Source organism: Evtepia sp., assembly GCF_056797215.1.
This window is the reverse complement of the sequence record NZ_JBQILM010000002.1, coordinates 1-98,827: the sequence shown is the minus strand read 5'-3', so window position 1 is coordinate 98,827 and position 98,827 is coordinate 1. Positions and strand designations below refer to the sequence as shown.

Below are 98,827 nucleotides of genomic sequence, written 5' to 3'. Positions count from 1 at the left end.
CTCCACCCCCTCTGTCCCGGCAATGGCCTGGCGCAGCGTCCGGCAAAGGGGGTCCGGGTAGCGGTCCACTGCCTGTGCGGCGGTGGCAATGGCCGCCTGCACCCCCCTGGGTGTGCCCAGGGGGCTCACGCTGGCGGAGAAATCCAGGGGCACCGCACCATATTCCGCCACAAAGCTTGCCCAATCCCCCCCATGAGGCAGACGATCCACGCTCTTTTCCTCCCTTACAACAGTATCACCACCAGCGCCCGAACCCCCAGGCAAAGGAGAAGCGCTAGAATGCTGGCAGCATATAGCGCCCGATTGGCCCGCAAGATGTCCTCCGGTTCCACCGGGCGGCAGCTGTCCCCAATGGTGGGTTTTTCATGCAGCATCCCAAAATACCAGGCTGGGCCCGCCAACTGTATCCCCAAGGCCCCGGCACAGGCGGACTCTGTTTGGGCAGAATTGGGGCTGGGGTGATTGCGCCTATCCCGCCGCCAGATACGGAACGCCCCCTTGGCATCCTGCCCCACCAGTGAGGCCGCAGCAATCCACAGAAGTGCCGCCAGGCGGGCGGGCAGGTAGTTCGCCCCGTCGTCCAGCTTCGCCGCCGCTCGGCCGAACTGCAAATACCGCTCGTTTTTATACCCGATCATACTGTCCATGGTGTTGACTGCCTTATAGGCCAGGGCCAGAGGTGCACCGCCTATGGTCATATAAAACAGCGGCGCCAGAACCCCGTCGGCGAAGTTCTCCGCCACTGTCTCCACCGCCGCCCGGGTCACGCCCTCAGAGGTCAACGCCTCGGTGTCCCGCCCAACAATGCGGGATACCGCCTTGCGGGCGGCGGACAAGCTGTCCGTGGTCAGGGCGGTATATACCCGCCTGCTCTCCTGGGCCAGCCCCTTCACCGCCAGGGCCTGCCAGCACCACAGAACCTGCACCCCGAAGCCCAGCGCCGGATGCAGATATGATGCACCCAGAACGATACTCCATGTAATCGCCAGGGTTCCCACTGGCAGCAGGACAGCCAAAAGCGTACCTCCCAAACGCAGTCCCGCTGGTGTAGCGGGAAAAATACGGCGAAAAACACGCTCCAATCCCACAATGGCCTTTCCCATCAACACCACTGGATGGGGCAGCCACACCGGGTCCCCCAACAGCAGATCCAGAAAAAAACCGCAGGCTATCGCCCCTAAGAGCGCCATGACCAAACGTCCTCACCGCTGGATACATAGGAGAGCTTTCTCACCACTTCCACGCCGTTGCCACTGTTCCACAGCCCTTGATCCGTCCGAAGAAGATAGCCACTGCCATTGGGGGCGTACCATGCAAAATACGGACGATGGGGCCGGGCATAGCGCTCCATCACCGCCATTTGTGTTCCCCCGTGGGCCACGATGCACAAAAGCTTCTCCCCCCGGTCCAGTGCTTCCTCCACCAGCGCTGCGAATGCCCCGCAAGTCCGGGCCGCAAACGCCTCCATGCTCTCACCGCCAGGAATCTTACCCTGGCAATTCCCATCCACCCAGGCACGGTAGGCCTGGTCCTGGGCCATCTCATCGGCAGTACGTCCTTCAAAGTCCCCCAGGTCCATTTCCTGGAGCCCTTCCAACACAAGCTGCTCCGCCTCCGGGAAGAGGCGTTGGGCCGTCTGCCTGGCTCGCATCAGAGGGGACACATATACGGCTTTGGGAAACACCTCTGCCTGGCAAAGTGATTCTTCCCCTTCTGGAGAGAGCGGGATATCCCGCAGGCCCTGGTAACGTCGCTCCCGATTGTATTGCGTCTCCCCATGGCGCAGCAAGTAGATCTCCATCACAGCCTCCCTTTCAGTACGGTGGGGATGCCACAAAACACCCGCACCACAGTGTCCGCCCGTTGGGCCAGCAGGCAGGCCAAACGGCCTGCCCGCTCCCTGGCCCGGCGCTGGGCTGGGTCTATGGGGACCACACCGCCGCCCACCTCCGTGGCAATCACAACGGGGTACTGTTCTGCCAGCCGTCCTGCCAGTGTATCCAGGTTCTCATCCCCAGCAGCCAGGTCTTCCACGTTCCAGATCGCCAGACGGGAAAAGTCCTCTTCTTCACAGTGCAGGAGTTCTCGTGCAACCTCCCGCTTGCCGCTGAACAGCGGCCCGGTGATAAAAATCATCCTGTTCCTCCCTATCCTGTCCCCAATGCCCGGAGGAGCAGTTGGGCCACCACCAAAGCGGTCAACTGCCACAGCTCAGCCACTTGCAAGAACCATCCAGCCAGGTCCCCGCTCACGCCGCCAAACTGCTTCTTCGCAACCCTCCAATACCAAACCAGCGCCGCCAACGCCGCCAGGGCCATGGCTTTGCCCCCGATATCCCCCAGCGCCGCCATCCCTCCGGCCGCAGCACAGATCAACAGCAACAGGATATTTTTTACCCGGCGGCGGTCTGCCGCAGTGGCAAAGCTATGGGCCAGGCCACTGTCCTTGGCCAGGGGGAACACGGCAATGGCATAGCCGGAAAGGCTCCGCTCCAACACGAAAGCCAGACCCACACAGAAGGGGGTATTCCCTCCTGTCTCCACCACCGTACATAGGGCAAGCATCCAAACAAAATACACACACAGCCGGATCACTGCAAAGGCCCCACAGTGGGGGTCCGCCAAAATCTCCTGCTTCCGCTTTTGGGGGGCACAACTGGCCAAGGCATCACAGGTGTCGGCGTATCCGTCCAGGTGGATGCCCCCGGTGACCAGCACCGGCACCAGGCAAAGCCCCGCCCCCCGCAGCAGATCCGGCATTGCGAGAAACTCCGCCAGCGCCGTCCAGCCCCACCAGCATAGGCCGCACACCAGCCCCACCAGGGGAAAGGCGCACAGGGCATAGCGCATGTTCCGGGGCGTCCACGCCGGTTGGGGCAACGGCAGGGCAGAAAACATCCCAAAGGCCACAGCGATGGTTTGAAAAACAATCATGGCATGTTCTCCTGTCCGCCTTTGTGGCAAACTGGCAGGCCGCATACCAGTTCATATACCGCATCCGCTTGGGCAGCCAGGCGGCGGTTCACCGTAGCCAGTAGGCGCAGATAGTGTAAGGTATCCCCCTCATAGTCTGTCCCGGCAGAGAACAGCTCCCCGGAGACGATTACCAAGTGCTCACACTGCATCCGCAGCCTGTCCACCCCTCGGAGGATGGCCTCCAAGGCAGCCCCCCCTGCCCCCTCCGGGTCGTACAGCTCGTTGGCCACCAGGTTGGTCATACACTCCAACAAAACGTTCCCTCGCTCCGGCAGCACCAGCCCTGACAAGTCCGTGTACCGCTCGATGGTCACAAAGTCCTTCTGGGCACGCATGGCCCGGTGCCGTTCAATGCGCCGGCGGCATTCCAGATCAAAGGGGTACAGGGTGGCGATATAGTACCGCACCCCTTCGGCCTGGAGCAACAACTCCTCGGCAAAAGCGCTCTTCCCGCTGGCCGCGCCACCGATCACCAGAGATACCATCAAATTCCTCCTTGGGGGGTATAGGGTTCAATGCCGCAGCCGGAAAAGGTATAGCTCTCGGCATACACCGCCAGAGCCATATCCAGAAGCGGCAGGGCCGCCACCGCCCCAGTGCCCTCCCCCAGGCACAGCCCGGCCGTGATCAGCGGCTTCTTCCCCAGGGCCGCCAGCAGGGCCTGTCCAGCAGGTTCGGCAGAAACATGGCTGGCCAAAATCGCCCCAGAGGCTTTGGGACACAGCCTCACCGCACACAAGGCCGCCGCCGCGCTGATGACGCCGTCCATCACCACAGGGAGGCGGTATACCGCCCCCCCCAGGTACAGGCCACACAGCCCCGCCAGCTCAAAGCCCCCCACCTTTGCCAAAACGTCCAGGGGGTCTCCGGCGTCCGGACGATTCACCGCAATGGCCCGCTGGACCGCGTCAATCTTCCGGGCAAGCCCCGCATCCGACAGACCAGCCCCCCGCCCTGTCACCGCCTCCGGCGGACAGCCCAGCAGCACAGCACTCACCGCACTGGCGGCGGTGGTGTTGCCAATGCCCATCTCCCCTGCCGCCAAAATCTTCGTCCCCTGCTCCGCCTCCCGGCGGACCAGTTCCATCCCAGCACACACAGCTTGCACAGCCTGGGCCCGGCTCATGGCAGCACCCTGGGTCATATCCGCTGTGCCGTTGCCCATCCTCAGGTCTACCACGCCGGGATAGGGCGGGAAATCCACCACACCCAAATCCACAGGAACCACCTTGCAATCCGTCCGCGCCGCCATGCGACATACCGAGGTCTGCCGGGCAGCCAGCCCACGGACTACGGCGGCGGTCACACTACTGTCCGTTTGGGTCACCCCCTGGGCGGTCACGCCGTGGTCGGCGCACAGCACCAGCACTGCCCGGCGGGAGAGGTCGATGTCCGCACTTCCGGTCAATGTGGCGATCTGCTCCAACGCCTCCTCCAACAGGCCCAGGCCTCCCAGGGGCTTGGCGCAGGCGGCCCACCTCCGGTGCGCCTCTGCCCTGGCCTGTGAATCCGGCTCCGGTACCGCTGCCAGTTTTTCTAACAATTCCTTCTCTTGTTCCATCGCTTCCTCACGCTCCTCCCAATACACCCTTGGCAGCATATCCCGCCGCCGCAGCCACAAAGCGCTGGGACAATTGGGGGCTTCCCGCAAAGTACAGGTGGGGAAACGCCGCGTATAGCGATGGCCCCAGAAAGCCACAGTCCCAGCTCCTGCCGCTGATGGGTTTCTCCGCCCTGAGGGCCGTGCCGTTCTCCGTACTGTCCCAGTGGTGGAACTCATGGGCCGGCACCGTCTCCCCGGTGCGGAATAGCATTCCATCCACTTTGGCGCTGAGTTGGGCATAGCCAAAGCGCACCAGCCGCCCAGCGGCAAACCCAGTCCCAGGCAGGGCGCCCGCCATAGGCAGCTTACGTCCCGTCCCGGCCTCTTCCAAGTGCTTTCCCAGATACAAAAAGCCGCCGCATTCCGCTACGGTGGGCATACCTGCCGCAACTGCCTGATATACTGCCCACCGCATCCCCTGGTTCTCGGAAAGGGCTTGGGCGTATAGCTCCGGGTAACCTCCTGGAAGATATAATCCGGCGATGTCCGGCGGGAGGGCAGTATCTTCCAGAGGGCTGAAAGACACCAGCTCTGCCCCGGCATCCGTCAACGCATCCAAGGTTTCTGGGTAGGTGAAGCAAAACGCACTGTCCTGGGCCACAGCAATGCGTGGGGGCACAGCTTGTTGCGGCGCAGCAAGCTTGCGCAACTTGCCAATTTTTTTCTTCCTCTCACAAAGGCGCAACAGACGGGGCAGGTCCGCGTATTCCTCCAATCCCGCAGCCAATTTCTCCAAACGGAGAGGCAGGTCCCCGATCTCCTCTGCGGTACACAGCCCCAGGTGGCGGCTGGGCAGGCTCGCTTCCTCCATCGGGGGCAGGCAGCCCAACACAGGGAGGCCCGTCTCCGCCTCTAGCATAGGGGACAAACTCTTGCACAGGGTTGGGGGACAGTCGTTCAACAGTATCCCTACAATATGGCTGGGGGTACGGAACCCCAACAAGCCCCGGAGCTGCGCCGCCAGGGTCAGGCTGGCCCCCTTGGGGCGCAGGATCAGCACCACTGGCAAGTCCAGCACATCCGCCGTATGCCAGGCGCTGGCCTGGGTGGTGGTGCCCCCCACTCCGTCGTAAAAACCCATGGCTCCCTCGCACACCACCGCACTGTGGCCGGCACTGTAGCGGTTGTACAGCCCCTTTGCTGTCTCCTTATCGGATAAAAACAGGTCCAAATTGTGGCTGTCGATTCCCAGGGCCGCCCGGTGAAACATCGGGTCGATGTAATCCGGCCCGCACTTAAAAGCACAGGGATTCAGCCCTCGCCGCTGCAATGCCGCCAACAGGGCACAGGTCACCATGGTCTTTCCACTGCCGGAGGCGGGGGCAGAGAGCAATACCTCAATCATCCCGGCACCCCGCAACGAGGAACACCGGGTTGTTGGCCATCATCAGGTGCATCCTCCCCGCTTCCCTGCTGCGGCTGACGGCAAGCTGGGTCACTTGCGGCGTGATCCCATGGTCTGTCAATGCCTGCACCGCCACATTTACCGTCTCCAATGCAATGGCGGAAATACACAGACGGACACCAGGGTTCGCCGCTAAGGCCGCCTCCACAATGGCCGGGAGTTTCCCCCCACTGCCACCGATGAACACGCCATCCGGTGCAGGCAGGCCCTCCAATACCTCGGGCGCACGCCCCTCCACAAGCCTGAGATTCCAGACGTGGAAGGTCTCCCGGTTTTTCCGGATCAACACCCAAGCTTTCGCCTTGTCCTCTATGGCGTACACCTGCCCCCTATTCGCTGCCAGGGCAAGTTCCACACTGACGCTGCCAGTACCAGCCCCCACGTCCCAAAGTATATCCTCCGGTCCCACCGCCAGCTTGGCAAGGGCCACGGCCCGAACCTCCTGCTTGGTCATGGGCACCGCACCCCGCACAAACGCTTCATCTGGCAGCCCTGGGGTACGCCGGGGCTGCACGTCTGGGGCCTCCACCAGCAGGACAGAGAGTGGGGCAAAGGGTTGCGATGCAAGCATTGCGGCTGTCCCGGTAGTGAGCCGTTCTTCCCTTCCTGAAAGGTTCTCTCCCACAGTAACAGGCAAATCCCCCAAGCCCTCCGCCGTCAAACTGGCGCAGAGTTGTCCAGGGCCCAAAGCACCGCCGGTGAGGAAACATACAGGCTTCCCCTGGCTCACCGCCGCCACTGGGTCACAGTCCACCCCGTGGGCGGAAACCAGGGCCCAGTCCTGCCAGGGCCGTCCCAGACGGGCCGCCAAAAGCTGCACACTGGACACCCCTGGCAGGACCTTTCCGGAAAAGCCCTGGGCAGCCAGCGCCGGAAGCAGGGTCCGGGCCCCAGAGTAAAAACCCGTATCACCACTGTAGCACACCACAGCCAGTTTTGCCCCTCCCTGCCGGGCCCTTTGCAGGCCCGCCAGCAGGGCGTCGGAGGTGATAGCCTCCACGCGGTTTTGGGTACAAGCCTCTGGCAGGTTTGCCAGCAGACGCTTTGCACCCAGGATACAGTCCGCCGCCTGTAAGGCCCTGGTACATTCCGCCGTCAGGGTTTCCGGCGTCCCGCCGCCCATGGCAGCCAGGTACACTGGCATCTGCCCTGCTTGTTCTCCCAGTCTCCCGGTCTCATCTGCCAGAAGCATCTTACAATAGGCCAAAAGCGCCCCATAGGGTTCCCCGCTATCCACCGGACGCCGCAACACCACCAGGACCGCCCCCACGGATTCTGCCGCCGCGGCTTTTTCGTCAAAGCCGCCCTGTTCTCCGCCATCCTTGGTGACGAGCCATTTGATCTGATATTGCCGCAGGATCGCCGTGTTCAGTTCCTGAGAAAAAGGGCCCTGCATGGCGAGAATATTCCGGCGGGGTACCCCCAACGCCTCACAGGCCTGCAAGCTCTCCTCCATGGGCAGGACCCGGGGATACAGCCGCTGGACTCCAAGGGATGCGAATGCCCCTAGCTCCTTCGTGCCAGTGGTTAAAAGGACATTGCCGCTGGTGTTTTCCAGGTAAGCCGCAGCCTCCGCCGCAGAGTCCACACAGATGCTTCCTGGGGGCAAAGCACTCTCCCCCCGCAACAGACGGCGGTAGGGAACCCCCATCTCCTGACAGACCTTCCGCAACTGGGCTGTCACCTGGGCCGCGTAAGGATGGGTGGCATCCACACACAGTACCGCACCCTCTAGTACCTGGTTCATCCCAGCCTCATCCAGCCGCCCGGTATGCACGGAAATGCCCGGGGCGCAGCCTTGGAGTTCTTGCCCGTAGGCTGTGGCCACACAGACAGTCACCAACGCCCCAGCCTCTGCCAGGGCCTGGGCCAATTGCCGTCCTTCTGTAGTTCCGCTAAACAGTACGATCCTCATGTTCGATACCCTCTGGGTGTCACCATCCGCCCCTGCACTTCCCGGGTGGTGCTGTTCCCGATGTAAACGGTGGTAAACATGTCCACCTGCTCTTCTCGTAGCTGCGCCAGGGTCAACAGCTTTGCCGCTTCCCCTGGGCGGCCGATGTTGCGCACCCAGCCACACAGGGTATCCGGGTCTCTCCCCTCTGCCAGTACAATCTCACAGGCGGTACGCAGATAGTCCCTCCGCTTCCGGGAACTGGGGTTGTACAGGCACAGGGCAAACTCCCCCTGGGTGGCTAAGCGCAGGCGTTTCTCTATGGTCTCCCAGGGCGTCAGCAGGTCCGACAGGGAGATGACACAGAAGTCGTGGCCCAGGGGGGCCCCCAGCACCGCCGCGCCGGCGTTGGCTGCGGTGAGCCCCGCCACGATCTCCACCTCCACCTTTGGATACTCCGGGGACAGAAACAGCACAGGACTCGCCATGCCGTAAATCCCGCTGTCGCCGCTGCATACCAGGGCCACCGTCTTGCCCTTTTGGGCGGTCTCCAAAGCCCAACGGCAACGCTCCAACTCCTGGCGCATCCCGCTGGTGTAGGTCTCCTTTTCTGGATAGAGAGGGGCGATCAGCTCCACATAGAGGGTATAGCCGCACAACACCTGGGCGGCCGCCAAAGCGGCCTGGGCTTGGCCAGTGAGATAGTCCGCCCCACCGGGGCCGATCCCTACTACAAACAGTTTATGACTCATCTATCCATCTCCAATCCGGTGTATACGGCCTTGCCGCCAGCGCCAGGGTCACACCCTCAGACGTATACTTCTTCTCCACCAGTGTCCCCCCACTGGCCAGAACCGCACTGCGTTCACACACATTGTCCACCCCAGTCACCTGTTGCACAAAGGGGGAAGCAGTAAAGTCCCCTGCCACAACCCTCAGCTCTTGGGCAGAAAAGGTCTCCAACGGCCAGCCATGTCTGGCACAAAATTCCACCAAGCCCCCCTCGTCCTGTTTCAAGTCGATGCTGGCGGCAGCATAAATTCCCTGGGGTTCCATGCCCGTTGCCTCCAAAAAAGATGCTAGAGCACACTCCAAAGCAGCGGCAGTGGTCCCCCGCCTGCACCCCACCCCCAGCACCAGGATTCGGGGCACCAGGCGCAAAACCGTCTGCCTATCTTCTCTTCGGAGGGTAACACGCACCATGGCATCCGCCGCCTCCGTAAGACAGACACCCTCCGGCGGCACTCCCCGCACCGGCCAATCGCTGGACAGGGAAACCGTCTCCCCTGCCAGACATTTGGAGGCAATGGACTTGATCCCCTCCGGGTTGCAAACCTGACAGTTTTGGTGCCGTGCCCAGGCATCCACAGAGAACACCCCGTTCACATCTGTGGCCGTGGTGATGGCAGCCACCCCACCGCAGGCTCTGGCGATTTGCCGGGCCAAGTCGTTGGCCCCGCCCAGGTGGCCGGAGGCCAGGGGGATGGCATAGTTCCCCCCCTCATCCACTGCCACCACAGCGGGGTCCCTGGTCTTGCTTTCCAGGTGGGGCGCAATGGCCCGCACCGCAATCCCCGCCGCCCCCACATACACCAGGGCCTCACTGTCCTGAAAGCGCTGGCTGGTCCAGTCCCGGAGGTTCAGAGGGGCATTGCAGCGCCAGGCTGTCCCCCCCAGGGCAGCGGACAGTTCCTGGGCCAAGGCTTGTCCCCGGTCTGTAAAAGAGAGCACCGCCAGCTTCATGACATTGTCCCCTTCCGGTACCCTGTGGTAAAGCTGGGGTCGTAGAGCTTGCTGCGCTGGTACCCCTCTTGGGAATGGGACAAGAACTCCCCCACCAGCACCAGGGCCGTCTTACTGATCTCCGCCTCCGCCCCCCGCTGGGCCAGGGTACCCACGGTACAGCGCAGCAAGCGTTCCTCCGGCCAGGTGGCTTTATACACCAGCGCCGCCGGAGTATCTTCCTTATAGGCCCCCGCCAACAAGGCGGCCTGGACCTGGGGGAGCATCCCCGCCGAGAGGAACAGGACCATACTGGCCCCGTGGGAAGCCAGCAGCTCCAACCGCTCCCCCTCCGGCACTGGGGTCCGTCCAGCGATACGGGTGAGGATCACGCTTTGACTGACACCGGGCAGGGTATACTCCTCCCCTAGTGCGGCAGCGGCCCCGCAAAAGCTGGACACCCCAGGGACAGTATCGTAAGCAATCCCCTCCGTCTCCAAGGCATCCATCTGCTCCCGGATAGCCCCATAGACGCTGGGGTCCCCGGTGTGGAGACGCACGGTGGTTTTGTCCGCCGCCTCCATTTCCCGCATCACAGAGAGCACCTCTTCCAAGGTCATCTCCGCGCTATTATAACAAAGGCAGCCCACCCGGGTCAGGGCCAAAAGCTCCGGGTTCACCAGGCTGCCCGCGTAGATCACGCAGTCCGCCTCCCCCAGCAACTTCGCCCCCCGGAGGGTAATCAGGTCCGGCGCACCGGGCCCGGCACCTACAAAATGTATCATAAAACCGGCCTCTCAATCTATCGCACAACGATGGTAGTAAAATATCCCATATCCTCCGGCAGGACTGCACTGTCTATCTGGGAAAATACCTGTTCTTGAGGCAGGCCGCAGTCACAAACCATGGCGCTGCGTTTCAACAGCTCCATATCCTCCAAGGTAGACAGGACTTCCGGCAGCTGCCGTCCAGATTTCATCAATACCTTAGTGCCAGGACGGGCCAGATGTTCCCGTAAACTTTCCTCAGACAGCCCACTCCCCGGCAGTAGCTGCATAGGCTGTTCCAGCTCCGTGAGGCTGACCCCCAGCTTCGCCGCCACCGCGCAAAAGCTGGGGATACCGGGGATCATGCGGGTCTCATAGCCCTGGGTCTTCAACTGCTCCATCAAATAACGATAGCTGGCATAAATGGACACATCCCCCAAATTCAGCATGGCCACATCCTGGCCCTGATCCAGATGGCTGCGTACTGCCGCCCCAGCGGCCTGGTGGGCGCACCGCCGGGTCTCCGGGTCTGGCGACATGGAAAAAGACAGGGGCACAATCACTTTCCCCGACAGGTCCACCGCCTGGCGGGCAATTTCCAGGGCCAGCATCCCCCCGTCCCTAGTCTGGGGTGCGGCAATCACCGGGCAGTGTTCCAAGAGACGCACTGCCTGTAACGTCAACAGCTCCGGGTCCCCCGGGCCCACCCCCACGCCATAAAAAATGCCGGGGGTCATATTGTTTCGTTCCATTGGGCCAACAGCTCCTTTGCCTCCTGGGTAATCCCCAGCAGGCCATATTGGTTGGAAAACAGCAGGGCCCCCACGGTAAATGCCCCGGCGGCCCGGCGGGTCAACTGCCGCTGGACTGCTGCTGTCAGGCTTTCCAGTACCGGGGCCCGGAGGCCCTTTTCTTCTAGGAGGGCAATGCAAGCATCTGTCGTGGAGGCCTCCATCAGGGCCCGGCAGGTATCCCGGTCTGCTCCCTGAACAGCCGCGTGAGCACAGAACAGCTCCCCCCGGCAGTCGCCCCAGCGGGAATGGGTATTCATAATCCCCCCCGCCAGCTTCACCAGCTTGCCAATGTGCCCCACCAGCAGCACTTGCTGGAAGTCCAGGCCTGCGGCGATGTCCAAGGCGTCCCCGATGAAGTTGGAACATTTCACCACAGGAACACTGGAAAACAACCTCCCATTTTTCTCTAGGTAGTCCATACCATAGTTCCCCGGCGTCAAAATCAGGCGGGTGACGCCGGACACCGCCACCTGCCGCTGCTCCAAGGCAATGGTATCCACAATGGCCTGTTGGCTCATGGGTTCCACGATGCCGGAGGTGCCCAACACGGAGAGTCCCCCCACAATGCCCAGGGCGGCGTTGAAACTGCGCTTTGCCACCTCCGCCCCACCAGGAATGGAGATCACCACCCGCAGCCCGCCGGTGTAACCCGCCCCGGCGCATACCTGCTGGACCTGCTGCCGAATCATCTCCCGTGGCACCCGATTGATGGCCGCCGCGCCTACGGGCTGATCCAGTCCTGGCTTGGTCACCCGGCCTACCCCTTCGCCGCCGTCAATGAAGATGCCCTTCTCTGTCCGGGACACCGTGGCCGCAATGGACAGGCCGTTGGTCACGTCCGGGTCGTCGCCGCTGTCCTTCACCACGGCGCAGCAGGCGGCAGTCCCCTCCATGGAAAGCCCTGCCGGGGTCAGTTCCACGGGAATCCCCGCCGGAGTCAGGAGAGAAAGCTTTGACAGTTTCTCCCCGGTCAACAGTAGTTGGGCGGCACCCCCGGCGGCCAGGGCGGCGCAGGTACCGGTGGTATAACCGCAGCGCAGCTGCTTTTGTCCCAACCGCACTCTGTACTCAAAGCCCACGAAGCCACCTCCCGTCCAGCAAAAAAGAAAAAGAGGCCACGCCAGTCGAGCATGACCTCTCTGCATATTAAGAAGGACTGCAATACCGGGACAGACATGTTCTCTGTCAATGGTACCATTATACGGAAAGGAGCGGGCCCCTGTCAATGGGGAAGCGTTTTTTTGCTCAGTTCAGCAGCCACACCCCCAGGTTCAAATATCCCGCAAAGCCCACCCAGAGCAGGTAGGGCAACTGTAGCCAGGCTGCGGCAGTGTCCAGCTTGCGGAAACTATGGATCATCCACAGGATCAGCACCCACAGCACCAGCAGCCACACAAAGGCCACGCCATAGCTTTGGAAGTTGAAGAAAATGATGCTCCAACAGAAGTTAAACGCCAGTTGAACCAGGAAAATCCGCAGGCTCAGGGCTCGGGCGGCGGAGGGGGGTGTCCCCTGCACCAGGGCCATCCCCACCCCCATCAGGGCAAATAAAACCGTCCAGACCATGGGGAACACCACACTGGGGGGTGAGAGAGGCGGTTGCTCCACCTGGGTGCGGTAAACCTCCGCCCCGCCCCGGGTGAGCCATCCGGCCAGGGCCCCCACCGCCTCTGTGAGCAGGACCCAGCCAAGGTAAGAGTTCCACTTGTTTTTCATTGCTTATCACCGGGAGTAGGATATGCGGCGGGGGCAGGAATCATACAATTGTACCCTGTGCTCTATGTCCCGGCCCCCAAAATTCCTAGGCCACAGCGTATTTTCTTCCCGTTGTGTGACGATATCACAGTATTTTCCCAAGGTTTTGGGTATCCTTAAGAAAATGAATCGTTGCATAAAGGAGTGTTGAACCATGTCTGTCATGCCCCTCAACCAGGAGAATTTTTCCCAACAGGTCTCCGGCACCACCCCTGTCCTAGTGGACTTTTGGGCATCCTGGTGCGGCCCCTGCCACATGCTTTCCCCCGTGGTGGAGGAGCTCTCCCAGGAACATCCAGAGATCACCTTTGCCAAGGTCAACGTAGATGAGGCCCCGGAGCTGGCTCAAAAGTTCCATGTCTCTGCCATCCCCACCCTGGTGTTGTTCCGGGACGGGGAGCCTGTGGATGTATCTGTCGGTGTCCGGACCAAGGAAGAACTGGAAAGCTTCCTGTCCTGACCCCGACTTCCCCCTACCTCTAAACCACGGAAAAAGGCCTTGGACCAGCTCTCACGGTTCCAAGGTCTTTTTTCCATGGGCTATGGTAGACTATGTGATGTCCATTTTCCACTCCTCTTGACCCCCACAAAAATTTCTCTTGACTCTCCCCTTACGTCATAGTGTAGAGTACAGGCAGACGGGCAAAGGAAGCGAGACAAAGGAGGAAGCACCATGCGAACGGTACGTGAAATGAGCCGGCTGACCGGGGTAAGTGTGCGCACACTGCATCATTATGATGCCATCGGCCTGCTCAAACCCAGCCAAACCACCCAGGCGGGGTATCGACTGTATGACGACGCAGCCCTCACTAGGCTGCAAAACATCCTCATGTTCCGGGAGCTCCGCTTCCCCTTGAAGGAGATCAAGGCTATTTTGGACAGTCCAGACTTTGATCCTCAGGAAGCCTTAGCGCAGCAAATCAAGCTCCTGGAGCTCCAGGCCGCACATCTCCAACTGCTCATCCGCTTTGCCCGTGAAGTACAACGAAAAGGAGTGGAGCAAATGGACTTCCACGCATTCAACCGAGAGGAATTGGACCGCTACGCCCAAGAGGTCAAGGAGAGATGGGGGGCCACCCAGGCTTATGCCGAATTCGCAGAAAACAGCAGAGGTCTCTCTCAAGGCCAGCGAGAGGAGGCGGTTGCCCAGCTATTGTCCCGCTTTGCGCAGTTGGGTGCTCTGCGGCAGCAGTATTCCCCCGCCGACCCCGCCGTGCAGGCGCAGCTTTCCGCTTTGCAGGCCTTCATCACCAGCCACTACTACCACTGTACCAATGAAATCTTCCAGGGGCTGGGTCAGCTATATGTCTCCGATGCCCGCATGAAGGACAACATTGACCAGGCCGGTGGTGACGGCACCGCTGAGTTTATCCACCGCGCCATAGAATTCTACTGTACCGCTCACTAAGCGCCAAAACGCCCGTCCGGCTTCATCGGACGGGCGTTGATTCATTCTGTAGACGTGGAAGCAGACTCCCCACTGGAAGGCACTTCGGGGGCTGGGGTACTCTCCCCACCAGACGCCACCGCTTCTGTACTCCCCTCCGTGTTCCGCTTCTCCTCCTCTTCCAAGGCGCTCTCCACATCCTCCGGGTCCTCCTTCGGACGGCGCATGGCCATAGCCATCTTGTACCCCTCTGGGTCGTTGTCCATCAAATACTTGAGGTCCTCCGGGGGCACCCGGTCTCCCTTCATAATGGAAGCTGCAATCTTTTGGCAAATGCGCAGCACCTTGAGCGCCTTGTCCATCGCATCCAGCTCTTTCTTCTTGCTTTCCATAGAGCTCAGGCAGTCGTTCATGCGATCCTGCCGCCGCTGCTCCCGTTCCATGTCCTGTTCCCATAGTTTACGGTTCTGCTCTTCCAGCCAGGATAGGGCCTGCCGGGAGAGGCTAAGCTTGTCGGCAGGGGGTTGGGCCTTGGACTGGGTGGGTTTGGTTTGGGCAGCGGTAGGCTGCCCCTCTGTCTTGTTTGCCATGGCCTTGGTCAACTGTTCATTCCGGCGCATTTCCCGTGTGCTGCGCAGTTCCATGTCCACCGCTCCCTTCTCGTGTATTCTTTACCTATTTTATCGGAAGGGTTTGGGCCCTGGTTAAGTCCGCAGCCCCAAAAAAGCAGCGGATGGACCCAATTCATCGGTCCATCCGCTCTATTTCATATCGTTTATCCTGGCTGACGTCGGGTTTGGATGGCATTGAGCAGGTGGTGGGCCACCTCGTCCTTGCCCATCAGGGGCAGTTCCTCCGCCCCGTCAGCGGTGATGACCGTAACCACGTTGGTGTCCACGCCGAAGCCGGCTCCGGCCACCTTCAGGTTATTGGCCACAATCATGTCCAGCTTTTTCCGCTCCAGTTTGGCCTGGGAGTTTTGGAGCATGTCCTTGGTCTCCATGGAAAAGCCACAGACAAACAGCCCTGGATGGCGATGCTCCGCCACCCAGCCCAAAATATCGCTGGTACGGGCCAGAGGGATGGAAAGTTCCCCCTCTTTCTTCTTCATCTTATCCTCGGCCACCTGGGCAGGGCGGTAGTCCGCCACCGCTGCGGCCTTGATGAGAATGTCCGTCTCCGGCAAGGCCTCCTGTATGGCGGAGAGCATGTCCGCCGCGGTGGTCACCGGGCGTAGGTCCACAAAGGGCACCGGGTCCAAATCCACCGGGCCAGAGATCAATGTCACCTGGGCCCCCCGCAGCATCGCTTCCCGGGCAATGGCATACCCCATCCGTCCGGTGCTATGGTTGGTGAGGTAGCGCACAGGGTCCAGGGACTCCTGGGTGGGGCCAGCGGTCACGGTAACCCGAACCCCCTCCAAATCCTTTTCCCGGGCAATCTCCCGGGCAATGTGGTCCAGAAGCACCTCTGGGTCCGGCAGTTTGCCGCTGCCCACAGCGTGGCAGGCCAGCATCCCGCTGGCAGGCTCGATGATACCGAAGCCGTAACGCCGCAGGAGGGTGATGTTGTCCTGGGTGACGGGGTTCTCCAACATGGCAGTGTTCATGGCCGGAGCCACCAGCTTCCGGCAGCGGGCCGCCAGGACGGTGGTGGTGAGCATATCGTCGGCAATGCCATGGGCCAGCTTGGCAATGACATTGGCCGTGGCCGGGGCGATGAGGATCAGGTCCGCCGCTGTGGCCAAGGAGATGTGGGCAATGTCATATTGGAAGTCCCTGGCGAAGGTATCCACCACGCAACGGTTGTTGCTGAGGGACTCAAACGTCAGAGGGGTGATAAACTGGGTGGCATTCTCCGTCATAATCACATGGACATCCGCCCCGGCTTTCACCAAGGCGCTGGCCACGTTGGGCATCTTATAGGCGGCGATACCGCCGGTGACGCACAGGAGCACGCACTTTCCTTTCAGGTTTTCCATGCTCACTCCATGTCTTTCAGCAGGCCGTGCTTTTCATAGGTAGTCACCCGGCTGATCTGATTCTTCTCATCCACAAAGACGACTGTGGGGTGGTAATCGTTCTGGATTTCCTGGGGCGTCATCTGGGCATAGGACATAATGATGATCTTGTCCCCAGTGCTGACACAGCGGGCCGCCGCGCCGTTGAGGCAGATCATCCCGGAACCCCGCTCCCCGGCGATGGTATAGGTCTCAAAGCGGCTGCCGTTGTCGATGTCCACAATCTGGACCTTTTCATACTCCAAAATCCCCGAAGCGTCCAGCAGGTCCTGGTCCACAGTGATGGAGCCTACATAGTTCAGCTCAGCCTGCACCACAGTGGCCCGGTGAATCTTTCCCTTGAGCATTTCGATGGTCATAGGGCACTCTCCTCCACAACAAAGTTATCAATGAGACGGGTCTTTCCTATATAAACGGCCATAGCCACCAGGACATTGCCCTGGATGCGCTCCACCGGCTCCATGGTCACGCCGTCCACGGCGGACACATAGTCGATCCGGGCCAAGGGCTCCGCCTGAATATGGGCTTCCATGGCGGACACCAGCTTTTGGGCATCCCGCTCCCCCTCCTGGATCAGCTTCTGCCCCAGGAACACCGCCTGGGAGAGCACCAGCGCCGCTTTGCGCTGCGCCTGGTCCAGATAGGTGTTCCGGGAGGATTTCGCTAAGCCGTCCGCTTCCCGGACGATGGGACATCCCACGATCTCAATGCCATAGGACAGCTCCCGCACCATCCGGCGGATGATGGCCAGCTGCTGGGCATCCTTCTGCCCAAAGAACGCCTTGTCCGGGGTGACGATGTTGAAGAGCTTGGAAACCACGGTACACACCCCTTTGAAGTGGGTGGGACGGGTCTGGCCACACAGTTGCTTGGGCATGTCGGACTGTATCTCCACAAAGGTGGCAGCATTGGGGACGTACATCTCCTCCACCGCCGGGTGGAACACCAGGTCGCAGCCGTGTTCCTCCAACAGGGCGCAGTCCCGGTCAAAGTCCCGGGGGTAGGCCTCCAAGTCCTCCCCGGGGCCAAACTGGGTGGGGTTGACAAAGTCCGAAGCCACCACCCGGTCGCACAGGGAAACCGCCTTGTCCACCAGGCTGGCGTGGCCCTCATGGAGGTAGCCCATGGTGGGCACCAGGCCCACCGTGAGGCCCTCCTTCTTCCACGCCGCCACCTGGGCGCGGACCTCTGCTATGGTCGTTGCAATCTTCATGTCGTTATCCTCGCACTACCGAAAATGGAATGGGCTCCTGGCGGCCGTATTCCCGATCCAGGATGTTCAGGGTATCGTCGGAGCAATCACTTTTGACATAGGCATACTCCTGGCTGGGGAAGGTCCCCGCCTGGACCTCCTGGTGATAGGCCGCGAAAGCGTCCTTCATCACCTGGCCTACGTTGGCAAAGGTCTTAACGAACTTGGGCCGCCAGTCCCCCATCCCCAACATGTCCTGCATCACCAGCACCTGGCCGTCGCAGCCGTCCCCGGCCCCGATGCCAATGGTGATGATGTCCAGCTTGCTGGTAATCAGCGCCGCCAGTTTGGGGGGCACACATTCCAGCACCACGGCGAACGCCCCGGCTTCCTGGACTGCCAAGGCATCTTCCAGCACCCGCCGGGCGCTCTCCTCCCCCTTGCCCTGGACCTTAAAGCCCCCAAAGGCATGGTGGGACTGGGGTGTCATGCCCACATGTCCGCAGACAGGGATGCCTGCGGCAGTGATGGCCCGGATCTGCTCCGCCACGTCCTTGCCGCCCTCCAACTTCACCGCGTCCGCCAGAGTCTCCTTCATGAGACGGCCCGCATTGGTGAGGGCCTGTTCCGGAGAGACCTGGTAGCTCATAAAGGGCATATCCATCACCACGAAGGCGTTCTGGCAGCCCCGGGCCACACTGCGGCCATAGACGATCATCTCCTCCATGGTCACAGGGATGGTGTCGGTGTAGCCCTGCATGGTCATGCCCAGGCTGTCCCCCACCAGGACCATATTCACGCCAGCCTGGTCGATGAGGCGTGCGGTGGAGTAGTCATAGCAGGTCAATTGGGAGATGCGCTCCCCTTTGGCCTTCATCTCGGCCAGTGTAGCAACTGTGTTCTTCATCTCGATCCTCCATTTAATATCTTATCCATGGGTGTGTAGTCCGCTTCTGGGTGCTTTTCTCTGGCCAGCTCTGTGAGCTTTTGGGATGCCCCCCGGTACAACATCTCTGCGGCCGGATCAGGCAGGATGGAGAGATGTTTTTCCACTGTGTGGATGTCGCAACGCTCCACCGGGCCGGTAAGGGCCGCCACAGGACCCGCCTGAAGCAGATGGGCCAGGTTGGCGTTCATCAGTGGAGCCAGGGCTTGGAGGGCCTCCTCCTGGGAAAAGCCGCAGCCCCCCAACAGGTCTAAGCTCACCTTGCCCAGGGCGCACATCAGGTTGCTGGCCACGGCGCAGGCCGCATGGTAGCGCAGCTTCGCCTCAGGGGCCAGGATCCTCACCTGGGGGCCTAAGGAAGCAAGGGTTTCCGCCCACCACTGCAGATGGGGCCCCTCCCCTTCCAGGCAGAAAAAAGCACCCGGCAGTTCCTGATAGGCAGTGTCTTTCCTGCTTATCGGAAACAGCGGGTGGATCGAATAGTAGTAGGCGCCGCCGCCCTCCCGGCCGGAAAGGGCCTCCTGGGCAGTCAGTGCGCCGCTGCAATGACAGATCTGTTTTCCTCGGATCTCCAACGCCCCCAGCTGCGCAAACACAGCGGGGATCGCCCCATCTGGAACGGTACAAAAGAGCGCATCACTTGCCTGAACCAATGACGATAGGTCGTCAAACACCTTCGTTTCAGTAAATCGCGCCGCTTCCTGGGCTGAGTCTCGATGCCTGCTGTAGTAGCCGGTCACCGGAATGCCGCCTTGGGTGAAGAATTTCCCCAGAGAGAAGCCCACTTTTCCTGCTCCAATGAATCCAATTTTCATCGTATCACCCTTCCTGTCTGCCGGGTGATGCTTTCCTGGCCCGTTTGGGGCGGAGATGGAGGAAATTTGCCGGTACAGCTTCCAATTCGGAATACCATCCGCTTCCGATCCCCTTGGGCACAGATGGGCACAAGGGGACCGACGCCGCTATTGTACCATTCACATTGCGTTCTGTAAAGTACCAAACTTCAGATTTTTCGATAAATCCCGCAGAATTTCCTGCCAATTCTCTGGACAAAAGTCACGATTTCCGGCAGCGGTCACAGACATCTTGTGAGATAAACCATATCTACCAGTTGTGTTCCCCCCTCCCAAATTGGATGGTCATAGTGGTCCAGGAAGAAATCTTCCACCACATGGCTGCGCTGGAAGCCGCAGTGTTCATAGAAGGGCAGAGTCAAAGGGCTATCCCCGGTACCCACCTGTAGGCAATCATACCTCCCCCGATAGGTACGGATGATGAAATCCACCATCGTCTTACCGTACCCCTTCCCCTGGACCTCCGGGGCCACAGCCAGGTTCTTGAGTTCCAAGACCCCTTCTCCCTCATCGGTGACTACACACACCGCCTTGGTTCCCCCATGGTGGAGGGCATACATGGTCCCCCGGTAAAGATATCTGTCAAGCATATTCTCCTGTTCGTCGGCCAGAAGAAGGAGGTCCAGGTATTGCTTTTTGTTTTCCTTCACTTCGATGATCCGCATTGGTTCCTCCTTGCATAGAAAAATGGACCTCCTGTCTGCCAGGAGATCCATTTCTGTTGACTGATCTGTTCTCAGGAACGGCTGATGTAATTCACAGGGTTCACACGGCTAGAGCTGGAACTGCTGGTCCAGAGCTCCAAGTGCAGATGGTTGCCAGTGGAGCTGCCAGTGGAGCCCACGTAACCAATGACCTGACCCTGGTTCACCGAGGAACCTGCGGAAACGGCACGGGAGGACATGTGGCAATAGACTGTCCGGCTGCCGTCGGCATGGGCAATGGCCACATAGTTGCCGTAAGAGGAGCCATAGGTGGAGATAACCACCACGCCGCCCTTGGCCGCCTTGATGGGCGTACCGCCGGGAGCGGGGATATCAGCGCCAGTGTGGAGCTCACGCCCATGGAAGGGGCAATTCCGATACCCGAAGGGGGAGCTGATACTAGTGTATCCGGGCAAGGGCCAGATATATCCACCGCTGTAGTTGGTACCACCGCTGCTGCCGCTGCTAGAACTGCTGCCGCTGCTGCTGGAAGAACCACTGTTAGAGGGCTTGTTGGCCGCTGCCTGCTGCTGGGCACGCAGCCGGGCGGCTTCCTCTTCCTTCCGGCGCTGCTCCTCCAACTGCTTGGCATAGGTGGCCTCCGCCTGCTTCAGCTGGTCGGCAACCTCTTTGGCAGCGTCCTCGTTGTCCTCCATCTGTTTGGCATAGTTGTTATAGTCGGCGTTGATCTGGGCAAGGGCCGCTTCCACCTTTTTCTCCTCCGCCTGGAGGTCGTTGCGCTGGTTCGCCAGATTATTGCGGGCCTGCTCCTGGTCGGTCTTGCTCTGCTCTAAGTCGGCCTTGGCATCGGCTACGGCCTGGCGGGCATCGGCCAGCTCATCCATCACCACGTTGTCGTAGTCCATAATTTCATGGACCATAGAGAGCCGATCCAGCAGGTCAGAGAAATCCTGGGCGTCGAAGATCACGGACCAGTAGGAGACATCACCCGTCTCCTCCATACGGCGGATCCGCTGGCAGAAGTCCTCATAATACTTGGCCTCTTTCTCTTGGGCCTGGGCCAACTCGCCCTCTTTCTGGACGATCATCTGGGCTAACTGGGCGATGGCCTGCTCAGAAACCTTGATCTCCTCTTGGAGCACATTGATCTTCTGCTCTAATAGGCGCTTCTGGTCTGCGGCGGCGTTTTTGGAGTTGGAAAGCTTGTCCAACTGGGATTGCAGGTTCGCCTTCTGCGTCGCCAAGCTAGACGCCTGGTTCTTCAACCCGTTGATCTGATCCTTGGTTACGGCGGCACCTGCTACGGGCACTGCCACGGCCATGACCACAAATACAAGGGCAAGCAGCGTGGTCACGCCACGTTTGGCCCATTCCTTACAATGTAACTGCATTTGTTTTGGTTCACCTCTCGATCTTTGGATTAGGGGCATATACTTACGGGATAACTATAACATACTTTTCCAATAGATTCAAGAGAGAGTTGCAAAATTGTCACAAAATCGTAACATTCCACCCTTTTTACTCCTCCAAGAAGAGGATCCCCAGGGTACCAGGGCCGCAGTGGGAGGTCACGGTGCAGCCGGTGCGGGTGTAAAAAATCTCCTGGATGGGGGCAATGTTCCGGATCAGAGCGGAGAGGTTTTTCTCCTGCTCTGGGGTGAGCGCGTTGGAGGTGGTGACAAAGAAATAATCCGGCCGGATCTTCTTGCCGCTCATGCGCTCGGTGATGTATTTCTCATAAACTTTTGCTATGTTCCCCCGGTACTTCTTACAGACTTCCAGCTTCCCCTCCCGCATCTCGATGCAGGGCTTCAGGTTCAGCAGGTTGGCGCCGAAGGCAGTGACACCTGTGCAGCGGCCACCCTTCCACATATACTCCAAGGTGTCGATGACAAAGCTGACGTTTACCTTGGGGATCAAGTCCTCCATGGCCTGGGCAATGGTGGCGGCGTCCTTCCCCTCGTCCCGAAGCTTACAGGCCACCAGAAGCATCTGCCCAATGCCGGTGGTGAGCTTACGGGTGTCGACGGGATACACCCCCTCCAACTCCGCCGCCGCAATCATAGCGTTCTGATAGGTAGCGGAGAGGTCGGAGCTGATGTCCAGATGGACTACCTCATACCCCGCCTCCACCAAGGGGGTAAAGAAGCTGGTGAACTCCTGGGGGCTGACGGCAGCGGTACGGGGCAGGGTCTTGTCCTTGGCATATCGTTCAAAGATCATATCCTGGTGAAAGTCCACGCCATCCAAATAGTTCTCTTCCCCCAAGAGCACATGGAGGGGGACAACTTTAATGTTGAAACGCTCTAAAAGTTCCTGGGGCAGATCACAGGTACTATCTGCGGTGATGCACACAGGTTTGCTCATGATAACACTCCTTTTGGTTCTATTTTCCCTGGTTTTTTCGGTATTTCTACTAATTTTATCCATTATACCTGTATCTGTCCGCAATTTCAATAGAAATTCATCCCAGCCCCCAAAATTTTATTCAAGCACAGGGCGGGGCATTTTTTCTCAAAAAAGCCCCGCCCCTGGAAGCGGCTCCCTCCAACGCTTTAGGCCTTTTCCGGGGGATAGAACGTCACCTGGTCGTTTTGATCCACCAGGCCCAAAAAGACCTCCTTAGGGCTGTGGTAGCCCTGGTTTTTCAACTGCTCCTTCAACCAGTGCTCCTCCTTTCCCATGCGCCGGAGGTTCTCCCCCAGCACCCGTCCCTCCATGATGATCTCCGTGAAAAAAGTAGCCTGCTGGGTCTCTAGGTGCAGGTCCCGGGGTGTAGCTGGACGGTCTGGCTCCGCCGGGAGGATGGACAGCGCCCCGTTGTGCTCAAACACCGCTGTGTAAACCTGTCCCAGGTCAAAATACCCCTGCTGGCGGCACAGGGCCAAAAACTCGCTCAAATCCAGCCTGGCCTTTTTCATGTTCTCTCGATAAAGCTTCCCGTTGTGGAACAGGATGGTGGGGGCGCCCTCAATGAACTTCCGGCTGCGCTGGAAGCGCTGGGTGATCAGGCTGACGCACACCGTCAGGACCCCGTACACCGCGATGGCGATGGTGGGCTTGAGAGGGTCCTCCAACTCCGTGGCCAGCTCCGCGGCGATGGAGCCCACGGTAATGCCTGTGATATAGTCAAAGGCATCCAGCTGGGCAATCTGCCGGTGGCCCATGAGCTTGGCCACCACAAACATATAAATAAATGAGAAAAGCGACATCAGCGCTGTATAGATCAAATCCAAAACGATCCCCTCCTTTCCCTCTAGGATTTCCCTGGACTGAGAAAAATATATCCCTTTGTCCATCCCAAAACAAGGAGAGCGGCCGGCGCTGGTCTCCCCCAGCCGCCGGCCGCTCTCTGTGATCTCACATTAGTGTTCAAGGGCCTCGTCCTTCTTCTTCGTCACCACCAGAGTACCGTCCGCGTTGTACAACGGGGTGAATCCACCAAAGTCACTAAACAGGTAATTCACACCGGTCTCCCAGTCCACCAAATGCCGCAGAGCCATGGCAGAACCTTTGACAAAATGGATCTCAAAACGATTTTCTTCTCTATCTTTCATCATGTTTTCCTCCCAGTTTACACACTTTTTACTTCATCAAAAAGAGCATCAGCCCCGCCACGGCTCCCGCAAAGGCCGTAAAAGCCGCGACCACGAATACCTTCTGATAGGGGCGCTTTCCCCGCTCTTCGGCCTTTTCCAGCTCGTCCAGCTGCCGGCCCTCAGAGAACGCCACGATTTCACGGTAGGTCTGGACGTCATGGAGCTTCTTCTGCTTCTCCACCCGGTTGGCAAAATACAGCCCGACGAGCCAGAGCGCAACCCATAAAATCGTCCCTGGCGTGCCCAGATAGAACACCATGGGCACCGCCGCCGCCACCGTCAAGAGGAGCAGTATGGCAAAGATTGTGCCATCTCGGTTGAAGGTCTTGATGTCCTCTTGCTTGATCTGTTCTTTCATTTCTTCCAAATCTCCTTTCACCAAAGTATCCAGAGAAACCTGAAAAAGGGAACTGAGCAGCAGCAGGCTTTTCACATCCGGGTAGCTCCTGTCATTCTCCCAGTTGGAGATGGTCTGGCGTGTGACATATATCTTCTCCGCCAGCTCATCCTGGGTCAGAGCCGCCTGGCTCCTGTACTTTTTGATCTGTTCGCTAAATTCCATTTTTCTTGTCCTCCTTTGGCTCCCAGCATAGCTGTTTGGGCCAGATTTGTCTATCAAACCTATTTTACATCCGGTTTTTCCCTTGATACACAAGGACTTTTACATCATCTCACCATTTCTGTGCCTCGCCCCCCAGCCGGTAGAACATTCCGAAATGAGCGATTGACAAGCGCCGCCGTAAATCGTACAATGGGGACAGCGACATGAGGGAACGGAATCCCTGCAAATTATTGGAGGTGTGGAAATGAAATTTTCCAGCAAAGTAAAAAAGTGCTCGCTCTCCCCGATGCGTAAATTTCACCCCTACGCTGTGGCCGCCCAGGAGAAGGGCCGTAAGATCTATCACCTGAACATCGGCCAGCCTGATATTGAGACGCCGCCCCAGTACTTTGAGGCCGTGCGTAACTTCCAGCTCCCAGTGTTGGAGTACGCCCCCTCCCCCGGTATGCCGGAGCTCATCGACGCCATTCAGGACTACTACGCCAAGCTGAACATGAACTTCGCCAAGGATGAAATCCTCATCACCACCGGCGGCAGTGAGGCCCTCTCCATCGTGCTTCAGTGCATCCTAGATGACGGGGACGAGATTCTCATCCCCGAACCCTTCTATCCCAACTACAGCACCATGGTCAACACCACCGGCGCTTCCATCCACCCCATCCCCACGTCTCCCGAAGAGGGATACCACTACGCCGACCGGGCTAAGATCGAGGCAGAGATCAACGAACACACCCGGGCCATCATCTGCACCAACCCCGGCAACCCCACCGGCGTGGTCCTCACCCCGGAGGAGCAGCGGCTCATGTGTGACATCGCCAAGGAACATGACCTGTTCATCATCGGTGACGAGGCCTATCGTGAGTTCGTCTACGCCGGGGAGCCCCTGCAATCCTTTGGCGAGTATGCCGACGCGGCAGAAAACGTGGTGGTCATCGACACCGTGTCCAAGCGTTTCTCCGCCTGCGGCGCCCGTATCGGCTGCATCCTCACCCGGAACCACGGGCTCCTAGCCGAGGCTATGAAATATTGCCAGGCCCGTCTCTCTGTGGCCACCCTGGACCAGGTGGCCTCTGCCGCCCTGTACAACGTGGGGCCGGAGTATTTCGCCGCCGTCCGGGATGAGTATAAACGCCGCCGGGACACCGTGGTGGAAAAGCTCCAAAAAATCCCCGGCGTGGTATGCACCTGCCCCAAGGGCGCCTTCTATCTCATGGCCGCCCTGCCGGTGGACGATGCCGACAGCTTCCAGCAGTGGCTGCTGGAAGAGTTTGAGGACAAGGGTGACACCGTGATGTTCGCCCCCGGTGAACCCTTCTACGGCACCCCCGGTAAGGGTAAGAATGAAATCCGTATTGCCTACGTACTCAAGCAGGCCGACCTGGAACGGGCCATGGACCTGCTGGCCCTGGGCATCGAAGCTTACAACAAGAGAACGTAATCTCTTCTACATCCACTGCAAAAACCGCCACTTCGTTGCAAACGTAACGAAGTGGCGGCTTTTCTGTTGCGTAAAATGGTTCCCGGCCTCAGCCCTGGCACTTGGTCAGGAGCTTCTCCCAGTTTTCGTCTACGTTGTGCTGGGTCTCCTCAATCATCCACTCATTGCCCGGCTTGAACATGTGGCGGAAGCGGCCTTGGAGGCGGAGGTACTCCTCCACCGGACGCTTCTTCTTGGGCTCGTAGCTCAGCCGCCACACGCCGTTCTCCACCTCAAAGAGGGGCCACACGCAGGTTTCCACCGCCAAATTGCAGATTTCCGGCAGCTTCTCCGTGGGATACTCCCAGCCTCGGGGGCAGGGCGCCATTACATTGAGAAAGCTGGGGCCTGGGGTGTAGATGGCTTTCTTGGCCTTGGTGTACAGGTCCCGGAAGTTGCCGATGAAGGTGGTCTGGGCCACATAGGGTACATTGTGGGCGGCGATGATATCCGTCAGGTTCTTCTTATTCTGCTTCTTGCCGGGAATCTCCGACCCCACCGGGGAGGTGGTGGCATTGGCAAAGCGGGGGGTAGAGGAGGCCCGCTGGATGCCGGTATTCATATAGGCCTCGTTGTCATAGCACACATAGGTCAGGTCATGGCCCCGCTCCATCGCGCCGGAAAGGGACTGGAACCCGATGTCGTAGGTGCCGCCGTCGCCGCCGAAGGTGATGAACTTCACCGTACCGTCTATCTTCCCCTTCCGTTTCAGGGCGTTGTAGGCAGCCTCTACACCGGAAAGGCTGGCTCCGGCACTCTCAAAGGCGGTATGGATGTAGCTGTCCTCATACGCCGTATAGGGGTAAAGGAAGGAGCTGACCTCCAAGCAGCCAGTGGCGTTGCCCACCACGGCCCGGTCCTCCTCCCGCAGGGCCCGGAGGACCCCCCGCACGGCGATCCCCGCCCCGCAGCCGGCGCAGAGCCGGTGGCCAGGGGCAAAGCGCTCCTTTTTTTCCAGCGTGTGTTTGAAATGATAGGTTCGTTCCATAGTCGCTTACCCCCTCTGTCCCAAGTGCGTATAGGTGGGGCCCAGGTCCCCCCCGGCGGCGATTTCCGCCAGGCGGTCATAGACCCCCATAAAATGTTCCGGGGTGATGTCCCGCCCGCCCAAACCGTAGACATAACCCACGGTACGGGGGCGATGCTCCAAGTCATACAGGGCCGCCCGAACCTCCGCAAAGAGGGGGCCCCCCTGGGCAGAAAAGCTCTCGGCCTTGTCCATGATCGCCAGGGCCTTGACGTGCTGTAAGGCCTGGGCCAACTCCTCCGCCGGGAAGGGGCGGAACACCCGAATCTTCACCAAGCCTGCCTGAATGCCTTTTTCCCGGAGCAGGTCCACCGCCATTTTTGCGGTGCCAGCGCTGGAACCAATGAGAACCAGAGCCAGCTCCGCGTCCTCCATCCGGTATTCCTCAAAGAGGCCGTATTTGCGCCCGGTGAGGGCCTCAAACTGTTCAGCCACTTCCAGAATACGCTTCTTGGCCCCCTTCATGGCCTCCGCCTGCTGAACCTTGTGCTCCATATAGTGGCAGCCCAGGTCATAGGGGCCGATGGCCAGGGGGTTTTCTTTTTTCAATAAGTAGTTCTCCGGGGTATACTCCCCTACGAAGTCCTTCACGGACTGCTCGTCCAGGAGGGTAATGTTCTCCAAGGCATGGCTGGTGATGAAGCCATCCTGGCAGACCATCACCGGCAGACGCACCTCGGGGTGCTCCCCAATGGGCATGGCCTGTAGGAAGTTGTCATAGGCCTCCTGGTTGTTCTCGGCATAAATTTGAATCCAACCCGCGTCCCGGATGCCCATAGAATCGGAGTGGTCGTTGTTGATGTTGATAGGCCCTGACAGCGCCCGGTTCACACAGGCCAAGGTGATGGGCAGGCGGCTGGAAGAGGCCACATACATCATCTCATACATCAAGGCCAAGCCGCAGGAGGAGGTAGCTGTCACCGAGCGGGCCCCGGCGGCCTGGGCGCCGATGCAGGCGGACATAGAGCTGTGCTCTGATTCCACTGGCACGAACTCGGTGTTTACCTCGCCGTTGGCCACATACTGGGCAAAATATTGGGGAATCTCCGTGGAGGGGGTGATGGGGAAGGCCGCCATCACGTCGGGGTCGATCTGTTTCATGGCAAAGGCGATGGCCTCGTTGCCGGAGAGACGGTCGTTGTAATTCATAGCTGTCCACCCTCCTTCATGGTGATGGCGTCGAAGGGGCAGACCTCCGCGCAGATACCGCAGCCCTTACAGTGTTCATAGTCGATGCCCGCTAGGTTCCCCTGCTCCACTGGCAGGGAGCTGTCCGGACAGTAGGGCACACACAGGAGACATTGGCGGCACTTCTCCTGGTCCAGCACCGGGGTATTGGTCCGCCAAGCCCCGGTGTTCACCAGCTTAGAGGTGGCAGGCTCGAAAATCTCGCCGCCTAAGGTCATCTCCTGCCAGGTGCTGTGTTCGTTGATATCCTTTGCTCTCAAACTCATCCCGCCTGCACCTCCTCCCATGCTTTCACCAGGGCAGCCATATTCCCGGCCACCACCTGGGGCTTTGTGGCAAATTTATGTTGGAAGCTCTCCTCCATGTCGCTCTTGAACTGCTGCTCCTCCAACACCCCGCTGACCTTCACCGCCGCGCTGAGCATGGGGGTGTTGGGGAAATTCTTCCCCAAGGTCTCCTCGGAGATGCGCCGGGCGTCAATGGTACATACCCGCCCCTGCCAGCCTGGGAGCTTTTGGCGAATCTCCGCCGGGGTCTTGCTGGTGTTGACGATGACCGCCCCGTGGTCTTTCAGGCCGTGGGTTACGTCCACGGTGTCCAACAGGGTCTCGTCTACCACCACCACATAGTCCGGCTGCTCAATGTTGCAGTGGACGCTGCACCGGGCGGTGCTGATGCGGTTATAGGCAGTGATGGGTGCCCCCATACGCTCCGGGCCGTATTCCGGGAACCCCTGGACATAGCGCCCTGCGTGAAAGGCCGCATCTGCCAGGAGGAGGCAGGCGGTCTTTGCCCCCTGTCCGCCCCGGCCATGCCACCGAAACTCGATCAAGCCATCCTTTTTCATGGTCTTACCTCCTCTGTTCAAAAAAAGCCTTCGTCCCTGTAAAAGGACGAAGGCTAAAAACGCTTCGCTGTACCACCTGTTACCTGCGTACCAACATACGCGCTCCCTATAACGGGGGAACACCGGCATAACCTACTGAGCAAACGCGGTTCGGCATGCAGCTCCGGAGGGATCTTCCCCTTTGCCTACTACCTCCGGGTTCCCACCATCCCCGGATCTCTGCGGGATTCTGCAAAGCTTACTGTCTCCATCATTGCCGTTCTCTATTGATTCTGGGCCAACGCACCTGAAACAGGTGGTGGTTAGTGCTATTATACCACCGCTTTTCTCCCTGTCAAGCGGCAATTTTTCCTGTTTTTTGGGTGATGGAACGCCTGTTTTCGTCAGTCCTCCTCCATGCCCCCTGCCTGGCCGGAGAAAATCCAGGGGGCGGGTTGGACTTCGATCTCGTCCTTGCGGCCCACCTTGGAGACCTCCAACTGCATGACCTCTGTAGGCTTGATGCCGTTTTCCCAGAGCATGCCGGGGATGTGGCTCATGTAGCTGAACTCCAAGGTATAGATTACCACCCGGATTTTGGGGTTCACATGCACCAGGGTCCTGAGCTCCATGTTCAGCTTGTCCGATGCCACCAGGAATGCCACATCGGGCACAGGCCAGCGGTGGGAATAGCTCTCCATATCGCTGACGATGAGGACGTTGCGCAGGCCAAAGCGGACCAGGTTCTCCTCCATGGTCTGGTGGTCCCCTTCCTTATACTCCACAGCCACTACCTGGCCCTTCCGCGCGGCAATGGCAGCCTCTACTGCAATGCTCTCCCCAGAGACCACACAGATGTTCTCCGTCTCGTTGAGGTGAAGCTTATTCATAATCACCGCCCGAATCTCCGGAGCCACATAGCGGATGGAGCCGGGGGAAAAGCTGCTGTTGTCCAGCCCCGTGGGGTAGGCACTGTGGGCATGGGGGTTCTCAATGAGCATGGCAGCGGAGACGTTCACCCCCCGGTCGATCATCTCCGAGAGAAGGTTGTGCTTCATGGGGCCGCTGGGCTCAGAGCCCTCGTTGTACCACACCTGGCAGTCCCCCATGCCGTTGTCCCACATATTATAAAAAATCTCTGGGTGGTTCCCGTCGGTGAAAACCAGCACGGAAGGGTTGGCCTGAACCGCAGCCATCAGGTTTTTGTCACGCCCGGTGACATCCAGGATACGGATAGAGGCCAGGTCGATGTCAGCATTATCGGAAAAATATTTCAGCCATGCCAAGATGCTCTCATTGTTGAAAATGCTCATAAAACGCTCCTTTCCCGGAGAACGGGATTCTCTCACGCTTCCCATGGGGGCTTGTCCCCTGCACTTTGGGAAATACCCTCCTATTTTAAGGCCAGCAGGGGGTTCTGTCAAGGGTCAGCTTATCCCCTGGGCCAACTCCTCTTCCACGGTAAGCCGGGGCAGCCACCAAACCCTGGTCATAGCTGCCCAAGGGCACGGTGGTCAATTGTGTGCCAAAGCCCCCTCCCCCTTCCCCCTGAAAAATCCATCGAAGGCGGTAGAACAATAAAAAATAAAGCGCGGTCTCTCCCCGCATGAAGCACAGCGGAAGGGGAGATACTGGAAACAGTATCACGAAAGCGAGGGACCGCTATGGGACGGCTAAGCAAGGTAGAGATCAGCGGCGTGAACACCTCCAAGCTCCCGGTGCTCACCAGGGACGAGGCCAAGGCCCTGTTCCTCCGGGTCCGGGAGGGGGACGAGGAGGCCCGGCAAACCCTCATCCAGGGGAATCTGCGCCTGGTGCTCAGCGTCATCAAAAAGTTCGACGGGCGCAACGAAAACCCCGATGACCTCTTCCAGGTGGGCTGCGTGGGGCTGATCAAGGGCATCGACAACTTCAATGTGGATTTGGACGTGTTTCCCAGCACTTACTTGGTCCCCATGATCATCGGTGAGATCCGCCGCTACCTCCGGGACAACAGTGCTGTGCGGGTCTCCCGCTCCATGCGGGACACCGCCTATAAAGTCCTCCAAGCCAAGGAGCGTTATATGGCCGAGCACCAGCGGGAGCCCAGCATTGAGGAAATTGCCAAGCTGCTGGACATCAAACGGGAGGACGTGGTATTCGCCTTGGACGCCATCGTAGACCCGGTCTCCCTCTATGAGCCGGTGTACTCCGACGCTGGGGATACGATATGCGTCATGGATCAGGTGAAGGACCAGAAGAACACCTCGGACAGTTGGCTGGAACAGATCGCCCTAAAAGAGGCCATGGACCGCCTCAGCGACCGGGAAAAGACCATCCTGAACCTGCGCTTTTTTGAGGGCAAGACCCAGATGGAGGTCTCCCAGCGCATTGGCATCTCCCAGGCCCAGATTTCCAGGCTAGAGAAAAACGCCATTCAAAAAATCAAGCGGGAGTTGTGAACAGTTCCCCACGGCAGGTGCATTACAGCCCTCCAAGCTTCGACTGTTAAACTGCTCAAAAGGCGCTGCCCACGCAATAGGGCAGCGCCTTTTTTCTATTCTCCAAGGGGAAACAACAGCTCCGCCGTCCCGCCCTGTTCCGTATTAAATAGCCGCAGCTCCCCACCGTGGTCCTTGGCCACCTGGCGGGCGTAGCACAGGCCCCAGCCGGTGTGGCCATCCTGGGGACGGCTGGCATCGCTGGTATAGAGGCCGCGCCCAGCCCGGGCAAGGGCCTCCGGGGTGAATCCCGGCCCGGTGTCAGTTACCGATACCGTCAAATGCTCCCCCTCTGCCCGCACAGACAAGCCCACCTTGCCCCCGCTCCCCGCATAGCGGACGGCGTTATCCAGCAGGTTCAATACCGCCCGGTTCACCGCCTCCTGGCGCAGGGGCAACAGCAAGGCCGGTGGCTCCTCGGCCTGGAATTGGATATCCTTGGGGCCACACAAACCCTCCCCTGCCGTCCGCCAAAGCTGGAACAGCGCCAGGAGGGAGGCAGGCTGCACCGGTTCCTCCCCGCCATCCCCAGCAGAAAGGGCACGCAGACGGCCCAGGTAGTCCGCCAAACGCTCCGCCCCCCGGAGGATGGCGTCCACACTCCCCTGCTGGGCAGCGCTCAAGGCTTCCTCTGCCAACAACTCCCCGTTGCCACTGATGATGGTCAGAGGGGTTTTCAAGTCGTGGGTCAGCGCCGCCAACTCCCTCCGGCTTTGCTGCTCCATGGCCCACTGACGCTCTAGGGAGTCCGCCAAGCTCTCCCGCAAAAGGTCCATGGCCTCCAAGGCCTCCCCCAGCTCCCGGACCCTAGCCTTCCCTGTCAAGGGTTCATCCAGCCGCTGGGCCGCAATGGCCTGGGTGGCCAGGGTGATAGTCTGGGCATCTTGCCGGAGCTTGCGGGTGTAGTGTCGGGTACACAAACCCGCCAACAGCAGCCATGTCCCAATCAGCAGAGCAATCATCATCACTTGGAAGTCCGGCAAGCGCTCCTGAAGGGTTGGGTCGGTATAGGGGTTGGCATAATCGTACTGAAGGACACACACACTTCCCCCATCTAAAGGGACAATCCGGTGCTTCTGGGCGTAGGGAAACACATGACTGGCCTCCCCCTCCAGGGCCCGGCGGGCATAGTCCAAGTGACGCTGGTCCATATTGCCACTGTCCGTCAAGCCCCCGTTGACGTCAAATACTGCCCAGCGGTAGTAATGTGGGATGCTCTCTGGGTCAAACGCCTGGTGCAAACGTTCCGCTGTGGCCTCCACTTGGCCGGCAGCGTAGGAGGAAGGTAGGACCAGCCCCCGATTGATGCAAACCACCATCATAATCCACCAAAGTAGGGCGGACACCACAATGAGCAGGCCTACAGAGAGCAAATAGCGCCAAAACAATGCTGCCAGCCCCAGGGGCCGCTTCACTGGCCGTTCCACTTGTACCCCACCCCCCATACTGTCTCAATGGGTGTCTGTCCCACCGCCCGAAGCTTGGCGCGGATATTTTTGATATGCTCCGTAATGGCGGTGTCGTCCCCTGTGCCATCGAAGCCAAACACCGCCTCATATAGCTGCTCCTTGGTGAAGGTCTGGCCCGGACGGAGGGCCAAGTGCTGGCAGATTTCGTACTCGCTCTTGGTCAAACGGATGGCTTGGCCCTGGCAGGACACCGTCCGCCCAGAGAGGTCAAATTCCAGCTCTCCCCGACGCAGGCAGTGCTGTGGCGTGCGAGACTGGCGGCGCAAGTGGGCATTCACCCTGGCCCGCAGCTCCGCCAAGCGGAAGGGCTTGGTCAAATAGTCGTCTCCTCCCAGCCCCAGGCCCGACACCACATCCTCCTCCCCAGTCTTGGCCGTGAGAAAGAGGATGGGACCGTCTGCCAGTGCCCGGATGCGGCGGCAGGTGGCAAAGCCGTCCTCACCAGGCATCATCACGTCTAGGAGGATACAGTCCGCCCAACGGCAGTGCGCTTCCTGGACCTCGTCCCCCTGAGAGAGAACCGTTACCTGGTGCCCATCCCGTTCTAGGGCCGTTTTCAGCAGGGCCCGGAGGTCGGCGTCGTCATCCACTGCAAGAATATGGGCCATAGCGCATCCCTCAATTCATCAGAAAATAGATCCCCCAGGAGAGGGCATAGAGAATATAAATGTGGGCGGGGTAAAATACATAGAAAAACGCCTTGTGCCCACCGCCCCGCTCACCATTATAGAACAGCATGGGCACCGCCGCAAGGGCACCGTACCACTCATAGTACATGGTGAACATCTGGGTCCAGTGGAAGTCCGGCATAGCCGAAACCATAACGCCCACATACACCAGATCGTACAGCAGCTCCACCGCCACAAAGGCTGCCACCTGCCAGCGCCTGTTTTTTCGGAACAGGTAGAGGACGATGCCCACGAGAAGAACCGGGATACATGCGTCGGGGTTGGTGTTCCAGGTAGGAATCAGGGGCAGGCCCGCCACCACCAGGGGCAGGCGGAGTACAGGGACGTTCGTCACCAGGGCGGTGAAGATAAATGGCCAGGCCAAGGGTAGAATCACCGCCAGCAGGCCCCGGACAATACGCTTCTGTCCCAGCCAGTCGATCCCCTGATAGATTACCATGAGGATGGCGAAAGCGGTCATCATGCCATTCATGGGGTAGAACCCGTCCGGCCGCCGCAGCAGGCCAAAGACGTTCATGGCCACCAGCAGGGCACTCATCCCCACCGAGACCAGATAGACCTTGAGAAAATACTTCCTCCGGTTCCGAGTCTTGGAAAAGCCCTCCACCAGGCAGAAGAGGAAGAGCGGCGCGGCCAAGCGTCCCAGCATACTGAACGCCTCTGGGATCACCCCCGTAAAGCCCAGGATGTAGTGGATGTGGTCCAGAACCATGAGGATCAGGGCCATCCATTTTAATCCAGTCCCTGACAATCCCCGGCTTCCTGTCTCCGCCCGCGCGGTCAATGCAGTTGCTTCCATAGTCGCAGCTCCTTTCTTGTTTCTGCTCCTATGGTAAGGGGAAATTATCAGGAAAGTCTAAGCAATGAAAATCTTTTTAGAAAAACCACCGGTTCAATCTGACTGAACCGGTGGTCAATTTATCCCACGCTTTCTGCTTGTTTACGCTTCCTTTCCGGCAGCTGTGCTAGGATGATGGCACCGAACATGAGCACGCAGCCCAGCACTTCCCGGCTGGACATATTCTGCTGCAAGATCAGCCACCCCGCCAAAACAGAGATCACGGACTCCAAGCTCAGCACCAGGCTGGCCACAGTGGGGTTGACCCCCCTCTGGCCAATGATCTGCAAGGTGTACGCCACCCCGGAGGACAGTGCACCGGCATACAGGATGGGCCCCCAGGAAGCCAGAAAATCCTGAAGCGCCGGAACACCCTCCGCTGCCAGCATGGCCACGGTGGAGAGGAGCCCCGCCACAAAGAACTGGATGCAGGACATCTTCACCCCATCCACTTTAGGGCTGAAATAGTCAATCACCATAATGTGGACGGAGAAAGCCACAGCGCACAGGAGCACCAAGAAATCCCCCTTTTGTAGGGTCAGGGAACCACTCATGCACAGCAGGTACAGGCCGAACACCGCCACCACCACGCTAATCCACAGCTTGACGCCCACCTTCTTCCGAAAGAATAGGCCCAGGATGGGGACAATGACGATATACAGGGCGGTGATAAAGCCGGCCTTGCCCACCGTGGTGTATTGAATGCCCAGCTGTTGCAGGCAGGAGGCCACCCCCAAGGCTAGGCCGCAGCACACGCCCCCCAGGATCAGGGTTTTACCACTGTTACCCTGTTCCTCTTGGCGCTTTTCCGGGCTTTTCATCCGTCCAAAGACCAGCACCACAGGGATCAGGGTCAGGCCGCCCACAAAGGAACGGGCCGTGTTGAAGGCAAAGGGGCCGATGCGGTCCATCCCCACCGCCTGGGCCACAAAGGCCGTGCCCCAAATTAAGGCGGTGAGAAAAAGTATCAGTAGGTTTTTTCCAGGTAGGTTCTTCATTCGGTTTTGCTTCTCTCTACTTTTTGATGATAATGGTATTTTGATCCTTATAGATGGCGTTGGGGGGGATCACGCCGCGGACACTGGAAGTGGGATAGACCGTGCTGTGGGGGCCAATCACGGTCCCAGGATTCAGGACACTGTTGCAGCCCACCTCCACATAGTCCCCCAATAGGGCCCCCACCTTTTTGCGCCCGGTGGGGATCTGCTCCTGGCCGTCCTTCACCACCACCAGGGTCTTGTCACTTTTCACGTTGGAGGTGATGGACCCGGCGCCCATGTGGGCATGGCTGCCCAGGATGGAGTCCCCCACGTAGTTATAGTGGGGAGTCTGAACAAAATCAAAGAGCACCACGTTTTTCAGCTCCACAGAGTTGCCCACCACGGCTTTTTTCCCCACAATGGCGCTGCCCCGGATAAAGGCACAGTGGCGGATCTCCGCCTCGTGGTCAATGATACAGGGGCCGCCGATGTAGGCGGAGGGGAACACCTTGGCATCCTTGGCAATCCAGACATCCTCTTCTGGATGGTCAAATTCTTCTGCCGGGAGTGTGGCCCCCAAACGGAGGATAAAGTCACTGAGCTCCCCCAGCACCTCCCAGGGATAGGTTTTCCCCCCAAACAGTGGGGCGGCGATGGTGTCATCTAAGTGGAACAGTTCAGCAATGGTCATCATCCGTTTTTCTCCTCTGCCGCAAGGCCCCGCTCCCGCATCACTGCCAGGACAGAGTCCACGCATACCTCGCAGGTTTCATGGTTGGGGGCCTCTACCATCACCCGAACCACCGGTTCTGTGCCACTCTTACGCAGGAGAATGCGGCCCTGGTCCCCCAGTTTTTCCGCAACCTCCCGCACAGCGTTCTTTACCGCAAAGTCGTTGATTGCCATGTCTTTATCCCGGACCCGCAGATTTTTCAACACCTGAGGATAAACCTGGAAGCCCTGGGTCAGCTTGGACAGGGGCAGCTTCTTGCTGAGCATGGCCTGCATAAGCTTGATGGCCGTGAGCAAGCCGTCGCCGGTGTTGGCGTACTTACCAAAGATGATATGCCCCGACTGCTCCCCGCCGATGAGGTGTCCGTTGGCGCGCATATTCTCATAGACATACTTGTCGCCCACGTCGGTCTTTTCATACCCGATTCCCGCCGCGTCCAGGGCCTTATAGAGGCCGAAGTTGGACATGATGGTGGTGACGATGGTGTTATTCTCTAGCTTATCCCGCTCCTTCATGTAACAGCCATAGACGTAGAGGATGCCGTCGCCGTCCACCAGCTTCCCCTGCTCGTCCACCGCCAGGCAGCGGTCGGCATCGCCGTCGAAGGCAAAGCCAATGTCCATGTGGTTCTCCAACACATATTTCTGCAATTGCTCAATGTGGGTGGACCCACAGTTTTCATTGATATTCAGGCCATTGGGGGTGTTGCTGAGCACATGGGTTTCTGCCCCCAAGGTCTCAAACACACTTTTGGCGATCATCCAGGTGCTGCCGTTGGCGCAGTCCAGGGCCACCTTCATGTCCTTATAGGAGTGGGTGGCCAGGCTGATGAGATACCCGATGTAGCGGTTCCGGCCGGAGGCGTAGTCAATCACCCGGCCGATGTTCTCCCCGGTGGCGTAGGCCAATTCCCGCTTGCTGTCCAGGTATTTTTCCAACTGGTCAATGACCTCCTGCTCCATCTTCTCCCCGTGGCGGTTGATGAGCTTAATGCCGTTGTCAAAATAGGGGTTGTGGCTGGCGGAGATCATAATGCCGCAGTCGAACTCGTCCACCTTGGCGATATACGACACGCTGGGGGTGGTGGTGACGTGCATCAGGCAGGCGTCCGCACCGGAGGCCGTGATCCCGGCGGCCAGGGCGCACTCAAACATATAGCTGGACCGTCTGGTGTCCTTGCCGATAACGATCTGGGCCTTATGATCCTGGCCGTAGTACCAGCCTAAAAAACGGCCCACACGAAAGGCGTGGTCAACGGTCAGGTCCACATTGGCCTCGCCGCGGAAGCCATCGGTGCCAAAAAATTTTGACATAGTTCATCTCTCCAATAACTATGAAATAGGGAACATCTCCCAATGCTTAGGGTTTTATATTATACCTTATTGGGTGGGGGGCTGTCAAATCCGGGAAACATCTGGCACGCCTCTGGACGTGTCAGGTCAGCAAAATGCTGCACCGACCCACAGCCCTTGAACCCGCCCCTTCCCTATGATAAAATCATCCCAGGAAAAGGAATTTTGAAGGGAGCTTTGCTATGAGGAATGTGGTTTTATATATTGCAATGAGCCTTGACGGATACATCGCGGACAACAATGGGAGCGTAGATTGGCTGACTGGACACAGTACCCAGGAGACAACCATAGACTCCTATTCCTCCTTTGTCCCCACGGTTGACACCGTAGTGATGGGCTGGAACAGCTACCGCCAAATCACAGAGGAACTATCCCCGAAGGAATGGCCCTATCCAGACTTGACAAGCTATGTCATCACCCATAGGAAATTGCCCTCCACAGACCATATAATATTTGTACAAGATGACCCTTGCAGCGTGATCAAACGCTTAAAGGCTGAGGCAGGAAAGTCGATCTGGGTCTGTGGCGGCAGCCAGATTATCCAGCCCCTAGTCGCGTGCGACCTCATCGATGAATATGATATTTCCATCATCCCAACGCTCCTGGGCTCCGGTATCCGGCTTTTCGGGGAGAACTTTGGGGAAATTCCATTAAAACTGCTCCGCACCCAAACCAGCAACGGGATTACAGAACTGGTTTACGGGCGCAGATAACACCGCTGGACAGCGGAAAAGAGACGTACAGGCAACCCTGCACGTCTCTTTTTGATCCATTACAGCTTTTCTTTGACCTTAGCAGCCTTACCCACGCGGTCACGCAGATAATACAGCTTAGCCCGGCGGACCTTACCTCTGCGGACGGTCTCCACCTTTTCAATCACAGGGCTGTAGAGGGGGAACACCTTTTCCACGCCCACGCCATAGGAAATACGGCGGACGGTGAAGGTCTCGTTGATGCCGCCATGCTTCTTGGCAATGACGGTGCCCTCGAACACCTGGATACGCTCGCGGTTGCCTTCCTTGACCTTCAGGTGGACACGCACGGTGTCACCCACGGTGACGGAGGGGGCTTCCTTCTCTGGCATGTTCTTCTCAATAAAGCTCTTCATGAGATCCATAGTCTGTTTTCCTCCTGTTATACAGGTGTTCGTGAGGACTGTTCGCCGCAGTTCCAGCGGCGCCCCAGAGGACCACCCTTATTTCATAGACCAACGTGTATTCTATCAGCTATCCCATGGGCTTGTCAAGCAAAATTTTACCGCTTTCCCCTTGTTTTATGAATGCTGTGATGTTTTCCTGGTTGAGGACGAAGTCATAGCTGTTCAAGTCCCCCCGGCGGGTCCAACCGATGGTGTTCCAAAAAGCGTTGCCGCCGTCGTTGCGGGTATAGGCCACCAGGGTGATTTTGTTGATCTGCTCCCGTTTCAGCGCCTCCATGGCAAAGACCACCATGCGCTTGCCGATCCCCTGGCGGCGGCAGCTGGGGTCCACGCAGACATGGTAGAAGCTCCCCTGGCGGCCGTCGTGGCCACAGAGGATTCCCCCCACAATCCGCTCCCCTGCCAAGGCCACCACGCTGGTGTCCGGGTTGCGGCGGAGGAAGCGCGTCACATTCTCCCGGGTGTCGTCGATGCTGCGGATGCCAAAGCCCTCAATGCGTGTCCAGAGCGCATAGAGCTGGTCATAATCCTTGGGGTCCATGGTGCGCAGGGTGATGGTCATGCTGCCGCCTTTCTCTGCCGTGGGGCAGTTTGTAACGTAGGTATTCACTATAGCAGATTTTCCCGCCGGTGTAAAGGGTGGGAATAAGGGTAGGCGAAGGCTTTACTCCATCCCCTCTTGGAACAGCTGATAGGCCACCGCCGCCAGGGGGACCCCCAGCAGCATCCCCACCACCCCCAGCACACCGCCGCCGATGGTCACCGCCGCCAGCACCCACAGTCCCGGCAGCCCCACCGAGGCCCCCACCACCTTGGGGTAGATTAAGTTCCCCTCCACCTGTTGGAGCAGGAGCAGGAACGCCAGGAACAGCAGGGCCTTAGCCGGAGAGACGGTCAAGAGCATCACCGCCCCAAGCCCCCCGCCAAGATAGGCCCCCGCCACAGGAATGAGGGCCGCAAAGCCGGTCAGGGCCCCGATCATCCCCGCGTAAGGCAGGCGCAGGAGCAGCATGCCCCCGGTACACAGCAGGCCCAGAATCACCGCCTCGGCACACTGCCCCGTGATATAACTGCGAAAACATTGGTGGGCAATCCGGGCCACGCTGTGTACCTTCTCCCACCAGGCAGGTTTCAGCCAGCGCCGGGCAAGGCCTTCCCCCTGTTGGAGCAATGCCTCCTTGTTTGCCAGGAGATAGACAGAAAACACCAGGCCGATCACCCCCGCTCCCACCCAAGACAACAAAGAGGACAGGGCTTCCGCCAAGGTTTCCGCCGCGCCCCCCAGGCCGGAGGTGAGCACTTGCAGGCCCTGGTTCAGCAGCGCGTCCCAATCCGCCTGGCCCAGGGCTTCCATAACGGCTGGGGGCAACAGGCCGTCCCGGCGGGCCGCCGCTGTCACCTGGCGGAACAGCCCCGGCAGCTCCCCCAGCAGCACCTGGACACAAGCGCTCAGCTCCGGGAGCACCAGGCACACCAACAGCCCCGCTCCTCCCGCCAAAGCCAGGTAGGCCCCCAGCATACACAGCGGACGGCGCAGCACTTCCAGCCCCTGCCACCGCCAGCGCCCCTCCCAACAGCTCATGGGGATGTTCACCACATAGGCAATCCCACAGCCCACGAACAGGGGCAGCGCCGCATGGAGCACCATCCCCACCAGGGATGCCGCCCCCGGCCAACAGCGGATGCACAAATACAGCAGGAATATGCTCACCCCCGCCCGGAAGCAGACCTTCCACGGCAAGTCCATGGGCCTCCCCTCCCTCCATCGGCTCCTTCCTTCACTGATATGAGCCCATGAGGGAAAATAGAAGCCCCACCCCAGCAGGGACAGAAGCAGCCGCCCCTTTCTCCCTGATCGGGCGGTCAGGTGTGTTATGAGAACACAGAGAACAATGCCCCGTCGATCGCCCAGAGATCATCCATGGGAACCCTCGTCCCGTCTGCCAGGAGAATATACCGTGCATAGGGGTCCAGCTTCTTCACCACACCCCTGGCGGTGAGATAGGCGCCGCCCGCTTTCCGGCCATCCTCCTGGAAATAGCATAGCTGCACCTCCGGCTCCTCCTCTAAATGGGCCAGGAGGAATTGCAGCTTGCGGTCTAAGCACGCCTGTTCCTCCTCCCCCAGCTCCCGCCGCTCCTCTGTCTGCCTGGCCACCTCCTGGATCACCCCATGGTGTCCCGTCAGGGCCGCAAAAGGAGAGAACTGCGCCGCCCGGTCCTGGGTGGACATACGAGGGTGCTTCTTGGACGTGGGGTGGGGTAGGTGTAGGATATCGTCATATCGTCCGCTCATGCCCGGTGCCCTCCCACTTGCCCGTTCCGCTCCCGGGTGGTGGCCCCCTCCAGGAGGTCCATCCCCTTGAGGACCGCATTCTTTCCAAAGCGTTTCTTCAACGCCAGCATGGTGGTTTGTAGCTGCCGCTCCTGGGCAAGGGCAGCATCCCGCTCCGCCCGCTGCCGTTCCAGGGCGGCATAATCTGTGAACAGGTCCATTTGTTCCCCAGCCTCAGGCTGCGGAACAGCGGACACCGGCACCACCCGCTCCGCCGTGAGGTAGACCCGCCGCACCAAAAGGCTTTTGTCTGTAATACGGTCAAACAGCGCCAGGACTGCCGCCATGATCTCCTTTGTAGAGGCGGTGGGCTGTTCCAGCCGCGCGGTGCCGTGGGCATGTTTGGGGACAGCGCGGCCATAAAAGTCCCGGGTAACTTCCCCCTGGTATGGGACGTTCCCTTGGGACCCTTTGAGGCTTTCCCGGTCATAGCCCAGGGTCAGGGTCACCCGATCCGTGACCAGTTCCTTGTCCACCAGGTCCAGGACTAACCATTCCGTCATCTCCCGCACAATCAGCTGGGCCTTTTCCCAGGGGTAGGGGGATTGCAATACCTGCCCTGTCCCGATACTATTGGACTTTGGCTTGTATGCCTTGATGTCCGCCATGGTACAGGGCTCCCAGCCCCAGGCGTGGTCGATGAGCAGCTCGGCATTGACCCCGAAGAGCTTGTACAAAAGCTCCTCATTGTAGCGCTCCCCCTCCCCGCCGATGGAGCAGCGGGCCACGTCGCCCATGGTGTAAAGGCCGTGTTGGTTCAGCTTCCTGGCATAGTTGCGGCCCACCCGCCAGAAATCTGTCAACGGCTGGTGATCCCACAGCAGGCGGCGGTAGCTGCCCTCGTCCAGCTCTGCAATGCGCACGCCGTCCTTGTCGGCAGGGATGCGTTTGGCATAAATATCCATGGCCACCTTGGCCAGGTACAGGTTTGGCCCGATGCCTGCCGTGGCAGTAATCCCGGTCTCCCGGAGGACACGGGCAATCATCCGCCGGGCCAGGGCGTGGGCAGAGCATTGGTAGAGCTTCAAATAGCTGGTGGCGTCGATGAACACCTCGTCGATGGAATAGACATGGATGTCCTCCGGCGCGACATAGTGAAGATAGATGCGATAAATTTCCCCGCTGCATGCCAGATAGCGGGCCATCTGGGGCGGCGCGACGATGTAGTCCAAGGCCAACTCCGGGGAAGCTTTCAACGCTGCGTCATCCCAGGAGGCATCGTGAAACTTCCCCCCTGGCGCCTTGCACCGCCGCTGGTTGTTGATCTCCTCCACCTTCTGGATCACCTCAAACAGCCGGGGGCGGCCAGGGATGCCATACGCTTTCAGGGCCGGAGAGACGGCCAGGCAGATGGTCTTTTCCGTCCGGCTCAGGTCCGCCACCACCAGGTTTGTGGACATAGGGTCCAGGCCCCGCTCCCGGCATTCCACGGAGGCGTAAAAGGATTTCAGATCAATGGCGATATAGCACTTGTTGTTCACCACCGCTCCCTCCCCTGGGGATATCAGGAACCACTTCTGTCCATCCCCGTTTTTCTCCCCATATTATACCTGGGACGCGGCTGCGGGGTCAACGGAAACCCAGGGGGAAATCTCTGGAAGAAGTGCTTTGCTGTCCTGAAAACAGTATCCCTCCTGACATACCAAACGGGCGATGCCTGACAGACACCGCCCGTTTTTCTTGCTTCACTTTGGTTTTAAGCCGCTGGGTTCCTCTGTGGACCCCTTCCCTCAGCGGCGGCAGTGGGAACCGTGATGCCCGTAGTTGTTCCCACCAGTGGACCAGTGGTGAGAACCACCCGTGCTCCCATTCTGATAATACCCATTACAGCCATTGCAGTTACCGGTGCAATTTGGCGTGCCGTAAGGGCAGTCATAGCCGGCACAGCCATTACAATTACCCGTGCAGTTTGGCACACCGTAAGGGCAGTCATAGCCAATGCAGCCATTACAATTGCCCGTGCAGTTTGGCACACCGTAAGGGCAGTCATAGCCAATGCAGCCATTACAATTGCCCGTGCAGTTCGGGGTGCCGTAAGGGCAGTGGTAGCCGGGAACCGTGTTGTTCGTCTCCCCGTGGTGGGTCTCGTGGTGGCGGCACAGGCGCAAGAAGGTCGCCGCACTCTGCTCAATGGAGTAGCTTCCATGGGGACCGAAAGCACCATTGCCTACACCATTCATCACCTTGATGTTGGCCACGGCGGCAATGCTGTCCTTGGCCCAGGAGGCTACGGTATTGCTGTCTGTAAAATAGCCAGACAATGCCGCACCAGCCCCCGCCTCAGACAGGCTATTGCCAGTGGCCTTGCTGGCACGGGTCAGCATGACCGCCGCCTCCTGGCGGGTGATGCTGCCCTGGGGATCAAAGGTCCCTGTCCCCTTGCCGTTGACGATGCCAAGCTCCTTGGCAATGGTGGCCGTCAGGGCGTCCTCGCCATTGCCGCAGTCTGTAAAGGCATAGCGGACCTTGCCATCCGCCCCACAGGGCAGCTTGGCTTGGGCCTGGGCACAAAACGTGGCGTAGTCCAGGTCGCTCTGGATGGCCGCATAGCACAGGGCCATCCGGCAAAAGTCGATCCTGGTGATGGGGCTGCGGTAATCCTCTGGCAGGCTGCTGCTGAGCAAGCCCAGCTCCTCTGCCTGAAGGATCTCCGCCTTCGCCCAATCAGAACATTGATGGGAATGGTTTCCATGGTTCCAATGCCGGTAGCTGGCAAACGCCGCAGGGGTTAGGAGCACAGCCACCAGAAGAACCAGGAAAATCCGCCGACATACTTTCATCATAACACCCTTTCTGTTCAAACCATTGATACAAATTCTCTGTCCTGTTAAGAGCCTAAATACGCTTTGTGGAACACCTTCTTTCCCTTCTTAATTACGACACCCTCTCCGGAAAGCTGCTGGGCGGTCAAGCTGGTGTCCAGGCTGGTAACCTTTTCTCCGTCCACCATCACGCCTCCCTGCTGGATCAGGCGGCGGGCCTCGCCCTTGGAGGGCACCAGGCCACACTTTAACATCAGCTCCATGATGGAGATGATGCCATCGTTCAAGTCTCCGGCCTCTAGGGCAGTTGCCGGCATATTGGAGCGGTCCCCGCCATTGGAGAAGAGGGCGCGGGCGGTTTCCTGGGCCTTTTGGGCCTCCTCTTCCCCATGGACCAGCTTGGTCAATTCATAGGCCAGGATTTCCTTGGCTGCGTTGAGCTGGCTGCCCTCCCAGCCGTCCATCTTGTCGATCTCCTCCAAGGGCAGGAAGGTGAGCATTCGGATACACTTCAAGACGTCGCTGTCCCCCACGCTGCGCCAATACTGGTAGAACTCATAGGGGGAGGTCTTGTTGGGGTCCAGCCACACAGCACCCTTAGCGGTCTTACCCATCTTATTGCCCTCGCTGTTGAGCAGCAGGGTGATGGTCATGGCGTAGGCGTCCTTCCCCAGCTTGCGGCGGATCAGCTCCGTGCCGCCCAGCATGTTGCTCCACTGGTCGTCGCCGCCAAACTGCATGTTGCAGCCCAGGGTCTGGAACATGTGATAGAAGTCGTAGGACTGCATAATCATGTAGTTGAACTCCAAGAAGGAGAGGCCCTTTTCCATGCGCTGCTTGTAGCACTCCGCCCGAAGCATGTTGTTCACGGAGAAGCAGGCCCCCACCTCCCGCAGCAGCTCCACATAGTTCAGCTTCAGCAGCCAGTCGGCGTTGTTCACCATGATGGCCTTGCCTTCGCCAAACTCAATAAAGCGCTCCATCTGCTTTTTGAAGCACTCGCAATTGTGCTGGATGGTCTCCGGGGTCATCACCTGGCGCATGTCTGTCCGGCCGGAGGGGTCGCCCACCATGCCGGTACCGCCGCCGATCAGGGCGATGGGGCGGTTCCCCGCCATTTGCAGCCGCTTCATCAGGCACAGGGCCATGAAGTGGCCCACATGCAGGCTGTCCGCCGTGGGGTCAAAGCCAATATAGAACACGGCCTTCCCATTGTTCACCAGTTCCCGGATTTCCACTTCATCTGTGACCTGGGCGATCAGGCCACGGGCTTTCAATTCCTCATAGATCTGCATCGGTTTCTTCTCTCCTTTTTCTCATTCGGATTCAATCTAGTCTCAGCCCCGCGCCGCCCGGTAGGCCTCAGCCTCTTGCAGCAGTGCTTCCGCCCCCTCCAAAATCGCGGCAGAGACGGTGGCACCGCCGGTGAGCCGGGCCAGTTCCTGGCGGCGGCCGTCCCGGTCCAGCACCAATACCTCCGTATAGGTCCGGCCCTTCCGCTCCTCCTTCTGTACGGAGAAATGGGCGTCTGCCATAGCGGCGATCTGGGCCAGGTGGGTGACACACAACACCTGGCTGCCGGCGGACAAGGCACTCATTTTTTCTGCCACCTTCCCGGCCGCCCGGCCGCTGATCCCGGCGTCTACCTCGTCGAAGATGAGAGTCATGATGCTGTCGTTTTCCGCCAGGACGTTTTTCAGCGCCAACATGATGCGGCTGAGCTCACCCCCAGAGGCCACTTTGGCGATGGGCTTCAAGTCCTCCCCTACGTTGGCAGACATGAGGAAGCGGACCTCATCCATCCCCGTCTCGTCCAGGCCTAGCTGCCCGGCTTTGGGGGCAAAGTCTGTTTCAAAGCGAACCTTGGGCATATCCAACTGCCGCAGCTCCGTCTGTATGCGCTCCCGCAGGGCCTGGGCCGCCACCTTGCGCTGTTCTGAAAGGGCCTGGGCCTTATCCCGGACCCCTTCCAGCAGCTTGGCCTGCTTTTTTTCCAGCTTCGCGATACTCTCGTCCGCCAGCTGGATGCGCTCCAACTCCTCCCGGCTGCGTTCCAGATAGTCCAGCATTTCCGTCGTGGTGGCGCCGTACTTCTTTTTCAGGCGGTAGAGCAGGTCCAGGCGGCTTTCCACCTCATCCAGCTCCTGGGGGGAGAAATCAAAACCCCGGCGCAGCTCCCGCAGGCGTTCCGTGGCGTCCTCCACGCCACACCGCAGCTCCGTCAGCACCCCAGCCAGTTCCCCTAGCTCCTCTGACAGCGCCGAGACCCGGGAGAGCTGGGCTTCCGCCTCTCCCATAAGCCCTACAGCGCCGTCCCCGTCGTCGCCGCCGAAAAGGGCCAGGCTGGCCCCTTCCACCGCGGCCATAAGCTGGTCGGCACTGCGCAGGAGGGCCTTGCGCTCTGCAAGCTCCTCCTCCTCCCCGGCGCGGAGGTCTGCCCGTTCCAGCTCTGCTATCTGGAATTGGAGGGAATCAATCCGACGGGCTTTCTCCGCCTCGTCCATCTCCAAGGCAGCCAGTTGGCGGCGCAGGGTGGATAGGGCCTCATAGTCCTTCCGGTACCCCTCCACCGCCTGCGCCAGGCCACCGAAGCTGTCCAGATAGCCCAGGTGGCAGGTCTCGTCCAGGAGCTGTTGTCCGTCGTGTTGGCCGTGGATGTCGATCAACTGCCCCCCTAGGGCCTTTAATTGCAGCACGGTACAGGGTACGCCCCCCACCCGGCAGATATTTTTCCCATCCCCCTGAATTTTCCGGGAGATCAACAGCTCCCCGTTCTCGTCTGGGGCGATGCCGGTCTCCTCAAACCAGGGCAGCTGGGGCAGGTCCCGGAACAGGGCCGTCACCAGGGCGGACTTCTCCCCGCTGCGGATCAGGTCCCGGCTGGTGCGCTCCCCCATCACCGCGCCGATGGCATCAATGATGATGGATTTCCCCGCGCCGGTCTCGCCGGTCAGCACGTTGAAGCCAGGCCCGAAGGAGAGATCCGCCTGGTCGATGAGGGCGATATTTTCAATGTGGAGCAGAGAAAGCAAGGTCTCCATCCCCCTTCTTGATGGCTGAAGTCCTCGGGTATCGGGACTTCGCTTAATTTTCCAGTTTATCCAACATCTTCACAATGGACAGGCACAAATCCTCTGCATCCTTGGTGGTGCGCATGATGAGGATGCCCGTGTCGTCCCCCGCCAGGCTGCCCACCATGTGTGGAATCTGCATCCCGTCCAGCGCCGAGCAGGCAGCGGAGGCCAGACCGGGCATGGTCTTGAGCACCACGATGTTCTGGGCGCTGTCGAAGGTCGTCACACTCTCCCGGAAGATATTGTTCAGACGGCCCGCCACGTTCAGAGAGCTTTTCCGTTCACTGACAGCGTAGCGGTAGGTACCCTGTCCGGTGAGCTCTTTGACCAAGTGGAGCTCCTTGATGTCCCGGGAAATGGTGGCCTGGGTGGATTTCATCCCCTTCTCCCGCAGCTTGTCCAGCAATTGATCCTGGGTCTCTATATCATATTCCTGGATGATGGAAAGGATCTCAGCGTGTCGTTTGGCCTTCATAGTCTGATCCTCCTCTCGAGCTTGCGGTTGAGCACCTCATAGAAACTTTTGTCTGACAGCTTCACCAGGCGCAGGGAGCGGCGGGAACGGGCCACCTGCACGGTGTCCCCCGGGTAGAGCTTAAAGGCCTTGCCTCCGTCCACCGAGAGGTACGCCGTCTTTCGGCTGTTCTTGGGCAGCACCACATCAATGAGCCGGTTCCTATCCAACACCATGGCTTTGGCTTGCAGGGTGTGGGCACTGATGGGTGTCATGATGATGTTCTCTGCCATCGGCTCCACAATGGGCCCTCCGGCGGAGAGGGAATAGGCGGTGGAACCGGTGGGGGTGGCCATGATGACCCCGTCCCCATAGGTGTTGCAAATCCGGCTCTTGTCTCCAAAAATCTGCAAGTCGATCACACGAGCCACAGCGCCCTTGGTGATCACCGCGTCGTTGAGGGCTGTGCTGCGAAAAAGCGCCCGCCCGTCCCGCAGGACCTTCACATCCAGGAGCATTCGGTTTTCCATGGCGTACTCACCGCCAATGAGGCGTTTGAGCTTGGATATTTCGTTTTGCTCCAACTCCGCCATGAAGCCCACACTGCCCATGTTCACGCCGATGATGGGTACCCCAAAGCTGCTGGCGTCCTTGGCCGCGTGGAGGATGGTGCCATCCCCCCCAAAGCAGACCAGGAAATTCGCGTCTGGCAGCTCCGCCTTCATCTCCTTGATCTTGATGCCCGAGGGTAAGGTATTAAAGTGAGACGGTTCCACAGGAAATGGGAAGCAAAACTCACAGCTTGCCCCAGCGGCCGTGAGCAAACGCTGGGCTTCTCCCGCCGCTTTCAGGCCCTTGTCTCGGAAGGGGTTGGGGCACAAAATGATCTTCATGGTGCGGTCTCCTCCAAGTTCTGGTGCGATGCCTCCACCAATGCTTTCAGGTCCCCCTGGTAAGGGGGCTGCTCCCGCACGGTCAGATGGCCCAAATATTCAATGTTGCCCTCCGGCCCCCGGATGGGGGAAAAGGTCACATCTTTCACAAAAAAATCACAGTCCGCCGCGTGGCGCAAAAACTGTTCTAGGACTTCCAGGTGTACCGCCCGGTCCCGGACGACCCCCTTCTTCCCCACCTTTTCTCTCCCCGCCTCAAACTGGGGCTTGATGAGGCAGACCAGCTCCCCACGTTCCTTCATCAAAGGGCGCAGGGCAGGCAGGATCAGCCGCAGGGAGATAAAGGAGACATCCACACTGCCAAAATCCAGCGGTTCGGGGATCTGCTCCTGGGTGAGGTAGCGGACATTGGTGCGCTCCATACACACCACCCGGGGGTCCTGCCGCAGGCTCCAAGCCAGTTGGCCATAGCCCACATCCACAGCGTATACCTTTGCCGCGCCGTTTTGGAGCATACAGTCGGTAAAGCCCCCGGTGGAGGCCCCGGCGTCAATGGCCACAGCCCCTTCCAGGGCTGGAAGCTGAAAGCTGGACATGGCCTTTTCCAGCTTGAGGCCCCCCCGGCTCACATAGCGCAGGGTCTGGCCCCGAATTTCCAACTGGGCGTCCTCCGGGACAGAGGCCCCGGCCTTATCCATGCGTTTGTCCGCCCAAAAAACCTGGCCGGCCATGATGATGGCCTGGGCTTTCTGCCGGCTCTCTGCCAGCCCCCGCTCAGTGAGCAGGACATCCAGACGTTTTTTCGCTGCCATAGGTGGCCACCTCCCGGGCTTTTTGATAAAGGGATTCCAAATCCAAACCGCAGCGCTCCCGCAGCTGTGGGACGGTCCCGTGGGGGACAAAGCCGTCCCCACAGGAGCACAGCGCCGCCCGTTTCAGGGGGATGCCTGCCGCCGCGGCCGCGGCCAAGAGGCCCTCCCCAGGGCTGCCCGGTTCCGCGCACTCCTGGGCCACCAGCAGCCGCCCAGTCTCTTTGAGGGAGCGAAGCACCGCCTCCTTGGGCAGCGGCGTAATTTGGTTCAGCTTCACCACCTGGGCAGAGATGCCCTCCCGCCGCAGCCGCTGGGCTGTTTGGAGGATGCTGCCGGTCAGGGTCCCAAAGCTCACCAGAGTGAGGTCGCTGCCCTCTTGGAGGACGCAGGCTGGGTCCTGGCTGTGGTCCCCGCTGTAGTGGTTCTCCCCTCCCCGGGGATAGCGCACTGCCACAGGACCGGAGAGCTCATAGATTGCCCGCCGCAGCATGGCAGAGAGCTCGTCCAAGCTGGCTGGACACAGCACGGTGATCCCCGGTATGGTATTTAAGAACGCGGCATCAAACAGGCCATGGTGGGTCTCTCCGTCGTCCCCTACCAGGCCAGCCCGGTCCACACAAAATACCACGTGGAGCTTGTCAATGGCTACATCGTGGATCAGCATATCATAGCCGCGCTGAAGGAAAGTGGAGTACACGGCAAAGACAGGGATCAACCCCTGTTTGGCCATACCCGCCGCCATAGTCACTGCGTGGCCCTCAGCAATCCCCACATCGAAAAACCGCTTGGGGAATTGTTCGGCAAAGCCAGCCAGGCCGGTTCCACCGGTCATGGCGGCAGTAATTGCACAGATGCGCGGGTCCTGCTCCGCCAGGCGCTGCAGCTCCCCACCAAAGCGGGCGGAAAAGCTCTCTCCACTGCTGCCTTTCAGCAGTGCGCCATCCTCCACCTGGAAGGGTCCCGTGCCATGGAAGGTATCCGGCGTCCGCTCCGCCGGGCCATAGCCCTTGCCCTTGGTGGTTTTGACGTGGAGAAGCACAGGGCCATCCACGGCGGCGGCATAACGCAGGATACGGGTCAATCCCTTTACATCGTGCCCGTCTACCGGGCCCATATACCGAAAGCCCATGTTCTCAAACATACCGCCGGGCAGCATGCTGGCCTTAATGCCCTCCTTGACCTTGTGCAGGAAGCGGTAGAGCGCCCGCCCCGGTGGGGTGGCCAACATGATCTTGCGATAAATCTCCTTGGCTTGGAGGTATTGGGGTTTCAGCCGCTGACGGGCCAAATGCTGGGCAACGCCCCCCATACTGGCGTCGATGGACATACCGTTGTCGTTGAGGATGACCACCATGGGCTCCTCCCGCTGCCCGGCCATGGAGAGGCCCTCATAGGCCAAGCCCCCGGTGAGGGAGCCGTCTCCCAGCAGGGCCACCACCCGGTAGTCCTCCTGCTGCCGGGTCCGGGCGATGGCCATCCCCAGCGCGGTGGATACCGCCGTGGAGGCATGGCCGGAAATGCAGGCATCGTGCTTGGACTCCGAGGGCTTGGGAAAGCCCGCAATGCCCCCCAGGGCCCGCAAGGTCTCCATGCGCCCGTTGCGCCCGGTAAGCATTTTGTGTACATAGCACTGGTGCCCCACGTCAAAGACCAGACGGTCCCGCCCGGTGTCGTAGACCCGGTGGAGGGCCACCGTGAGTTCCACCACCCCCAGGTTGGAGGCCAGATGCCCTCCCGTCTGGGACACCACATCCACGACCCGGTGGCGCAAGTCCTGGCAGAGCTCCTCCGCCTCCCGGTCGCTGATTCCATATAGAGAAGGGAATTCCTCCCGTTGGTTCAAAACTAGCCGCCTCCTTACTTGGTCCGGCTGGCCAGCTGCCGGGCAAGGCTACAGAGAAATTCGCTGCCAGGATAGGGCTGCAACTGCTCCACCGCCTCCTGGGTCAGAGACTGAATCAGCCCCTGGCAGGCCTCCACGCCTTTCAGCGCCACGAAGGTGGATTTTTCCTTTTCCTGGTCAGAGCCGATGGGCTTCCCCAGCTCCGCTTCGTCCCCCATGACATCCAGCACATCGTCCCGAATCTGGAACGCCAGCCCGATCTTTCTGGCATAGGCTGCCGCGGCATCCTCCTGGGCCTGGGTGCTTCCGGCGGCAATGGCCCCCAGCCGGGCGGCCGCCTCAATCATACAGCCGGTTTTCAAGGATTCTATGGCAATGATCTCCTGGTAGTCCAGGGCCTTCCCCTCCCCCAGCAGGTCTAGGACTTGGCCCCCTACCATCCCCGCAGGGCCGGCGGCCTTGGCCAAGCAGGCCGTCCCCCGGCAGACCTGTTCTGGGGAGAGCTCCGCTCTGCTGAGCACAGCAAAGGCCTCAGTGAGCAGGCCGTCCCCGGCCAACACCGCCAGGGCTTCCCCATAAACCTTGTGGCAGGTGGGCTTGCCCCGGCGCAGGTCGTCGTCATCCATACAGGGCAGGTCGTCGTGAATCAGGGAATAGGTATGGACCATTTCCAAAGCACAGGCAAAGGGAAGCGCCGGTTCCATCTCACCGCCAAACAGGCGGCAGACCTCCAAAACCAGCACAGGGCGGATGCGCTTTCCCCCGGAAAGCAGGCTATAGCCCATGGCCTCCTTCAACTGGCCGTGGGCAGGGAAGCGTTGAACACAGGCCGCCAAGGCCTCCTCTATGCGCGCCTGGCCGGCGGCAAGTTGTTGGGAAAACTCCATACACTCACTCCTTGGGTAGAAAGGGGACTTCTTCCAGCTCGCCGGTCTCCGCCAAGCGCAGCTTCATCACCTTCTGCTCTGCCTTGTCCAGCAGGGTCGTACACTGCTTCATCAGCTTGGCCCCCTCCTCATAGAGGGATAGGGACTGCTCCAAGGGCTGTTCCCCTGCCTCCAACTGGGCCACAATGGCTTCCAGGCGGGCCATGGCCTCCTCGAAGCTCAGCTTTTTTTCTGCCATGTGTGTTTCTCCTTTCCCTGGGTGGTACAGTGCAGGGTCCCATCTGCCAGGCGGACCTGAAGGGCCTCCCCCAGCGCCACCTGTTCTATGGTAGAGACGACGATGCCGTCGTCTGTCTGCGTGATAGCATAGCCCCGGCCTAAGACCTTAAATGGGCTCAAGGCGTCCAGCCCTGCGGCCAGACGGCCCAAACGCTCCCGCTCTGCCCCTAAGCGCCGCTCCCCAATGTGGAACAAACGCTGGTGCAGATAATCCAGGGCCATCCGCTTCTCCTGGACGGACCGGAGGGGTGAGCGCAGGAAGGGGCTGCTGGCCAAACGGTCCAGATGCTCCCGCCGGCCTTGTAGGCTCCGCTCCATCCCCTTTTGCAGCCGGGCATACTGGTGGAGCAGGGTTTCCCGCAGCTCCGCCTGGTCTGGCACCGCCAGCTCCGCCCCGTTGGAGGGGGTAGCGGCCCGCAGGTCCGCCACGAAGTCGGCAATGGTCACGTCTGGCTCATGGCCCACAGCAGAGATCACCGGGATGTGGGAGCGGTAAATGGCCCGGGCCACCCCCTCATCGTTGAAGGCCCATAGGTCCTCCATGGAGCCGCCGCCCCGGCCAGTGATGATCAGGTCTGCCGCCTGACAGGCGTTCACCAGGTCCAAGGCCTGGGTGATCTCCCCTGGGGCCTCCTCCCCCTGGACCCGCACCGGGACCACCAGCACCTTGGCCAAGGGATAGCGGGCCCCCAAGATGCGCAGCATGTCCCGCACTGCGGCACCGGCGGGGGACGTCACCAGGGCGATGGTATGGGGATACGCTGGAATGGGCTTTTTATGGGCGGGATCAAACAAGCCCTCCTGATACAGCCGGTTTTTCAACTGCTCAAAAGCCGCCGCCAAATCCCCTACCCCGTCCGGGACCATGGTGCTGCAATAGAGCTGATAGGCACCGTCCCGGGGGAACACGGATACCCGGCCGGACACAATCACCTTCATCCCGTTTTCTGGGCGGAAACGCAGGGACGCCGCCTCCCGCCGGAACATGACACAGCGGACGCTGCTCTCCGCGTCCTTGAGGGAAAAATAGTGGTGGCCGGAGGGATACATTTTATAATTGGAAATCTCACTGCGCACCAGGACTTGGGACAGCAGTACGTCCCGATCCAACAGCTGCTTGACATAGCGGTTCAGCGCGGTGACAGAAATGGGTTCAGTCATGATTCTCTTCCTCTTGCTGCCGCCTCCACGTGAGGACGGCCACACCCATGGCGTTGTCTGTCGAGAACCGGGGCGGGGCAAAGACAGCATGGCAAGCCCTGGTCATGGCCTCCCGCAGCAGGGCGTTGGAGGCCACGCCACCGGCGCAAAGCACCGGCAGGCCGGGGTACGCCTCCAAAGCCTGCTTGGTGGCAGTCTCCACCGCCCGGATGATACATTGGAGCACATACCAGCAGATATCCTCCGTGGCCCTTCCCTGTTCCGCCAGGGCGTTCATTTTATTTTCGATGCCGGAGAGGGAAAAGCTCCGTGCTTTCACCTTCACCGGGAAGCTCTCCTTCTTCTGGGCCTGTAAGGAGAGGGCATCCACCGCCTTTCCCGCCGGGAACGCCAGCCCCAGGCGTTTCCCTGTCCGGTCGATGAGCTGCCCGGCGGAGATATCCGAGCTGCCCCCAATCACGGTCCCCTGGACGCTGGCCCCCTCCGGCTGCACATACAACAGCTCCGTGGTGCCCCCGGAGAGGTGCCACACCAGGTGGGGCCGGTCCAGCAGGTCCAGCCGCCCGGCAGACCAGGCTGCGGCAGCAATGTGCCCCTGCTGGTGAGAGCAGGGGTAAAAGGGCAGGGAGAGGATTTGGGCCATCCCCTGCCCCTGGGCGCTCCCCGCCAGGAAGCAGGGCATATAAGAGCCCTCCACCTCCCGGGGGCGGGTGCTGGCACCGATGGCAGAGAGCTTGTCCGGCAGGCCTGTTCCTTTTAAGGCGGCGAGGATTTCCGGCAGGCGCTTCACATGCTGGAATAGGGCCTCACTCTGCCGCAGGCCCAGGGAGCCCTGGGGGACTTCCAGGAGCTTCCCCACGTTGTCCCCCTGGGTCCCGTCAAACCAGGCGGCGGAGGTGGTGTAGTTGCTGGTGTCCAGCCCCAGTACCCCGGCCATGCTCAGAGCTCCTCCTGTTCTGTCCCCGACTTTTGGGAAACCTCATCGGGAAATTCCTCCCGGATAAAGGCCCCCAGGATGCCGTTGACGAAGGAGACCACCTTCTCGTCCTCATACTTCTTGGCAATCTCCACAGCGTCGTTGATGGCCGCCGCCTTGGGGATTTCCGGCATATACAAGATTTCATACATTGCCACCCGCATAATGGCTGTGGCGGTGCGGGGGATGCGGGAGAAGGCCCAGTTCTTGGCGTGACGGCTGATATACTGGTCCAGCTCTGGGCCATGGCCCGCCACACCGTGGACCAAATTCTGAATATATTGGAGCTGTTTTTCGTTGGGATATTCCTGATACAGCTCGTCCTCCTCTCCCCAGGCCAGGAAAGCCTCCCGGTCCAGCCGCCGTTCCAAAAGCTGGTCGGCAGACTGGGTGGAAAAGCCCAGGGAATAGGAACAATGGATGGCAATTTCGCGTGCGGTGGATCTGGTCATAGTCGGCCCCTCCTGCTATGGACGCAAGGCCGCTGCCCACAGCGGCCTGCATATACTAACTTACTGCTATTATATACATGAATATACAAAAAAGATAGACACTTTCCGCCTGAATTTTTCAAAAGTTTTGCCGCCTTGTTTGTCAAAAAGCGACCCCCTGTCCCAAAAAGAGGCCTACGGCAGATCGCGCCGCAGGCCTCATGTCTGACAGGGTCCTCAATCTTCCTTTTTCTCAAAGGCGATGCCGCCCACCCGGACGTTGACCGCCGCCACATGCAAGCCCGTGATGGCCTCCACGCTGCTCATCACCGCCTCCTGCACCTTTTCCGCCACCTGGGGGATGATGCTGCCATAGCGGATCTCAATGGACACGCTCACGGTGATGTTGTCCTCTTCCCAATGGATGGAAATCCCCTTGGAGAGTTTTTTTCGCCCCAAAAGCTGTTCGCTCATGGTGCCGCCGGTGAGACCAATGACACCCTCCACCTCCATGGTGGCAGCCCCGGCGATGGTCTCCAAGACCTCCTCGGAGATGTACACGTCGCCAAACTCCTCCCTGCGGGAGTAGTATTCTCTGCTTTCGCTCATAGCAATATCCTCCAAACTCTTCCACCGCCCAGGGGCGGGAAAAGACGAATCAGCCCATAAAATTGACCAAGTTTATTGATATATTCTATTATATCATATCACGGGAAGGGGGGCAAGTCCCCCCTTCCCGATTTATCCAAAATTCCCCTCAGCCCTGGTGCTTCTGGGCTGCCAGAAGGGTGTTTTTCATGAGCATGGCCCGAGTCATGGGGCCTACGCCCCCGGGCACCGGTGTAATGGCGGAAGCCATGGCGGAGACAGCCGTGTAGTCCACGTCCCCACAGAGCTTTCCCGCCTCGTTGCGGTTCATGGCCACGTCAATGACCACTGCGCCGGGCTTGATCATATCTGCGGTGACCATGTTCACCTTACCCACAGCAGCCACTAGGATATCCGCCTGACGGCAGATTTCCTTCAGGTTTGTGGTCCGGGAATGGCAGACGGTTACGGTACCGTGCTTTTGCAGCAGCAGCAGGGCCATGGGCTTGCCCACGATGTTGGAGCGGCCGATGACCACACAGTGCTTCCCCTTGGGGTCGATGCCGTATTCCGCCAAAATCTCCATGATGCCGTAGGGGGTGCAGGGCAGGAAACCCTCCTTCCCCACCAGCAGGGCCCCCATGTTCATGGGGTGGAAGCCGTCCACATCCTTTTCCGGGGAAATGGCCATGAGTACCGCCTCCTCGTCGATGCCGTCAGGCAGGGGGAGCTGGCAGAGGATGCCGTCGATCTCCTCCCGGCCGTTGAGCTGGTGGATAAGGTCAATGAGCGCCTCTTGGGTGGTGGAGGCAGGCAGGGCGTATTCCTCGCTGAAAAAGCCGCACTCCTCACAGTCCTTCCGCTTGCTGTTGACATATACCCGGCTGGCGGGGTTATCCCCCACAATGATTACCGCCAGGCCTGGGGTACGGGCCAGGGCAGCCGCCTCTTTCTTCACGTTCTCTTTGCATTTGGCCGCCAGGGCCTTTCCGTCCAAAATCGTTGCCATAGTGATCTCCTATCTTGTTTCCTGGTTTGGCTTCTCTTCTTTGATTGGTCTGTGTCGGTTTACGTATAGCGCCCCTGGGTCTGGACGGCTTTTCAGCTTCCAGACCAGCAGGAGCAAGGCCAGCACACAACTGGCAAAACCTAACAGTTGGGAGACACGGAGGCCCGAGTCGAAAAAATACAAGCTGTCCGTCCGCAGGCCCTCAATGAGCCCCCGGCCAAAGCCGTACCAGGCAAGGTAGAGCAAAAACAGCATTCCATCGAACTTGCGCAGGCCTTTCCCCAGCACCAGGAGCAACAGGAAAAAGCCCAACAGGTTCCACAAGGACTCATAGAGGAAGGTGGGGTGGACCTCCCAATAGCCCTGGGCCGTCTCAATCCCCATGCGCCAGGGCAAGTCTGTCTCCCCACCGTAGGCCTCCACGTTGACGAAGTTCCCCCAGCGCCCGGCAATCTGCCCAATGAGCAGGCCGAAAGTACACAGGTCCACCATGGCGGGGAAGGGAATCTTTTTGTGCCGGGATACCAAAAAGACGATGAGGGTCCCCGCCAGGATGCCCCCGTAAATGGCCAGCCCGCCCTTGTGGATGTTTACGCAGGCCGCCCAGTCGATCCCCCCGCCGGCTTTCACATACAGGGAGGGGTTGAAGATGATATAGTATAGCCTGGCCCCAAGGATGCCACCGGGGAGGGCAAACAGGAGCACATCCAAAAAGTCGTTGCCCCGGATGCCCAGGCGGGGCCCTGTCCTCATACAAAAGAACACTGCCAGCACAGCCCCTAGGGCGATGATGACCCCATACCAGTAAATCTGAAAGCTGCCCAGGGAGAGGGCCACCCGGTCTAAGTGGAAGGTTAGTCCCAGGCCGGGGAACGCAACGGTATTCACGCCTTCCCCTCCCCTGGCCGGATCACCGTCAGAGCTGTCTGCTCCGGGCGGATCCAGTCCCGGAGGAAGCTCTCCGCGTCCCGGCGCTCTAGGGAAGCAAAGATGTCAGGGAAGGTCCAGGGGTCCTGTCCAGAGAAATAGCCCCGGGCCTGCTCCACACAGAGGTTTTCCAAGGAGTTCAGGCTGCGCACATAGCTGCCATAGGCGGACTTCTTTAAGCGCTGGAAGAGGGCTTCGTCCAGCCCTTCCCGCCCGATCCGCGCACCCTCTTCCAGGATGGCATCCCGCACTGCCTCCGGGTCCTTGCTCTCCCCCCCGGCCACCAGGAAAGCACAGCCGGGATAGTCCATATATCCACAGTAAAAGCCGCTGTTGATGAGCCCCTGGGCATAGAGCTTGGCGTAAAGAGGGCTGGAAGCGCCCACCAAGGCCTCCAAGGCCAGCTCTCCCAAAATCTTTTGGTGTAGCTGTTCCGCGCCGTCCCCTGCGGCCTTCCCCTTTATCCCCAGCTGCATCAGGGGCGCGGAGACCGCCATGGTTTTGCCGGTCTCCCGGAGGCAAACCGCCTCCGGCTCATCCGCCCCGCAATCTCTCGGGATGGGCTCCTTTTTCTCCTGGGGCAAAATCTCACGGGCCATGGCACAGACCCGCTCCGGGTCCACATTTCCCGCCACGCACAGGGTCATGTTGGCGGGGGTATAGAACGCCTCATGGCAGTCATACAGGGTTTGGGCGGTGATATCCGCGATGGACTCCACCGTCCCGGCCACAGAGTTGCGCACAGGATGGTTTTTATACAGGGCTTCCAACAGCAGATGGAACACCTGCCAGTCTGGATTGTCCTCAATCATGCGGATTTCCTGCCCGATGATGCCCTGCTCTTTCTCCACGCTCTCCTGGGTGAAATAGGGCACGGAGACAAAGGAGAGCAGGGTGCGTAGGTTCTCCCAAAAGTGGTCGGTACAAGAGAAGTGGTAGCCAGTGATGGCGGTGCTGGTGAAAGCATTGGGGGAGGCCCCGGTGGCGGAGAGGGTTTGCAGGGCATTCCCCTCCGGGGTGTCGAACATCTTATGTTCCAGGTAGTGGGCAATACCCATGGGGGTATCCAACCACTTGCCATTGAGCTGGAAGCGGGTATCCATCCCCCCGTAGCGGGTGGCAAAGAACGCGTAGCACTGTCCAAAATCCGGCTTGGGAAAGACGAATACCCGCAGGCCGTTTTCCAAAGCCTCCTCGTAAAGGGTCTCCCCTATGGTCTGATACTCAATCTTACGCATCCGTCAGTCCTCCTCTCCCCGCAGGGTGTATATGCTGTCCAGTTGAATGCTTTGTGCGCTGGCCACCACCTGTTGGAGGGTAACGGCCTCCGCCGCCTGGGCCAATTCCTCTGGCGTGTAGGTGGTGCCGGTGACAAAGCGGTTGAGCCAGTACTCTTCCAGCTTGCCCTGGGAATCCAGCGTGGTACGCAGGCTGCCCGCCACCGTGCGCCGGGCGGACTCCAATTCCTCCTGGGTGATCTCCCCCTGGCGGCAGGCCTCCAACTGGGCCAAAATTTCCTCCTCCGCTTTTTGAAAGTCCTCAAACTTTACACCGGAGTACACCGTCATGATGCCCTTACTCAAACCCAAGGACGCTGAGGCGAAGTAGCACAGGGACAGCCGTTCCCGCACATTCAGGAAGAGCTTTGCATTCGTGCTGCCGCCATAGAGGGCGTGGAGGACCATCACCGGGGCGGTGGCCTCCAACTCCCGCACACTGCCCCCCAGGCGGAAGCCCAAAATCAGCTTGCCCTGGGTAACGTCCAAGCGGTCAGAGAAGCGGCGCAGATCGCCCTGGGGCTTCGCCAGGGCCAGGGTCTGGGGCATGGGCTGCCGGGGCGTTTGGGGCAGCTCTGCGAACGCAGCCCGGAACGCCTGCTCCACCCGCTCCGGTTCAGCGCTGCCGCAATAGTACAAGTACATGGGCGCCGTCTCCAACAACGTCCGGTAGCGCTGGTACAGGGCTTCCCCGGTGATGGTCTGGGCGCTCTCCTCACTGCCGTAACGGTTCACCCCATAGGCCTCCCCCTGGCACATCTGGCTGCGCAGGCGGGAGAGGGCGTATTGCAATTTGTCGTTGATCTCCCCACGGATTTTATCAATGAGATTTGCCTTCTCACTGTCCACATACTCCGGCAGGAACGCGTCCCCCTCCCCGGCGGGATGGAGGACCATCTCCCCCAGCATGGAGGCGGCCTCCTCCAAAATGCTGGACTGGCCGGGGACGAATGCGTCGTCCAACACACTGGCCCAGAAGCCAAGGCACTGGACCTCCCCCTTTTTCCGGACAATGGGCTCCAAGCTCATACCATAGAGCTCGTCCAGCCCGGCGGAAATGGCCTCTAGGTCTGGGTACTGTCGGGTGCCCCGGCGCAGGACTTTGGGCAAGAGAGCATTGAGCGCGGCGGTCTCCTCCCGCAAGGGCTCCAGGAACGTGACCGCCAGCATGGAGGTCTTAAACTTACTGGTGCGCAACAGGCGCAGGGTGACACCAGGGGCCAAGGTGCGTTCTATCATAGGAAAGGTCCTCCTTTGGGTCATGCCAATATCGTGGCTCTTATTCTACCATATTTTAGAGGAAAAAGTAAAGCTGCAAAAAACATCGGCGGGGTACGGCGTCTCTACGGCAATCCTATCCAAAAAAGACGGTTTTGATACAATTTCCTCTTGACAAACGGAGCCATTTAGGGTAGGATAGCTACTGTTGTAAAGGAGAACAGCTTTACACGCCACACACAGGGAGGCACGCCCATGAAAAGTCAAGCCTATCGCATGGCCATGCTCTATGATTTCTACGGCGACCTGCTCACCCAGCGGCAAAAAGAGTTCTTCGACCTATACTACAATGACGACCTCTCCCTGGCGGAGATCGCGGAAAATTACGATATCACCCGCCAGGGTGTGCGGGATATCATCGTCCGGGCAGAGCGCACCTTGGAGGACATCGAGGAAAAGACCGGCCTCATCCAGCGCCATCAACACACCCGGAGCTGTACCGCTGCTCTCCACGAACTGTGCGACCAGCTCCAAGCCCTGAACCGGGCAAAGCTGGAGAGCAACAAGGAAGTGCAAGTGCTGTGTATGCAGCTGCGGAAAGCCATTGAAGCGCTGGAAAAGGATTGACTATGGCATTTGAAGGTTTAACGGAAAAGCTCTCCTCCGCATTCAAAAAGCTGCGGGGCAAAGGCCGCCTGTCTGAGGCCGACGTCAAGGAGGCCATGCGGGAAATCCGCTTGGCCCTGCTGGAGGCCGACGTCAGCTACAAGGTCGTCAAGGATTTCATCAAAAGCGTCACCGAAAAGGCTGTGGGCAGCGAGGTGTTGGAAAGCCTCACCCCCGCCCAGGCCATCGTAAAAATCGTCAACCAGGAGCTAACCGAACTCATGGGCGGGGGCAGCGCTAAAATCAACATCGCCTCCCAGCCCCCTACCGTTGTGATGATGGTGGGACTTCAGGGCGCCGGTAAGACCACCAACGCCGCCAAGCTAGCCGCCCTGATGCGCAAGCAAAACAGCAAGCGCCCCCTGCTGGTGGCCTGTGATATCTACCGTCCCGCTGCCATCCAGCAGTTGGAGGTGGTGGGCAAGCAGTTGGATCTGCCGGTGTTCCAGATGGGCCAGGAGAATCCTGTAACCATAGCCAAGGAGGCCATTGCCCACGCAAAAAAACACGGCAACGACATGGTGTTCCTGGATACCGCCGGCCGGCTCCACATCGACGAGGAGCTGATGGCGGAGCTGCAAAGCATCAAGGAGGAGGTCTCCCCCAGCGAGATTTTGCTGGTGGTAGACGCCATGATCGGCCAGGACGCGGTGAATGCCGCCAAAGCCTTTGACGACGCCCTGGAAATCGACGGCGTGGTCCTCACCAAGCTGGACGGCGACGCCCGGGGCGGGGCGGCCCTCTCCATCAAAGCCGTCACCGGCAAGCCCATCAAGTTTGTGGGCACCGGGGAAAAGCTGGACAACATTGAGGTTTTCCATCCCGACCGCATGGCCTCCCGGATTTTGGGCATGGGCGACGTGCTCTCCCTAATTGAAAAGGCAGAGCAGCAGTTCGACATGGAAAAGGCCCAGGAACTGGCGGAAAAGCTGAAGAAGAACCGTTTCACCCTTCAGGATTATTACGACCAGATTGCCCAGGTCCAGGGGATGGGCTCGGTGGATGAGCTCTTGGGCATGATGCCGGGGATGAACGCCAAGGCTCTGGAAGGCGTGACCGTGGATGAAAAGATTTTGGCCCACACCCAGGCGATCATCCTCTCCATGACCCCCCAGGAGCGGGAGAACCCCTCCCTGCTCAACAGCAGCCGGAAGAAGCGCATTGCTGCTGGCTGTGGGCTTCAGGTGGTGGACGTGAACCGTCTGCTCAAGGAGTTCAATATGATGCAACAGCTCACCAAACAGATGGGCAAGCTGTCCGGCAAGCGCCGGAAGGGTAAGTTCGGGAAATTCCCCGGCGGTATGCCCTTTCACATGTAACGATTGGTTCCCGTGTCCACACGGTTCCATAGAAAGAATGAACACTTTTGGAGGTGAAGGAACATGGTTAAGATTAGACTTCGCAGAATGGGTTCCAAGAAGAATCCCTTCTATCGCATCGTGGTTGCCGACTCCCGTTATCCCCGCAACGGCCGCTTCATCGAAGAGATCGGCACATACGATCCCCTGCAGGAGCCCGCTGCCATCAAGGTGGACGCCGAGCGTGCTCAGGCATGGATCAAGACCGGCGCTCAGCCCACTGAGACTGTCAAGGCTCTGCTGAAAAAAGCCAACGCCATCTGATTTGGAGGGCACATGAAGGACTTGCTCACTTATATCGCCCAAAATCTGGTGGAACATCCCCAGGCCGTGGACGTACAGGAGACGGAAGCGGACGGTAACGTTGTCCTTGAGCTCCGGGTCGATCCCAATGATATGGGAAAGGTCATCGGCCGTCAGGGCCGCATTGCGAAGGAAATCCGCACATTGATGCGCTCTGTCGCCCAGCGTCAGGGCAAGAAGGTTTCCGTCGAAATCGTAGATTGAGATTGCTGTATGCCAACTTGGATGGCTACAGGCTGTGAAAAATGGCGGCGCGGTAGCACTGCCATTTTTTCTGTCCAAAGGAGGGGTTTCTTTGAAGCATCGCTATCTGGAAGCGGGAAAAATCGTCAACACCCATGGCATCGCCGGGGAGGTCAAAATTCTCCCCTGGGCCGATGAGCCGACCTTTCTGCTGCCCTTTGAAACGCTGTATATCGACCAGCAGCCGGTGAAGCTGCGCTCTGCCCGGGTCCACAAGAACTGCGTCCTGGCGAAGTTTGAGGGGGTGGACGACGTCAACGCCGCTATGCGGCTCCGGGACAAGGTGGTCTACATCGACCGGGAGGATGTGGAGCTGGAAGAAGGGGCTTTCTTTCTGGCAGACCTCATGGGGCTAGAGGTCCGGGACGCCGCCAGCGGCGAAGTCCTGGGACACATCCACGACGTGCTCACTCCCCCGGCCAGCAACGTCTACGTGGTCAAGGGCGGGGCCCAGGAGCACATGATCCCCGCTGTGCCGGAATTCATCCAAGAGACCAACGTGGACGAGGGCTATGTCCTGGTCCGCCTCATCGAAGGGATGTGACAACATGGACTTTTGCTATCACATCCATATCATGACCCTCTTCCCTGACGTGGTGGGGGACATGCTCTGTGAATCCATCCTGGGACGGGCCCAGGAACGGAATATCATCCGCATTGACTGCCACCAGATCCGGGATTACACCCGCAACAAGCAGCGGCAGGTGGACGACTATCCCTACGGCGGCGGCCACGGTGCCGTGATGCAAGCCGACCCCCTGTACCACTGCTGGAAGCACATCTGTGACGAGGCCGGGGGGCCCATCCACACCATCTACCTCTCCCCTGCCGGGACGGTGTTCAAACAGGCGGATGCCAAACGCCTACAACAGGAGTACAACAGCCTGATCCTGGTCTGCGGCCACTACGAGGGGATTGACCAGCGCTTTATTGACGAGTGCGTGGACGAGGAAATCTCCTTGGGAGATTTTGTGCTCACCGGCGGGGAGATTCCCGCTATGGCCCTGGCGGACGCTGTGTGCCGTCTGGTTCCCGGTGTCCTCTCAGACCCCGAGTGCTTCACCGATGAGAGCCATTGGGACGGGCTTTTGGAATACCCCCAATACTCCCGTCCAGAGGTCTGGCATGCGCGGACAGTCCCCCCTATCCTCCTCTCTGGGCACCACGCCAACGTGGCCAAGTGGCGGCGGAAGCAGGCCATCCTGCGCACACGGGAGCGGCGGCCGGATATGTACGCCGCCCTGGACCTCAGCTCCAAGGCAGATCAGAAGCTACTGAAAGAGTTAGAGGCGGAGGAAAAGGATCGCTAAATGGCAGCAGGCGGTTTTGTCTGCTGCCATTTTTCCTGGCGCAACCTGTAGTTTACATTTGGAACGCGAAATATGCTGGCCATTTTGCTCTGGGGGCGGTATTATGGATGGGAACCAAGGGTTCAGAATGGAGGTCTGGTCATGACATTTGGTGAAAAGCTATCCAAAGCACGGAAAGAAAACAACTATACCCAGGAGCAGCTTGCAGATATACTCGGTGTCTCCCGGCAGTCCATCAGCAAGTGGGAGAGCGATGTGACTTATCCAGAAACAGACAAGCTAATCCGCCTCAGCGAACTGTTCCACTGCTCCCTGGACTACCTACTCAAGGACGGGGAACCCCAAGGGGACAGTCCTGGGACAGCTCTCTACGCCCCCTCCCCTGCCCCGATCATCAGGACCAGGGAATGGAAGGAGATGAAAAGCAAGAACACCCTGTGGGGCCTGCCCCTCTGGGCCATCGGGCAAAACGTCACCGCTGTGGTAGCCATTGGGATGCGGGCCCGTGGGGTCATTGCCATCGGGATGTGTGCCGCAGGCCTGCTCTCCTTTGGCATGCTCTCCCTGGGTATTTTGTCCTTTGGCTTGCTCTCCCTAGGCCTTTTGTCTGTGGGTTGTTTTTCTATCGGCATCCTGGCAGTGGGGGCCCTCAGCCTGGGCTTCTTTGCCTTGGGCTCTGTGGCCGCCGGCGGGCTCTGCGCTGGGGCCGTTGCTCTGGGAAAGTACGCCGCCACCGGGGACTATGCCTACGGCATGGTGGCCATCGGCAAGAGCCAGGCCGCTGGCAGCCTATACCAGAGTCTTGGACATCTGAGCAGCACAGACCATGCCACGGTCACGGCCCTGCTGGATGCCAACGTCCCCGCCGCCCTCTCCTGGGCCAAGGCGCTGTTCCAACTCTTTCTCTAACATACACAAGGCCCCGGCAGAGGAAGTTCCTCCGCCGGGGCCTGTTATATTTACTTATTGACCACGTAATTCTGATCGGTAAGCTCGTTATACTTGCCGCGCTTGACATAGGTGGTATGGAGATACTCATGGGAGGCATGGCCACCGGGAGCGCCCCACTCCTCATAGAATTCCATCAGAGAGGGGTTCTCATGGGACTTACGCAGCTTCTTACGCTCGTCCTCGCCATAGATCGCATCGGACCGCTTCTGACGGACGATGTCGATGTTCTCTCTGGGCCGGGGCTGGCCGCCCCCGGTGATGCAGCCGCCGGGGCAGCCCATAACCTCGATGAAGTGATAGGGGGAGGTGCCGTCGGCCACCTGGTTCATCAGCTTCCGGGCTCCGGCGAAGCCGCTGGTGACAGCGATCTTGACCTCCATGCCCTCTGCCGCCTTCCACTCCGGCTTCACGTCCTCCAGGACAATGGTAGCCTCGCGGACCTGCTCCAAGCCCACAATGGGGGAAACGTGGAGGTTGGGGAAGGGCAGCTCACGACCGGTGATGATCTCATACACGGTACGCAGAGCGGCTTCCATCACGCCACCGGTCACGCCGAAGATATCTGCCGCGCCGCTGGAGAGGCCCAGGGGTGCGTCGAACTCCTCGTCAGGCAGGGAGAGGAAGTCAATGCCCATGATCTTGATCAGGTCTGCCAGCTCACGGGTGGTGAGCACCGCGTCAACGTTGGGCACACCGTCGTTACACATCTCTGGACGGGCACATTCCGTCTTTTTGGCGGTGCAGGGCATGATGGAGACCACATAGATATCCTCCGGCTTTTTCCCGATCTTCTTGGCATAGTAGCTCTTGGCCACCGCACCGAACATCTCATGGGGGGACTTGCAGGTGGAAAGGTGATCCAGCTCATCGGGGAAATAGTGCTCAATAAACTGAACCCAGCCAGGAGAGCAGGAGGTCATCATGGGCAGCACCGCACTGCCGCCGCTGACCACAGATTGGAGACGGGAAAGGAACTCTGTCCCCTCCTCCATGATGGTCAGGTCGGCACCCCAGTTGGTGTCGAACACATCGTCAAAGCCCAGGCTGCGCAGGGCAGCGGCCAGCTTGCCGGTCTCACAGGTACCGGCGGGGAGGCCGAAGCACTCGCCAATACCCACGCGGACGGCGGGAGCGGGTTGGACAATAACATGCTTGTTGGGGTCCCGGAGGGCTTCCAGGACTCTGTCCCTGTGGCTGGTCTCCTTCAGGGCGCCCACAGGACATACCACCACGCACTGGCCGCAGAAAGCGCAGGAGGTGTTGCCCAGAGGCAGGCCGAAGGCCGGGGTAATCACAGTCTGGAAGCCGCGGTTCTCCGCCGTCAAGATAGCGGTGGTCTGGATGTTCTTACACGCGCTCACGCAGCGGCGGCACAGGATGCACTTGTTGGGGTCTCTGGTGATGGACTCGCTGATATCGATGGGACGCAGCACCCGCTCCCCCTCGTAGGGGGAGTCCTCCACGCCCAGCTCCCGGCCCAGGGCCTGGAACTCGCAGTCCTGGTTCCGCACGCAGGTGAGGCACTTCTTATCATGGTTGGAGAGGAGCAGCTCGTACATCGCCCGGCGGCCCTCCTGGGCACGCTTGCTGTTGGTCTCGATGACCATACCGTCTCTGGCCTCAACCATGCAGGAGGCTTGCAGGTTCTTTGCCGGGGGGCTCAACTGCTCCACCACACAGATGCGGCAGGCGCCGTACTTGTGGACCCCTTCCAGGTAGCACAGCTTCGGGATGTGGATGCCGTTGCGCTCTGCGGCCTGCAAAATGGTGCTGCCTGCCGGCGCAACACATTCCTTCCCGTTGATCGTTAGTTTGATATCTGCCATAGTTCTTACCTCCTGTCACAGCGCAGGCAACGGCTGGCCTCAGCACGGGCATCCAGCTCGTGCATGCCAAGGTTCCGTTCCCAGAAGTTCGCTTTGGCCTGCTCCGCATCCATACGGCGGGTGAGGAAGCGGTCATGGGGGATGATGTCGCCCTCGATGTGGTAATCGGTGATCTCCTGCTCGAAGCCCTTGGCCAGTTCGCCGGTGCCGCCCAGGTACTTGTCGATACCGGCAGCCGCCACTTTGGCCTCATACACAGCATGGACGATATCCTTGGGTCCGCGGTGGGCGTCGCCGCCCACGAACACGCCGGGGACAGATGTAGCCTGGCTGTACTGGTCTGCGATGATACGGTCGCCGTCCAGGTTGACGGTGCCGCGAATGAACTTGGTATCCGGGGTCTGGGAAATGGCGGGGATGGCAATGTCGAACTCCTCCACATAGCTCTCACCACTGGGGGATGCCTTCCGGCGCCCGGAGCTGTCGAACTGGCCCAGCTTCTGCTTCATGATGCAGATGCTCGTGAGCTGGCCATTGGTCCCGATGAACTCGATGGGGTTGGCCAGGGTACGGATGGTGACACCTTCTTCGATAGCGTCGGCGATCTCCACCTTATCTGCGGGCATATCCTCCTCGGCACGGCGGTAGAGGATAACCACTTCCTTGGCGCCCAGACGCACAGCGGTACGGGCAGAGTCGATGGCGGTGTTGCCGCCGCCGATGACGGCCACCTTCTTGCCGGTGAAGTCCAGGTCCCGCTTCATGATGACCCGCTTCAGGAAGTCCAGGCCATTGACGATGCCGTTCAAGCGCTCTCCGGGGATGCCCAAGCTCAAGGTCTTTTGGGCACCGATGGCAATAAAGATGGCGTCGTAATTCTTCTGCAGGGACTTGAAGGAGAGGTCCACGCCGATCTTGGTGTTCATAATCATATTCACACCAGTGCGCTGGATGTTGCTGATCTCCCGCTCAATGATATCCAGGGGCAGACGGTAGTCGGGGATACCGATGGTCATGATACCGCCCAAGCGGTCCTCGGCCTCGTACACGTCCACCTGATAGCCCAGACGGGCCAGGTAATAGGCGCAGGTCAGGCCGGCAGGGCCGGAACCCACGATGGCCACCTTCTTGTCCAGCTTGGCCACAGGCTTTAGGTCCTCGTCGGAGGGGAAGCCGTGGGCGTAAGCCCAGTCAGTGGCGAAACGCTTCAGCTCACAGATGTTCATGGCCTCGTCCACGGTGCCGCGGCGGCAGCGCTCCTCGCAGGGGTGGGTGCAGACACGGCCGCAAATGCCAGAGAAGGGGTTATCCCGCAGCATAACCCGGGCAGCACCCATGTAATCGCCGGTGGCAATCAAGCTCATGTAACCGGGGATATTGATGCCGGCGGGACAGGTGTTCTCGCAGGGGCTGGACACCAAGTCGCTACAGACACCGGCCACGCAGTACTTCTCCACGATGTGCTCCACGTACTCTGCGCGGAAGTACTTCAGGGTGGAGAGCACGGGGTTGGGGGCCGTCTGGCCCAGGCCGCACATAGCGGTGTCCTGGATGATCTTGCCCAGGTGCTCCAAGGTCTCAATGTCTCTGGGCTGGCCTTCCCCAGCTACGATGCGGTTGAGGATTTCCAGCATCCGCTTGGTGCCCACCCGGCAGGCAGTACATTTGCCGCAGGATTCCTCCTGGATGAAGTCCAGGTAGAAGCGGGCGGTATCCACCATGCAGGTGTCCTCGTCCATGACGATCAAGCCGCCGGAACCCACAATGGAGCCCAGGGCTGCCAGGGATTCATAATCCAGGGGCGTGTTGATATTTTCCGCGGTGATACAGCCGCCGGAAGGGCCGCCGGTCTGGGCGGATTTGAACTTTTTCCCGTTGGGGATGCCGCCGCCGATGGAATAAATTACCTCGGACAGAGGCGTGCCCATGGGCACCTCCACCAGGCCGGTGTTGACGATGTTGCCGGAGAGGGCGAACACCTTGGTGCCGGGGCTCTTCTCTGTGCCGAACTGGCGGAACCAGTCGGCCCCATTGAGCATGATGGCGGGAACGGTGGCCAAGGTCTCCACGTTGTTGATGATGGTGGGCTTGCCAAAGAGGCCGCTCTGGAAGGGGAAGGGCGGCTTCTGCCGGGGCTCCCCGCGCTGGCCTTCCACGGAGGCCATCAAGGCCGTCTCCTCGCCGCAGACGAAGGCGCCTGCGCCGATGCGGATTTCAATGTCAAAGTTAAAGCCGGAGCCCATGATATCCTCGCCCAGCAGGCCCTCTTCCCGGGCCATTTCCAGGGCTGCTTTCAAACGCTCCACGGCAATGGGATACTCTGCACGGATGTACACAACGCCATGCTGGGCGCCGATGGCGTAACCGCCAATGAGCATACCCTCAATGACGCTGTGGGGATCGCCCTCAAAGACGGAGCGGTCCATAAATGCGCCGGGGTCGCCCTCGTCGGCGTTACAAATGATGTACTTCTCCTCGCCAGCCTCACGGGCAGCTGCCTCCCACTTCACGCCGGTGGGGAAGCCAGCGCCGCCGCGGCCACGCAGGCAGGAGCGCTTCATTTCGTTGACCACCTGGGCCCGGTCGCCCTTTTCCAGAATCCGGGCCAAGGCCAGATAGCCGTCCTTGGCCACGTAGCTGTTGATGCAGTTGACGTCGATGAGGCCGCAGTTGCGCAGGGCAATCCGGACTTGATCTCGGAAGAAGGCCACCTCATGGATGTTGGACACCCGCTTGCGCTGGATGCTGTCATAGAAGGTGTAATCCAGCACCGGTTCGCCGCCGATGAAGTGCTTCTGCACCACGTCCTTCACCCGTTCAGGGGTCATTTCAGTATAATAGGTCTCATCCGGCAGGATGTACACCACAGGACCCACGGCACAGGTACCCATGCAGCCGCGCTCGATCACGGCCACCTGGTCGGTCAAGCCAGCCTTTTCCAGTTCCTCCACCATAGCGTCGCGGACATCCTTACAGCCGGAGGACATGCAGCCTGTACCATAGCAGATCATGCACAGGTGGCTGTACTGGCCCATTTTTTCCTCGTATTCCTTTTTCATGGTTTCCAGGTCAGCGATACTTCTAATCATGCTCCAGCACCTCCTTCCAATGCTTCCTCAACCGGCTCGGCATACAGGGACAGGATGCCCCTGAGCTTGGCAGGCGTCACCTGCTTGTAGACATCGTCGTCCACCATCATGGCGGGGGCCAGGCCGCAAGCGCCAATACAGCGGGCGATCTCAAAGGTAAACTGGCCATCTTCTGTGGTGCCGCCCACATCCACGTCCAGCTCCCGCCGGATGGCATCCACCACCTTCTTGCCGCCGCGGACGTAACAAGCAGTCCCCTGGCACATCCGGATGGTATGCTTGCCCCGCTTCTGGGTGGAGAAGAATGAGTAGAAGCTCACAACTCCGCTGACCTCAGACAGGGGCAGATCCATACCGTCTGCGATGAACTCCTGCAGCTCCATGGGGAGATAGCCAAAGATCTCCTGGGCTGCGTGGAGCACCATGATCAGAGACCCTTCCTTTTCCCTGTACTGCTCGATGACATTGGCCACGGCGTCGTACAGAGCCTTTTCGTCTGCACCGCAAGTACGGCAGACGGCATCTGGTCTTTCGTTCATAGTTTTCCTCCTTTTTCCCACAGGCAATGGATGTACGCCTGCAGAAGTAGTCTTCAGAGCCTACTGCGGCTCAAAACACAATCGCGTCGGTCAATTCACGGAAAGCGCAACGCCTCCGTCACCCATAAAAGCATGGGGCCTCCGCCAAACTCATGGGCAAAGACGGCGGACTCTATTCAAATTTGTAAATGGCCCCATCGTACTGTATTCTATTATAGGTTCCCTTTATGTCTTTGTCAATTATAAATATGACCAGAATGCCATTTTCTCGGAAAAGAAAATCATTGGATTACTATATATTCAGTAGAAATCGGAAACTATTCCACGAAATACTTTCTTTTTGGGGGAGCCGATGCAAACCGGGAGCCACCAACTTGCAAATTGGAAACTCCCGGTTTGGGCAAGGAAAGGAATATATGAAATCGAAAATAGAAAATAAATTGGGTCGTAACCCCGGTTTCCCCCACCCCTCTCCCCGTTCAGCAGGCAAAGGGCTGGGCACTGATTGCATCTGCAGCCCGGGAAAGGGTGGAGGCAAAGGCCTCCAGGTCAAAGCCGGGCACTGTGCCGAAGAGATGCTGCAAGCGGGCGTGGAGCGCGATTTGCACCCGTTCCGCCAAAGCTTTCCCCCGGTCCTCCAGATGGATAATCCAGGAGCGCCGGTCATTCATGTCCAGCTCTGTGGTGAGGAAGCCCTTCCTGCGCAGGGATTCCACCATCCGGCAGATGGACGAAATCGACAGGTGCAGCTTAGTCCCCTGTAACTGCTTCTGAGTTCGGGCGTCTGGATGCATGGCCAAGTGGACCAAAACCAGCATCTCATTCTCTGAGAGCTGCTGTTCCTGCCCAATGGCCGAGAGCACCATGCGATATTGCTCGGTTAGGGTGAAACAGGCATTGACCAGCGTAATCGAACCATCCTCCGCACTCAGCCAAGAACCACTGGAATACATAGGAACCACCTCCTCATGGAATGAACAAAGCCCCAACAGAGCAGGGCCACTTGTTTTCTATGTTAGAATCATACCATAGACAAGCCAGTTTTGCAAGATGCAAAATATTCAATTTCATTATTTCAAGAAATCCTGCCTTTTTATCAAGAAACTCCTTCGATTTGAATCAAATCCTTCATATTTGCAGCAACTCAAGCTTCCTTTCGCGTATACAGCAAAAAAAGTGGTTCCCCCTGCCAGGAAACATCTGGTGGGGAAACCACTTTTCATTCATATTTTGTTTAGGTGCCCAAATAAGCTGCTTTCACGGATTCATTCACCAACAGCTCCTTGCCGGGGCCAGAGAGGGTAATACGGCCCGTCTCCATAACATACCCCATGTGGGCTGTTTTCAAGGCCATGTTGGCGTTCTGCTCAATGAGCAGGATGGTGACCCCCTTCTTGTTGACCTCCTCAATGATGCGGAAAATCTCCCGCACAATCAGAGGGGCCAAGCCCAGGGAGGGCTCGTCCATCATCATCACCTTGGGGCGGCTCATAAGGGCCCGGCCTACGGCCAGCATCTGCTGTTCACCGCCGGAGAGGGTACCGCCCTCCTGCCATTCCCGTTCCCGGAGGCGGGGGAAGAGGTTATAGACCCACTCCAAATCCTCCCTCAGATCATCCTTCCGCAGGTAAGCTCCCACGCGAAGATTTTCCTTCACCGTCAGATCTGGGAAAATCCGGCGGCCCTCCGGCACCAGGGTGATGCCCCGGGAGACGATTTCTGTAGGGTTCTTGCCAGTGATTTCCTCCCCCTTGAAAAGGATCTTCCCGCTCCTGGGTTTTACCAGGCCAGAAATAGCCCGGAGGGTAGAACTCTTGCCTGCGCCGTTGGCACCGATCAGCGTGACGATCTCCCCTTCCGGCACATCGAAGGAGATGCCCTTGACGGCCTCAATGCCGCCGTAATTTACTTGTAGGTTCTGAATGCTGAGAATCGGTTCACTCATCTTCTACCACCCCCAGATAGGCGTCAATCACGTGCTGGTTGGACTGGATTTCGCTGGGCAAGCCCTGGGCAATCAGGCTGCCGAAGTCCAGGACGTAAATACGGTCGGAAATGTTCATGACCAGGTCCATGTGGTGCTCGATCAGGAAAATGGTCAGCTTGTACTTCTCCCTAACCTGATGGATAAACTCCGCCAGCTCCAAGGTCTCCTGGGGGTTCATACCGGCGGCAGGCTCGTCCAGCAGCAGGAGCTTGGGGGATGTCCCCAGGGCCCGGGCAATCTCCAAGCGGCGTTGGAGGCCGTAGGGCAGGCTGGTCGCCAGGTCGTTCCGATACTGCCACAGGTCCTGTTCCCGGAGGAGGGCCTCCGTCTCCTCCCGCATCCGCAGCTCCTCCTTCCGGTTGGCCCGGAAGGTGGCGGAAAAGACATTTTGCTTGGCCCGCATATGCTTGGCGGTAATGACGTTGTCGTAGACCGTCATACTCTTCCACAGGCGGATATTCTGGAACGTCCGGGCGATGCCCAGCTTGGTGATGTGGTCGGGTGTGGGGGCCAGGGTGTGCTGGTGGAGATACAGTTCCCCATTCTCCCCCTTATAGGATTTCGCCATCTTCCCCCGGGGATGGTTGCAGACCATGGGCTTCCCCATAAAGGATACCCGGCCATTGGTGGGCTGATACACCCCGGTAATGACGTTAAAGGCTGTGGTCTTGCCTGCCCCGTTGGGGCCGATGAGGGCCACAATCTCCCCTTCATTGACTTCCAGGGAGAGGTTGTTGACAGCAACGACGCCGCCAAACTGCATGGTGGCATTCTCCACATGCAGGACATTTTGCCGTTCACTCATTGGGCATCCTCCTCCCCTGTTGTTGTTGCCTTTGCGGCAGCTTTTGCTTCCTTTTTGCTCCGTATCTTACGGATCATCCCGGAGAAGGACAGCTCCTTGTCTCCCATAATCCCTCGGGAGAAGAAGAGGACAATCACCATGATGACCACAGAGAGGACCACCTTCCGGAACCCGTCCCGGAAGAACGCCACGGGGATCTCGCCACCTACGAAGGGGATGGGGAGGGCCCCACTGTCCAAAAAGCGTAGCCACCACTCCGAGCAAGCAATATACAGGAACGCCGCAATACAGCTGCCGGAGATGGAGCCGATGCCGCCAATAACCACAATGAGCAAAATCTCATAGGTCATGGTAGAACGGAAGAAGTTGGCCTGAACGGTGGTTTGGAACATCGCCAGCAGGGCACCGCCCACACCGGCAAAGAAGCTGGAAATCACGAAGGACAGCATTTTGTGCTTGAAGAGGTTGATACCCATAGCCTCTGCCGCCACCTCATCGTCCCGAATGGACTTAAACGCCCGGCCATAGGAGGAGTTCACCAGCAGGACAATCACCAGAATCCCCAACATGGCAATGAGGAAGGGGAAGATGGTATCAAACTTGATTACAGTGCTGCCGAACTTCACGCGCATGTTTGCAAAGCTAGTGTATTTCCGCAGCAGGTTGGAGCCATTGGTGATGCTGCCCAGGCCGTTCCACATGAACAGGGCCCGGATAATCTCCGCAAAGCCCAAAGTGGCAATGGCCAGGTAGTCGCTCTTCAGACGCAGGACAGGGATCCCGATGAGGGCGGCAAACAGGGCCGCCACCACACCGCCGATGATCAGGCAGATGATGGCCCCTAGGAATGCGCCGCCGCTCTCTCCCAGCACATTCCCCAACACCTGGGGAATGGAAAACTGGATGGCGCCGCCGTCAAAGTACTGGTACACCGCCTCGTGCTGTTCCGCGGGGATGGCAAAAATAGCGTAGGCGTAGGCGCCGATGAGCATAAAGCCCGCCTGACCCAGAGAAAACAGCCCCGTGAACCCGTTGAGCAGGTTCATGGACACACACACCAAGGCATAGATGGCCCCCTTTTGCAGAACGGGGATCAGCATGGTGGTGGTGGAGTTCACAGGGAGCACATTGTCCAGCAGGTAAAGCAGCACATACAGGGCCGCGATGAGGACAACGGCAATGAGATTCCCAATTTTCTTTTCGGCTGGGACCGCCGCTTGTAATTTCTTTCCCATACTGTTCACCTCACACCTTGTCCGTGGCCTTCTCGCCAAAGATGCCCGTGGGCTTGGCCAGAAGGATCACGATCAGGAGAACGAAGGTGAAAGCATCGGAGAAAGCCGTCCACCCCATACCTTTGATGATGTTCTCACAGATACCGATAATGAACGCACCGATCACCGCACCGGGTACGGAGCCGATGCCGCCGAACACCGCCGCAACGAAAGCCTTCAGCCCCGGCATGGCGCCGGAGGTGGGGATCACAGAGGCGTAGTTGGAAAAGTAGAGCAGGGAGCCCACAGCGGCCAAGAAGCAGCCGATGACGAAGGTAAGGCTGATGACGTTGTTGATCTTGATACCCATGAGCTCACTGGTCTCGAAGTCCCGGGACACCGCCCGCATGGCCATACCCACCTTGGTATAGCGGATCAGCAGGACCAGGGCCACCACCAGCACGATGGTGAGGATGGGGGTGACCAGGGTGACCATCTTGGTAGAACCGGCACCCACTGCCACTTGCTTCGTCAGGATGGGGATCTCTGGATAGATCTGGGGCAGGCCGCCGGTGAAATACAGGGCGCAGTTCTGCAGCAGGTAGGACACACCGATAGCAGAGATCATGACCGACATACGGGGCGCAGAACGCAACGGTTTGTAGGCTACTTTTTCAATGATGACGCCCAGCAGCACCGTCACCACCACCACTAGGACAATGGAGACGTAGATGGGCAGGGATGCCGTGGCATAGACCATGACCAAACCAGCCACCATGAACACATCGCCGTGGGCGAAGTTGATCAGGCGGAGGATGCCATAGACCATGGTATAGCCAATGGCAATCAGCGCATACTGCCCGCCGACGGAAATGCCGGCCAGGAGGTATGGCAAATTGTTGGAAATAAATTCTGGCATACGCTTCTCCTTCTCTTTTCATCAGTCGGAAGTGGAAAGCATCCATCCGTTTCACGGGATGCTCTCGTGGAGTGCATGGATGCATTCCCTGCCGTGGTCAAAAAAGGTCGAACGTCTAGGTACCAATCGTGGCGGGAGCACAAGGTACCCCCGCCACGATGGAAAGACAATACAATGGCTTATGTGGCGCAAACGATCAGTCGGCGTTGGCCTCCTGAACCTTAGCCAGGTCCCAAACACCGGTCTCAGAGTTGTTCACCTTGATATAAGCCATGTGACGGTCCGCATCGCCCACTTCGTTGAAGACGATCTCACCGGAAATGCCGGTGTACTTGACGTTGGGCAGAGCAGCCATTACGTCAGCAGGATCCGTAGACTTGGCAGCCTTCAAGGCTTCCAGCGCGGTGAAATAGGCGTCGTAGCCCATGACGGACACAGCAGCGATCATGTCGTTGCCGCCGTTGTTGTTCTTGTTGGTGGCGTCAGAGTTGAGCCACTCTTTGAAGCCAGCCTCGAACTCAGCGTCGCCGCCCTCAGCGTAGAAGGTGGAGACATAGATCTTGATGTTCTTGCCCTGGGCCATGGCAACCACAGTGTTGCTGTCCCAAGTATCGCCAGCCAGGATGGGCTGGGTGATGCCCTGTGCGGCAGCCTGCTCAATGATCAGCTGTGCGTAGCTGATGGAGCAGGGGGCAAAGATTACGTCAGCGCCCTGGTTCTTGGCGTTGGTCAGGTAGGAGTTAAAGTCGGAGTTGCCTTCGGGGAAGGCGTCCACGATGCACTCCATGCCCAGGTTGCCCTCGGCCTCTTCCTTGAAGTAGTTGATCAGGCCCTGGTCATAGTCGTTGCCCAGCTGGCCCAGGCAGTAGACCTTCTTGGCATTCAGCTCATCCTTGGCAAAGTTGGCCAGGACGGGACCCTGGAAGGGCTCAATGAAGCAGATACGGAAATAGTGGTCGTTGCCCTGGGTAACCTGGGGGTTGGTGCAGGACACGCCAACAGCGGGCACGCCAGCGTTGGCAAAGGTGTCGGAAGCGGCGATGGAGACGCCGGAACCATAAGAGCCCAGGACGATGGAGGGCTTCTTTGCGATGAGGGTGTTGGCAGCGGACACGGCCTTGTCGTTGGAGGACTCGTTATCCACAACCTCAAGCTTGACATTGTAGGTTTTGCCGTCGATATCCACGGTGGGCTCGATGGAGTTGGCATACTGCATGCCAAGGACTTCCTGCTTGCCGCCTGCGCCGTTGTCGCCGGACATGGGCTCATACACGCCGATGACGATGGTGTCGCCGGATGCATTGGCGTCTGCGTCCGCGTCTGCGTCAGTGCCGGTGTTGCCGCAGGCACACAGGGCGAACGCCATGCAGCCGGCCAGCAGAAGTGCGAGAATCTTCTTCATGGTTTAACCTCCTTAAATCTGCCGAAGCTGTCCGCACGATACGGACATCTGTTTTCCTTCAGCTATGCCTAATAGTTTACTATAAGTTCAACAATTTTGCAACGCTTTTTCTAATTTTTGAAAGGTTTTTTCTAAAGCTCCTATGCAGTTTATCGTAAAAGCCGCCAAACTCTGGCGGCTTTTACAGGTGTTTTTATCCCTTCACTGCAACAGCTTCGATCTCCACCAAAGCCCCCTTCGGCAACTGGGCCACGGCAAAGCAGGAGCGGGCGGGGGTGTGCTCCCCAAAATACTGGGCATAGATCTCGTTGAACAGGGAGAAGTCCTCCATGGTCTTCAAGTAGCAGGTGGTCTTGACCACATGATGTAAGTCCAGGCCCGCCGCCTTCAGGACAGCGGTGAGGTTCTCCAAGGCCTGCACCGTCTGGGTGGCGGTGTTGTGGGCCAAGGCCCCGGTGTCCGGGATGATGCCCAGTTGGCCGGAGGTGAACACGAAGTCCCCTGCTGCCACGGCCTGGGCATAGGGCCCAATGGCCTCCGGTGCTTTGTCGGTGTGCAAAATTTCCATGATGGTCTGTATCCTTTCTCTAAAAAAATGATGGCTATTGTCAATGCAGGGCTTCCAGCCCAGCGGCAAGCTGCTCCGCCGCCCGCCGGATGGTCTCTTGAGGTGCGGCCAGGTTCAGGCGGATATGGGTGTCCCCCTTCTCCCCTTCCGGGTAAAACCAGTGGCCATAGTCTGGGGCAATGCGGCAGTCCTGCTCCATGAAGCCATGGAGCTGCCCCCGGTCCACCCGTTTCCCCAGGTCAATCCACATGAGATACGTCCCCTCCAATGGGGAGACCGTGATCTCTGGATAGGGGGCCAGGGCTTTCTTGATCTGTTGGTAGTTGGCAGAAACCTCCGCTAGGACAGCATCCAGCCAGGCGTCCCCACCTTGGAAGGCCGCGGCCACGGCGATATAATCCAGGGTACTGCCCTCCCCTGTCCCCAGGCCCTGTTCAAAACGGTCAAAGCGGGTGCGCTGCTCCGCCTCCGGAAGCACCAGAATGGCATTCTTCATCCCCGCCAGGTTGAAGCTCTTGCTGGCGGAAAATAGGGTGATGGGCTTCCCCTCCCCCTTCCAGAGGCTGGCAGCGGAGATATGGCGGTGCCCCGGCTGGATCAAGTCGTGGTGGATTTCGTCGGCAAAGACCTGGACGCCGTGGCGCTGGCAGCAATCCAGCATCCCCTCCAACTCTGCCTGGGTCCAAACCCGCCCTACAGGGTTGTGGGGAGAACAGAGGATAAACGCTTTCACATCCTCCGCTACGATTTTCCGTTCAAACTCCGCCAGGTCGATGGTATAAACCCCCGCTTCCTCCCGGAGGGGCGCATACACCCCCCGCCGCCCGGTGTCCCCGATGATGCGGTAAAAGGGCATATAAACGGGGGTCTGGATGAGCACCGCGTCCCCAGGCTCTGTCAGGGCCTGGATCAGGTGGAACAGCCCTGTCACCACACTGGGCGCGTTGCGGATCCATTCCCGTTGGAGCTGGGTCCCATGGCGGCGCTGTTCCCAGCCCAGGATGCTCTCATAGTAGCCGTCTGGGATCACATAGTAGCCAAAGGCCCCGTGGTCCACCGCCCGATGCAGGGCCTCCCGGACACAGGCAGGTACCTTAAAATCCATATCCGCCACCCAGAGCGGCAATAGGTCCTCCCGGTCAAAGAGACCAGTGAAGCCGTCCCATTTCTCACAGTCGGTGCCCCGGCGGTCCGGCAAGCCGATCTCTTCCCGCAGTTTCTCATCCATATCCTTGTCCACTCCTTTCCGCCCATTCTACCCCACCCGCCCCCCCGGTGGCAAGGGGCATTCCTCCTGGAAGCAAAACCTTGGACAGGCAGACAAAAGCCCCCCTGCGCTTCCCGCCCCTTTCCTCGATATTGACGAGAGAAATCTGCCGTTTCTCGCCCGGATTCCTCTTGCCTGCCACCAAGGCCCTATGCTACAATAGAATAAATACAGCAAATCAACCACTTTTACCAATGAAGGAGGGCTTAGCTATGAACTATACCTTCGGGCTCATCGGGTCCGGCAACATGGGCGGTGCCATTGCCCGCGCCGCCAGCCGTTCTGTCCAGGACGGCATCCTCTCCGACCATGACCAGGAGAAAGCCAAGGCCTTGGCCACCCAGTTGGGCTTCACCGCTGGGGACAGCCAGGAAGCGGCCAAGGAGAGCCGTTATCTCTTCCTGGGTGTGAAGCCGCACCTGATGTCCACTGTACTGGAAGGGATCGCCCCCACCCTAGCCCAGCGGGCGGAGCCCCCCATTCTGGTCTCCATGGCTGCGGGCCTCACCATCCCCCAGCTTCAGGCCATGGCCGGGAAAGCCTATCCCGTCATTCGCATTATGCCCAACACGCCGGTCTCTGTAGGCCAGGGGGTGATCCTCTACACCGCCAGCCCAGAGGCCACCCCGGCCATGGTAGAGGGCTTCCTCTCCATCCTCTCCCAGTCCGGCAAGGTCTACCCCATTGAGGAATCCCTCATGGACGTTGGGGCCGCCGTGTCCGGTTGTGGCCCGGCCTATGCCTATCTGGTGATGGACGCCCTGGCCGACGGCGGCGTAGCCTGCGGACTCCCCCGCCCCGATGCCATCCGCTATGCCGCTCAGACCCTTCTGGGGGCAGCCCAAATGGTGCTGGAAACCGGCAAGCATCCAGACCAGTTGAAAAACGAGGTGTGCAGCCCCGGCGGCAGCACCATCCAGGGGGTGCGCACACTGGAACAGCGGGGGGTCCGGGCCGCTATGATGGATGCCGTCATCGCCGCCTGCGAAAAGAACGCTGCCCTGGGCGGCTGAACCTGACATTATAAAATGGTAATGGTAAAGGCAACCGCAACAGGGGGAGGGAATCCCTGTCGCGGTTGCCTTTCGTCCTATATGCCCTCAGGCAAACCGCCCTTGGGCCTACGACTGTTTTCCAATTTCCACCAGAGACGCTTGGCCAGCACCCCGCATAAAACGCCCACGAGGATACCACCCACCACGTCCGTTGGGTAATGGACATAGAGATATAAACGAGAAAACGCAATCAGCGCCGCCAGCACCAGGGCCGCCCATCGCCCCTCCCATCGGTTCAGCAACAGCACTGTGGCCGCCGCGAAGGAGGCCGAGCTGTGCCCCGAGGGGAAGGACGGGTCCAGGGGCGCAGGGATGAGCAGTGCCACCGTCTCCTTCAACTCGAAGGGGCGGATCCGCCCCACAGCGTTTTTCAAAACCAGATTGCAAAGAAGCAAGCTGAGAAGCAATGCCAACAGGACCTGAACCCCCACGCCCCGATCCTTCCGATAAAAGGCCAGGAGCAGGATGCCCAAAAGGATCCAAACCTCTCCCCGATCCGTCAGCCGGGAGAGCCATGGCATGATATAATCCAAAGCTACCGTGTGGAGATGCTGGGCAATCCAATCCAGTACGCCCAGCTCTGCGGTGGAGAGCGCCATCACAGGCCAGCCCCCTTTCCTGCTTTTGTATCCTGTGTATTGTAACACAGCCGGCAGGCGAGGGCAAGTGGTTTTAGCCGGAGATATCCGGCAGGGACAGAACCGCCTCTATGGTCTGTTCCGCCATCTCTTCTGCCCAGGAGAAGTCCACATAAGGCCGGTAAAGGGCTTCCAGCCGGTCATGGAGCTCCTTCGCCTGGGCCAAGTGTTCCATGCCCTCTGCCAAAAGCCCCTCCGCCACCCGGTTGGACAGGCGCAGGAAGCTTTTTCCCTCTTGCCACAGAGTTTTCTCCACCAAGCTTTCCGTGTGGATGGTGCGGAACCCCTCCGCTTTCTCCATCCCGGTCACAAAGCCTAGGGCAAGGTCTGGGACCAGCAGGTGTTCCAGGCGGCTGGGCTGCTCTGGCGAGGGGCAGGCATACACATCATAACCGCTCTCCAAGAAGCGGGCTTCCAGATGGGCCAGGAAGATACCGGCCAGTCCGCAGTCGTCTTGGATCGTGTAGCCATGGTCGCAGAGGAGCTCCACCGTATCCGTGAGCAGCATCCTCCCCTGGCAGGTGACGCCGCTTAAAAACCGGCAGTGGCGGCGGCCCATTCTTCCACGGCTGCTTTTGAGCTCCCGGGCCAATATAGTTTCTCCGCGCTTCACCGTTTTGGTCAGCGTTTCCTCTGAGTGCATGGAATGGCAGCCCCGCCGGCGGCTCTCCTGGGCAGCACGAATGCAGCGGTAGGCAGCGGGATAACAGGCCTGGTAAGCCCGCACCGCCTCCACCACCTGATTCCGCAAGGGAAAGAGTTCCCCGATATCATATCCCCGCCCCAGGTCGATATAGTGCCCGGTGGCGCCAGGATAGGCAGGATCCATCACATGGGGTGAGGTCCCATCCACCATGGCCACTCCCTTGTCTGGAACAAAGATGCCATCCAGGGAGTCCGGGTCCCCGGAACAGCGGATGTACTCCACAGAATATCCTTCTGATTCCATTGTCTCTGCCACCCGTCCCATCAGAGTGGACTTGCCACAGCCTGCACCTCCCTTGATCACATAGAATGCCTGCACGGCTTCCTGGTCAATCCACCGGTCATACAGCGACGAAAAACCGTCTGCACTGTTGGCACCCAGGAAGAATTGGAGGCGGTGTCTCAACTCTATCATACGATCTCCTCCCAACATAAGATGGTTCTTTTTTATCGTATGTAGAAACCCCGCCATCGGTCACCGGCTCAGCTTCAAAGCCAATCCTCAACCACGTCGCGCAGTGTGCAGGGCGTGACGCCCCCCTGAAGGAGCATCTGTGCCAGCACTTGGATGCGTTCTGGAAAAATGGTAATGTCCGGCACCTCTTCACTCTCCCCGCTATCCTTGTCCGTGATGCGAATCCCATAACTCTCGCAGCACACCGGAGGGGGAACATCGCGAACCAAAATTTGGTAGAGGCAGGTCATCCGGCCTCCTGAAGAGGTACTTTGCTCTACTTGACCAATGGAAAATTCTCTCATAGGGCTTTCCTCCGATTTGTTGTGTCGTTGTCTATATTCAATTTGTAACTAATTTGTAGCTTTATTTTAACTGCAAACCGCCCATTTGAAAAGGATTTTTGTTTGACAGTTTTCAAGCCTTTTCTACAGTATTCGTAAAATTCCGTCAAAAAAGAACACAATTCCAAGGAGCTCCCTCTCATTTTGTCGAAATTTTCTCTCCATTTCCCGCCCTTATGTATGTTTTATCCCCATACTGAAAAAATTTTTCCCATTTTCCATATTTCGACTTGACAAACCCAGCTTCTCATGTTATTATAACTCCTGCATCTAGCCGGGGTACGCTGATACGGAGAGATGTCCGAGCGGTTTAAGGAGCCGGTCTTGAAAACCGGTGACCCGAAAGGGCCGTGGGTTCGAATCCCACTCTCTCCGCCAATTTCATATTCCACTGATTTGGAGCTTGGAGAAGTACCCAAGTGGCCGAAGGGGCTCCCCTGCTAAGGGAGTAGGGCGTGTTGAGCGTCGCGAGAGTTCAAATCTCTCCTTCTCCGCCAAACACCGCAACCTTGATTTGCAAGGTTGCGGTGTTTTTGTTTTGTCTCGAAAAAACAATGGATATCCACCTTCAGACGGTTACACTTTAACATAGAAAGCGCCCACCAACGGCAATGCGTTTGAACTGCTTCCAGGAAAGGCACTGCCCACACTCACTACAAAACGCCACAGCCTCCCGGCCTAATGTATGCCTACACTGGGGGCACACCGGTAAGCGCACCCGTCCAGACATTGCCGAATATTCCCTCACCTCTACAACTGGCATGGGGAGCCGATACTCTAACTCATCCGTCCCTATGCGCAGCAGGAGGTTGGGCGTTTTCTGGAACCCGTGGCAAATCTGCTCAAAGATCTTCAGGGTGGGATGTGTATTCCTATGGACAATATTCGCAAAGTGTTTGGAACTACATTTGCAGCGCTCAGATGCCCGCTCATAACTGAGGTCCTCAGCATCGCAGAGCCGGATCAAAGATATGGATAAATCGTCTAAAAACATCAAAAAACCACGCTTTCTGTCGTAAGATGCTCTTAGCGTATCTGAAATATTGTTTTCCATCAAGGAAGTATACTTACCTATTTTATAAGATTCTTTCTTTCGTTTTGTTATTGTCGCGTCTTTTCATGGCTCAGTACCAAAAACAGTCATTTCCCCCTCCATCGAAACGCTATCATTGGTCAAAAACCACCGTTCAGTCCAGAATACGCACATCTCATCACAACAAACTTGCCTCTTCCCCAAGACTTTGGTATTCTTATTTTTTAGTGTGGTGATATCTATGATTCAATTTGCTGTCTGCGACGACGATGCCTCTCTGTGTGCCGACCTCTCCGCTCGTCTCTCCAACTATATGGGGGATACCCATCCCCACCACATCACCTGCTTTGCCTCTGGCGAGGCCCTCCTGGCCAGCGCACAACCCTTTGACTTGATCTTTTTGGATATCCAAATGGCACAGCCCGACGGTATGGAGACCGCCCGATTACTGCGGCAGCGGGACAGCCACAGCCTACTGATCTTTGTGAGCATCCTAAAGGAGTATGTATTCGACGCGTTCGCTGTGGAGGCCTTTGATTACCTGGTCAAGCCCCTGGAACAGGACCGCTTTCTGCGCACCATGGACCGCGCCATGCAGGTCCTAGCCCAGCGCTCCCATCAACACCTTACCATTCAAAAAGGACATACTCTCCAACTCATTCCCCTGTCCCAAATCCTATATTGTGAAGTTCTGGGACGAAAAGTCCACATCCACCAGGAGGACGGCCAGGTTTTCCATTATTACGAAAAGCTGGAGGCCCTCCAACAGCAGTTGGCGGGGCACTTTTTCCGCTGCCACAGGAGCTATCTCGTGAACCTGGACCACGTGCGCGGGTGCAGTGGTGGGCAAGTCCGGCTCTCTGATGGCAGTGCCATCCCTGTTTCCAGGCTGCGGGAACAGGAGCTGATCCAGGCTCTGCTGCATCACATCAAAGAAAGGGCCTTCTGACATGGAGTATTTCAGCCTGTTCCTGGATGGTGCCTGCCTCACCGCCCAGAGTGCGCTACACCTCTTTTTCCTCTGCCGCCTCACCGAAAAACGGCAAACACCCTGGTACTTTGCCAGCTACCTGTTCCTCCTGTGCCTCTGCGCATGGTTCACCAGCAAGGCCCCCTTTCCCCAGGTGTTTGCCATCACTGGACAGCTGTTGCTGTTATCTTTCTTGAGCCGTTTTTGTCTCGGAAACCGGTGGACTGTGTCCTGGGGGGCCGCGCTCTTGGCAGTCTATATCACACAGCTCTCTTTTGGGATCATCAACTCTTTGGAAGCCCTGTTCTTCCCCCATCTGGTTGGAACCATGCTGCTATACCCCTTACTCCTCTTGGCTACCCTGGGGGCTTTTTTGCTGTGCGCCTGCTGCTATCGCGCAATCCTACTGTCCCTATCCCTGGCACAGGACAGGCAAACGCCATACATTGGGCTGCTGGTGTTCCCCTGCCTGTTTTTTCTCACCGCAGAGCTATACATCCTTCACACTGCGTACAGCACCTTACCCACCTCTTTGGAGAAGGTTGAAACCCATGGTGCACTGCTGTTCCTGCAAGCCCTGGGTCTAGGCGCACTGCTCTGTACAGTGTATGCCTACCGGCAAATCTGCCAAAGCTTTCAGGACCAAGCCACCCTGGCCTCCCTCACCCAAGCAGCCCAAGCCCAGAAGCGCTATGTGGCAGAAGCACAGCTGCGGTACAACACAACCCGGGCTTTCCGCCACGATATCAACAACCACCTTTCCGTCTTGAAGGGGTTTTTAGAGCGAGGAAACACAGACGCAGCAAAGGACTATTTGGATAAGCTGAAAACCACCGCTGCCGAACTCTCCCTCCCCTGCCAGACAGGCAACCCGGTGGTGGATATCCTCCTGGGGGAAAAGCTGGCGCTGGCAGAGTCCAACGGAATCAAAACCGATGTATCCCTCCGCTTCCCCCAACCCTCCGCCTTGGATGATTTCGACCTGTGTGTCATCTTTGCCAACGCCATGGACAACGCCATACAAGCCTGCCTCTCTCTAAGCAGCGGAGCCTCCATTCACATCCAAGGGAAGCCCCAGGGGGATTTTTATTTCCTAACATTTGAAAATACCTGTACACCCGGCCCCTTGCCGCCAAGAGGGCAAGGGCTGCGCAATGTACACGCCGTAGCAGAGAAATACCACGGGGCAATGACCGTGGAAAAGAGGGGCCAAGCCTTTTCCCTCAGCGTCCTGCTAAACATCTCGATACAGAGAACCCACCGTTCAGAGCAAAGCCCTTGCATTCCGCCGAAAAGCAGCTAAACTGGCAGTAGACAGCCACCCAACCTTGAAAGGAGGACACAACGTATGCTGCATCCCATCTCCGGTGGACAGAACCCGCTTTCCACCGTTACAGCTCCCGTAGACGCGCCCCGAGTACAGCCCTCTCAGCAGGAGGCGCCAAAGCCCCAACCCCAAGCCCCCAGGCAGGACCAGTACATTCCAGAGGAGGCCCACGTCCCCACCGGTCTATACTGGACAGGCAAGGACGAGGACGGACAGCCCACCATCTTCTTCGACGCTCCAGAGGAAGCGACAGCCCCCAGCACCAGGCCAGAGGCACCGGAAGAACTCCAACCAGCGAAACAAGCCCCCGCCAAGCAGGCAGAGAAGCTCACCGGCAACACCGACCAAGTCGACCGGGAGATTCAGAAGCTGCGGGAAGAGAAAGAAACACTTCAGCAACAGATCAACAGGGAACCCGACGAACAAAAGAGAAAAGTATTGGAACAAAAGCTGGCAAAGGTTGAAAGTGAGCTGCAACAGAAGGACAATGACAGCTACCGCCGCCAACACACAGTTTTCACCCCTTCCTAACCCCATCCTTTTCTTCCTATCATAAAAGTAAAGCGGCACAGAGGCCAAAATCTCGCCTCTGTGCCGCTTTTTGCTTATCTTACCGGAGGCAGCCGCCTCCCCTTTATCGTTTAATATCCGAAACACGCCAGGCGCCTGCTCACTGGGCAAACGCATCCCCCATGCCCACACTCTCTGTCCAGGTCCCATCCTTGGCAATGAACAGGGCTTCCACACCCTCTAGACTTTCCACCAATGCCATCCCCTTTTCCTGTCCCAGCAACAGGCAGGTGGTGGACAGGGCGTCCCCGTCGGCAGAGGACTGGGAGAGAATGGTCACAGAGGCCAGCTCGTTGTCTGCGGGGAAGCCAGTGGCCGGGTCTAACACATGGTGGTAGCTCTGGCCGTTGTATGTAAACTTCCGCTCGTTGATGCCGGAGGTGACGACGCTCTCGTCCGAGGCCTCTAGGCGGCCCACTAGCTGGCCCTGCTCCTGGTTGGGGTCTTGTACCCCGACCACAAAATCACTGCCGTCGGGCTTGCCGCCAATGAGCAAAACGTTCCGTCCCAGGTCCAGCACCCCGTGCTCTACCCCCTGCTCCACCAGCAGGGCTTTCACCTGGTCAGCAATGTAGCCCTTGGCAATGGCCCCCAGGTTGGCAATCATCCCCGGCCGGGCCAAATACGCCCGTCCCGGTTCCACCAAAAGGTCCTCATCCCCAATCAACGGCAGGACCTGAGCCAGCTCTTCCGGACTGGGGTAATGCCCCTCTCCGTTGTGGATACCCCACAAGTCAATCAGAGGCCCAGCGGTAACGTCAAAAGCCCCCTGGGACAGGGCGCTGTACTTCTTGGCCAGACGTAGGACCGCCTCTGTCTCCGGCTGGATCTCCACCCAATCCCGCCCCGCCGCCTGGGCAAGTTTATCCAAATCGCTCCCCTCCTGCTCCACGCTGAGGATATCCTCCAACCGGCGGATCTCGTCAAAGGCCTGGTCGATGACCGCAGGGTCCGACCCGTCGTAAAGGGTGATTTGCACGATGGTATCCAGCATGAAGTTGGTTTTGCTCACCGGTTCCCTCTCGCCGCAGGCAGACAGCAGCAGAAGGCCCAGCAGAAGAGGCAGCAGTTTTTTCATGGCAATGGCGCTCCTTTTTCCTTGGTGGCCCTCATTATACCCCATCCCCAGCCCTCTGGCAAGCCATTCCACATCTCCCCACACTTCATTTCCCCTTGGACAAGCAAGGCAGGCCCCATCCACACATACCCTAAAGAAAGCAACACGAGAGGGTGATTGGATGAAAACCAAAAGGCATTACATCTCCCTGGCCGCAGGCTGGGGCCTGTTGATCCTCTTTGCCGCACTGCTCTTCTCCTTCCCAGCGGAGAGCGCGGCAGCGGCCCGCAAGGGCATCAAGCTCTGCCTGGAACTGCTGATCCCCTCCCTGTTCCCCTTCTTTGTCCTCTCCTCCCTATTGATATCCACCGGACTGGCCGGGCTGTGTGCCCGTCCCCTAGGGAAGCTCATGTCCCCCCTCTTCGGGGTGGGTGGCTCTGGGGCGGCGGCATTGATCCTGGGGGCTGTGGGAGGTTACCCTGTAGGGGCCCGAACCCTAGCCCAGTTGGTGGAGCGGGGGGAGTGCGCCCCAGGGGAGGCCCAACGGCTGGCTCTCTTTTGCAACAACTGTGGCCCGGCCTTTTTCATCGGCGCGGCAGGGGCGGGGGTGTTCGGCTCCAAAGAGACTGGGTTCCTTATGCTGGGGGCCAATTTTCTGGCCGCTGTGCTCATGGGGCTCTTTCTGCGGGTGGTTCACGGCCAAGCCGTTGGAGAAAATCACAAGGGCTCTGACAGCACACCCCTGTCCTCCCTCTCCGTCCAGCTCCCGGAATGCGTCCGCAGCTCCTTTGCCTCTACCCTCAATGTCTGCGCCTATGTGATCCTCTTCTCCATCCTCACCGCCCTGGCAGACTGCTCTGGCCTGCTGCCCCGTCTGACCCAGGCCCTGGCCACCCTGCTGCCCCTAGAGCAGGCGGACACCCTATGCCGCAGCTTTCTAGTGGGGCTGTTGGAGCTCTCCACCGGGACTTCCGCCCTGGGAGACGCCGTGGTCTCCCCCGCCGCCCTACCCCTGGCCGCCTTTATCCTGGGCTGGGGGGGCCTGTCTGTCCACTGCCAGTCCCTTCCCTTCTGGCGGAAAGCCCAGGTACCTCCCGGCCCCTACCTACGGGCCAAGCTGATTCAAGGCCTACTCAGCGCGGTGCTGACAGCCGCAGGGGCTGCCCTGTTCCCCCTCACCCTGCCAGTGATGGCCCCGGCCGCCGTGACCTTGGCCGCGCCGGAGCTCCTTGGACAGGAAATCCTGGCCCTCTGGGCCTTGTCCGGCGCGTATTTTTTCTACTCCCTCCCCCAAAAGGGTAGAAAAAAAAGCAGAAAAGGGCTATACTGAATACAAATGACCCGTTGGGAGGACCCACCATGCTGTTTTCCAAAAAAATCGAGCCCCGCTGCTCCTATTGCCAGCGGGGACGGGTGCTGGACGACGAAAGCATCCTATGTGTCAAGCAGGGCATCACCGCCCCAGACCGCGCCTGCCCCGCTTTCCGCTACGACCCCCTGAAGCGGGTGCCGCCCCGGCCGGTGGCACCGGATTTCAGCCGGTTGAAAGAGGAAGATTTTCAGCTATAGGCCAAAGGCCGCCTGTTTCGGGCGGCCTTTGGTAATTTTATTCTGTTTTATTCCCCACAGCATCCGCCGGTGGAAACCTTACTGTAATGGTGGTCCCCTGCCCGATGGTACTGTCCACTGCAATGCTCGCCCTGTGTATCCTCGCCGCATGCTTTACGATAGACAACCCCAGCCCTGTACCACCCACCTCTTTGGAGCGGCTTTTATCCACCCGGTAAAAGCGTTCAAAAATACGGTCACAGTCCTGAGGCGCAATCCCGATTCCTGTGTCGCTGACAGAAAGGCAGATCTCCCCGTTGCAGCTTTCCACCCTGACCTTCGTCTCACCCTTCTCCCGGTTATACTTGATGGCATTTTCACAGAGGTTGTAGACAATGCTGTAAAGAAGCTGCGGGACCCCCAGCAGTTGCGCCGGGGCACCGGAGAGCTCCAGCCGTACCTGCGCCACCTGCGCCTCTGGCTCCAGGCTGCTGACCACCGTTTCCGCCATCTGGTAGAGGTCCACCCGCTCCCTGGCCATCCCTTCCGCCCCCTCGTCCAGCCGGGACAAGCTCATGATATCCTCCACCAGATGCACCAGGCGCTGGGTCTCCTCATAAATCCGCCCTGCAAACGGTAGGATGTCCGCCTCCTTCACCACCCCGTTTTTCATCAGTTCCGCATAGCCGGAGATGGCGTGGAGGGGTGTTTTCAGCTCATGGGACACATTGGCCGTGAACGCCCGGCGCTGCTGCTCCGCCCGCTCCTTCTCTGTCACATCGAAGAAGAACAGCGCCACCCCCATGGGTGCCCCCTCGGAAAGGATCGGGTTGGCACCTAGCTGGTAGCTGCCCCCGTCCAATACCATGCGCCCCTCCCCTGGCTTACCCTCTAAGGCAGCGGCAATAAGCGCTTGTAGCTCTGGCCACTGGTCCAGGGCCCCCACCCCACCAGCGCCTTGGCTTGCCAACAATTTCTGCGCCGCCGGGTTCATGCTGACCACATTCCCCTGCTGGTTGAGCAGGATCATCCCCTCGTTCATACTGCCGACAATGGTGTCAAGCTCCTGCTTTTGCCGCTTCAATTCCAATCCCTGGTGGCGAAGCTGCCGTTGCTGGCTATCAATGCGCCGGAGAAGGGGGGCGATTTCTCCGTAACCCTGGTTGGACAGGGGGGCATCCAAATTGATGTCATTGAGGGGCGCAACAATTTTCCGAGAGAGCCGAACCGCAAAGAACACAGAGAGGAGGAGAGCCACCGCAAAGACGATACAAATGGGCTGTGCCATCCCCAAAAACAGCAGAAAAATCGAGCTCTGGGTACCGGACAGGCGCAGGACTGTCCCGTCAGGCAGGCGCTGGGCGCAGTAGAGCAGACGGTCCATCAGGGTATCCGAATAGCGCCTGCTGCTCCCATAGCCCTCTGCCATGGCTTGGGCCACCTCTTCCCGCTCCAAATGGTTCGTCATTTCCTTTCTGTCCGATTCGCTGTCATACAGGACAGAGCCGTCGGCAGCGATCCAGGTGATGCGGTAGTTTTCCAGGGGGAGGCCCTTGAAGTAATCGCTGCCCTCGTGGGCAACCCCCTGGGCAGCCAGGCTTGTCTGTATTCTCAACTGCGCCTGCTGGACGTTGGAAAAATGGGCATATAAAACCCCCATAATCAAGGCCAGGCACGCAAAGAACACCCCCAGAGCCACCAGGCAAATAGAGCGAAAAATTCGTTTCGTCATCGTTCCCCATCCATCCGGTATCCCACCCCACGGACGGTCTCCACATAGCTTCCGCACTTCCCCAGTTTGGTACGCAGGGTGGCAATGTGTACATCTACTGTCCGTGTCTCCCCGGTATAGCCCACTCCCCACACCGACGCAAGAAGCTGGCTGCGGGTAAAGACCCGCCCCAGGTTTTCCAGGAAGGTCAGCAGCAGTTGGAATTCCTTTAAGGTGAGCTGTACCCGCTCCCCAGCAGACAGGACGCTGTGCTGTTCCAAATTCACTTCCAGTTCCCCCACCCGCAGGCACTGGGGCGCCGTCCTGGGCCTTGTCCGCCGCAGAACTGCCCGGATACGGGACACCATCTCCATCATCCCAAAGGGCTTGGCCAGATAATCATCCGCCCCCAGGTCCAGCCCGATCACCTTGTCATACTCCGCCCCCTTGGCTGTAGCCATGATGACGGGGATCTCCGCCGTCTCCCTCTGGGCCCGAAGCCGCTTTAGGATAGAGAGCCCGTCCTCCCCAGGCAGCATGATGTCCAGGAGGATCAAATCCGGCACCTGGGCACCCAGGCCCTGAAACAGCGCTTCCCCATGGGGAAAGCCCTTCCCCTCAAAACCCGCCGATTGCAGGGCGTATAGCATCAGCTCCCGGATGGAGCTGTCGTCCTCTACGCAAAAGATCATGCACATCCTCCCCTCTTCACTTCATTCCAACGCATATTTTTCCGCATACTGTTGAAAGGCCTCCACAAACGCCTGGTTGCCGCTTTTCACCGCCCGCAAGGTCTCATGGATTTTCAAGCTGTGCCGGGCCGTATCCAACACGCAGCCAGCAATGTTGGAGCAGTGATCCGAGCTACGCTCCAAGTTCGTGAGCAGGTCCGCCCATACAAAGCCCGCCGCGATGCTGCACTTCCCCTCCTGCATCCGCAGGATGTGCCGGGTGCGCAGGCGCTCCTTCAGCTCGTCAATGACCTCCTCTAGGGGCTCCACCTGGGCGGCAGCAGCCAAGTCATCCTGGGTAAAGGCCCGCAGAGTCAAGCCCATGATCTCCCGGATTGCCGCCGCCATGGTCTGGTACTCCCGATAGGCCTCCTCACTGAGGGTCAGCTTCTTCCCCCGCAGTTCCTCTGCCAACTCCAGGATGTTCACCCCATGGTCTGAGATGCGCTCCAGGTCCCCAATGGTTTTCAGCAGCTTTGTGGCCTCCTCGCTGTCGTTTTCGCTGAGCTTTTGTCCGCTGAGCTTGACCAAATAGGTCCCCAAGCTGTCCTCAAACTGGTCGCACAGGGCCTCGTTGCGGCGGATACGCTCCCCCTGCTCCCGGCTATTGTCTGGAAAGGCATCCAGCGCGTCCTCCAACGCCGCCACCGCCCGGCAAGCCATTTCTGTAGCTGCCACCCGGCACTGCTGCAGGGCCAGGGGCGGCACAGCCAGCAGTCGTTCATCCAGCTCCACAGTAGTGGACAGCTCTTCCCCGTCTCGGATCACCGCCACAGCCAACTTTTCCAGGAGGGAGGACAGGGGCATGAGCAACAGTACACACAGGACATTGAACACACTGTGAACCACAGCGATGCCAAAGCCGTTCACCGGCTCTTGCAAGCTTGGCGGGGACAAGGTCAGCTTCACAAGCACGAACACGCCCAGCAAGGCCAAGGAGCCGATGAGGTTGAAGGCCAGGTGGACGAAAGCCGCCCGTTTGGCGTTTTTCCCCGCCCCGATGGCAGACAGCAGCGCCGTGACGCAGGTGCCGATGTTCTGCCCCATGATGATGGGCAGTGCCGTCCCGTAAGTCACCTGCCCTGTCATGGACAGCGCTTGAAGTATCCCCACAGAGGCCGAGCTGGACTGGATCAGCGCCGTGAGCAGCGCCCCCACCAGCAAGCCCAACAGTGGGTTTTGGAAGAGAAGAAACAGCTCCCGGAAAGCGGGTACCTGGGCCAGTCCACTCACCGCCGTGGACATGGTCTCCATCCCGGTCATCAGCGTGGAGAAACCCAGGAGGATTACCCCGATATCCTTCCTCTCCGCCCCCTTGGTAAACAGGTAGAGGATGATTCCCACCAGGGCCAGCAAGGGTGTGAAGGAGGCCGGCTTGAGCATTTGCAGCCAGAAGCTGCTGCCGTCAATGCCCGCCAGGGCCAGGAGCCAGCTGGTCACCGTAGTCCCCACGTTGGCCCCCATAATCACGTAAATCGCCTGGCGCAGGCTCATGAGCCCCGAGTTGACAAAGCCCACTACCATCACTGTGGTGGCGGAGGAGCTTTGGATCAGCGCCGTGACGGCGCAGCCAGTGAGAAAACCGGTAAACCTCCCGTTGGTCAGCTTGGCCAGGATCGCCTTGAGCTGATTCCCCGCCCGGCGCTCCAGGGCTTGGCCCATTAAATTCATGCCGAACAGGAAGAGACACAGCCCACCCAGCATTTTCAATCCGTCAAAAACATCCATGTTTTGCACCTCATTCTCTCATAGTCTTTTTTACAAATCAAGACTAACAGATAAAAATCAAGTCGGCCACCATGCTTATGTAAAATCGGTGCAAAATCCTATACAAACGGCGCACACCCAGAGGGATCTGGATGTGCGCCGTTTGCTGCAACAACTGTGGTTTTATCGGACCGTATAGCCCCCCCGCACCAGCAGAGTCACGCTGGAATCTGCCTTGACGCTTTGGGAGGAGGCCGTCACCATATACAGGTGGTTTTCCGTTAGGGCGCCGCCGTCCAGAGGGGTGCCGGCGGTGGTGTCCAGCAGGCCGCCGGTGGTGGTGGCACCCCCGGAGCGGAGCATGATCTCCCCGCCGATCTGGGGGAAGAAGGTCTGCCCGGCGGACAGTTCCACCACTGCATAGGCCCCGGTGGTGCTGCCGTTCTCCTGCTTCCCGGCCGCCGCGATCTTTTCATCCAGCTTCTTCTCGTATGTATCCTGGGCGTTCTGGATCTTCTCCTCCGTCTGGGAGAGGATGGCCTTGGTGAAGCCCTCCTTCAAATAACCCAGGGTCACCAAGGGGTTGTCCGAGGTGCCCACAGCCGCCAGGGCGGTGACGCCTCCGGTGAGCAGCACTGCCGTCAGGCCAAGGGCCAAAATGCGTTTTTTCCATTCCATGGTTGACTCCTCCATGTCGTCGGTATCTTTGGTGGTTGCTTACTTGACGGGCGCTCCCGGCAGGAACATTGTGCCGGGATTGCCCGTACCAAATGAGGTCCAGTCAGACGAGAGTATCTGGATGCAGACCAAAGCTCACAGCGATGGCGGCGTCCACCCGATGCATCACCGGGCCATCCACCCGGCCCATGTGCTCCCGGAGCCGCTTCTTGTCCAGGGTGCGGATCTGCTCCAAGAGGATCACGGAATCCTTGGGCAGGCCGTACTGCCGGGCCGCCAGCTCAATATGGGTGGGCAGCTTCGCCTTCCCCGTCTGGGAGGTGATGGCCGCCGCAATGACGGTGGGGCTGTGGCGGTTGCCTGTGTCGTTCTGCACGATGAGCACAGGGCGCACACCCCCTTGCTCACTGCCCACCACGGGGCTCAGGTCAGCATAAAAGATATCTCCACGCTTTACGCTATTATCCACAAAACTCACACTCCGCCGGAAGGATAGATCCTACGTCACTGAGAGGCAAGCCTCCTATGTAACGCGGTCACTATGATTCTCCCACGGAGGGGCGGTCTTTATACCCGCAGACGGGAAAAAACCACCCTGGCCGGCACGGTGCGCCGTGCCTCTCCCCTCGCATCATCCTATGCCCGAGGGGCTTTTTCGGGAACTGTGTCGTATCGCGCCTGTTTCACAGGTAAACCCTGGGGATGCGCTTGGTGATGGTCACCAGCAATTCGTAAGAAATCGTGGCAGGGGGCAGGCTGGCCGCCATCTCCACCGACTGTTCCCCCTTCCCATCGCTGCCGTAGAGGATGGCCACGCTGCCCTCCTCCACCTCCGGGATATCCGTCACGTCTACCATGCACATATCCATGCACACCCGCCCCAGGATGGGGGCCTTTTGGCCGTCAAAGAGGACGGAGAGCTGGTTGGAGAAGGCCCGGCGGTAGCCGTCCCCATAGCCCACAGGAAGCACCGCCAGGCGGGAATCCCGGGCCAAGGTAAAGGTCCCGCCATAGCTCACCTGGGCCCCGGCGGGGACCTGGCGGACGGTACCCACCCGGCTCTTCAGCTCCAATACCGGCTGCAAATCGCACAGGCCGGGGTCCATGGACACATCGGGCAGGTGGCCGTAGAGGACGATGCCTGGCCGCACCATGTCCAGGTAGGTGGCAGGATAGAGGAGGGTGGCCGCGCTGTTGGCGCAGTGGCGCAGGGAGAAGGTATAGCCCAGGGCCTTTACCTTCTCAATGATGGCCAGGAAGCGGTCAAACTGGACCATGGTGGCCTCCTCGCTGGTGTCACTCTGGGCAAAGTGGGTGAAGATGCCCTCGGCCTTTAGGCCGGGGAGCTTCACCGCCTCTAGGATTTCCCGGGCGCTGCGGTCCTGGCAATCCTCCTGGCACAGGAAGCCCAGACGGGTCATCCCTGTGTCGCACTGGATGTGGATACACAGCTCCCCCCCGCCCTTCTGCACCTGGGCGGAAAGGGCCTTGGCGTATTCCAAATCGTAGCAGGCCTGGGTAATGTTGTACTGCACCAGTTCCCCGGCGTAGAGAGCGGGGGTACAGCCAAGGATCAGGATGGGCAGCTTGAGCCCCGCCTCCCGCAGCTCAATGGCCTCGTCCAAGCTGGCCACCCCCAGATAGTCCGCCCCCAGCTCTTCCAGCTTCTTGGCCATGGGGACTGCCCCGTGCCCGTAGCCGTCCGCCTTCACCAGGCCCATGAACTTGGTGCCATAGGGGGTCAAGCCCCGGAGGGCGTGGTAGTTGTGGGCCAGCTTTTCCATGGACACCTCTGCCCAGGTCCGTCTCATTTGTGTATTCATACTACGCTTCGGTTCCTTTCTCTTCTAAAGTAGGTTGTATCAAGGCAAAGGAGGGGAAGCCGCAGCGCACCACCGTGTAGCCGTCACTGCGCAGCTCCCCTTGGCGCAGGCTACCCCCCTCCTTATCAAACCAGAGTACCGTTTCCATCCCCTGCCCGGGGTTTCTGTCCGGCTCCCGGAACACCAGGCGAAGCACCTCCGTCTCCCCCATCCACTCGCTCCCAGACTCCGCCAGGTAGCCAGTCTGCATGGCGGCCACAAAGGCGGGCAGGGCGTCCAGCGGGGAAAGGCCCTCCTGGTTCAGGGGCCCGGTTTCCAAGGCCACGCCGTCAAATTCCAAGGCGGTCTGCCCCTGGGCGATGTGGGCGGTAATCCCCGCCACCTCCTCCGGGGCGGTGAGCACCAGGTTCATGCCGCCGTTGCCGTCGCCGGAAAATTCCACCGTATATTCATACACCCGCTGGCCATAGTCCGCCGTGACCTCCATGGAGCCGGAACAGCTCTCCATAGAGAGAAACGCCTCCCGAAGGGCCAGGGTCTGCTGGTTGTCGCCGTTCTCCCCGCCGCAGCCACACAGGAGCGCGGCGAGAAGCAGGGCTGTCATTGGTACCCATGTCCATAGTTTACCCAAAGGGCTCCCCTCCTGTTTCCAGTGGGGCCGTCAGTCCATACACCGCTGGATGGCGGCGGGGATGCGGTCCAGCAAATCCCCTGGGGTCATGCCGTATTCCCCCAATTCCTCTGCCGCCAAATCCCCAGCCCTTCCGTGGAGCCACACCGCCGCCGGGACGGCCTGCTTCGGCGGGAGGCCCTGGCCCAGCAGGGACAGGATCATCCCCGCCAGAACGTCGCCGCTGCCCCCCTTGGCCATGCCAGGGTTGCCGGTGGTGTTGACAAAGCTGTCCCCATCGGGGAAAGCCGTGATGGTCCGATGGCCTTTCAGCACCAAAACGCAGCCGTACTGGCGGGCAAATGCCACCGCAGCACCCTCCCGGTCGGGGCCAATGCCCTTCCCCCGCGTCAGCCGGAGAAACTCCCCGTCGTGAGGGGTCAGCACCGTCAGCCGGCCGCGTCTGGCGTCCAGAACATCTATATGCTCACTGACGGCGTTTATGCCGTCGGCATCCAGCACCAGGGGGGGCTGCACCCGTTCCACCAGGTGGAGGGTACGCACATCGGTCTTGCGGCTGCGGCCCAGGCCGGGGCCAATCAACACCGCGTCGCAGCCATTCATTTTTTCCAACAGCGCAGGGAAGGGCGGTACAGGGGCAGGCATGGATTCCAGGCACTTCACCGCCAGCACCGGCCAAATGTCCGCCGGCACCGAGAGGGACACCAAGCCCGAGCCAGTGCGCACCGCCGCCTGGGACGCCAAGGCCGGCGCACCGGTGAATCCCACCGCCCCCGCCAGGATATGGACCTTGCCAAAGGTCCCCTTATGGCCCTCCGGGTCCCGCCGGGGCAAACTGTCCCGGACAAAACCAGCCGTCACCTCTACCATAAACCCTCCCCCTTCCAGGACTGTCATTATACAAAGGCATTATACTGTTTTCTGTCTTGCTTTTCAAGCCTTTCTATGGTATAGTAAAAAAATCCAAGAATATGTGGCCTTGGGCTGCATACACGCAAAGACGCGATGAAGGGGAAAATAACGCAGTGAGGGCCTCAGAGAGGGACGGCCGCAGGCTGGAAGCCGTCCTGGATCACTCCGCGTTTGGTTCGCCCTGGAGCCCCGGCGGGGAAAGACGCCGGCGGTGGGCCCGCCGTTACTGGGCAGGAATGAAGTGCGCGCAGCCTCTGCGCGAAACTCGGGTGGTACCGCGGAAGTTTTGCCTTTCGTCCCGTTGCTGGGAGGAAGGGCTTTTTTGCGCACAAAAATGGGAGGATACAGGATGAAGGAACAACTGGAAAAAATCAAACAGGAGGCTTTGGCCGCACTCACCGCCACCAAGGAGAGCGCCGAACTGGAAGCCCTCCGGGTGAAGTATTTGGGCAAAAAGGGGGAGCTTACCGCTGTTTTGAAGCAGATGGGCAAGCTCTCCGCCGAGGAGCGCCCGGTGATTGGCCAGCTGGCCAACGACGTGCGGGAGCGCCTAGCCGCTGAGATCGAAACCCAGAAGAAAAAGCTGGAAGAGGTCCGCCTGGAAGCCCGGCTGAAGGCTGAGGCCCTGGATGTCACCATCCCCGGGAAGCGGCAGAAGCTTGGCCACCGGCACCCCATGTATATTGCCCTGGATGAGATCAAGGACATTTTCGTGGGCATGGGCTTCACCATCCTGGACGGCCCGGAGGTGGAGCTGGCCTATTACAACTTTGACCGCCTCAACGCCGAGGAGGGCCACCCCTCCCGGGACTGGTCCGACACCTTTTACTTTGACCAGGACAGCCGGGTCATGCTCCGCAGCCAGACCTCACCCATGCAGGTCCACGCCATGGAGACCAAGCCCCTGCCCATCCGCATCCTGGCCCCTGGCCGGGTGTACCGGAAGGACGAAGTGGACGCCACCCACTCCCCCATGTTCCACCAGGTGGAGGGGATGGTCATCGACAAGGGCGTCACCATGGCCGACTTGAAGGGCACCCTCAACGCCGTCATGGAACAGCTCTATGGCACAGGCACCAAGACCCGTTTCCGTCCCCACCACTTCCCCTTCACCGAGCCCTCCTGCGAGATGGACGTCCAGTGCCACAAGTGCGGCGGCGTGGGCTGCCCCACCTGTAAGGGCGAGGGCTGGATTGAAGTGCTGGGGGCCGGGATGATCCACCCCAAGGTATTGGAAATGTCCGGCATCGACCCAGAGGAATACTCCGGCTGGGCCTTTGGCATGGGGCTGGAACGTATGGCTATGCGGCGCTTTAAGATTTCCGACCTGCGGCTGATCTTTGAGAACGACGTCCGCTTCCTGGAACAATTTTAAGAGAGAGGAGAGAGAGTATGCTACTATCAAGAAAATGGCTGAATGAATTTGTGCCTGTGGACATCAACGACCACGACTTTGCCGAGGCGATGACCCTCTCCGGCTCTAAAGTAGAGATCACGGAAGTAGAGGGGGCGGAGGTCTCCAACGTGGTGGTCGGCCGGGTCACGGAGATCAAGCGCCACGAAAACTCCGACCACATGTGGATTTGCCAAGTGGACGTGGGTAGTGAGACGGTGCAGATCGTCACCGGCGCCCAGAACGTCTCCCAAGGGGACCTGGTCCCTGTGGCCAAGCACAACAGCACCCTCCCTGGCGATGTCCACATCAAAAAGGGCAAGCTCCGGGGGGAAACCTCCGACGGGATGCTCTGCTCCTACAAGGAATTGGGCATGACCGACAACGACTGGCCCCACAGCATCGTAGACGGGATTTTCCTCCTGGAATCTGACCCCGACCTGAAGGCCCGGGGCTTGCAGCCCGGGGACAATATCACCACCGCCATCGGCCTGGACGACCACGTGGTGGAATTTGAAATCACCCCCAACCGCCCGGACTGCCTCAGCGTCATGGGCCTGGCCCGGGAGGCCGCCGCCACCTTCCAAAAGCCCCTCACCCTCCACGAACCCCAGGTGAAAGGCGGCGGGAACGGCAATCTGACGGAATTGTTGGACGTGGAAACCCCCGCCCCGGACCTCTGCCCCCGCTACACCGCCCGTATGGTGCGCAACGTAAAGATTGGCCCCTCCCCCCTGTGGCTGCGGGAACGGCTGCGGGCCTCGGGGGTGCGTCCCATCAACAACATCGTGGATATCACCAACTATGTGATGCTGGAATATGGACAGCCCATGCACGCCTTTGACTACCGCTATGTGAAGGGCGGCAAGATCATTGTCCGCCGGGCGGAAAACGGCGAGAGCCTCACCACCCTGGACGGTAATGTGCGCCAGCTAAACGACTCCATGTTGGTGATTGCCGACGACACCCGCGCCGTGGGCCTGGCAGGCATCATGGGTGGCGAGAACAGCGAAATTGTAGACGATACCGTAGACGTGGTATTTGAGTCTGCCAACTTCAACGGCACCTGCATCCGCCGCACCGCCCTGGCCCTGGGGATGCGTACCGAGGCCTCCGCCAAGTTTGAAAAGGGCCTAGACATCCTGAACACCCTCCCCGCTGTCAACCGCGCCTGTGAGCTGGTGGAGCTGTTGGGGGCCGGGGAAGTCCTGGACGGCGTCATCGACATCTTAAACTTTGTCCCCCAGCCCAAGCAGTTGGAACTGCGTCCAGAGAAGATCAATGCCCTGTTGGGGACCCAGGTGGAGGCCGAAGAAATGCGCCGCATCCTGAAAACCTTGGACTTCGGTGTGGAGGGCGACACGGTCACCGTCCCCTCCTGGCGTGGAGACGTGGAGCACTACTCCGACCTGGCAGAGGAAGTGGCTCGCTTCTACGGCTACAACCAGATTCCCACCACCGCCATGGGGGGCCTCACCACCCAGGGGGGCTACAGCCAGGAGCAGCGCCTAGAGCAGGCCCTGGGCACTGCCTGCCGCAGCATGGGCTATGACGAAATCATCACCTATTCCTTCATCAGCCCCAGCTATTACGACAAAATCCGCCTGCCAGAGGACGCCCCCCAGCGCAAGTCTATGCGCATCTGCAATCCCCTGGGGGAGGACACCTCCATCCTGCGCACCACCGTCCTGCCCTCCATGCTGGAAATCCTCTCCCGGAACTACAACTACCGCAACAAGTCCGCCCGCCTCTATGAGCTGGGCCGCACCTACTGGGGCAGAGAGGACGGCATGGCCGATGAGCCCAAAAT

The 98,827-nt window shown here is 59.3% G+C and carries 102 protein-coding genes, 2 tRNA genes and 1 pseudogene; 22 read left to right on the top strand and 83 right to left on the bottom strand.

Going from position 1 to position 98,827, the window contains the following annotated elements; translation table 11 throughout:
* The 15 genes and pseudogenes from ACTOZL_RS01130 to ACTOZL_RS01060 all read right to left on the bottom strand — a co-directional run.
* Window positions 1-210: pseudogene (locus tag ACTOZL_RS01130) on the bottom strand (threonine-phosphate decarboxylase); the annotation flags it as partial.
* 14 nt (window positions 211-224) lie between these two features.
* Window positions 225-1,190: an adenosylcobinamide-phosphate synthase CbiB gene (cbiB, locus tag ACTOZL_RS01125; protein WP_482476211.1), complete on the bottom strand. Its 966-nt coding sequence runs from the start codon at window positions 1,188-1,190 to the stop codon at window positions 225-227.
* Window positions 1,178-1,801 (bottom strand): histidine phosphatase family protein, encoded by a 624-nt coding sequence (locus ACTOZL_RS01120; protein ID WP_482476210.1) that lies wholly within the window; start codon window positions 1,799-1,801, stop codon window positions 1,178-1,180. The genes cbiB and ACTOZL_RS01120 overlap by 13 nt, the downstream gene beginning before the upstream one ends.
* Window positions 1,801-2,136, bottom strand: coding sequence for a bifunctional adenosylcobinamide kinase/adenosylcobinamide-phosphate guanylyltransferase (locus ACTOZL_RS01115; RefSeq protein WP_482476209.1), 336 nt, complete (start codon window positions 2,134-2,136; stop codon window positions 1,801-1,803). The genes ACTOZL_RS01120 and ACTOZL_RS01115 overlap by 1 nt, the downstream gene beginning before the upstream one ends.
* Window positions 2,137-2,147: 11 nt before the next feature.
* Window positions 2,148-2,933: an adenosylcobinamide-GDP ribazoletransferase gene (locus ACTOZL_RS01110; protein WP_482476208.1), complete on the bottom strand. Its 786-nt coding sequence runs from the start codon at window positions 2,931-2,933 to the stop codon at window positions 2,148-2,150.
* Window positions 2,930-3,460, bottom strand: coding sequence for a bifunctional adenosylcobinamide kinase/adenosylcobinamide-phosphate guanylyltransferase (locus ACTOZL_RS01105; RefSeq protein WP_482476206.1), 531 nt, complete (start codon window positions 3,458-3,460; stop codon window positions 2,930-2,932). Before ACTOZL_RS01105 ends, ACTOZL_RS01110 begins: the two co-directional genes overlap by 4 nt.
* Window positions 3,460-4,536, bottom strand: coding sequence for a nicotinate-nucleotide--dimethylbenzimidazole phosphoribosyltransferase (gene cobT / locus ACTOZL_RS01100; RefSeq protein WP_482476205.1), 1,077 nt, complete (start codon window positions 4,534-4,536; stop codon window positions 3,460-3,462). The genes ACTOZL_RS01105 and cobT overlap by 1 nt, the downstream gene beginning before the upstream one ends.
* Before the next feature lie 7 nt (window positions 4,537-4,543).
* A complete protein-coding gene (locus ACTOZL_RS01095) occupies window positions 4,544-5,923 on the bottom strand; it encodes a cobyrinic acid a,c-diamide synthase CobB (RefSeq protein ID WP_482476204.1) in 1,380 nt (459 codons plus the stop codon).
* Window positions 5,916-7,898, bottom strand: a complete 1,983-nt coding sequence (gene cobK / locus ACTOZL_RS01090; protein ID WP_482476203.1) for a precorrin-6A reductase — start codon at window positions 7,896-7,898, stop codon at window positions 5,916-5,918. Before cobK ends, ACTOZL_RS01095 begins: the two co-directional genes overlap by 8 nt.
* A complete protein-coding gene (gene cobJ, locus ACTOZL_RS01085; protein WP_482476201.1) occupies window positions 7,895-8,629 on the bottom strand; it encodes a precorrin-3B C(17)-methyltransferase in 735 nt (244 codons plus the stop codon). Before cobJ ends, cobK begins: the two co-directional genes overlap by 4 nt.
* On the bottom strand, window positions 8,619-9,620 hold the full coding sequence (locus ACTOZL_RS01080; protein WP_482476200.1) for a cobalt-precorrin 5A hydrolase: 1,002 nt from the start codon (window positions 9,618-9,620) through the stop codon (window positions 8,619-8,621). The genes cobJ and ACTOZL_RS01080 overlap by 11 nt, the downstream gene beginning before the upstream one ends.
* Window positions 9,617-10,384 (bottom strand): precorrin-4 C(11)-methyltransferase, encoded by a 768-nt coding sequence (cobM, locus tag ACTOZL_RS01075; RefSeq protein ID WP_482476199.1) that lies wholly within the window; start codon window positions 10,382-10,384, stop codon window positions 9,617-9,619. The genes ACTOZL_RS01080 and cobM overlap by 4 nt, the downstream gene beginning before the upstream one ends.
* A 17-nt stretch (window positions 10,385-10,401) precedes the next feature.
* A complete protein-coding gene (gene cobI, locus ACTOZL_RS01070; protein WP_482476198.1) occupies window positions 10,402-11,118 on the bottom strand; it encodes a precorrin-2 C(20)-methyltransferase in 717 nt (238 codons plus the stop codon).
* Window positions 11,100-12,239: a cobalt-precorrin-5B (C(1))-methyltransferase CbiD gene (cbiD, locus tag ACTOZL_RS01065; RefSeq protein ID WP_482476197.1), complete on the bottom strand. Its 1,140-nt coding sequence runs from the start codon at window positions 12,237-12,239 to the stop codon at window positions 11,100-11,102. Before cbiD ends, cobI begins: the two co-directional genes overlap by 19 nt.
* Before the next feature lie 166 nt (window positions 12,240-12,405).
* The gene (locus ACTOZL_RS01060) at window positions 12,406-12,876 is read right to left on the bottom strand and encodes a TspO/MBR family protein (RefSeq protein ID WP_482476196.1); all 471 of its coding nucleotides are present in this window, start codon (window positions 12,874-12,876) and stop codon (window positions 12,406-12,408) included.
* 193 nt (window positions 12,877-13,069) lie between these two features.
* On the opposite strand from ACTOZL_RS01060, the gene trxA reads away from it, so the two are divergent.
* Together trxA and ACTOZL_RS01050 are read left to right on the top strand one after the other, a co-directional pair.
* Window positions 13,070-13,375, top strand: coding sequence for a thioredoxin (gene trxA / locus ACTOZL_RS01055; protein ID WP_482476194.1), 306 nt, complete (start codon window positions 13,070-13,072; stop codon window positions 13,373-13,375).
* A 213-nt stretch (window positions 13,376-13,588) separates the two neighbouring features.
* Window positions 13,589-14,323, top strand: a complete 735-nt coding sequence (locus ACTOZL_RS01050; RefSeq protein WP_482476193.1) for a MerR family transcriptional regulator — start codon at window positions 13,589-13,591, stop codon at window positions 14,321-14,323.
* 41 nt (window positions 14,324-14,364) lie between these two features.
* Here ACTOZL_RS01050 and ACTOZL_RS01045 read toward each other — a convergent pair whose 3' ends face one another.
* From ACTOZL_RS01045 to ACTOZL_RS00990, 12 genes are all read right to left on the bottom strand, one after another.
* Window positions 14,365-14,946 (bottom strand): hypothetical protein, encoded by a 582-nt coding sequence (locus tag ACTOZL_RS01045; protein WP_482476192.1) that lies wholly within the window; start codon window positions 14,944-14,946, stop codon window positions 14,365-14,367.
* 131 nt (window positions 14,947-15,077) lie between these two features.
* On the bottom strand, window positions 15,078-16,283 hold the full coding sequence (coaBC, locus tag ACTOZL_RS01040; RefSeq protein ID WP_482476191.1) for a bifunctional phosphopantothenoylcysteine decarboxylase/phosphopantothenate--cysteine ligase CoaBC: 1,206 nt from the start codon (window positions 16,281-16,283) through the stop codon (window positions 15,078-15,080).
* A 2-nt stretch (window positions 16,284-16,285) separates the two neighbouring features.
* Window positions 16,286-16,681, bottom strand: a complete 396-nt coding sequence (gene panD / locus ACTOZL_RS01035) for an aspartate 1-decarboxylase (protein WP_482476190.1) — start codon at window positions 16,679-16,681, stop codon at window positions 16,286-16,288.
* Window positions 16,678-17,535: a pantoate--beta-alanine ligase gene (gene panC, locus ACTOZL_RS01030; protein ID WP_482476189.1), complete on the bottom strand. Its 858-nt coding sequence runs from the start codon at window positions 17,533-17,535 to the stop codon at window positions 16,678-16,680. The genes panD and panC overlap by 4 nt, the downstream gene beginning before the upstream one ends.
* Before the next feature lie 4 nt (window positions 17,536-17,539).
* Complete coding sequence (panB, locus tag ACTOZL_RS01025) at window positions 17,540-18,421, bottom strand: 3-methyl-2-oxobutanoate hydroxymethyltransferase (protein WP_482476188.1); 882 nt, start codon at window positions 18,419-18,421, stop codon at window positions 17,540-17,542.
* Window positions 18,418-19,332 carry a Rossmann-like and DUF2520 domain-containing protein gene (locus ACTOZL_RS01020; RefSeq protein ID WP_482476213.1) on the bottom strand — a complete coding sequence of 305 codons (915 nt, stop codon included), beginning with the start codon at window positions 19,330-19,332 and terminating at the stop codon, window positions 18,418-18,420. Before ACTOZL_RS01020 ends, panB begins: the two co-directional genes overlap by 4 nt.
* A 203-nt stretch (window positions 19,333-19,535) precedes the next feature.
* Window positions 19,536-19,979, bottom strand: coding sequence for a GNAT family N-acetyltransferase (locus ACTOZL_RS01015; protein ID WP_482476187.1), 444 nt, complete (start codon window positions 19,977-19,979; stop codon window positions 19,536-19,538).
* A gap of 71 nt (window positions 19,980-20,050) precedes the next feature.
* The gene (locus ACTOZL_RS01010) at window positions 20,051-21,334 is read right to left on the bottom strand and encodes a murein hydrolase activator EnvC family protein (RefSeq protein ID WP_482476186.1); all 1,284 of its coding nucleotides are present in this window, start codon (window positions 21,332-21,334) and stop codon (window positions 20,051-20,053) included.
* A gap of 163 nt (window positions 21,335-21,497) precedes the next feature.
* Window positions 21,498-22,346 (bottom strand): DegV family protein, encoded by an 849-nt coding sequence (locus ACTOZL_RS01005; RefSeq protein WP_482476185.1) that lies wholly within the window; start codon window positions 22,344-22,346, stop codon window positions 21,498-21,500.
* Window positions 22,347-22,534: 188 nt separating this feature from the next.
* Window positions 22,535-23,215 carry a DUF421 domain-containing protein gene (locus tag ACTOZL_RS01000; protein WP_482476184.1) on the bottom strand — a complete coding sequence of 227 codons (681 nt, stop codon included), beginning with the start codon at window positions 23,213-23,215 and terminating at the stop codon, window positions 22,535-22,537.
* 129 nt (window positions 23,216-23,344) lie between these two features.
* On the bottom strand, window positions 23,345-23,536 hold the full coding sequence (locus ACTOZL_RS00995) for a DUF6440 family protein (RefSeq protein WP_482476183.1): 192 nt from the start codon (window positions 23,534-23,536) through the stop codon (window positions 23,345-23,347).
* Between the two features lie 28 nt (window positions 23,537-23,564).
* Complete coding sequence (locus ACTOZL_RS00990; protein ID WP_482476182.1) at window positions 23,565-24,140, bottom strand: helix-turn-helix domain-containing protein; 576 nt, start codon at window positions 24,138-24,140, stop codon at window positions 23,565-23,567.
* Between the two features lie 244 nt (window positions 24,141-24,384).
* Between ACTOZL_RS00990 and ACTOZL_RS00985 the strand changes: the two genes are divergently transcribed.
* Window positions 24,385-25,578 carry a pyridoxal phosphate-dependent aminotransferase gene (locus tag ACTOZL_RS00985; RefSeq protein ID WP_482476181.1) on the top strand — a complete coding sequence of 398 codons (1,194 nt, stop codon included), beginning with the start codon at window positions 24,385-24,387 and terminating at the stop codon, window positions 25,576-25,578.
* Between the two features lie 88 nt (window positions 25,579-25,666).
* Here ACTOZL_RS00985 and ACTOZL_RS00980 read toward each other — a convergent pair whose 3' ends face one another.
* The 5 genes from ACTOZL_RS00980 to ACTOZL_RS00960 form a co-directional block, all read right to left on the bottom strand.
* Entirely contained in the window at window positions 25,667-26,605 is a 939-nt protein-coding gene (locus tag ACTOZL_RS00980) for a thiamine pyrophosphate-dependent enzyme (RefSeq protein ID WP_482476180.1), read from the bottom strand.
* Between the two features lie 6 nt (window positions 26,606-26,611).
* Window positions 26,612-27,793, bottom strand: coding sequence for a pyruvate ferredoxin oxidoreductase (gene porA / locus ACTOZL_RS00975; protein WP_482476178.1), 1,182 nt, complete (start codon window positions 27,791-27,793; stop codon window positions 26,612-26,614).
* Window positions 27,790-28,098 carry a 4Fe-4S binding protein gene (locus ACTOZL_RS00970; RefSeq protein ID WP_482476177.1) on the bottom strand — a complete coding sequence of 103 codons (309 nt, stop codon included), beginning with the start codon at window positions 28,096-28,098 and terminating at the stop codon, window positions 27,790-27,792. The genes porA and ACTOZL_RS00970 overlap by 4 nt, the downstream gene beginning before the upstream one ends.
* Window positions 28,095-28,679: a 2-oxoacid:acceptor oxidoreductase subunit gamma family protein gene (locus ACTOZL_RS00965; RefSeq protein ID WP_482476176.1), complete on the bottom strand. Its 585-nt coding sequence runs from the start codon at window positions 28,677-28,679 to the stop codon at window positions 28,095-28,097. Before ACTOZL_RS00965 ends, ACTOZL_RS00970 begins: the two co-directional genes overlap by 4 nt.
* A gap of 383 nt (window positions 28,680-29,062) precedes the next feature.
* Window positions 29,063-29,971 carry a precorrin-6B methylase gene (locus ACTOZL_RS00960; protein WP_482476175.1) on the bottom strand — a complete coding sequence of 303 codons (909 nt, stop codon included), beginning with the start codon at window positions 29,969-29,971 and terminating at the stop codon, window positions 29,063-29,065.
* A gap of 351 nt (window positions 29,972-30,322) precedes the next feature.
* On the opposite strand from ACTOZL_RS00960, the gene sigG reads away from it, so the two are divergent.
* Entirely contained in the window at window positions 30,323-31,099 is a 777-nt protein-coding gene (sigG, locus tag ACTOZL_RS00955; protein ID WP_482476174.1) for an RNA polymerase sporulation sigma factor SigG, read from the top strand.
* 95 nt (window positions 31,100-31,194) lie between these two features.
* Here the strand turns inward: sigG and ACTOZL_RS00950 are convergent, their stop codons facing one another.
* The 6 genes from ACTOZL_RS00950 to glmM all read right to left on the bottom strand — a co-directional run bounded on the left by ACTOZL_RS00950 (window position 31,195) and on the right by glmM (window position 37,160).
* Window positions 31,195-32,565 carry a sensor histidine kinase gene (locus ACTOZL_RS00950; RefSeq protein WP_482476173.1) on the bottom strand — a complete coding sequence of 457 codons (1,371 nt, stop codon included), beginning with the start codon at window positions 32,563-32,565 and terminating at the stop codon, window positions 31,195-31,197.
* On the bottom strand, window positions 32,550-33,215 hold the full coding sequence (locus tag ACTOZL_RS00945) for a response regulator transcription factor (protein ID WP_482476172.1): 666 nt from the start codon (window positions 33,213-33,215) through the stop codon (window positions 32,550-32,552). The genes ACTOZL_RS00950 and ACTOZL_RS00945 overlap by 16 nt, the downstream gene beginning before the upstream one ends.
* Before the next feature lie 10 nt (window positions 33,216-33,225).
* Entirely contained in the window at window positions 33,226-34,095 is an 870-nt protein-coding gene (locus tag ACTOZL_RS00940; RefSeq protein WP_482476170.1) for a TraX family protein, read from the bottom strand.
* Between the two features lie 119 nt (window positions 34,096-34,214).
* The gene (locus ACTOZL_RS00935) at window positions 34,215-35,132 is read right to left on the bottom strand and encodes a DMT family transporter (protein ID WP_482476169.1); all 918 of its coding nucleotides are present in this window, start codon (window positions 35,130-35,132) and stop codon (window positions 34,215-34,217) included.
* A gap of 16 nt (window positions 35,133-35,148) precedes the next feature.
* A complete protein-coding gene (locus tag ACTOZL_RS00930) occupies window positions 35,149-35,808 on the bottom strand; it encodes an LbetaH domain-containing protein (RefSeq protein ID WP_482476167.1) in 660 nt (219 codons plus the stop codon).
* Window positions 35,805-37,160: a phosphoglucosamine mutase gene (gene glmM / locus ACTOZL_RS00925; RefSeq protein ID WP_482476166.1), complete on the bottom strand. Its 1,356-nt coding sequence runs from the start codon at window positions 37,158-37,160 to the stop codon at window positions 35,805-35,807. Before glmM ends, ACTOZL_RS00930 begins: the two co-directional genes overlap by 4 nt.
* A 221-nt stretch (window positions 37,161-37,381) precedes the next feature.
* On the opposite strand from glmM, the gene ACTOZL_RS00920 reads away from it, so the two are divergent.
* Window positions 37,382-37,912 (top strand): dihydrofolate reductase family protein, encoded by a 531-nt coding sequence (locus ACTOZL_RS00920; RefSeq protein WP_482476165.1) that lies wholly within the window; start codon window positions 37,382-37,384, stop codon window positions 37,910-37,912.
* A 59-nt stretch (window positions 37,913-37,971) separates the two neighbouring features.
* Here the strand turns inward: ACTOZL_RS00920 and rplS are convergent, their stop codons facing one another.
* From rplS to yfmF, 22 genes are all read right to left on the bottom strand, one after another.
* Window positions 37,972-38,316 (bottom strand): 50S ribosomal protein L19, encoded by a 345-nt coding sequence (rplS, locus tag ACTOZL_RS00915; protein ID WP_482476163.1) that lies wholly within the window; start codon window positions 38,314-38,316, stop codon window positions 37,972-37,974.
* Window positions 38,317-38,425: 109 nt separating this feature from the next.
* Window positions 38,426-38,968, bottom strand: a complete 543-nt coding sequence (locus ACTOZL_RS00910; RefSeq protein ID WP_482476161.1) for a GNAT family N-acetyltransferase — start codon at window positions 38,966-38,968, stop codon at window positions 38,426-38,428.
* A gap of 54 nt (window positions 38,969-39,022) precedes the next feature.
* Window positions 39,023-40,105 carry an AI-2E family transporter gene (locus ACTOZL_RS00905; RefSeq protein ID WP_482476160.1) on the bottom strand — a complete coding sequence of 361 codons (1,083 nt, stop codon included), beginning with the start codon at window positions 40,103-40,105 and terminating at the stop codon, window positions 39,023-39,025.
* Between the two features lie 125 nt (window positions 40,106-40,230).
* Window positions 40,231-40,653: a YolD-like family protein gene (locus ACTOZL_RS00900; RefSeq protein ID WP_482476159.1), complete on the bottom strand. Its 423-nt coding sequence runs from the start codon at window positions 40,651-40,653 to the stop codon at window positions 40,231-40,233.
* The gene (locus ACTOZL_RS00895) at window positions 40,650-42,173 is read right to left on the bottom strand and encodes a Y-family DNA polymerase (protein WP_482476158.1); all 1,524 of its coding nucleotides are present in this window, start codon (window positions 42,171-42,173) and stop codon (window positions 40,650-40,652) included. The genes ACTOZL_RS00900 and ACTOZL_RS00895 overlap by 4 nt, the downstream gene beginning before the upstream one ends.
* Window positions 42,174-42,422: 249 nt before the next feature.
* Entirely contained in the window at window positions 42,423-43,475 is a 1,053-nt protein-coding gene (locus ACTOZL_RS00890) for an S-layer homology domain-containing protein (protein ID WP_482476157.1), read from the bottom strand.
* A 44-nt stretch (window positions 43,476-43,519) separates the two neighbouring features.
* On the bottom strand, window positions 43,520-44,749 hold the full coding sequence (gene tyrS, locus ACTOZL_RS00885) for a tyrosine--tRNA ligase (RefSeq protein WP_482476155.1): 1,230 nt from the start codon (window positions 44,747-44,749) through the stop codon (window positions 43,520-43,522).
* Window positions 44,750-44,791: 42 nt separating this feature from the next.
* On the bottom strand, window positions 44,792-46,495 hold the full coding sequence (recN, locus tag ACTOZL_RS00880) for a DNA repair protein RecN (RefSeq protein ID WP_482476154.1): 1,704 nt from the start codon (window positions 46,493-46,495) through the stop codon (window positions 44,792-44,794).
* 43 nt (window positions 46,496-46,538) lie between these two features.
* Window positions 46,539-47,003: an arginine repressor gene (locus ACTOZL_RS00875; RefSeq protein ID WP_482476153.1), complete on the bottom strand. Its 465-nt coding sequence runs from the start codon at window positions 47,001-47,003 to the stop codon at window positions 46,539-46,541.
* Window positions 47,000-47,875, bottom strand: coding sequence for an NAD(+)/NADH kinase (locus ACTOZL_RS00870; RefSeq protein WP_482476152.1), 876 nt, complete (start codon window positions 47,873-47,875; stop codon window positions 47,000-47,002). The genes ACTOZL_RS00875 and ACTOZL_RS00870 overlap by 4 nt, the downstream gene beginning before the upstream one ends.
* Complete coding sequence (locus ACTOZL_RS00865; protein ID WP_482476151.1) at window positions 47,872-48,687, bottom strand: TlyA family RNA methyltransferase; 816 nt, start codon at window positions 48,685-48,687, stop codon at window positions 47,872-47,874. Before ACTOZL_RS00865 ends, ACTOZL_RS00870 begins: the two co-directional genes overlap by 4 nt.
* On the bottom strand, window positions 48,650-50,530 hold the full coding sequence (gene dxs / locus ACTOZL_RS00860; protein WP_482476150.1) for a 1-deoxy-D-xylulose-5-phosphate synthase: 1,881 nt from the start codon (window positions 50,528-50,530) through the stop codon (window positions 48,650-48,652). Before dxs ends, ACTOZL_RS00865 begins: the two co-directional genes overlap by 38 nt.
* A gap of 14 nt (window positions 50,531-50,544) precedes the next feature.
* Window positions 50,545-51,417, bottom strand: a complete 873-nt coding sequence (locus ACTOZL_RS00855) for a polyprenyl synthetase family protein (protein WP_482476149.1) — start codon at window positions 51,415-51,417, stop codon at window positions 50,545-50,547.
* Between the two features lie 4 nt (window positions 51,418-51,421).
* Window positions 51,422-51,655, bottom strand: coding sequence for an exodeoxyribonuclease VII small subunit (gene xseB, locus ACTOZL_RS00850; protein WP_482476148.1), 234 nt, complete (start codon window positions 51,653-51,655; stop codon window positions 51,422-51,424).
* Window positions 51,637-52,857 carry an exodeoxyribonuclease VII large subunit gene (gene xseA / locus ACTOZL_RS00845; RefSeq protein WP_482476147.1) on the bottom strand — a complete coding sequence of 407 codons (1,221 nt, stop codon included), beginning with the start codon at window positions 52,855-52,857 and terminating at the stop codon, window positions 51,637-51,639. The genes xseB and xseA overlap by 19 nt, the downstream gene beginning before the upstream one ends.
* Window positions 52,850-53,794: a tRNA (adenosine(37)-N6)-threonylcarbamoyltransferase complex transferase subunit TsaD gene (locus ACTOZL_RS00840; protein WP_482476145.1), complete on the bottom strand. Its 945-nt coding sequence runs from the start codon at window positions 53,792-53,794 to the stop codon at window positions 52,850-52,852. Before ACTOZL_RS00840 ends, xseA begins: the two co-directional genes overlap by 8 nt.
* A 2-nt stretch (window positions 53,795-53,796) precedes the next feature.
* The gene (gene nusB / locus ACTOZL_RS00835; protein WP_482476144.1) at window positions 53,797-54,285 is read right to left on the bottom strand and encodes a transcription antitermination factor NusB; all 489 of its coding nucleotides are present in this window, start codon (window positions 54,283-54,285) and stop codon (window positions 53,797-53,799) included.
* A gap of 216 nt (window positions 54,286-54,501) precedes the next feature.
* The gene (locus ACTOZL_RS00830; protein WP_482476143.1) at window positions 54,502-54,873 is read right to left on the bottom strand and encodes an Asp23/Gls24 family envelope stress response protein; all 372 of its coding nucleotides are present in this window, start codon (window positions 54,871-54,873) and stop codon (window positions 54,502-54,504) included.
* A 148-nt stretch (window positions 54,874-55,021) separates the two neighbouring features.
* Window positions 55,022-55,861: a bifunctional methylenetetrahydrofolate dehydrogenase/methenyltetrahydrofolate cyclohydrolase FolD gene (gene folD / locus ACTOZL_RS00825; RefSeq protein ID WP_482476142.1), complete on the bottom strand. Its 840-nt coding sequence runs from the start codon at window positions 55,859-55,861 to the stop codon at window positions 55,022-55,024.
* A 9-nt stretch (window positions 55,862-55,870) separates the two neighbouring features.
* Window positions 55,871-56,749 carry a prolipoprotein diacylglyceryl transferase gene (gene lgt / locus ACTOZL_RS00820; RefSeq protein ID WP_482476141.1) on the bottom strand — a complete coding sequence of 293 codons (879 nt, stop codon included), beginning with the start codon at window positions 56,747-56,749 and terminating at the stop codon, window positions 55,871-55,873.
* Window positions 56,746-58,026: an EF-P 5-aminopentanol modification-associated protein YfmH gene (gene yfmH / locus ACTOZL_RS00815; protein WP_482476140.1), complete on the bottom strand. Its 1,281-nt coding sequence runs from the start codon at window positions 58,024-58,026 to the stop codon at window positions 56,746-56,748. Before yfmH ends, lgt begins: the two co-directional genes overlap by 4 nt.
* Window positions 58,027-58,029: 3 nt before the next feature.
* Window positions 58,030-59,304 carry an EF-P 5-aminopentanol modification-associated protein YfmF gene (gene yfmF / locus ACTOZL_RS00810; RefSeq protein WP_482476139.1) on the bottom strand — a complete coding sequence of 425 codons (1,275 nt, stop codon included), beginning with the start codon at window positions 59,302-59,304 and terminating at the stop codon, window positions 58,030-58,032.
* 234 nt (window positions 59,305-59,538) lie between these two features.
* Here yfmF and ylxM point away from each other — a divergent pair, with 234 nt between their 5' ends.
* The 7 genes from ylxM to ACTOZL_RS00775 all read left to right on the top strand — a co-directional run bounded on the left by ylxM (window position 59,539) and on the right by ACTOZL_RS00775 (window position 64,072).
* Complete coding sequence (ylxM, locus tag ACTOZL_RS00805; protein ID WP_482476138.1) at window positions 59,539-59,910, top strand: YlxM family DNA-binding protein; 372 nt, start codon at window positions 59,539-59,541, stop codon at window positions 59,908-59,910.
* 2 nt (window positions 59,911-59,912) lie between these two features.
* Window positions 59,913-61,268 (top strand): signal recognition particle protein, encoded by a 1,356-nt coding sequence (ffh, locus tag ACTOZL_RS00800; RefSeq protein WP_482476137.1) that lies wholly within the window; start codon window positions 59,913-59,915, stop codon window positions 61,266-61,268.
* A gap of 63 nt (window positions 61,269-61,331) precedes the next feature.
* Window positions 61,332-61,571 (top strand): 30S ribosomal protein S16, encoded by a 240-nt coding sequence (gene rpsP / locus ACTOZL_RS00795; protein ID WP_320844406.1) that lies wholly within the window; start codon window positions 61,332-61,334, stop codon window positions 61,569-61,571.
* Window positions 61,572-61,583: 12 nt separating this feature from the next.
* Window positions 61,584-61,814 carry a KH domain-containing protein gene (locus ACTOZL_RS00790; protein WP_482476136.1) on the top strand — a complete coding sequence of 77 codons (231 nt, stop codon included), beginning with the start codon at window positions 61,584-61,586 and terminating at the stop codon, window positions 61,812-61,814.
* A gap of 91 nt (window positions 61,815-61,905) precedes the next feature.
* Complete coding sequence (gene rimM / locus ACTOZL_RS00785; RefSeq protein WP_482476135.1) at window positions 61,906-62,397, top strand: ribosome maturation factor RimM; 492 nt, start codon at window positions 61,906-61,908, stop codon at window positions 62,395-62,397.
* Window positions 62,398-62,401: 4 nt separating this feature from the next.
* Window positions 62,402-63,163 (top strand): tRNA (guanosine(37)-N1)-methyltransferase TrmD, encoded by a 762-nt coding sequence (trmD, locus tag ACTOZL_RS00780; RefSeq protein WP_482476134.1) that lies wholly within the window; start codon window positions 62,402-62,404, stop codon window positions 63,161-63,163.
* Between the two features lie 141 nt (window positions 63,164-63,304).
* Window positions 63,305-64,072 carry a helix-turn-helix domain-containing protein gene (locus ACTOZL_RS00775; RefSeq protein WP_482476133.1) on the top strand — a complete coding sequence of 256 codons (768 nt, stop codon included), beginning with the start codon at window positions 63,305-63,307 and terminating at the stop codon, window positions 64,070-64,072.
* A gap of 50 nt (window positions 64,073-64,122) precedes the next feature.
* Here ACTOZL_RS00775 and ACTOZL_RS00770 read toward each other — a convergent pair whose 3' ends face one another.
* The 11 genes from ACTOZL_RS00770 to ACTOZL_RS00720 all read right to left on the bottom strand — a co-directional run bounded on the left by ACTOZL_RS00770 (window position 64,123) and on the right by ACTOZL_RS00720 (window position 77,691).
* Window positions 64,123-65,940, bottom strand: a complete 1,818-nt coding sequence (locus tag ACTOZL_RS00770; protein ID WP_482476132.1) for an NADH-dependent [FeFe] hydrogenase, group A6 — start codon at window positions 65,938-65,940, stop codon at window positions 64,123-64,125.
* A 5-nt stretch (window positions 65,941-65,945) separates the two neighbouring features.
* Window positions 65,946-69,029, bottom strand: coding sequence for an FAD-dependent oxidoreductase (locus ACTOZL_RS00765; protein ID WP_482476131.1), 3,084 nt, complete (start codon window positions 69,027-69,029; stop codon window positions 65,946-65,948).
* Window positions 69,026-69,568: an NADH-quinone oxidoreductase subunit NuoE family protein gene (locus ACTOZL_RS00760; RefSeq protein ID WP_482476129.1), complete on the bottom strand. Its 543-nt coding sequence runs from the start codon at window positions 69,566-69,568 to the stop codon at window positions 69,026-69,028. Before ACTOZL_RS00760 ends, ACTOZL_RS00765 begins: the two co-directional genes overlap by 4 nt.
* A gap of 479 nt (window positions 69,569-70,047) precedes the next feature.
* Window positions 70,048-70,521 carry a MarR family winged helix-turn-helix transcriptional regulator gene (locus tag ACTOZL_RS00755; protein ID WP_482476128.1) on the bottom strand — a complete coding sequence of 158 codons (474 nt, stop codon included), beginning with the start codon at window positions 70,519-70,521 and terminating at the stop codon, window positions 70,048-70,050.
* Window positions 70,522-70,802: 281 nt separating this feature from the next.
* Complete coding sequence (locus ACTOZL_RS00750; RefSeq protein ID WP_482476212.1) at window positions 70,803-71,501, bottom strand: ABC transporter ATP-binding protein; 699 nt, start codon at window positions 71,499-71,501, stop codon at window positions 70,803-70,805.
* Between the two features lie 4 nt (window positions 71,502-71,505).
* Window positions 71,506-72,360 carry an ABC transporter ATP-binding protein gene (locus tag ACTOZL_RS00745; RefSeq protein ID WP_482476127.1) on the bottom strand — a complete coding sequence of 285 codons (855 nt, stop codon included), beginning with the start codon at window positions 72,358-72,360 and terminating at the stop codon, window positions 71,506-71,508.
* Window positions 72,357-73,595 (bottom strand): branched-chain amino acid ABC transporter permease, encoded by a 1,239-nt coding sequence (locus ACTOZL_RS00740; RefSeq protein WP_482476126.1) that lies wholly within the window; start codon window positions 73,593-73,595, stop codon window positions 72,357-72,359. The genes ACTOZL_RS00745 and ACTOZL_RS00740 overlap by 4 nt, the downstream gene beginning before the upstream one ends.
* Before the next feature lie 10 nt (window positions 73,596-73,605).
* Complete coding sequence (locus ACTOZL_RS00735) at window positions 73,606-74,493, bottom strand: branched-chain amino acid ABC transporter permease (RefSeq protein WP_482476125.1); 888 nt, start codon at window positions 74,491-74,493, stop codon at window positions 73,606-73,608.
* Window positions 74,494-74,689: 196 nt separating this feature from the next.
* Window positions 74,690-75,895, bottom strand: a complete 1,206-nt coding sequence (locus tag ACTOZL_RS00730; RefSeq protein ID WP_482476124.1) for an ABC transporter substrate-binding protein — start codon at window positions 75,893-75,895, stop codon at window positions 74,690-74,692.
* Between the two features lie 193 nt (window positions 75,896-76,088).
* Entirely contained in the window at window positions 76,089-76,463 is a 375-nt protein-coding gene (locus ACTOZL_RS00725) for a RidA family protein (protein ID WP_482476123.1), read from the bottom strand.
* Window positions 76,464-76,503: 40 nt separating this feature from the next.
* A complete protein-coding gene (locus ACTOZL_RS00720) occupies window positions 76,504-77,691 on the bottom strand; it encodes a MalY/PatB family protein (protein WP_482476121.1) in 1,188 nt (395 codons plus the stop codon).
* Between the two features lie 251 nt (window positions 77,692-77,942).
* Here ACTOZL_RS00720 and proC point away from each other — a divergent pair, with 251 nt between their 5' ends.
* Window positions 77,943-78,743: a pyrroline-5-carboxylate reductase gene (proC, locus tag ACTOZL_RS00715; protein WP_482476120.1), complete on the top strand. Its 801-nt coding sequence runs from the start codon at window positions 77,943-77,945 to the stop codon at window positions 78,741-78,743.
* Window positions 78,744-78,820: 77 nt separating this feature from the next.
* Here the strand turns inward: proC and ACTOZL_RS00710 are convergent, their stop codons facing one another.
* From ACTOZL_RS00710 to ACTOZL_RS00700, 3 genes are all read right to left on the bottom strand, one after another.
* Entirely contained in the window at window positions 78,821-79,384 is a 564-nt protein-coding gene (locus tag ACTOZL_RS00710) for a phosphatase PAP2 family protein (RefSeq protein ID WP_482476119.1), read from the bottom strand.
* Window positions 79,385-79,457: 73 nt separating this feature from the next.
* Window positions 79,458-80,543, bottom strand: a complete 1,086-nt coding sequence (locus tag ACTOZL_RS00705; protein ID WP_482476118.1) for a P-loop domain-containing protein — start codon at window positions 80,541-80,543, stop codon at window positions 79,458-79,460.
* Window positions 80,544-80,617: 74 nt separating this feature from the next.
* Window positions 80,618-80,887: a DUF6514 family protein gene (locus ACTOZL_RS00700; RefSeq protein WP_482476117.1), complete on the bottom strand. Its 270-nt coding sequence runs from the start codon at window positions 80,885-80,887 to the stop codon at window positions 80,618-80,620.
* Between the two features lie 330 nt (window positions 80,888-81,217).
* Between ACTOZL_RS00700 and ACTOZL_RS00695 the strand changes: the two genes are divergently transcribed.
* The 5 genes from ACTOZL_RS00695 (at window position 81,218) to ACTOZL_RS00675 (ending at window position 84,787) form a co-directional block, all read left to right on the top strand.
* Window positions 81,218-81,304: transfer RNA gene (locus ACTOZL_RS00695), tRNA-Ser, on the top strand.
* A gap of 27 nt (window positions 81,305-81,331) precedes the next feature.
* A tRNA-Ser gene (locus ACTOZL_RS00690) sits at window positions 81,332-81,423 on the top strand.
* A gap of 777 nt (window positions 81,424-82,200) precedes the next feature.
* Window positions 82,201-82,908, top strand: a complete 708-nt coding sequence (locus ACTOZL_RS00685; RefSeq protein WP_482476116.1) for a LytR/AlgR family response regulator transcription factor — start codon at window positions 82,201-82,203, stop codon at window positions 82,906-82,908.
* A 1-nt stretch (window position 82,909) separates the two neighbouring features.
* Window positions 82,910-84,232: a sensor histidine kinase gene (locus ACTOZL_RS00680; protein WP_482476115.1), complete on the top strand. Its 1,323-nt coding sequence runs from the start codon at window positions 82,910-82,912 to the stop codon at window positions 84,230-84,232.
* A gap of 45 nt (window positions 84,233-84,277) precedes the next feature.
* On the top strand, window positions 84,278-84,787 hold the full coding sequence (locus ACTOZL_RS00675) for a hypothetical protein (protein WP_482476114.1): 510 nt from the start codon (window positions 84,278-84,280) through the stop codon (window positions 84,785-84,787).
* A 139-nt stretch (window positions 84,788-84,926) separates the two neighbouring features.
* Here ACTOZL_RS00675 and ACTOZL_RS00670 read toward each other — a convergent pair whose 3' ends face one another.
* Complete coding sequence (locus ACTOZL_RS00670; protein WP_482476113.1) at window positions 84,927-85,904, bottom strand: FAD:protein FMN transferase; 978 nt, start codon at window positions 85,902-85,904, stop codon at window positions 84,927-84,929.
* 160 nt (window positions 85,905-86,064) lie between these two features.
* Between ACTOZL_RS00670 and ACTOZL_RS00665 the strand changes: the two genes are divergently transcribed.
* Both ACTOZL_RS00665 and ACTOZL_RS00660 read left to right on the top strand, forming a co-directional pair.
* The gene (locus tag ACTOZL_RS00665) at window positions 86,065-87,213 is read left to right on the top strand and encodes a nucleoside recognition domain-containing protein (protein WP_482476112.1); all 1,149 of its coding nucleotides are present in this window, start codon (window positions 86,065-86,067) and stop codon (window positions 87,211-87,213) included.
* A 29-nt stretch (window positions 87,214-87,242) separates the two neighbouring features.
* Complete coding sequence (locus tag ACTOZL_RS00660) at window positions 87,243-87,452, top strand: hypothetical protein (RefSeq protein WP_482476111.1); 210 nt, start codon at window positions 87,243-87,245, stop codon at window positions 87,450-87,452.
* 37 nt (window positions 87,453-87,489) lie between these two features.
* Here the strand turns inward: ACTOZL_RS00660 and ACTOZL_RS00655 are convergent, their stop codons facing one another.
* The 8 genes from ACTOZL_RS00655 to ACTOZL_RS00620 form a co-directional block, all read right to left on the bottom strand.
* Window positions 87,490-89,163: a sensor histidine kinase gene (locus tag ACTOZL_RS00655; protein ID WP_482476110.1), complete on the bottom strand. Its 1,674-nt coding sequence runs from the start codon at window positions 89,161-89,163 to the stop codon at window positions 87,490-87,492.
* Entirely contained in the window at window positions 89,160-89,834 is a 675-nt protein-coding gene (locus ACTOZL_RS00650; protein WP_482476109.1) for a winged helix-turn-helix domain-containing protein, read from the bottom strand. Before ACTOZL_RS00650 ends, ACTOZL_RS00655 begins: the two co-directional genes overlap by 4 nt.
* A 21-nt stretch (window positions 89,835-89,855) precedes the next feature.
* Window positions 89,856-91,601, bottom strand: coding sequence for a Na/Pi cotransporter family protein (locus ACTOZL_RS00645; protein WP_482476108.1), 1,746 nt, complete (start codon window positions 91,599-91,601; stop codon window positions 89,856-89,858).
* 162 nt (window positions 91,602-91,763) lie between these two features.
* Window positions 91,764-92,258, bottom strand: a complete 495-nt coding sequence (locus ACTOZL_RS00640; protein WP_482476107.1) for a hypothetical protein — start codon at window positions 92,256-92,258, stop codon at window positions 91,764-91,766.
* A gap of 103 nt (window positions 92,259-92,361) precedes the next feature.
* Window positions 92,362-92,727: a type II toxin-antitoxin system PemK/MazF family toxin gene (locus tag ACTOZL_RS00635; protein ID WP_482476106.1), complete on the bottom strand. Its 366-nt coding sequence runs from the start codon at window positions 92,725-92,727 to the stop codon at window positions 92,362-92,364.
* 214 nt (window positions 92,728-92,941) lie between these two features.
* Window positions 92,942-94,069 (bottom strand): alanine racemase, encoded by a 1,128-nt coding sequence (gene alr / locus ACTOZL_RS00630; RefSeq protein WP_482476105.1) that lies wholly within the window; start codon window positions 94,067-94,069, stop codon window positions 92,942-92,944.
* A 13-nt stretch (window positions 94,070-94,082) separates the two neighbouring features.
* Window positions 94,083-94,712 carry a hypothetical protein gene (locus ACTOZL_RS00625; RefSeq protein WP_482476104.1) on the bottom strand — a complete coding sequence of 210 codons (630 nt, stop codon included), beginning with the start codon at window positions 94,710-94,712 and terminating at the stop codon, window positions 94,083-94,085.
* A gap of 30 nt (window positions 94,713-94,742) precedes the next feature.
* On the bottom strand, window positions 94,743-95,582 hold the full coding sequence (locus ACTOZL_RS00620) for an NAD(P)H-hydrate dehydratase (protein WP_482476103.1): 840 nt from the start codon (window positions 95,580-95,582) through the stop codon (window positions 94,743-94,745).
* Between the two features lie 391 nt (window positions 95,583-95,973).
* Here ACTOZL_RS00620 and pheS point away from each other — a divergent pair, with 391 nt between their 5' ends.
* Window positions 95,974-96,999 carry a phenylalanine--tRNA ligase subunit alpha gene (pheS, locus tag ACTOZL_RS00615; protein WP_482476102.1) on the top strand — a complete coding sequence of 342 codons (1,026 nt, stop codon included), beginning with the start codon at window positions 95,974-95,976 and terminating at the stop codon, window positions 96,997-96,999.
* A gap of 17 nt (window positions 97,000-97,016) precedes the next feature.
* On the top strand, window positions 97,017-98,827 hold a 1,811-nt coding region (pheT, locus tag ACTOZL_RS00610), incomplete at its 3' end, for a phenylalanine--tRNA ligase subunit beta (protein WP_482476101.1).

Bases quoted from the DNA above. Each gene is read 5' to 3' on its own strand.
- cobK (WP_482476203.1), bottom strand. From the start codon at position 7,898: ATGAGGATCGTACTGTTTAGCGGAACTACAGAAGGACGGCAATTGGCC.
- ACTOZL_RS00675 (WP_482476114.1), top strand. From the start codon at position 84,278: ATGCTGCATCCCATCTCCGGTGGACAGAACCCGCTTTCCACCGTTACA.
- rpsP (WP_320844406.1), top strand. From the start codon at position 61,332: ATGGTTAAGATTAGACTTCGCAGAATGGGTTCCAAGAAGAATCCCTTC.
- sigG (WP_482476174.1), top strand. From the start codon at position 30,323: ATGGGACGGCTAAGCAAGGTAGAGATCAGCGGCGTGAACACCTCCAAG.
- proC (WP_482476120.1), top strand. From the start codon at position 77,943: ATGAACTATACCTTCGGGCTCATCGGGTCCGGCAACATGGGCGGTGCC.
- ACTOZL_RS01050 (WP_482476193.1), top strand. From the start codon at position 13,589: ATGCGAACGGTACGTGAAATGAGCCGGCTGACCGGGGTAAGTGTGCGC.
- ACTOZL_RS00700 (WP_482476117.1), bottom strand. From the start codon at position 80,887: ATGAGAGAATTTTCCATTGGTCAAGTAGAGCAAAGTACCTCTTCAGGA.
- tyrS (WP_482476155.1), bottom strand. From the start codon at position 44,749: ATGCAGATCTATGAGGAATTGAAAGCCCGTGGCCTGATCGCCCAGGTC.
- ACTOZL_RS00740 (WP_482476126.1), bottom strand. From the start codon at position 73,595: ATGGGAAAGAAATTACAAGCGGCGGTCCCAGCCGAAAAGAAAATTGGG.
- cobM (WP_482476199.1), bottom strand. From the start codon at position 10,384: ATGATACATTTTGTAGGTGCCGGGCCCGGTGCGCCGGACCTGATTACC.
- ACTOZL_RS00930 (WP_482476167.1), bottom strand. From the start codon at position 35,808: ATGATGACCATTGCTGAACTGTTCCACTTAGATGACACCATCGCCGCC.
- ACTOZL_RS00650 (WP_482476109.1), bottom strand. From the start codon at position 89,834: ATGATCTTTTGCGTAGAGGACGACAGCTCCATCCGGGAGCTGATGCTA.
- ACTOZL_RS00705 (WP_482476118.1), bottom strand. From the start codon at position 80,543: ATGATAGAGTTGAGACACCGCCTCCAATTCTTCCTGGGTGCCAACAGT.
- ACTOZL_RS01045 (WP_482476192.1), bottom strand. From the start codon at position 14,946: ATGGAACTGCGCAGCACACGGGAAATGCGCCGGAATGAACAGTTGACC.
- ACTOZL_RS00790 (WP_482476136.1), top strand. From the start codon at position 61,584: ATGAAGGACTTGCTCACTTATATCGCCCAAAATCTGGTGGAACATCCC.
- ACTOZL_RS01110 (WP_482476208.1), bottom strand. From the start codon at position 2,933: ATGATTGTTTTTCAAACCATCGCTGTGGCCTTTGGGATGTTTTCTGCC.
- xseB (WP_482476148.1), bottom strand. From the start codon at position 51,655: ATGGCAGAAAAAAAGCTGAGCTTCGAGGAGGCCATGGCCCGCCTGGAA.
- ACTOZL_RS01005 (WP_482476185.1), bottom strand. From the start codon at position 22,346: ATGAGCAAACCTGTGTGCATCACCGCAGATAGTACCTGTGATCTGCCC.
- ACTOZL_RS01080 (WP_482476200.1), bottom strand. From the start codon at position 9,620: ATGAAGCTGGCGGTGCTCTCTTTTACAGACCGGGGACAAGCCTTGGCC.
- ACTOZL_RS01105 (WP_482476206.1), bottom strand. From the start codon at position 3,460: ATGGTATCTCTGGTGATCGGTGGCGCGGCCAGCGGGAAGAGCGCTTTT.
- ACTOZL_RS01095 (WP_482476204.1), bottom strand. From the start codon at position 5,923: ATGATTGAGGTATTGCTCTCTGCCCCCGCCTCCGGCAGTGGAAAGACC.
- ACTOZL_RS00620 (WP_482476103.1), bottom strand. From the start codon at position 95,582: ATGGTAGAGGTGACGGCTGGTTTTGTCCGGGACAGTTTGCCCCGGCGG.
- coaBC (WP_482476191.1), bottom strand. From the start codon at position 16,283: ATGGAAAACCTGAAAGGAAAGTGCGTGCTCCTGTGCGTCACCGGCGGT.
- trmD (WP_482476134.1), top strand. From the start codon at position 62,402: ATGGACTTTTGCTATCACATCCATATCATGACCCTCTTCCCTGACGTG.
- trxA (WP_482476194.1), top strand. From the start codon at position 13,070: ATGTCTGTCATGCCCCTCAACCAGGAGAATTTTTCCCAACAGGTCTCC.
- ACTOZL_RS00685 (WP_482476116.1), top strand. From the start codon at position 82,201: ATGATTCAATTTGCTGTCTGCGACGACGATGCCTCTCTGTGTGCCGAC.
- ACTOZL_RS00710 (WP_482476119.1), bottom strand. From the start codon at position 79,384: ATGGCGCTCTCCACCGCAGAGCTGGGCGTACTGGATTGGATTGCCCAG.
- yfmF (WP_482476139.1), bottom strand. From the start codon at position 59,304: ATGATAGAACGCACCTTGGCCCCTGGTGTCACCCTGCGCCTGTTGCGC.
- ACTOZL_RS00645 (WP_482476108.1), bottom strand. From the start codon at position 91,601: ATGGATGTTTTTGACGGATTGAAAATGCTGGGTGGGCTGTGTCTCTTC.
- ACTOZL_RS00775 (WP_482476133.1), top strand. From the start codon at position 63,305: ATGACATTTGGTGAAAAGCTATCCAAAGCACGGAAAGAAAACAACTAT.
- ffh (WP_482476137.1), top strand. From the start codon at position 59,913: ATGGCATTTGAAGGTTTAACGGAAAAGCTCTCCTCCGCATTCAAAAAG.
- ACTOZL_RS00905 (WP_482476160.1), bottom strand. From the start codon at position 40,105: ATGGACTTGCCGTGGAAGGTCTGCTTCCGGGCGGGGGTGAGCATATTC.
- ACTOZL_RS00830 (WP_482476143.1), bottom strand. From the start codon at position 54,873: ATGAGCGAAAGCAGAGAATACTACTCCCGCAGGGAGGAGTTTGGCGAC.
- ACTOZL_RS00725 (WP_482476123.1), bottom strand. From the start codon at position 76,463: ATGGAAATTTTGCACACCGACAAAGCACCGGAGGCCATTGGGCCCTAT.
- yfmH (WP_482476140.1), bottom strand. From the start codon at position 58,026: ATGCGTAAGATTGAGTATCAGACCATAGGGGAGACCCTTTACGAGGAG.
- pheS (WP_482476102.1), top strand. From the start codon at position 95,974: ATGAAGGAACAACTGGAAAAAATCAAACAGGAGGCTTTGGCCGCACTC.
- nusB (WP_482476144.1), bottom strand. From the start codon at position 54,285: ATGACCAGATCCACCGCACGCGAAATTGCCATCCATTGTTCCTATTCC.
- rplS (WP_482476163.1), bottom strand. From the start codon at position 38,316: ATGGATCTCATGAAGAGCTTTATTGAGAAGAACATGCCAGAGAAGGAA.
- ACTOZL_RS00870 (WP_482476152.1), bottom strand. From the start codon at position 47,875: ATGAAGATCATTTTGTGCCCCAACCCCTTCCGAGACAAGGGCCTGAAA.
- ACTOZL_RS00745 (WP_482476127.1), bottom strand. From the start codon at position 72,360: ATGAGTGAACGGCAAAATGTCCTGCATGTGGAGAATGCCACCATGCAG.
- ACTOZL_RS00670 (WP_482476113.1), bottom strand. From the start codon at position 85,904: ATGAAAAAACTGCTGCCTCTTCTGCTGGGCCTTCTGCTGCTGTCTGCC.
- ACTOZL_RS00640 (WP_482476107.1), bottom strand. From the start codon at position 92,258: ATGGAATGGAAAAAACGCATTTTGGCCCTTGGCCTGACGGCAGTGCTG.
- ACTOZL_RS00840 (WP_482476145.1), bottom strand. From the start codon at position 53,794: ATGGCCGGGGTACTGGGGCTGGACACCAGCAACTACACCACCTCCGCC.
- ACTOZL_RS00855 (WP_482476149.1), bottom strand. From the start codon at position 51,417: ATGGAGTTTTCCCAACAACTTGCCGCCGGCCAGGCGCGCATAGAGGAG.
- ACTOZL_RS00890 (WP_482476157.1), bottom strand. From the start codon at position 43,475: ATGATGAAAGTATGTCGGCGGATTTTCCTGGTTCTTCTGGTGGCTGTG.
- panC (WP_482476189.1), bottom strand. From the start codon at position 17,535: ATGAAGATTGCAACGACCATAGCAGAGGTCCGCGCCCAGGTGGCGGCG.
- ACTOZL_RS00965 (WP_482476176.1), bottom strand. From the start codon at position 28,679: ATGAAAAAGGATGGCTTGATCGAGTTTCGGTGGCATGGCCGGGGCGGA.
- ACTOZL_RS00985 (WP_482476181.1), top strand. From the start codon at position 24,385: ATGAAATTTTCCAGCAAAGTAAAAAAGTGCTCGCTCTCCCCGATGCGT.
- ACTOZL_RS01015 (WP_482476187.1), bottom strand. From the start codon at position 19,979: ATGCGGATCATCGAAGTGAAGGAAAACAAAAAGCAATACCTGGACCTC.
- cobJ (WP_482476201.1), bottom strand. From the start codon at position 8,629: ATGAGTCATAAACTGTTTGTAGTAGGGATCGGCCCCGGTGGGGCGGAC.
- ACTOZL_RS00875 (WP_482476153.1), bottom strand. From the start codon at position 47,003: ATGAAGGCCAAACGACACGCTGAGATCCTTTCCATCATCCAGGAATAT.
- ACTOZL_RS00935 (WP_482476169.1), bottom strand. From the start codon at position 35,132: ATGAAGAACCTACCTGGAAAAAACCTACTGATACTTTTTCTCACCGCC.
- ACTOZL_RS01120 (WP_482476210.1), bottom strand. From the start codon at position 1,801: ATGGAGATCTACTTGCTGCGCCATGGGGAGACGCAATACAATCGGGAG.
- recN (WP_482476154.1), bottom strand. From the start codon at position 46,495: ATGGAGACCTTGCTTTCTCTGCTCCACATTGAAAATATCGCCCTCATC.
- panD (WP_482476190.1), bottom strand. From the start codon at position 16,681: ATGACCATCGAAATGCTCAAGGGAAAGATTCACCGGGCCACTGTGGTG.
- ACTOZL_RS00960 (WP_482476175.1), bottom strand. From the start codon at position 29,971: ATGAGCATTTTCAACAATGAGAGCATCTTGGCATGGCTGAAATATTTT.
- ACTOZL_RS01115 (WP_482476209.1), bottom strand. From the start codon at position 2,136: ATGATTTTTATCACCGGGCCGCTGTTCAGCGGCAAGCGGGAGGTTGCA.
- ACTOZL_RS00920 (WP_482476165.1), top strand. From the start codon at position 37,382: ATGAGGAATGTGGTTTTATATATTGCAATGAGCCTTGACGGATACATC.
- ACTOZL_RS00665 (WP_482476112.1), top strand. From the start codon at position 86,065: ATGAAAACCAAAAGGCATTACATCTCCCTGGCCGCAGGCTGGGGCCTG.
- ACTOZL_RS00755 (WP_482476128.1), bottom strand. From the start codon at position 70,521: ATGTATTCCAGTGGTTCTTGGCTGAGTGCGGAGGATGGTTCGATTACG.
- ACTOZL_RS00945 (WP_482476172.1), bottom strand. From the start codon at position 33,215: ATGGCCCATATTCTTGCAGTGGATGACGACGCCGACCTCCGGGCCCTG.
- ACTOZL_RS00735 (WP_482476125.1), bottom strand. From the start codon at position 74,493: ATGCCAGAATTTATTTCCAACAATTTGCCATACCTCCTGGCCGGCATT.
- ACTOZL_RS00660 (WP_482476111.1), top strand. From the start codon at position 87,243: ATGCTGTTTTCCAAAAAAATCGAGCCCCGCTGCTCCTATTGCCAGCGG.
- panB (WP_482476188.1), bottom strand. From the start codon at position 18,421: ATGAAGAACACAGTTGCTACACTGGCCGAGATGAAGGCCAAAGGGGAG.
- ACTOZL_RS00730 (WP_482476124.1), bottom strand. From the start codon at position 75,895: ATGAAGAAGATTCTCGCACTTCTGCTGGCCGGCTGCATGGCGTTCGCC.
- ACTOZL_RS00760 (WP_482476129.1), bottom strand. From the start codon at position 69,568: ATGAACGAAAGACCAGATGCCGTCTGCCGTACTTGCGGTGCAGACGAA.
- ACTOZL_RS00765 (WP_482476131.1), bottom strand. From the start codon at position 69,029: ATGATTAGAAGTATCGCTGACCTGGAAACCATGAAAAAGGAATACGAG.
- ACTOZL_RS00995 (WP_482476183.1), bottom strand. From the start codon at position 23,536: ATGAAAGATAGAGAAGAAAATCGTTTTGAGATCCATTTTGTCAAAGGT.
- ylxM (WP_482476138.1), top strand. From the start codon at position 59,539: ATGAAAAGTCAAGCCTATCGCATGGCCATGCTCTATGATTTCTACGGC.
- ACTOZL_RS00680 (WP_482476115.1), top strand. From the start codon at position 82,910: ATGGAGTATTTCAGCCTGTTCCTGGATGGTGCCTGCCTCACCGCCCAG.
- glmM (WP_482476166.1), bottom strand. From the start codon at position 37,160: ATGTCAAAATTTTTTGGCACCGATGGCTTCCGCGGCGAGGCCAATGTG.
- cobI (WP_482476198.1), bottom strand. From the start codon at position 11,118: ATGGAACGAAACAATATGACCCCCGGCATTTTTTATGGCGTGGGGGTG.
- alr (WP_482476105.1), bottom strand. From the start codon at position 94,069: ATGAGACGGACCTGGGCAGAGGTGTCCATGGAAAAGCTGGCCCACAAC.
- porA (WP_482476178.1), bottom strand. From the start codon at position 27,793: ATGAATTACAACGACCGTCTCTCCGGCAACGAGGCCATCGCCTTTGCC.
- ACTOZL_RS01060 (WP_482476196.1), bottom strand. From the start codon at position 12,876: ATGAAAAACAAGTGGAACTCTTACCTTGGCTGGGTCCTGCTCACAGAG.
- ACTOZL_RS00900 (WP_482476159.1), bottom strand. From the start codon at position 40,653: ATGAGCGGACGATATGACGATATCCTACACCTACCCCACCCCACGTCC.
- ACTOZL_RS00980 (WP_482476180.1), bottom strand. From the start codon at position 26,605: ATGGAACGAACCTATCATTTCAAACACACGCTGGAAAAAAAGGAGCGC.
- ACTOZL_RS00720 (WP_482476121.1), bottom strand. From the start codon at position 77,691: ATGGATGAGAAACTGCGGGAAGAGATCGGCTTGCCGGACCGCCGGGGC.
- cbiB (WP_482476211.1), bottom strand. From the start codon at position 1,190: ATGGCGCTCTTAGGGGCGATAGCCTGCGGTTTTTTTCTGGATCTGCTG.
- cobT (WP_482476205.1), bottom strand. From the start codon at position 4,536: ATGGAACAAGAGAAGGAATTGTTAGAAAAACTGGCAGCGGTACCGGAG.
- ACTOZL_RS00970 (WP_482476177.1), bottom strand. From the start codon at position 28,098: ATGAGTTTGAGAGCAAAGGATATCAACGAACACAGCACCTGGCAGGAG.
- folD (WP_482476142.1), bottom strand. From the start codon at position 55,861: ATGGCAACGATTTTGGACGGAAAGGCCCTGGCGGCCAAATGCAAAGAG.
- xseA (WP_482476147.1), bottom strand. From the start codon at position 52,857: ATGACTGAACCCATTTCTGTCACCGCGCTGAACCGCTATGTCAAGCAG.
- ACTOZL_RS00865 (WP_482476151.1), bottom strand. From the start codon at position 48,687: ATGGCAGCGAAAAAACGTCTGGATGTCCTGCTCACTGAGCGGGGGCTG.
- ACTOZL_RS00770 (WP_482476132.1), bottom strand. From the start codon at position 65,940: ATGGCAGATATCAAACTAACGATCAACGGGAAGGAATGTGTTGCGCCG.
- ACTOZL_RS00990 (WP_482476182.1), bottom strand. From the start codon at position 24,140: ATGGAATTTAGCGAACAGATCAAAAAGTACAGGAGCCAGGCGGCTCTG.
- ACTOZL_RS00655 (WP_482476110.1), bottom strand. From the start codon at position 89,163: ATGACGAAACGAATTTTTCGCTCTATTTGCCTGGTGGCTCTGGGGGTG.
- ACTOZL_RS00940 (WP_482476170.1), bottom strand. From the start codon at position 34,095: ATGGAAGCAACTGCATTGACCGCGCGGGCGGAGACAGGAAGCCGGGGA.